The organism is Rhizobium gallicum bv. gallicum R602sp (assembly GCF_000816845.1).
In the GTDB taxonomy this organism is placed as follows: Bacteria; Pseudomonadota; Alphaproteobacteria; order Rhizobiales; family Rhizobiaceae; genus Rhizobium; species Rhizobium gallicum.
On record NZ_CP006877.1, the window covers coordinates 517518 to 631598 of the forward strand.

The 114081-nt window shown below is 60.3% G+C and carries 98 protein-coding genes, 4 tRNA genes, 4 pseudogenes and 1 riboswitch (1 of these 107 cut by a window edge); of the genes and pseudogenes, 53 read left to right on the top strand and 53 right to left on the bottom strand.

Annotated elements, in window-relative coordinates:
• The 10 genes from RGR602_RS02630 to RGR602_RS02675 form a co-directional block, all read right to left on the bottom strand.
• On the bottom strand, window positions 1-155 hold the 5' portion of the coding sequence (locus RGR602_RS02630) for a CpaF family protein (protein WP_039843822.1). 1300 nt of this gene lie to the left of the window's left edge; 155 of the gene's 1455 nt are visible here — the first part of the coding sequence; the start codon lies at window positions 153-155; the stop codon falls past the left edge of the window.
• Window positions 156-170: 15 nt separating this feature from the next.
• Window positions 171-737, bottom strand: a complete 567-nt coding sequence (locus tag RGR602_RS02635; protein WP_039843823.1) for a L,D-transpeptidase — start codon at window positions 735-737, stop codon at window positions 171-173.
• The gene (locus RGR602_RS02640; protein WP_039843824.1) at window positions 734-1876 is read right to left on the bottom strand and encodes a response regulator/pilus assembly protein; all 1143 of its coding nucleotides are present in this window, start codon (window positions 1874-1876) and stop codon (window positions 734-736) included. Before RGR602_RS02640 ends, RGR602_RS02635 begins: the two co-directional genes overlap by 4 nt.
• A gap of 28 nt (window positions 1877-1904) precedes the next feature.
• On the bottom strand, window positions 1905-2528 hold the full coding sequence (locus tag RGR602_RS02645; protein ID WP_039843825.1) for a TadE/TadG family type IV pilus assembly protein: 624 nt from the start codon (window positions 2526-2528) through the stop codon (window positions 1905-1907).
• Window positions 2522-3001 carry a TadE/TadG family type IV pilus assembly protein gene (locus RGR602_RS02650; protein WP_039846601.1) on the bottom strand — a complete coding sequence of 160 codons (480 nt, stop codon included), beginning with the start codon at window positions 2999-3001 and terminating at the stop codon, window positions 2522-2524. Before RGR602_RS02650 ends, RGR602_RS02645 begins: the two co-directional genes overlap by 7 nt.
• Window positions 3001-4608 carry a TadE/TadG family type IV pilus assembly protein gene (locus RGR602_RS02655; protein WP_039843826.1) on the bottom strand — a complete coding sequence of 536 codons (1608 nt, stop codon included), beginning with the start codon at window positions 4606-4608 and terminating at the stop codon, window positions 3001-3003. Before RGR602_RS02655 ends, RGR602_RS02650 begins: the two co-directional genes overlap by 1 nt.
• A gap of 92 nt (window positions 4609-4700) precedes the next feature.
• Complete coding sequence (locus RGR602_RS02660; protein ID WP_407692037.1) at window positions 4701-5009, bottom strand: hypothetical protein; 309 nt, start codon at window positions 5007-5009, stop codon at window positions 4701-4703.
• Window positions 4990-6477, bottom strand: coding sequence for a type II and III secretion system protein family protein (locus tag RGR602_RS02665; RefSeq protein ID WP_039846603.1), 1488 nt, complete (start codon window positions 6475-6477; stop codon window positions 4990-4992). Before RGR602_RS02665 ends, RGR602_RS02660 begins: the two co-directional genes overlap by 20 nt.
• Before the next feature lie 59 nt (window positions 6478-6536).
• Window positions 6537-7448, bottom strand: coding sequence for a Flp pilus assembly protein CpaB (gene cpaB, locus RGR602_RS02670; RefSeq protein WP_039843827.1), 912 nt, complete (start codon window positions 7446-7448; stop codon window positions 6537-6539).
• A 122-nt stretch (window positions 7449-7570) separates the two neighbouring features.
• Complete coding sequence (locus RGR602_RS02675) at window positions 7571-7792, bottom strand: hypothetical protein (protein WP_039843828.1); 222 nt, start codon at window positions 7790-7792, stop codon at window positions 7571-7573.
• Window positions 7793-8056: 264 nt separating this feature from the next.
• Here RGR602_RS02675 and RGR602_RS02680 point away from each other — a divergent pair, with 264 nt between their 5' ends.
• The gene (locus RGR602_RS02680; RefSeq protein WP_082046481.1) at window positions 8057-8638 is read left to right on the top strand and encodes an A24 family peptidase; all 582 of its coding nucleotides are present in this window, start codon (window positions 8057-8059) and stop codon (window positions 8636-8638) included.
• A 330-nt stretch (window positions 8639-8968) separates the two neighbouring features.
• Here the strand turns inward: RGR602_RS02680 and RGR602_RS02690 are convergent, their stop codons facing one another.
• Entirely contained in the window at window positions 8969-9262 is a 294-nt protein-coding gene (locus RGR602_RS02690; protein WP_039843830.1) for a hypothetical protein, read from the bottom strand.
• 30 nt (window positions 9263-9292) lie between these two features.
• On the opposite strand from RGR602_RS02690, the pseudogene RGR602_RS02695 reads away from it, so the two are divergent.
• Window positions 9293-9805, top strand: a pseudogene (locus tag RGR602_RS02695) (SDR family NAD(P)-dependent oxidoreductase); the annotation flags it as partial.
• Between the two features lie 1144 nt (window positions 9806-10949).
• On the opposite strand, the gene RGR602_RS02700 reads toward RGR602_RS02695, so the two are convergent.
• Together RGR602_RS02700 and RGR602_RS02705 are read right to left on the bottom strand one after the other, a co-directional pair.
• Window positions 10950-11025: transfer RNA gene (locus tag RGR602_RS02700), tRNA-Thr, on the bottom strand.
• 124 nt (window positions 11026-11149) lie between these two features.
• The gene (locus tag RGR602_RS02705; RefSeq protein ID WP_039843831.1) at window positions 11150-12109 is read right to left on the bottom strand and encodes an NAD(P)H-dependent flavin oxidoreductase; all 960 of its coding nucleotides are present in this window, start codon (window positions 12107-12109) and stop codon (window positions 11150-11152) included.
• A gap of 280 nt (window positions 12110-12389) precedes the next feature.
• On the opposite strand from RGR602_RS02705, the gene RGR602_RS02710 reads away from it, so the two are divergent.
• Window positions 12390-13574, top strand: coding sequence for a hypothetical protein (locus RGR602_RS02710; RefSeq protein WP_039843832.1), 1185 nt, complete (start codon window positions 12390-12392; stop codon window positions 13572-13574).
• A gap of 3 nt (window positions 13575-13577) precedes the next feature.
• Here RGR602_RS02710 and ppk2 read toward each other — a convergent pair whose 3' ends face one another.
• The gene (gene ppk2 / locus RGR602_RS02715) at window positions 13578-14459 is read right to left on the bottom strand and encodes a polyphosphate kinase 2 (RefSeq protein WP_039843833.1); all 882 of its coding nucleotides are present in this window, start codon (window positions 14457-14459) and stop codon (window positions 13578-13580) included.
• Between the two features lie 231 nt (window positions 14460-14690).
• Here ppk2 and phoR point away from each other — a divergent pair, with 231 nt between their 5' ends.
• Window positions 14691-15911 carry a phosphate regulon sensor histidine kinase PhoR gene (gene phoR / locus RGR602_RS02720; protein WP_039843834.1) on the top strand — a complete coding sequence of 407 codons (1221 nt, stop codon included), beginning with the start codon at window positions 14691-14693 and terminating at the stop codon, window positions 15909-15911.
• Window positions 15912-16017: 106 nt separating this feature from the next.
• On the opposite strand, the gene RGR602_RS02725 is transcribed toward phoR, so the two are convergent.
• On the bottom strand, window positions 16018-16551 hold the full coding sequence (locus RGR602_RS02725) for a GcrA family cell cycle regulator (protein ID WP_039843835.1): 534 nt from the start codon (window positions 16549-16551) through the stop codon (window positions 16018-16020).
• 420 nt (window positions 16552-16971) lie between these two features.
• On the opposite strand from RGR602_RS02725, the gene RGR602_RS02730 reads away from it, so the two are divergent.
• From RGR602_RS02730 to RGR602_RS02740, 3 genes are all read left to right on the top strand, one after another.
• Window positions 16972-18171, top strand: a complete 1200-nt coding sequence (locus RGR602_RS02730; protein WP_039843836.1) for an aspartate aminotransferase family protein — start codon at window positions 16972-16974, stop codon at window positions 18169-18171.
• 41 nt (window positions 18172-18212) lie between these two features.
• Complete coding sequence (argF, locus tag RGR602_RS02735; RefSeq protein WP_039843837.1) at window positions 18213-19130, top strand: ornithine carbamoyltransferase; 918 nt, start codon at window positions 18213-18215, stop codon at window positions 19128-19130.
• A gap of 93 nt (window positions 19131-19223) precedes the next feature.
• On the top strand, window positions 19224-20219 hold the full coding sequence (locus RGR602_RS02740) for an Hsp33 family molecular chaperone (RefSeq protein WP_039843838.1): 996 nt from the start codon (window positions 19224-19226) through the stop codon (window positions 20217-20219).
• Here the strand turns inward: RGR602_RS02740 and apaG are convergent, their stop codons facing one another.
• Complete coding sequence (apaG, locus tag RGR602_RS02745; RefSeq protein WP_022713591.1) at window positions 20220-20612, bottom strand: Co2+/Mg2+ efflux protein ApaG; 393 nt, start codon at window positions 20610-20612, stop codon at window positions 20220-20222. It abuts the gene before it with no gap.
• Between the two features lie 222 nt (window positions 20613-20834).
• Window positions 20835-22019 carry an O-succinylhomoserine sulfhydrylase gene (locus RGR602_RS02750; RefSeq protein WP_039843839.1) on the bottom strand — a complete coding sequence of 395 codons (1185 nt, stop codon included), beginning with the start codon at window positions 22017-22019 and terminating at the stop codon, window positions 20835-20837.
• 46 nt (window positions 22020-22065) lie between these two features.
• Window positions 22066-22144, bottom strand: a riboswitch (SAM riboswitch).
• 73 nt (window positions 22145-22217) lie between these two features.
• Between RGR602_RS02750 and RGR602_RS02755 the strand changes: the two genes are divergently transcribed.
• The 3 genes from RGR602_RS02755 to RGR602_RS02765 all read left to right on the top strand — a co-directional run bounded on the left by RGR602_RS02755 (window position 22218) and on the right by RGR602_RS02765 (window position 25006).
• Window positions 22218-23312 carry a 2'-deoxycytidine 5'-triphosphate deaminase gene (locus RGR602_RS02755; RefSeq protein ID WP_039843840.1) on the top strand — a complete coding sequence of 365 codons (1095 nt, stop codon included), beginning with the start codon at window positions 22218-22220 and terminating at the stop codon, window positions 23310-23312.
• Window positions 23313-23356: 44 nt separating this feature from the next.
• Window positions 23357-23430, top strand: a tRNA-Gly gene (locus RGR602_RS02760).
• Window positions 23431-23767: 337 nt separating this feature from the next.
• Complete coding sequence (locus RGR602_RS02765; RefSeq protein WP_039843841.1) at window positions 23768-25006, top strand: ATP-binding protein; 1239 nt, start codon at window positions 23768-23770, stop codon at window positions 25004-25006.
• Window positions 25007-25196: 190 nt separating this feature from the next.
• Here RGR602_RS02765 and RGR602_RS02770 read toward each other — a convergent pair whose 3' ends face one another.
• A complete protein-coding gene (locus RGR602_RS02770) occupies window positions 25197-27194 on the bottom strand; it encodes a methyl-accepting chemotaxis protein (RefSeq protein WP_039846606.1) in 1998 nt (665 codons plus the stop codon).
• A 696-nt stretch (window positions 27195-27890) separates the two neighbouring features.
• Between RGR602_RS02770 and RGR602_RS02780 the strand changes: the two genes are divergently transcribed.
• On the top strand, window positions 27891-28763 hold the full coding sequence (locus RGR602_RS02780) for a transporter substrate-binding domain-containing protein (protein ID WP_039843843.1): 873 nt from the start codon (window positions 27891-27893) through the stop codon (window positions 28761-28763).
• Here the strand turns inward: RGR602_RS02780 and RGR602_RS02785 are convergent.
• The 5 genes from RGR602_RS02785 to RGR602_RS02805 form a co-directional block, all read right to left on the bottom strand.
• A complete protein-coding gene (locus tag RGR602_RS02785; protein WP_039843844.1) occupies window positions 28760-29173 on the bottom strand; it encodes a tellurite resistance TerB family protein in 414 nt (137 codons plus the stop codon). The genes RGR602_RS02780 and RGR602_RS02785 overlap by 4 nt on opposite strands.
• A gap of 62 nt (window positions 29174-29235) precedes the next feature.
• The gene (locus RGR602_RS02790; protein WP_039843845.1) at window positions 29236-29976 is read right to left on the bottom strand and encodes a hypothetical protein; all 741 of its coding nucleotides are present in this window, start codon (window positions 29974-29976) and stop codon (window positions 29236-29238) included.
• Between the two features lie 11 nt (window positions 29977-29987).
• The gene (locus tag RGR602_RS02795) at window positions 29988-30653 is read right to left on the bottom strand and encodes a S24 family peptidase (RefSeq protein ID WP_039843846.1); all 666 of its coding nucleotides are present in this window, start codon (window positions 30651-30653) and stop codon (window positions 29988-29990) included.
• 103 nt (window positions 30654-30756) lie between these two features.
• Window positions 30757-31404: a response regulator gene (locus RGR602_RS02800; protein ID WP_039843847.1), complete on the bottom strand. Its 648-nt coding sequence runs from the start codon at window positions 31402-31404 to the stop codon at window positions 30757-30759.
• A 90-nt stretch (window positions 31405-31494) separates the two neighbouring features.
• Window positions 31495-31893, bottom strand: coding sequence for a hypothetical protein (locus RGR602_RS02805; protein ID WP_039843848.1), 399 nt, complete (start codon window positions 31891-31893; stop codon window positions 31495-31497).
• A gap of 118 nt (window positions 31894-32011) precedes the next feature.
• Here RGR602_RS02805 and RGR602_RS02810 point away from each other — a divergent pair, with 118 nt between their 5' ends.
• Both RGR602_RS02810 and RGR602_RS02815 read left to right on the top strand, forming a co-directional pair.
• Entirely contained in the window at window positions 32012-32365 is a 354-nt protein-coding gene (locus RGR602_RS02810; RefSeq protein ID WP_039846607.1) for a DUF952 domain-containing protein, read from the top strand.
• Window positions 32362-33450 (top strand): quinone-dependent dihydroorotate dehydrogenase, encoded by a 1089-nt coding sequence (locus tag RGR602_RS02815; RefSeq protein WP_039843849.1) that lies wholly within the window; start codon window positions 32362-32364, stop codon window positions 33448-33450. Before RGR602_RS02810 ends, RGR602_RS02815 begins: the two co-directional genes overlap by 4 nt.
• A 316-nt stretch (window positions 33451-33766) precedes the next feature.
• Here the strand turns inward: RGR602_RS02815 and RGR602_RS02820 are convergent, their stop codons facing one another.
• Window positions 33767-39310, bottom strand: coding sequence for a trifunctional serine/threonine-protein kinase/ATP-binding protein/sensor histidine kinase (locus RGR602_RS02820; protein ID WP_039843850.1), 5544 nt, complete (start codon window positions 39308-39310; stop codon window positions 33767-33769).
• 645 nt (window positions 39311-39955) lie between these two features.
• On the opposite strand from RGR602_RS02820, the gene RGR602_RS02825 reads away from it, so the two are divergent.
• Window positions 39956-40531 (top strand): response regulator transcription factor, encoded by a 576-nt coding sequence (locus tag RGR602_RS02825; RefSeq protein ID WP_082046483.1) that lies wholly within the window; start codon window positions 39956-39958, stop codon window positions 40529-40531.
• Window positions 40532-41202: 671 nt separating this feature from the next.
• Here RGR602_RS02825 and RGR602_RS02830 read toward each other — a convergent pair.
• A complete protein-coding gene (locus RGR602_RS02830) occupies window positions 41203-41841 on the bottom strand; it encodes a response regulator transcription factor (RefSeq protein WP_039843851.1) in 639 nt (212 codons plus the stop codon).
• 808 nt (window positions 41842-42649) lie between these two features.
• Between RGR602_RS02830 and RGR602_RS02835 the strand changes: the two genes are divergently transcribed.
• Window positions 42650-43045 (top strand): response regulator transcription factor, encoded by a 396-nt coding sequence (locus RGR602_RS02835; protein WP_039843852.1) that lies wholly within the window; start codon window positions 42650-42652, stop codon window positions 43043-43045.
• A 509-nt stretch (window positions 43046-43554) separates the two neighbouring features.
• A complete protein-coding gene (locus RGR602_RS02840) occupies window positions 43555-43779 on the top strand; it encodes a hypothetical protein (RefSeq protein ID WP_039843853.1) in 225 nt (74 codons plus the stop codon).
• 181 nt (window positions 43780-43960) lie between these two features.
• On the opposite strand, the gene RGR602_RS02845 is transcribed toward RGR602_RS02840, so the two are convergent.
• A complete protein-coding gene (locus RGR602_RS02845; RefSeq protein WP_039843854.1) occupies window positions 43961-44647 on the bottom strand; it encodes a TetR/AcrR family transcriptional regulator in 687 nt (228 codons plus the stop codon).
• 185 nt (window positions 44648-44832) lie between these two features.
• Here RGR602_RS02845 and RGR602_RS02850 point away from each other — a divergent pair, with 185 nt between their 5' ends.
• Genes RGR602_RS02850 through RGR602_RS02865 form a run of 4 tightly spaced genes read left to right on the top strand, consistent with a single transcriptional unit; the run spans window position 44833 to window position 51358 of the window.
• A complete protein-coding gene (locus tag RGR602_RS02850; protein ID WP_039843855.1) occupies window positions 44833-45897 on the top strand; it encodes an efflux RND transporter periplasmic adaptor subunit in 1065 nt (354 codons plus the stop codon).
• Window position 45898: 1 nt separating this feature from the next.
• A complete protein-coding gene (locus RGR602_RS02855) occupies window positions 45899-46996 on the top strand; it encodes an efflux RND transporter periplasmic adaptor subunit (protein WP_052451477.1) in 1098 nt (365 codons plus the stop codon).
• The gene (locus RGR602_RS02860; RefSeq protein ID WP_039843856.1) at window positions 46993-50046 is read left to right on the top strand and encodes an efflux RND transporter permease subunit; all 3054 of its coding nucleotides are present in this window, start codon (window positions 46993-46995) and stop codon (window positions 50044-50046) included. The genes RGR602_RS02855 and RGR602_RS02860 overlap by 4 nt, the downstream gene beginning before the upstream one ends.
• A 1-nt stretch (window position 50047) precedes the next feature.
• Window positions 50048-51358 (top strand): alpha/beta hydrolase, encoded by a 1311-nt coding sequence (locus RGR602_RS02865; RefSeq protein WP_039843857.1) that lies wholly within the window; start codon window positions 50048-50050, stop codon window positions 51356-51358.
• A gap of 252 nt (window positions 51359-51610) precedes the next feature.
• On the opposite strand, the gene RGR602_RS02870 is transcribed toward RGR602_RS02865, so the two are convergent.
• Both RGR602_RS02870 and RGR602_RS02875 read right to left on the bottom strand, forming a co-directional pair.
• Window positions 51611-52108: a CAP domain-containing protein gene (locus RGR602_RS02870; RefSeq protein WP_039843858.1), complete on the bottom strand. Its 498-nt coding sequence runs from the start codon at window positions 52106-52108 to the stop codon at window positions 51611-51613.
• A gap of 2 nt (window positions 52109-52110) precedes the next feature.
• On the bottom strand, window positions 52111-52377 hold the full coding sequence (locus RGR602_RS02875; protein WP_022718289.1) for a DUF6460 domain-containing protein: 267 nt from the start codon (window positions 52375-52377) through the stop codon (window positions 52111-52113).
• 143 nt (window positions 52378-52520) lie between these two features.
• Here RGR602_RS02875 and RGR602_RS02880 point away from each other — a divergent pair, with 143 nt between their 5' ends.
• A complete protein-coding gene (locus RGR602_RS02880) occupies window positions 52521-53447 on the top strand; it encodes a class I SAM-dependent DNA methyltransferase (protein ID WP_039846610.1) in 927 nt (308 codons plus the stop codon).
• A 212-nt stretch (window positions 53448-53659) separates the two neighbouring features.
• Window positions 53660-54295 (top strand): YitT family protein, encoded by a 636-nt coding sequence (locus tag RGR602_RS02885; RefSeq protein ID WP_039843859.1) that lies wholly within the window; start codon window positions 53660-53662, stop codon window positions 54293-54295.
• Between the two features lie 310 nt (window positions 54296-54605).
• Here RGR602_RS02885 and RGR602_RS02890 read toward each other — a convergent pair whose 3' ends face one another.
• Complete coding sequence (locus tag RGR602_RS02890; protein ID WP_039843860.1) at window positions 54606-55067, bottom strand: carboxymuconolactone decarboxylase family protein; 462 nt, start codon at window positions 55065-55067, stop codon at window positions 54606-54608.
• A gap of 24 nt (window positions 55068-55091) precedes the next feature.
• Window positions 55092-55592, bottom strand: coding sequence for an RrF2 family transcriptional regulator (locus RGR602_RS02895; protein WP_039843861.1), 501 nt, complete (start codon window positions 55590-55592; stop codon window positions 55092-55094).
• Between the two features lie 129 nt (window positions 55593-55721).
• Between RGR602_RS02895 and RGR602_RS02900 the strand changes: the two genes are divergently transcribed.
• Genes RGR602_RS02900 through pdeM form a run of 3 tightly spaced genes read left to right on the top strand, consistent with a single transcriptional unit; the run spans window position 55722 to window position 59663 of the window.
• Window positions 55722-56357 (top strand): YitT family protein, encoded by a 636-nt coding sequence (locus RGR602_RS02900; RefSeq protein WP_039843862.1) that lies wholly within the window; start codon window positions 55722-55724, stop codon window positions 56355-56357.
• A gap of 47 nt (window positions 56358-56404) precedes the next feature.
• Window positions 56405-58915, top strand: a complete 2511-nt coding sequence (locus RGR602_RS02905; RefSeq protein ID WP_039843863.1) for a ligase-associated DNA damage response DEXH box helicase — start codon at window positions 56405-56407, stop codon at window positions 58913-58915.
• Between the two features lie 22 nt (window positions 58916-58937).
• Entirely contained in the window at window positions 58938-59663 is a 726-nt protein-coding gene (pdeM, locus tag RGR602_RS02910; RefSeq protein ID WP_039843864.1) for a ligase-associated DNA damage response endonuclease PdeM, read from the top strand.
• 154 nt (window positions 59664-59817) lie between these two features.
• On the opposite strand, the gene RGR602_RS02915 is transcribed toward pdeM, so the two are convergent.
• From RGR602_RS02915 to RGR602_RS02925, 3 genes are all read right to left on the bottom strand, one after another.
• Entirely contained in the window at window positions 59818-60399 is a 582-nt protein-coding gene (locus RGR602_RS02915) for a transglycosylase SLT domain-containing protein (RefSeq protein WP_039843865.1), read from the bottom strand.
• 116 nt (window positions 60400-60515) lie between these two features.
• Window positions 60516-60683 (bottom strand): universal stress protein, encoded by a 168-nt coding sequence (locus tag RGR602_RS35280; RefSeq protein ID WP_082046484.1) that lies wholly within the window; start codon window positions 60681-60683, stop codon window positions 60516-60518.
• A 355-nt stretch (window positions 60684-61038) separates the two neighbouring features.
• Complete coding sequence (locus tag RGR602_RS02925) at window positions 61039-61599, bottom strand: dihydrofolate reductase family protein (RefSeq protein WP_039846611.1); 561 nt, start codon at window positions 61597-61599, stop codon at window positions 61039-61041.
• A 116-nt stretch (window positions 61600-61715) separates the two neighbouring features.
• On the opposite strand from RGR602_RS02925, the gene RGR602_RS02930 reads away from it, so the two are divergent.
• Entirely contained in the window at window positions 61716-62222 is a 507-nt protein-coding gene (locus RGR602_RS02930; RefSeq protein WP_039843866.1) for a winged helix-turn-helix transcriptional regulator, read from the top strand.
• Here RGR602_RS02930 and RGR602_RS02935 read toward each other — a convergent pair whose 3' ends face one another.
• From RGR602_RS02935 to RGR602_RS02960, 6 genes are all read right to left on the bottom strand, one after another.
• Window positions 62223-63029: a TIGR02186 family protein gene (locus RGR602_RS02935; RefSeq protein ID WP_039843867.1), complete on the bottom strand. Its 807-nt coding sequence runs from the start codon at window positions 63027-63029 to the stop codon at window positions 62223-62225.
• The gene (locus tag RGR602_RS02940; RefSeq protein ID WP_039843868.1) at window positions 63029-63949 is read right to left on the bottom strand and encodes a sulfite exporter TauE/SafE family protein; all 921 of its coding nucleotides are present in this window, start codon (window positions 63947-63949) and stop codon (window positions 63029-63031) included. Before RGR602_RS02940 ends, RGR602_RS02935 begins: the two co-directional genes overlap by 1 nt.
• Before the next feature lie 604 nt (window positions 63950-64553).
• Window positions 64554-65624: a D-alanine--D-alanine ligase family protein gene (locus RGR602_RS02945; RefSeq protein ID WP_039843869.1), complete on the bottom strand. Its 1071-nt coding sequence runs from the start codon at window positions 65622-65624 to the stop codon at window positions 64554-64556.
• Window positions 65625-65659: 35 nt separating this feature from the next.
• Window positions 65660-66274 (bottom strand): C39 family peptidase, encoded by a 615-nt coding sequence (locus RGR602_RS02950; RefSeq protein ID WP_039846612.1) that lies wholly within the window; start codon window positions 66272-66274, stop codon window positions 65660-65662.
• 308 nt (window positions 66275-66582) lie between these two features.
• A complete protein-coding gene (locus tag RGR602_RS02955) occupies window positions 66583-70350 on the bottom strand; it encodes a peptidoglycan-binding protein (protein ID WP_039843870.1) in 3768 nt (1255 codons plus the stop codon).
• Between the two features lie 254 nt (window positions 70351-70604).
• Entirely contained in the window at window positions 70605-71063 is a 459-nt protein-coding gene (locus RGR602_RS02960) for an Lrp/AsnC family transcriptional regulator (protein ID WP_039843871.1), read from the bottom strand.
• Window positions 71064-71190: 127 nt separating this feature from the next.
• Here RGR602_RS02960 and RGR602_RS02965 point away from each other — a divergent pair, with 127 nt between their 5' ends.
• Window positions 71191-72474, top strand: a complete 1284-nt coding sequence (locus RGR602_RS02965; RefSeq protein ID WP_039843872.1) for a cystathionine gamma-synthase family protein — start codon at window positions 71191-71193, stop codon at window positions 72472-72474.
• A gap of 12 nt (window positions 72475-72486) precedes the next feature.
• Here the strand turns inward: RGR602_RS02965 and RGR602_RS02970 are convergent, their stop codons facing one another.
• Together RGR602_RS02970 and RGR602_RS02975 are read right to left on the bottom strand one after the other, a co-directional pair.
• Entirely contained in the window at window positions 72487-72858 is a 372-nt protein-coding gene (locus RGR602_RS02970; protein WP_082046485.1) for a hypothetical protein, read from the bottom strand.
• Between the two features lie 95 nt (window positions 72859-72953).
• Window positions 72954-74378 carry an aminotransferase-like domain-containing protein gene (locus RGR602_RS02975; RefSeq protein ID WP_039846613.1) on the bottom strand — a complete coding sequence of 475 codons (1425 nt, stop codon included), beginning with the start codon at window positions 74376-74378 and terminating at the stop codon, window positions 72954-72956.
• A 105-nt stretch (window positions 74379-74483) separates the two neighbouring features.
• On the opposite strand from RGR602_RS02975, the gene RGR602_RS02980 reads away from it, so the two are divergent.
• Complete coding sequence (locus RGR602_RS02980) at window positions 74484-75344, top strand: DMT family transporter (RefSeq protein WP_039843874.1); 861 nt, start codon at window positions 74484-74486, stop codon at window positions 75342-75344.
• Between the two features lie 47 nt (window positions 75345-75391).
• Here RGR602_RS02980 and RGR602_RS02985 read toward each other — a convergent pair whose 3' ends face one another.
• The gene (locus tag RGR602_RS02985; protein WP_039843875.1) at window positions 75392-75868 is read right to left on the bottom strand and encodes a VOC family protein; all 477 of its coding nucleotides are present in this window, start codon (window positions 75866-75868) and stop codon (window positions 75392-75394) included.
• A 200-nt stretch (window positions 75869-76068) separates the two neighbouring features.
• On the opposite strand from RGR602_RS02985, the gene RGR602_RS02990 reads away from it, so the two are divergent.
• The 5 genes from RGR602_RS02990 to RGR602_RS03010 all read left to right on the top strand — a co-directional run bounded on the left by RGR602_RS02990 (window position 76069) and on the right by RGR602_RS03010 (window position 82657).
• The gene (locus RGR602_RS02990; RefSeq protein WP_039843876.1) at window positions 76069-77865 is read left to right on the top strand and encodes an acyl-CoA dehydrogenase C-terminal domain-containing protein; all 1797 of its coding nucleotides are present in this window, start codon (window positions 76069-76071) and stop codon (window positions 77863-77865) included.
• Window positions 77866-78063: 198 nt separating this feature from the next.
• On the top strand, window positions 78064-79272 hold the full coding sequence (locus RGR602_RS02995; RefSeq protein ID WP_039843877.1) for an acetyl-CoA C-acetyltransferase: 1209 nt from the start codon (window positions 78064-78066) through the stop codon (window positions 79270-79272).
• A gap of 174 nt (window positions 79273-79446) precedes the next feature.
• On the top strand, window positions 79447-81663 hold the full coding sequence (locus RGR602_RS03000) for a 3-hydroxyacyl-CoA dehydrogenase NAD-binding domain-containing protein (RefSeq protein WP_039843878.1): 2217 nt from the start codon (window positions 79447-79449) through the stop codon (window positions 81661-81663).
• A gap of 80 nt (window positions 81664-81743) precedes the next feature.
• Window positions 81744-82121 carry a VOC family protein gene (locus tag RGR602_RS03005; protein WP_039843879.1) on the top strand — a complete coding sequence of 126 codons (378 nt, stop codon included), beginning with the start codon at window positions 81744-81746 and terminating at the stop codon, window positions 82119-82121.
• A gap of 326 nt (window positions 82122-82447) precedes the next feature.
• Window positions 82448-82657 carry a cold-shock protein gene (locus RGR602_RS03010; RefSeq protein ID WP_022718262.1) on the top strand — a complete coding sequence of 70 codons (210 nt, stop codon included), beginning with the start codon at window positions 82448-82450 and terminating at the stop codon, window positions 82655-82657.
• 126 nt (window positions 82658-82783) lie between these two features.
• Here the strand turns inward: RGR602_RS03010 and RGR602_RS03015 are convergent, their stop codons facing one another.
• A complete protein-coding gene (locus tag RGR602_RS03015; protein ID WP_039843880.1) occupies window positions 82784-86287 on the bottom strand; it encodes a hybrid sensor histidine kinase/response regulator in 3504 nt (1167 codons plus the stop codon).
• Between the two features lie 216 nt (window positions 86288-86503).
• Between RGR602_RS03015 and mscL the strand changes: the two genes are divergently transcribed.
• The 4 genes from mscL (at window position 86504) to RGR602_RS03035 (ending at window position 90618) form a co-directional block, all read left to right on the top strand.
• A complete protein-coding gene (gene mscL, locus RGR602_RS03020) occupies window positions 86504-86938 on the top strand; it encodes a large conductance mechanosensitive channel protein MscL (RefSeq protein ID WP_039843881.1) in 435 nt (144 codons plus the stop codon).
• Between the two features lie 120 nt (window positions 86939-87058).
• Complete coding sequence (locus RGR602_RS03025; protein ID WP_039843882.1) at window positions 87059-88225, top strand: pyridoxal phosphate-dependent aminotransferase; 1167 nt, start codon at window positions 87059-87061, stop codon at window positions 88223-88225.
• 202 nt (window positions 88226-88427) lie between these two features.
• Window positions 88428-89462, top strand: coding sequence for a UDP-glucose 4-epimerase GalE (galE, locus tag RGR602_RS03030; protein ID WP_039843883.1), 1035 nt, complete (start codon window positions 88428-88430; stop codon window positions 89460-89462).
• A 94-nt stretch (window positions 89463-89556) separates the two neighbouring features.
• A complete protein-coding gene (locus RGR602_RS03035; protein ID WP_039843884.1) occupies window positions 89557-90618 on the top strand; it encodes an enoyl-CoA hydratase/isomerase family protein in 1062 nt (353 codons plus the stop codon).
• On the opposite strand, the gene RGR602_RS03040 is transcribed toward RGR602_RS03035, so the two are convergent.
• From RGR602_RS03040 to RGR602_RS39160, 3 genes and pseudogenes are all read right to left on the bottom strand, one after another.
• Window positions 90615-92675, bottom strand: coding sequence for an ATP-dependent helicase (locus RGR602_RS03040; protein ID WP_039843885.1), 2061 nt, complete (start codon window positions 92673-92675; stop codon window positions 90615-90617). The genes RGR602_RS03035 and RGR602_RS03040 overlap by 4 nt on opposite strands.
• 94 nt (window positions 92676-92769) lie before the next feature.
• Window positions 92770-93032: pseudogene (locus RGR602_RS38030) on the bottom strand (hypothetical protein).
• Window positions 93033-93190: 158 nt separating this feature from the next.
• Window positions 93191-93316, bottom strand: a complete 126-nt coding sequence (locus RGR602_RS39160) for a hypothetical protein (RefSeq protein WP_267285084.1) — start codon at window positions 93314-93316, stop codon at window positions 93191-93193.
• A 174-nt stretch (window positions 93317-93490) separates the two neighbouring features.
• Here RGR602_RS39160 and RGR602_RS03050 point away from each other — a divergent pair, with 174 nt between their 5' ends.
• Complete coding sequence (locus RGR602_RS03050) at window positions 93491-93751, top strand: hypothetical protein (protein WP_039843887.1); 261 nt, start codon at window positions 93491-93493, stop codon at window positions 93749-93751.
• 238 nt (window positions 93752-93989) lie between these two features.
• On the opposite strand, the gene RGR602_RS03055 is transcribed toward RGR602_RS03050, so the two are convergent.
• Window positions 93990-94232 (bottom strand): DUF982 domain-containing protein, encoded by a 243-nt coding sequence (locus RGR602_RS03055; RefSeq protein ID WP_039843888.1) that lies wholly within the window; start codon window positions 94230-94232, stop codon window positions 93990-93992.
• Window positions 94233-94641: 409 nt separating this feature from the next.
• Here RGR602_RS03055 and ligD point away from each other — a divergent pair.
• From ligD to RGR602_RS03070, 3 genes and pseudogenes are all read left to right on the top strand, one after another.
• Window positions 94642-95532: pseudogene (gene ligD / locus RGR602_RS03060) on the top strand (non-homologous end-joining DNA ligase); the annotation flags it as partial.
• Window positions 95533-96377: 845 nt separating this feature from the next.
• Window positions 96378-96932, top strand: a complete 555-nt coding sequence (locus RGR602_RS03065; RefSeq protein WP_022715542.1) for a hypothetical protein — start codon at window positions 96378-96380, stop codon at window positions 96930-96932.
• Between the two features lie 593 nt (window positions 96933-97525).
• Window positions 97526-99439 (top strand): adenylate/guanylate cyclase domain-containing protein, encoded by a 1914-nt coding sequence (locus tag RGR602_RS03070; RefSeq protein ID WP_039843890.1) that lies wholly within the window; start codon window positions 97526-97528, stop codon window positions 99437-99439.
• Here the strand turns inward: RGR602_RS03070 and RGR602_RS03075 are convergent.
• Together RGR602_RS03075 and RGR602_RS03080 are read right to left on the bottom strand one after the other, a co-directional pair.
• Window positions 99436-99894: a YHS domain-containing (seleno)protein gene (locus RGR602_RS03075; RefSeq protein ID WP_039846614.1), complete on the bottom strand. Its 459-nt coding sequence runs from the start codon at window positions 99892-99894 to the stop codon at window positions 99436-99438. The two genes, RGR602_RS03070 and RGR602_RS03075, sit on opposite strands and share 4 nt — an antisense overlap.
• A gap of 450 nt (window positions 99895-100344) precedes the next feature.
• A tRNA-Thr gene (locus RGR602_RS03080) sits at window positions 100345-100419 on the bottom strand.
• 151 nt (window positions 100420-100570) lie between these two features.
• On the opposite strand from RGR602_RS03080, the gene RGR602_RS03085 reads away from it, so the two are divergent.
• The 10 genes from RGR602_RS03085 to RGR602_RS03130 all read left to right on the top strand — a co-directional run bounded on the left by RGR602_RS03085 (window position 100571) and on the right by RGR602_RS03130 (window position 106501).
• Window positions 100571-100765 carry a hypothetical protein gene (locus RGR602_RS03085; protein WP_039843891.1) on the top strand — a complete coding sequence of 65 codons (195 nt, stop codon included), beginning with the start codon at window positions 100571-100573 and terminating at the stop codon, window positions 100763-100765.
• Between the two features lie 105 nt (window positions 100766-100870).
• Window positions 100871-102163 carry a UDP-N-acetylglucosamine 1-carboxyvinyltransferase gene (gene murA, locus RGR602_RS03090; protein WP_039843892.1) on the top strand — a complete coding sequence of 431 codons (1293 nt, stop codon included), beginning with the start codon at window positions 100871-100873 and terminating at the stop codon, window positions 102161-102163.
• A 117-nt stretch (window positions 102164-102280) separates the two neighbouring features.
• Window positions 102281-102718 (top strand): DUF2948 family protein, encoded by a 438-nt coding sequence (locus RGR602_RS03095; protein WP_039843893.1) that lies wholly within the window; start codon window positions 102281-102283, stop codon window positions 102716-102718.
• A 37-nt stretch (window positions 102719-102755) separates the two neighbouring features.
• A complete protein-coding gene (hisD, locus tag RGR602_RS03100; protein WP_039843894.1) occupies window positions 102756-104054 on the top strand; it encodes a histidinol dehydrogenase in 1299 nt (432 codons plus the stop codon).
• A gap of 3 nt (window positions 104055-104057) precedes the next feature.
• Window positions 104058-104531, top strand: coding sequence for a UPF0262 family protein (locus RGR602_RS03105; protein WP_039843895.1), 474 nt, complete (start codon window positions 104058-104060; stop codon window positions 104529-104531).
• Window positions 104528-105013 carry an arsenate-mycothiol transferase ArsC gene (locus RGR602_RS03110; protein WP_407692038.1) on the top strand — a complete coding sequence of 162 codons (486 nt, stop codon included), beginning with the start codon at window positions 104528-104530 and terminating at the stop codon, window positions 105011-105013. Before RGR602_RS03105 ends, RGR602_RS03110 begins: the two co-directional genes overlap by 4 nt.
• 119 nt (window positions 105014-105132) lie before the next feature.
• Entirely contained in the window at window positions 105133-105351 is a 219-nt protein-coding gene (gene infA / locus RGR602_RS03115) for a translation initiation factor IF-1 (protein ID WP_003545338.1), read from the top strand.
• A 46-nt stretch (window positions 105352-105397) separates the two neighbouring features.
• Window positions 105398-106018: a Maf-like protein gene (locus tag RGR602_RS03120; protein ID WP_022718246.1), complete on the top strand. Its 621-nt coding sequence runs from the start codon at window positions 105398-105400 to the stop codon at window positions 106016-106018.
• An 18-nt stretch (window positions 106019-106036) separates the two neighbouring features.
• Window positions 106037-106246, top strand: a complete 210-nt coding sequence (gene yacG, locus RGR602_RS03125; RefSeq protein ID WP_039843897.1) for a DNA gyrase inhibitor YacG — start codon at window positions 106037-106039, stop codon at window positions 106244-106246.
• Window positions 106247-106425: 179 nt separating this feature from the next.
• A tRNA-Phe gene (locus tag RGR602_RS03130) sits at window positions 106426-106501 on the top strand.
• 1104 nt (window positions 106502-107605) lie between these two features.
• Here RGR602_RS03130 and RGR602_RS03145 read toward each other — a convergent pair.
• The gene (locus RGR602_RS03145) at window positions 107606-108859 is read right to left on the bottom strand and encodes a D-amino acid dehydrogenase (protein WP_039843900.1); all 1254 of its coding nucleotides are present in this window, start codon (window positions 108857-108859) and stop codon (window positions 107606-107608) included.
• A 26-nt stretch (window positions 108860-108885) separates the two neighbouring features.
• Complete coding sequence (gene alr, locus RGR602_RS03150) at window positions 108886-110016, bottom strand: alanine racemase (protein ID WP_039846615.1); 1131 nt, start codon at window positions 110014-110016, stop codon at window positions 108886-108888.
• Window positions 110017-110143: 127 nt separating this feature from the next.
• On the opposite strand from alr, the gene RGR602_RS03155 reads away from it, so the two are divergent.
• Window positions 110144-110605: an Lrp/AsnC family transcriptional regulator gene (locus tag RGR602_RS03155; RefSeq protein ID WP_039843901.1), complete on the top strand. Its 462-nt coding sequence runs from the start codon at window positions 110144-110146 to the stop codon at window positions 110603-110605.
• A 269-nt stretch (window positions 110606-110874) separates the two neighbouring features.
• Window positions 110875-111137: pseudogene (locus tag RGR602_RS39600) on the top strand (lyase family protein); the annotation flags it as partial.
• Window positions 111138-111252: 115 nt separating this feature from the next.
• On the opposite strand, the gene RGR602_RS03165 reads toward RGR602_RS39600, so the two are convergent.
• Together RGR602_RS03165 and RGR602_RS03170 are read right to left on the bottom strand one after the other, a co-directional pair.
• On the bottom strand, window positions 111253-112128 hold the full coding sequence (locus tag RGR602_RS03165) for a GNAT family N-acetyltransferase (protein WP_039843903.1): 876 nt from the start codon (window positions 112126-112128) through the stop codon (window positions 111253-111255).
• Between the two features lie 546 nt (window positions 112129-112674).
• Window positions 112675-114003, bottom strand: coding sequence for an aspartate aminotransferase family protein (locus RGR602_RS03170; protein ID WP_039843904.1), 1329 nt, complete (start codon window positions 114001-114003; stop codon window positions 112675-112677).
• Between the last annotated feature and the right edge of the window lie 78 nt (window positions 114004-114081).

The following is a 114081-nucleotide window of genomic DNA, read 5'->3' on the forward strand; positions in this document are numbered from 1 at the left end:
GCTTCTTCGACAGGCACCGTCGCTTCGCCGGACGGCGGTTGCCGGGCCGGGACCTGCGGAACCGCGCCGGCTAGAGACAGTTCGATCGCCTCCGGATGCTCCCGGTTTTCCGGTTCCCGCTGCTTGTAGAAACGCCCGATGATTCCGTTAGTCATGCCTTTCACCCCCGACTATTTTACAATGACCGTGGAACCGATCTTCACGCGCTCATAGAGATCGATGACATCGGCGTTGCTCATGCGGAAGCAGCCCGACGAGGCGAAACCGCCGACCGTCAACTGCTCGTTCGTCCCATGAATTCGGTAAAGCGTGTCGGTGTTACCCTTGTAGAGATAGATTCCGCGGGCGCCCAAGGGATTAAACGGCCCTGGAGGTACAAGGTCTGGAAGTTGCGGCGAGCGCGCCTTCATCTCGGCCGGTGGCCGCCAGTCGGGCCACTCTGATTTGCGCCCGACCTTCACGACGCCGCTCCAGCGAAATCCGTCGCGACCGACACCGATTTTATAGCGGATCGCCCGATTTCCGGAGACGACGAGGTCGAGCGTCTGGTTCCCGCTGACGATGACGATCGTCCCTGCTGCGTAGCTTTGCTCGATGGTCACCATGGCTCCCGTCCTCGGTCCGAGGCTTCGCGGCACAAGCCCCCCTGCAGCGGCATCCGCGACAGCTATCGCGAAAACCGCAAGACCAAGAATGGCGGCGCAGGCCCTTATGCGCCGACGGTCGATCGTCTTCATCGCACCAGTGCTCCGAGTTTTCCGACCGCCCTGCAGAAGCGCGCTCGGGAATTCACTTCCACCGGCAGCACCCCGCGGTTGACCGCCTCATTTAAGGTATCCCAATCATCCGCGATCACGTGAGTGGGGATCTCCCTGAATATCTTGTCCGTTTGCTGCCGGCGCACCCCGAGGCCGAAAAGCTTGGTGCGGTATTTGTTGATGACGATGAATATTTGATCCGAATTGCCGCGCAGCCGAACCAGATTGGCGAACAGGTCCTTGGCTTGCGAAAGCGCGGGAATCGTCATTTCGGTCACGATGCAGACACTGTTGACGGAACTGAGCACATCGTACTTCCACGGCGTATCGTAGTAGGGAATGTCGATGACGGTGTGATCGCTCTCGAAGGCGGCTACGTCCAGCATCCGCAGCACCAGTTCGGAGCCCCTCGGTGTCAGAAGGACGGACGGCTGCTTGAAGGACAGCAGCGAAAAGCCGCCCGAATGACGCTTGCGGACCAGATCGATGAATTCCAGATCAACCCGGGAAGGGTTGGCGATGACCGGTTTCAGGTCGTAGTCGTTGACAAGGTTAAGATAGTAGCCGAGCGCCCCCGATGAAAAATCCATGTCGAACAGATTGACCCGCGGCCCGTAATTCTTGGTCGGCTGGGCAAGCACATGCGCCAGCGACGAAGCGATCACGCTGGCGCCCGCACCGCCCACGGCCGAAACCACGGCATGGACCCGGCTGTCGCTTGCCCCGATGCCGGGAGCGTGGGTCGAGATCATGTCGATCAACGCTCGGCGCTCGAGGGGCTTCTTCAACCAATCTTTGCCGTTCAGGCGAAAGAGCAGCCGCAGCATATCGTCCGGTAGATCTTGGGAAACGACAACGAGCGGAACGTCCCGATGGCTGGTGCGGAACGCGAACAGTTCCGGACGGTGAAGTAATTCGCCGTCGTCAACGTCGAGAACAATCAGGTCGAACTGCGTCGAATCGAACCGTCCTTTTTCGCCAAGCGCCTTCAGTGCCACATGGCGCACATCGTAACGCGACAGCGCACCGAACACATCGAGCATGAGGCTTGCGGCCGCAGCATCGTCGGAAAGGACTAATATCTTGGTGGATGCGGCAATGTTGATGTGAGCTGTCATTTCGCTTTCCTACGCAATATTCAAGGAGTCAGCAGGTCGAACAAGTCTTGAGGTCTTCCGTGGTGATCGTCACCGGATGGGCTGGAATGACGATGTCGTTGATCCCGAGCAGTGCCCCGAGGACTGGCAGATCGAAGGTGACGTCGCGCACCTCCAGCCGCATCGTCAGCACCGGCCCGTCCGGTCGGCCCCAGTAGCCGAGTCCCGAGCGCTGGTAGGTCACCATCAGATTCTGGGGCTTTATCCGCCAGTTGAAGTCGCAAATGCCAGGGTGGGGGTCACCCGGCACGCTGCAGAGTCCATCGTTCCCCAGGACGATCCGGTTCAATGCCGCCGTGCAGTTTGCAAGAGCCGGTCCGCAGGTTGAGGCAATCGCCGCATCGTTCGGCGCGGCCTTGCCGTTGTCGAGTGGATCGGCGGCTTCGATCGGGAAAACGGCATCGAAATTCGTTGTCAGCGGATCGGATACTGCAGCCAGGCGGGCGCCATATTGCAGTGCCTTGACCGTCTGGTTCCACTGCGCCATCGCATAGCCAAACTCGACGAAGGCGGAAAACACCAGCATAACGATCGGAAAGGTCAGCAGCCCCTCGGTGAGGCTGACGCCACGGGTATCTTGCCAGAACGCTCCAAATGTCCGAAAGGTCACCATCCGATATACTTCTCTTCATGGAAGGAACTGATGGTGATGGCATCGATTCCGAGCCAGTCGAACAGAGGCGAAGTCTGGTAGAGGTGAGCGGTAGAAATAGTGATGTTCCCATCGGCATCGGGCGCCGCGATGGTGATGTCCGCAGGGTCCTTCCAACCCGGCACGCGGGGTTTGGCGTCCGCTGCAGGAGTTTGCGTTCCAAAAAAGGCGATCGTCTTAGCCGTTGTCTGATTGCATGTCGGCGCGTAGGTCCCCGACGCCGGCCGACAGCGCGACAAGTAACGCCCGGCATCGCGCAGGCCTGCGTCGATCTGCATCCGCTCCCAGAAAATGTTGCCGAACTCGAGAATACCGGCGGCGAACAGCGTCACAAAGGGCACCGCCACCAGCGCTTCGGCCAGTACCGCTCCCTCCTGCCTTGACCAGAACCCGAGACCAAGGCCTTGCCGGACGAAATTGCGGAGCGCCATCATCATCGGACGAGTTCCGCTTCTTCGCGCAGGAACTCATCGAGCGTACCGCGTCCGCCCTTGCCGGTTATGTCGATCATTTCGAGCGAGAGATATCGCTCACCGGCATCCTTGATCGCCGGCTTTGTCAGGAACATCCGGGCAAAGGCGACCGCGCGGGTGGCCTTATGGCCGTTCAGATGGCCAACGGACTGCTCGTAGCCGCAGTTTACGATGGCAGAGAAGATCTCGCGGCGATCGCCATATTCGGCCGCCGTATAGGCCGCGAGATCAGGCCCGCTGTAGCACTGGCCGCCTGTGGCAGGCGTCCCCGTCTCGCCGTTCGCCGAGGCATGGCTGATGAGCGCCGGATTGGTGAGTTCGTAGCGGTAGACGTCGTAGGCGGAGGGCTGGGATGGTGTACCGGCTGCCTGCTGCGGATAACTGGAGTGGCCGCTTAAGATCGTGCTTGTTGAGGGAGCGGCCGTTCCCTGAGCAACGTTCCAGTATGTCGTATACTGCCAGTTGTTGCCGCTGCTGATCTTGCCGCCGGAGAGGGAGTTCATGGCCGCTCCGTAGCCTAGCGGCAAAGCCTGGGCGGGATCGCCGACAATGTCTTCGACTTTTACCGGATCGTATGTATCGCATCCCTTGCCGCCCTTTCCGGTTATCGTTTGTGCAGAGCGCACGTTTTGGGCTGGACGATAACGATAATCGCCCTTCACTTTATTGAACGACGAGGAGTAGTAGCCGAAGCGCGTATTCACGCCGTCTTCGACCGGCCCCGCCTTTGCACCGGTCTCGGTATCGAGGCTGTCACGTGTATAGCAGGTACCGGGATTACCGGTGGCAAGAGCCTCCGCCAGCACGGACGCCCCGTTACCCAAGGGAGTTCGCAAAAACCCGAAATTGCCAGGACCGGGGTTGGATGCCGAGGTGCTGTGAAGCTCGATTTGCACGCCATAGAGATTGCCGGCCGCAAAATTGGTGTGTAAAGCCTCTGCCGCATCTTCGCTTGCAGTCTCGCTCGTGTTCCCAACGGGCTCGAACGGATTGCAGATAAACATCGGCGTCACGTCGCAGGCGCTCACCCGGTAGACCGCCACGGCATCCGCCGAGACATTCACTGTGTCACGCGTGAAGCCGACTGGTATCGGGAAGATCGTCTGCATCGCCTGTTCTTTGGCGATAACCCAGGCATAGGAGGCTTCATTGGAGTTCTCCGCCTCCATCGTGTCAAGGTCGATGTCGTCGTCATCCTGATCCGGTATGCTCTTGAGATATCTAACAATAACGGTGCTCCCGGCATCGTTTCCCGGATCATAGCTCACCGTTACGTACGAGCCGAGCGACATGCCGTTTCCGCCGCCGGAAAAAGCTGCACTGTTGGCAATTTTCTCGATTGCCGCGTCCGCCCGGTCGATCGCATCGTCGCGGCCGTCGAGTTCGCGGGCTCCGGCGAGCGCCATCGCATCGACGGCGGCCTGCAGGTCGGTATGCAGATTGCCGCTACGGCCTACATCGATGACCAGCAGCGAAAAGCCGAGAAGCAGCGGCATGGCGACGAGCGTCAAGGCGATGACGTAGCCATGATGGTCATTCCAGAACCGTCGGATAACCCTGCTAAGCATTGGCATACCCCCATCGCGGCGCTATCGCCGTGACGTCCGTGTTTTGTGCGTCTTTTCCTTCCGGCGCTGCCGCCGTTCATGCCGTTCGATAGTTACCTGCCGAGGGCTGCCCCACCGGCCGTTCCATTGGCCGCCATGGCCGGAACCGGCTGCACGATAACCGACCCGCCGTTCTGGTAATCGGTGACCACCCTGCGGATCACTTTGCCGTCGCTGGCGATACGAGTTCGCTGCGCTTGCGGCGGGAACGGGTCCTGCGTATGTATGGCCTTGTTGGCTTCCACGGCGTTCCCGAGCCCGAAGGTGATCGAGTCGCGATGGTTCATGTAGTCGGCGCAGCCGGAAAGGAGGCTGGCGACGATAAGGACGAGAAGCGCGCGCTTATCTTTTTGCGACAGCAAGTTGGCCTCCCTTGTCCAGATCGAGACGATGGCCATAGGGGCCCTTCACACCTTCGCCGTTGCGAAAGCGCCGCAGCATGTCCTTGTCCACTTCCAGTATACCGAGCGCGAACAGCTCCGCGTCGTTCGACGAACGTGTCTGGTCGAGCGGACTGTAGAGGTCCTCGCCTGGCGAGGCCGGCCGCACGATATGCGGTGTGACGACGATGACGAGGTCGGATTCCTTTTTCTGGAAACTCGTCGAGCGGAACAGCGCGCCGAGAATCGGTATCTGCCCGAGACCCGGCAATTGCTGGATGTCCTTGGCATTGATTGACTGCAAAAGCCCCGCCATTGCGAAGCTCTGCCCGTCGCGCAGCGCCACCGTGGTGCTGGCAGCGCGCGAGATGAAGCCCGGATTGCCGTTGACGTTGATCGATGTATCGAGCTCGGAGACTTCCGGCTCGATCTGCAGATTAATGAGGCCGTCATCGAGAACCACCGGCTTGAAAGTCAGCCGCACGCCGAAGGGACGATAATCGGTCTGGGTGGCGACGGTCGCGCCGTTTGTCGTCGTCGTCAGGATCGGTACCTCGCCGCCTGCATGGAAGCTGGCGGTCGAGCCGCTCATGGCGATCAGGTTCGGCTGCGCCAGTCGGCGCACCACACCTTTCTGCTCGAGCGCGTTGATCACCACGTCAATTTGGCCGCCCGAGATTTCCAGCACCTTTGCGATTAGTTGGCCGAAGGGCTGCATACCCGTCGCTGCGCCCTTGGGGTCGAGCAGGGTGCGGACGAGGCTGCCGTCGTCCACTCCGATGCCCTGGCTGGTCGTTGCCTTGCCGATGCCGTTGTTGCCCTGTCCGGACCAACCAATCCCGAGGTCACGGCCCGTCTGGCGCGAGGCTTCGATGACACGTACCTCCAGCATCACCTGCTGGCTGTCGCTGACCTTGAGCTGGTTTAGCACCGGCCGCTCGGAATAGGATTGGGCAATTTCAATCACCCGCTGCAATTCCACGGCATCACGGACGATGCCGGTCACGCGGATGCGATCGTTGGAGTTGAATACCCTAACCCGGGCCGAGGGCGCGGCGGAGCGGATTGCGAGGGCCGCCTCGCTGAAATCGCTGGCGACACGGACGTCGATGACGCCGAGCAATCTCTTGCTGTCGTCATAGACCGAGATATTGGTTGCGCCGATCTGCTTGGCGCGGATGAACAGCGACCGGTCTGACAGCGGCACCACGTCGATCATATCGGCGCTGCCGATGACGAGATCGCCGAACGTCTGGCCGGTATTGAGCGTCAGCGTCTCGTTTGGAGGCAGCGTGACCTGCTGGACCGATCCGCCGAGCGTCACGAACTTTTCCTGTGCGTCGGCGCGTCCGGCAAAGCCTGGCCCCCAGCACACAAAGGCCGAAAACACTGCAACTAGTGCCGCAAGGCTTCTTGACCCTGCATTTCCCTTCTTGCCACACCTCGACATGCCTGCCTTCACCCCCCTCGTTCGGCCGCCGCGCTTGTTGCGGGCATCCCGCATCTATCTCACTGGATCAGGCCGACTCTGTGCTCCTCGCGCTTCGTCGTGTTCCATACGCCCACAGTTGCCCACTTTGGCTCAATCGGCAATACCGGTTCGACAATGCTTTCGACAATCTGGACTTGTTTTTCCCGCTCTGGCGTCTCCGCCAGATCCTTGCCGAGTTCGGTCGCTATCGGGCCGCCACCAAGGTCGGCGACGGTGATCTGCCGCGTCTCTTCGATAGAGGACGAGGCGATGTTGCGAAGCGTCAGCGACAGCGTGCCGATTGTGGCGCCGAGCGTGAGGCGCTGCGCCTCGTCGGTCGTCACCTCGAAGGTCACGGTTTTCACCACGGAAGGCTCGTCCTTGCGCTCGTCCGCGGTCTGGTCTACGGCCAGCACCTTGACCCCCTGCAGCAGCACGTCGACAAAGGTTTGGTCGTTGCCGGCCTTGCCGCGCACGAGCCGCGTCAAAAGCACGTCGACGCGGTCGGACGGCCGCACAAAGCCCGCGACACCGAGCACGTCGTTGACGCGGATGGAAACCGCCTTCATGCCCTGGTCGAGCGCCGCCGACAGCGTGGCACGCTCGCCGGCACCGGTGATTTTCGAGGAAAGCACCGGCTCGCCCGGATCGATCGCCGCCATCGCATAGCGCGGCTGGGCATCGTCGCCGACTACGGCATCGATGCTTGCGAACGAGCCTGTGGGTGTTTCGTTTGAGGGCCAGGGAATGGCCTTGAGATTTTCGGGGCGGATCCGGTCGCCGAAGCGCATTGGCTTGGCGGCGACAACCAATGACTTTTCTTGCGTCTTGGTGCGGCCCATCGCCAGCAGGCGGGCCTGCTGATCGGCGAGATACTCGCGCATTCCAAACACCGCTGCTCCTGCGAGCACGAAAGCAATAACGAGACTGAAAATCGTTGAAGAACGCATCACCGCTACTCGCTACACTGGGTGAGATACTTCCATCTAAGATGGCTAATTTAGAAGAGAGGCGTTAACAAAACCCCTCTCTCCAGCTCAAAAAACGCTGCTCAGGAAGCAGCTGAGGTGCATCAACCCTCCTCGCCGCCGCCGCCCGCAGCCGGTGCTTCGAGGTTTTGAGCCTGGAACCAAGTCGCCCACGATGACCACGCCGTGTTGAGTTCCTCGCCGATCAGGACAACTGATGCAACAACTCCGCCGACCAGCAAACCAAGCAGAATAAGATATTCAGTCAGTGCGACGCCGTCTTCTTCCCGCGCGAAAGCGCGTACGCTATTTACAAGTGCTTTCATCGAGAATTACCTCCAGATTACTTGGCTCGCCGTCATTCCCCCGGCACCGCCTCTTGCCGTCGAGACCACCCCTCCGACTAGATATATTAATAATCTGTTAATTCTAATTTAGTCAATTAGAGATAACGAATACGAATCGACGCGTATAGTTTATGGTTAAGATGCGACTCGACAAAACTCGTCATTAAAACCGTCCCATCGCGGCCCGCATCGGCTCTAGAGCTAGACTTATGTAGATTATCTTCGCCAATAGGGTTAGGTGGCATGACACAAATAGTCAGCTTTACTACGTGGCTTTCAGTATTGCTTTTTCTTTACGCCGGGTGGACCGATTTCCGAACATGGAAGATCCCAAACACACTCGTCCTCGCGCTCGTGACCCTGTATGCGCTGCGCGCCGCGGCCGTGATGCTTGGCTCCGAGGATGTCGGCGCGACGCTGTTTGCCTCTACTGGGATCGGCGGCGATGTCGGTGCCGGCCTGCTGATGTTCGCGCTCGGTGTCGTGCTCTGGGCTGTACGGATGTTCGGCGCCGGTGACGCCAAGCTTTTCCTGCCGATCGGCCTTTTCGTCGGCTGGCACGGTATGCTGCCGTTTTCGATCTTCCTACTCGTCCTCGGCGTCGCGACGCTGCTGATGCTGCGGCTGCCGGTGCCGCTGCCCTTTAGGCATCTCGCCTTTTTTATGCGCATCGAGGAAATTCGGGCGAGCCGCAAGGTACCCTATGGCGTCGTCATGGTCTTCGCGGCGCTCCTTACCCTTGCTCTGCCCTCGGCAGAAACTGACGCTTCGGCAAGGTCCGCTTCCAAGGCACCAGGAGTTGCCGCACGATTGTTTACGGTATGATCACCAGCATGAAAGCGACGAACTGGAGACAATAGTCATCCCCAACAAGGTTCTCCGCGAGAGGCCTCAGGTTAATGTTCGCTTTTTTAGAGGTTACGTCGTTCGCAACCGGGGCTGGGTCAGTCCGCCGGCACGCGATTTTGCGCCAGAGCCGTTGCGCCGAAAACCGCGTTAGAAGCGAGGCAGTTGCCGGACAAATATTACGTGCTACCAGAGCGGCTCCAAACCACGACGAAATCGAGATTGTGATCGGCCAACTTAAGTTGCCGTCAAATCAGATTAATGAGACTAAGGAAATGATCTAGCAATGGCTCAACGGACGCGGCCCGCTCAACAGAATTGAATGTCGAATTTCTTGGACAAGTCGGACTGCGTCAGTGGCTTTTGGTAGTCGGGCCATTGTTTTCTTAGGGCCACGAGCGCTTTGGCCGCCGTCGGCGGCTTGTGGGCTTGAAATCCATCGATTTGATGGAGCAAGAGCGTTTCGTGGCAAATGTCCTGCCAGATGATGTCTATGCCATTGTTCTTGGCCAGTGCTTCCGTTTGGTGACGACTTGTAGCGTTCGTCGCCACCTGATCAAAATCTAACAAGACAGCTTTGATAGAGGCCGCGCTGACGCTCAAATTTTTCTATCTTCTGAATCGCGAGTCTAACTGACTCTCCGCTTCCTGCCGGGAATGGCAGCGCGCGGGCGTGGCGGCGTGCTCAATCTCGGTTCCATAGCCGGATTCACGGCCGGGCCGAATATGGCCCTGTATTATGCGAGCAAAGCCTTCGTGCGCTTCTTTTCGGAAGCGCTTCATCAGGAATTGCGCCGCACGGGCGTGACCGTCACATGCGTTGCGCCGGGACCGGTGTCGACCGAGTTCCTCGAAAAATCCGGAGCCGGCCGAGCACAGCTTTTCAAGATATTACCGAAGCTCGATTCGGACTATGTGGCCGAACGGGCCTGGTGGGGCTTCAAATCCGGCCGCCGCCTTGTAGTCCCCGGCATTTCGGCCAAGCTTGTCGCCCTGGCGGCGGCCCTGCTGCCGTCGGCCGCAACACTTCCCCTGATCGGCCGCCTGCAGCGCCGCAGCAGCGATCCCTGCCCCTGCGGTTCAGGCAAGACCTTCAAGGAATGCTGCCGCATTCGCCATCGGGGGATTGCCGCCGAAGACAGTTGATTGGCGTGGCAGCGTCAGGAGGCACGCTTGCGGCTTCCGGAGGCATCAGGGGGCGAGTTGATGTCGCGTGCGATATCGAAGAAACTTCGCTTTCATGACGGGCCATTGTGGACGCTATCGCCTCATCAGCCGGATGGTTTCGAGACCTAAACACGCAACCGCGGAACGCATGGCGCTCACCGCCGCTGGGCAGCTCCCGCACACCTTCAAGTTCGGCTCGACGGCTGCTTTGCGCCGCCATGTCCGGCCCTTGCCCACGAACTCCTAAAGATCGCGTCGACTGCTAAACCTTTTGTCACATTTCGAATACACGACCTAGGCCATACTGGGACAAAGGCCCCGATGGCGTGGTTGCCCCGGCACCTTACTTGCCGCCAGACCTGTGCGATCATGTATATACCACGGAGGACGCAACTAATCCGTGCCTTGCTGAAACCCTATTCGACAGAGGAAAGCTAAACCGATGAAAAGGACCAGCCTTATACTCTTTGCGCTCATATTAGGGGTCGAACCTTCATTCGCAATCGAGCGGTTGAATGCCGGCTCGACGACCTGCGCCGCCGCTCAGCGGATTATCGCCCGCGATGGAGCGGCCATCCTGCGTTATCCGTCTGAGAGAGTACCTGGTATGACGCTTTACAAACGATACGTGCGCAATAAGGCCCAGTGCGACAGCGATGATGAAGCCGCGCCGACATCAGTCAAGACCGCTGACGAGCCACGATGCCGGCTGGCGCGTTGCCGTTCGTCTTCACACAATCAATCGAGGTGAGGTTCGCAATGATAGGTGTTGCCTTCTTTGCGCGGATCCGGCGATCACCAACCGGGGTAAATAGACCTGGCGCACCGGCGAGAAGTTGCCTGCTAAGCGTCATGTTTGGCACTCCTCGATGCACTTGGCTTTGAAATCGTGATGCACTGAAAGAAATAATCGAGCGAGTGTGCGTCACGCATATTCTTCGCCGCAACATCCTTCATATGAGGTGAAAAGCCGATATAGGAATTCTGGCAAAGCCAGCATGGCCGCTGCCCATGGCTAAACTTGATGATCCGAAGGCTTGTCTTGTTGCAAACGGTCTATCAGGTTCCCGGTAAACAGCTGTGGTCTAGTCGGGCGTAAGGAACTGATTTACTTTAAGAAAAGTGGTGCCGCTTACGTGACTCGAACACGTGACCCCATCATTACGAATGATGTGCTCTACCGACTGAGCTAAAGCGGCAACTTGGCGGCCCAACTGGGCGGCCGTGATTTGCATGGCGCTGATACAGGCATTGTTTGAAGATTTCAAGCACCCTGTCGTGCCTTTGAAAAAAAAGACGCTCCCCTGTGGAAGGTGGCGCGGCTCAAAGCGCGAGGCGTGCGCGCGCTGCCCGGTATTCGCTTTCCAGCCTGTCAACGAGCTTGGCGACCGGCTCAACCGCCTTGATGGCGCTGATGCCCTGACCGCTGCCCCAGATGTCTTTCCAGGCCTTCGCGCCGCCGACTGCCTGCTCGAAATCCATCTTCGATGGGTCCGCCACCGGCAGGTTGTCCGGGTCGAGGCCGACGGCGTGGATCGATGGTTTCAGGTAATTGCCATGCACGCCGGTGAAATAATTGGAATAGACGATGTCGTTTGCAGCGCCCGCGACAATCGCCTGCTTGTAGGCTTCGGTGGCGCGCGCTTCCTCGGTCGCGATGAACGGCGTTCCGATATAGGCCATGTCCGCACCCATCGCCTGTGCTGCAAGGATCGCGCCGCCGGTGGCGATCGCGCCTGCCAAAAGCAGCGGACCGTCGAACCATTCACGGATCTCCTGCACTAGAGCGAAGGGTGACAGCGTGCCCGCATGCCCCCCGGCGCCCGCCGCTACCGCAATCAATCCGTCGGCACCCTTCCTAATCGCCGAATTGGCGTGGCGGTTGTTTATGACGTCGTGGAGCACGATGCCGCCATAGGAGTGTACGGCCGCATTCACCTCGGGCACGGCACCGAGCGAAGAGATCACGATAGGCACCTTGTATTTGACGCAGAGGCGCAGGTCGTGCTCCAGCCGCTTGTTCGACATGTGGACGATCTGGTTGACGGCAAAGGGTGCTGCCGGCCTGTCCGGATTGGCGGCGTTGTGGGCGGCGATGTCTTCGGTGATCATTGCCAGCCATTCGTCGAGCTGGCTTTCCGGCCGGGCGTTCAGCGCCGGAAAAGCGCCGATCACGCCCGCCTTGCATTGCGCCAGCGTCAGGGCCGGATGCGAGATGATAAAGAGCGGTGAAGCAAGAACCGGCAGTCTCAGGTTTTTGGTGAGGATTTTGGGAAGGGACATTGCGTTTCACCATCAAATTGACGTTTACGAAAACGTCAATTTGATACCAGACTTGATGAGCTAGGAAAAGAGCATGCTTGAGTGCCGAGGTGTCGATTGCGCAGAGATCGGCTGTCGGGATAAGTGGGCAAGGGTGGGGTAAGAGCCATATTTATTGCCTGCGATTCGAAATGCTGACAGCCGCAAGACTTGCGGTTTTCAACCATTGACGCTACCGAGTTTTGTTAGGCATTTGTAAAGATTTCAGGGTGATGCCTGATGCCAGCATGAAGGATCGGATGTGAGCGGATTAGAAACGGCAATCAGAACGGCGCTTAACAACTCCGATCGCGATAATCCGGAAGTCCGTGCAAGGATTTATCAATCGGCCCGCCAGGCGCTGGAGGCCGGCCTTCGCAAGCAGGATATCACCGACCGGGAAGCGGTTGCGCATCATCGTCATCGGCTCGAAACGACCATTCACATGATCGAGGCCGAAGAACGCGAGCGCCTGCATCCGCGCCAGGGTCCACCGGAAGTGCCCGTTCCGCCCGTCGCCGAAATCCCACCGCCGGTCAGGCACGACGAGCGCTTTGAACATGACGCGCCTCAGGTCGGCGGTGAAACACGAGCCTATTCGGCAAGGCCTGCCTACGACGAGTCGAGGCTTGATGACGTCCATGCCGCTGCGTCCGATCATCTCGGCGCTGCGCCTCAGACCGGCGAAGGCCTTGCACCCGAAAGCCGCCCCTCCGCCCATATGGATTTCCGGCCGGAGGGGGCTGCAAAGCGCCGCAAGCCGCGAAAATTCTTCTCGCGGCTGCTTGTCTGGTGCGTGCTGATCGCCTTCATCGGCATGGGGGCCTGGTGGGCTTATAAGTCCGGCCTCTTCCTGACGGCGGCCGAGCGCGACACCAGCGTCGCCAATCCGCCTGCCAGTACCGAGCCGGAAGACTTTGATGGTGCGGACGAAGGTGCCGCGAACACGGCACCGCATGTCGATCAGCCGGTCACGATCGACCCGCAGAACAGCTTCTCTGCGGAATGGATTGAGATATTCAAGCCTGCCGACGCTGCCAAGATCGAAAGCGGCCCGCGGGCGCGGACGGAAAACATCGCCGAAAACGATGGTCCGGCCGTTCGTTTGATCTCGGAAAGCAATGGCGCCGATGGCAATATCGGCATCAGCGTTCCCAAAGACGTACTTCGAGAGCTCGCCGGCAAATCCTCGACGATCGCGATCACGTTGCAATCGACGAGCGACGAGCCGACGCAGGTGATGGTCGAATGCAATTTCCAGACGCTCGGCAATTGCGCTCGCCATCGGTTCAGCGTCACCCGCGAAAAGTCCGACGCTCTGCTTCAGGTTACCTTCGACCGGTCGTTGGCGCCGAGTGGCGATGGCAGGCTGATGATCAACAGCGATGTCGACGGCAAGGCGCGGGGCATCAACCTCTACGCCGTGCGCATCCTGCCGGGGCAGTGACCCTTATTTGAGAAAGCCGGAGCCCGCGCCGATGATCTTGTCGTCGAGATCCCCAATCGCCTTGTCGTCCTTTCCGTCGTAATCCATTTTCTTCAGCATGTGACGGATGAGGTTGAGCCGCGCGCGGCGTTTGTCGTTGGCGCGGATGACCGTCCAGGGCGCAAATTCCGTATGCGTCGCCTCGAGCATCCGCTCGCGTTTGTCGCTGTAGTCGCCCCATTTGGTGAGCGCCGCGATATCCATCGATGAAAGCTTCCATACCTTCAGCGGATCGTGCCTGCGGTCGTGGAAGCGCTTGAGTTGCATCTCGCGGCCGATATCCAGATAAAACTTGAAGAAGTGAATGCCCTCGTGGGCAATGATCCTTTCCAGCTGCGGCGCTTGCTTGAGAAAATCCTCATATTGCTTGGGCGTGCAAAACCCCATGACCGGTTCGACACCTGCGCGGTTGTACCAGGAGCGGTCAAAGAGAACGAACTCGCCGGCCGTCGGAAACTGGGCGATGTAGCGTTGGAAATACCATTGGCCGAGTTCGCGGTCATTCGGCTTGGCGAGTGCGACGACGCGGGCAAGGCGCGGGTTCATGTGGGCGGAGGAGGCCGAGATGGCGCCGCCCTTGCCGGCCGCATCGCGGCCTTCAAAGAGCGCCATCACCCGTTTGCCCGTCGCCTGCAGCCAGAACTGCACTTTGACCAGTTCGATCTGCAGCTTTTCCAGCTCTTCGAGATACTCTTCCTCTTTCAGCTTTTTCTTGTAGGGGAAATCTCCCGATTCCAGCGCCTCTTCATCGATCCAGTCGGGAAGCACCGGATCATCGACATCGAAGACGCGCTTCTTGCCCCTGATGTCCAGTTCAACCGCGCGGCTTTCGACAGCTTCGGCCATATTTCCTTCTCCGCCTGTGGCTTTCTTCGCAGGCGATCATATTTTTCGTTGAAAATCAAATCGGTCGCGGCAGGCAAATTCCTGTGTGTATCGGTTGCGGCTTTTGCGGCAAATGGCAGGGGCGGAAAACTTCTGTCATGAATCACGGCTATCAGGCAGAGTTTGAATGTAAGAACGAACCGACCGGGCGAGGAACATTTGGAAGACGAAATGCCATGGACAACGGGGCTCATGGCCCGCATCCGGCAGCAGCGAACGGTGCTGCTCGCAGCGATCGTCATTGGCCTCGTTGCGCTTGCGGCCGGCATGAACAAGTGGGCGGTGCTGGCGCTTCTTGTCTTAATGATCGCCATTGTGCTTCTAAACAGCATGCCGGCCGTGCAGGCAAAGCTTGCGGAACCGCCGGAACTCGAACCGGAAGCGCCCGCAAGTCTGCTGCCCGCCGTCTCCGCAACGCTGGCTGGCCTCGATATACCCGTGATGCTCCTCTCAGGCGATGCCTCCGTTCTCTTCCAGAACCGCGCCGCGGAAAGGGCCTTTGGCGAAGTGGTGATCGGGGCGCATATTTCTGCACGCCTGCGCTCGCCGGGCATTCTGGACATGGTGGGAGAGACGATCGCCACCAACGCTCCCAATCAGATTGAGCATTCCGAGCGCTTGCCGTCGGAGCGCGTCTATATTGTTCGCAGCGCGCCGATCGACCTCGGCGGAGCCGGGAATGGCGAGCGCTTCTTCTTGCTTTCGTTCCGCGATATCTCCGAGGTGCGGCGCATCGATCGCATGCGGTCGGATTTTGTCGCCAATGCCAGCCATGAGCTGCGGACTCCGCTTGCGTCGCTCCGCGGTTTCATCGAGACGATCCAAGGCCCGGCAAAGAATGATCCGAAGGCGCAGGAGCGCTTCCTGGGCATCATGTTCGACCAGACGACTCGCATGAGCCGCCTTGTCGACGATCTTCTCTCGCTTTCCCGTCTTGAGCTCAAGTCGCACATCGCACCGGACGAGAAAGTCGATCTCGTGCCCTTGCTCGGCCATGTCAGGGACGCGCTGGTGCCGCTTGCCACGGAGGTTGGCGTCGAAATCAATCTGCACCTGCCGGAGGGCAAGGCGGAGGTTCTCGGAGACCGCGACGAACTGGTCCAGGTTTTTGAAAATCTCATGGAGAACGCATGCAAGTACGGCCAGGAAGGCAAGGTCGTCGATGTCCACGTCAAGAATGCATCCGGCGAGGCCGTTGAAGTCAGCATCGCAGATAAGGGCCCGGGCATTCCCGCGGAGCATGTGCCGCGCCTCACGGAGCGGTTTTATCGCGTCAATATAGAGGATAGCCGCTCCAAGAAGGGCACCGGTCTCGGTCTGGCGATCGTCAAGCATATCCTGACGCGCCACCGTGCACGGCTGATCGTCAAGTCCGAAATCGGTAAGGGAACGGAGTTCACCGTGCGTTTCTGACGACGTAAACCTGGAATAATGGTCGTGGATTTTAGGCCGAAATCCCGATTGAAGACGCAAAAAAACGGGCCCGCGAGGACCCGTTTCCATTTGTTACTTATCCGGCTCAGCTTGCGCGGGCTGCCGCCCGGCGGCGTTCGTTGACCGGCTGATAGGCAAGGCGCTGATGATAGCTGCAATAAGGGGAAGAGTCCGGGCTGTCGCAGCCGCAGAAGTGGAAGTCGTCCTTCAGCGGGTCGCCGACCGGCCACTTGCAGGTGCGCTCCGTGAGTTCCGTCAGACCGAGACGGCGGGAGATCGGCACGACAACGTTTGCGGCCGGACGATAGTCCATCTCCTCCATGAGATCGATCTCGACCTCTTCCTTGAGCATCGTCGCGCCCTGCTGGCGCGTGACGGTGCGCGTTGCCATCCGCGATGCATAATTCGGTGCGCGGACAGCCGAAGTATTGCGCTTCGGCGCGCGTGCGGTCGTCGTCGCGCCGCCGGCCTTGGCGCGACCGGGAAGGCTAAGCCTGTGGACCTTGCCAATGACCGCGTTCCTGCTCACTCCGCCGAGCTGCGCCGCGATCTGGCTCGCGCTCAACCCTTCGGACCAAAGCTTCTTGAGTTTTTCGACACGCTCGTCTGTCCAGTTCATGCCCTGTCTCCGCCGTTTAGCGTTGTGAAGGCAGAATCCCTCACCCTTGCTCCGGATACGTCCGAAGCAGGAAACGCCTGACCAATTGTGGTGACTAGTTCCGCCGCATGCAGTCTAGTAATTGAGTTTTAACCTAGTGTGAGGCTGACTCCGTGACAAGAGTCGCGGGAATCCGGATGAATCGAATTTCAAGTTTTCCCCAACTTGCTTCCCCAGCGAGTCATTTCTGCAACATTAGCTGTTGATAAACAGCTCGCCTGATCGGCTGTCGGCCGCATGCGCCCAAATCCGCAGTTTTGTTGACATTACGGCGCGAAACGTAAATAGTGGCCCTCGCCGCCGAAAGGCGGCATTTTTAATTTTTCGGGCCTGGTTTTTAGCCGGAGTCCGGTTGCCCTAACGCCGACAGGAGACCGCGCCATGGCTCAAGCCGCGCCGCTATATGACACCTATTCTCGCGCCCCTTTGCGGTTCGAGCGAGGTGAGGGCGTGTGGCTGATCACCGAGGGCGGCGAGCGATATCTGGATTTTGGCGCAGGCGTTGCCGTAACGTCCGTCGGCCACTGCAATCCGCATGTCGTTGGAGCCCTGAAGGCCCAGGCCGACAAGGTGTGGCATCTGTCGAACATCTATGAAATTCCGGGCCAGGAGGCGCTTGCCAAGCGGCTGACCGACGTCACATTCGCCGACAAGGTGTTTTTTACCAATTCCGGGGCCGAGGCGCTGGAATGCGCGATCAAGACCGCGCGCCGCTATCAGTATTCCAAGGGCCATCCAGAACGCTTCCACATCATCACATTCGAAGGCGCTTTCCATGGCCGTACGCTGGCGACGATCGCGGCCGGCGGTCAGGAGAAGTATCTCGAAGGCTTCGGTCCCAAGGCACCGGGTTTCGATCAGGTTCCGTTCGGCGATATCGAGGCGGTCCGCGCCGCCGTCACGGATGCGACGGCGGGCATCCTCATAGAGCCGGTACAGGGTGAGGGCGGTATTCGTCCGGCGACAAACGAATTCATGAAGGCACTCCGTCAACTCTGCGACGAGAAGGGCCTGTTGTTAATTCTTGACGAGGTTCAGTCCGGCGTCGGCCGCACTGGCAAGCTCTTTGCCCACGAATGGTCCGGCGTCACGCCGGATATCATGGCGGTTGCGAAGGGCATCGGCGGCGGCTTCCCGCTCGGCGCCTGCCTTGCGACGGCGGATGCAGCTTTCGCCATGAAGGCCGGCACGCATGGTTCCACCTATGGCGGCAATCCGCTTGCCATGGCGGTCGGCAGCGCAGTGCTTGACGTCATCCTGGCCGACGGTTTCCTGCAACATGTGCGCGACGTGGCGCTCGTCTTCCGCCAGGGCCTTGCCTCGCTAAAGGACCGCTATCCGGATGTTATCGAGAATGTGCGCGGCGAAGGCCTGATGCTCGGCATCAAGGCAGCCGTCCCGTCTTCCGAACTGCTGCAGGCCATTCGTGCTGCTCATCTTCTGGCCATTCCGGCGGGCGATAATGTCATCCGTCTCCTTCCGCCTCTGGTCGTCACGGCGGAGGAAGCGCGCGAGGGCCTTGCCCGCGTGGAGCGCGCTGCCGAAAGCATTCGCGCCGCAAAGACCAAGAAGACGGCTTGAACGGATAAGATCCCCTCAAGGGGCATACAGGTAAGAACGACATGGCTTTCCCCAGACACTTTCTCGATCTCTCGGCGGTAACCGCATCCGATCTCAGGTCGATCATGGATGATGCGATCCTACGCAAGCAGGCCTTCAAGGCCGGCAAGGGCGATAAGCCGCTCGCAGGCAAGATGCTGGCAATGATTTTTGAGAAGCCTTCGACGCGCACGCGCGTTTCCTTCGATGTCGGCATGCGCCAGCTTGGCGGCGAGACGCTTTTTCTCTCCGGCACGGAGATGCAGCTCGGCCGCGCGGAGACGATCGGCGATACAGCCAAGGTGCTCTCGCGTTACGTCGACGCGATCATGATCCGCACCACGGAGCATCACCGCATGCTGGAACTTGCCGAACGCGCGACGGTGCCGGTCATCAACGCGCTGACGGACGACACACACCCCTGCCAGATCATGGCCGACATCATGACCTTCGAGGAGCATCGTGGTCCCGTCAAGGGCAAGACGATCGCCTGGACCGGCGATGGCAATAACGTTCTGCACTCGCTGGTCGAAGGCGCTGCCCGTTTTGGCTATCGCATGAACATGGCCGTGCCTCTTGGTTCCGAGCCGAAGGATCACTATCTGAACTGGGCCCGCAACGAGGGCGCCCAGATCATGCTTGGCCATGATGCCGACCGTGCGGTCGAGGGTGCCGATTGCGTGGTAACCGATACCTGGGTCTCCATGAATCAGGAACATCGGGCCCGCGGTCACAACGTTTTCCAGCCCTATCAGGTCAACGCGGCTTTGATGGCAAAGGCCGGCAAGGATGCATTGTTCATGCATTGCCTGCCCGCCCATCGTGGTGAGGAAGTGACGGACGAAGTGATCGACGGCCCGCAATCCGTGGTTTTCGATGAGGCGGAGAACCGTCTTCACGCGCAAAAGTCGATTCTTGCATGGTGCCTGGGTGTGATCTGAACCATACTGGGCGCCACCTTTGGCCTGATGGCCTCGTGGCCGCGCGAGTGGAAAGGCTTCTGGTCTGCCGCTCGGACTACTAGGAGTAAGACCATGGCAGAAACCGCAAGTGCTCTCGGCGAGTTCGATTTCGCCGGCGATGATCACGTTGTCCCGTTCCAGGTAGAGGGCCTCGATGTGCGCGGCCGCGCCGTCCAGCTCGGTCCCATGCTGGATGCGATCCTCGAGCGCCATCACTATCCGGCACCTGTTGCCCGGCTGCTCGCCGAAGTCATTGTGCTGACGGTGCTTCTCGGGACGTCGCTCAAGTTCGAAGGCAAGTTCACGGTGCAGACCAAGGGCGATGGCCCTGTCGATCTCCTCGTCGCTGATTTCTCGACGCCGGAGAACGTGCGTGCCTATGCGCGCTTCGATCAGGCGCTGCTCGACAAGGCAGTCGCTGCCGGCCAGACCGAGCCGGAACAGCTTCTTGGCAAGGGCGTGCTGGCTTTCACCATCGACCAGGGCAAGTTCAGCCAGCCCTATCAGGGTATCGTTGCGCTCGACGGTACCTCGCTTGAGGATATTGCCGGCACATATTTCCGTCAGTCGGAGCAGATCCCGACGCGGGTCCGCCTGGCTGCCGCCGAATTGTTTGACCGCGACGAGGCGGGTAAGCCGCGCCACCGCTGGCGCGCCGGCGGTCTCGTTGCGCAGTTCTTGCCGGAAGCGCCGGAGCGCATGCGCCAGCCCGACCTCCACGGCGGCGACGGCGACAACGCCGCGCTGGCACACAAGGAAGACGACGCCTGGACCGAAGCGCGCGCGTTGGTCGATACCATCGATGCGGACGAACTGACGGATCCGCAGGTCGGAATCGAACGCCTGCTCTTTCGCCTCTTCCACGAGCGTGGCGTGCGTGTTTTCAGTACCCGGGCAGTTTTCGACCGCTGCAGCTGCTCGCGCGAGAAGATCAAGAATGTGCTGAAGGGCTTTTCGGACGACGAGATCGACGCCAGCCAGGAGAATGGCGAGATTGCCGTTACCTGCGAATTCTGTTCCACGACCTATCGGTTTGAGGTCGTGGAAGTCGCATCGGCTGCGGAATGATCAATTCAGCACTCTGAGCAGCCCGGGAGAATCCAGCGAGAAGGCGGGTATTTCGACATCGAAAAGCTCGCCGTCCTCCGTTTCCATCTGGTAGTGCCCGAACATGAGGCCGGAAGGCGTATCGAGCGGACAGCCGGACGAGTATTCGTAGGTATCGCCAGGTTCCAGCCGGGGCTGCTCGCCGACGACCCCAGGACCGGTCACCTCGTCCACCAGGCCGTTCTGATCGGTGATGTTCCAGTAGCGATTGATGAGCCGTACTGTCAGGTCCGAATTATTGCTGATCACGATCCGGTAGCCCCAGACATAGCGATCATCATCCGGATCGGATTGCTCCTCCAGATAAAAAGGCTCGACGACAACTTCGATATCTCGTGTGAGCGCGCGGTACATGCCTTACACCATAGCCAAGATATGTTACCCGTATCTTATAGAGCGCTCGATCCGTCAAGAAACGGCACATGCATCATCCTTCAAACCGCGATGATTGCACGTCGTTTTGAACATTAGTCCTAATTTTCGAAGTTAATTCCCGTATTAAAGCGAAGCTCTCGCGCCATTTCTTAGGTGGAGCATGCGGCCGGACCGGCAAGGTCCGGCCGTGGCAATCGCCGGTCAGGACTTAATCTTTGAAAGAGCCTGAGCGAAATCTTCGATCAGGTCATCAGCATCCTCGATGCCGAGCGAAAGGCGAACGGTGCCGGGAGAAATGCCTAGTTCCGCACGGGCCTCATCGCTCAGGTTCTTGTGCGTCGTCGTTCCCGGATGTGTGATCAGGCTCTTGGAATCGCCGAGATTGTTCGAGATTTTGATGATATCGAGCGCATTCTGCAAGGCGAAGGCTGCTTCCTTCCCGCCCTTCAGCTCGAACGCGACGAGCGTCGAGCCGCCGGACATCTGCTTGGCGATGATATCGGCCTGCGGATGATCCTTGCGGCCCGGATAGATCACCTTGGCCACTTGCTTCTGTTCGGCAAGGAAGTCCGCGATCCTGGCAGCACTCGCCGTCTGCTGCTTGACGCGCAGCGGCAGCGTTTCGATGCCCTTCAGAAGCGTCCAGGCATTGAACGGCGACATGGCCGGACCTGTGTGGCGGAAGTAGTCGTGCAGATTTTCGTCGATCCATTCCTTATCGGAAAGCACGACGCCGCCGAGGCAGCGTCCCTGGCCGTCGATATGCTTGGTCGCGGAATAGACGACGATATGGGCGCCGAGCTCCAGGGGCTTTTGGAAGAGCGGCGTTGCGAAGACGTTGTCGACGACCACCTTGGCGCCGATCTCGTCGGCGAGCTTGGCAACGCCTGCGATGTCGATCACTTCCAGCGTCGGGTTCGTCGGGCTTTCGAGGAAGAAGACCTTCGTCGCCGGGCGGATCGCCTTCTCCCAGTTTTCGAGATAGCGGCCGTCGATGAGCGTGCATTCGATGCCGTATTTCGGCGCAAGCGTTTCGACCACCCATCGGCAGGAGCCGAAGAGCGCGCGGGCGGCAACGATATGGTCGCCGGCCTTCAACTGGCAGAGGATCGCCGCGGTGACGGCAGCCATGCCGGAAGCGGTGGCGCGGGCGTCTTCGGCGCCTTCGAGCGCGCACATCCGCTTTTCGAACATATCGTTGGTCGGGCTTCCGTATCGGGCATAGATGAAGCCGTCCGTCTCGCCCTTGAATCGGGCTTCCGCCGCTTCAGAGGTATCATAGACGAAACCTTGCGTCAGGAAGATCGCTTCCGAAGTCTCGCCATATTGCGAGCGCAGCGTCCCTTCGTGAACGAGTTGAGTTGCCGGGCGCCAAGTCTTGCTCATGCCATCACCACCTTCAAACAACAAAAAAACCGGCCGCAAAAGCAGACCGGTTTCATACCCGGTCTTTTTAGCCACTTCTTTAACGTGGCTGCAAGCCGACCGGCCAAATCACCACGGGATAAAGCTGCAATACTGCTGTTAGCTTCTTGCGTCAATTCCTTGAGTTTGGTTTTGTCTGAGGCAAATTATGGATGGAGCATGATGGCTCGGGAAACTGGAATCTTGGCCGATCGCGCAATTGCTGCGCTGTTAGAAACGGGCCGCCTCACGAGTGAGCGGGAACTGGACCGCGATCAGATCCAGCCGGCCAGCCTGGACCTGCGCCTGGGCGCCAAGGCGTTCCGGGTCCGGGCAAGTTTCATGCCGGGTCCCTCGCATCTCGTTGCCGACAAGCTCGACCGGCTGAGCCTGCACGTCATCGATCTCTCCGAAGGTGCCGTGCTCGAAACGGGCTGCGTCTATATCGTGCCTCTCATGGAGCGGCTCGATCTTCCGGCTGAAATGTCCGCCTCGGCCAACCCGAAGAGCTCGACTGGCCGCCTGGACATCTTCACCCGTGTTATTACCGACTACGCGCAGGAATTCGACAAGATTCCTGCCGGTTATTCTGGCCCGCTTTATCTGGAAATCAGCCCGCGCACGTTCCCAGTCGTCGTGCGCCGCGGCTCGCGCCTCTCGCAGATACGGTTCCGGGTCGGGCATTCAATTCTCGGCGAGCCGGAACTGCAGGCGCTGCATGATGCGGAAACGCTGGTTGCAAGCTCCAAGCCGAACGTTTCGGGCGGCGGCATTGCGCTGTCGATCGACCTGGCGGGCGACACGGATGGCCTGATCGGCTACCGCGGCAAGCATCACACGGCCGTCGTCGATGTCGATAAGAAGGCTGAGCACGATATATTCGATTTCTGGGAGCCGCTTTACAGCCGCGGCCGCAATGAACTGATCCTCGATCCGGACGAGTTCTATATCCTCGTTTCGCGCGAGGCCGTGCACGTTCCCCCGCACTACGCAGCCGAAATGACGCCTTTCGATCCGCTCGTCGGCGAGTTTCGCGTGCACTATGCCGGCTTCTTCGATCCAGGCTTCGGCCACGCGCCAGCCGGCGGCATGGGCAGCCGCGCCGTTCTCGAAGTTCGCAGCCATGAGGTGCCTTTCATCCTCGAGGACGGCCAGATCGTCGGCCGCCTGGTTTACGAGCACATGCTGGAGAAACCCGAAAGCCTTTATGGTTCCGGCCTTGGATCGAATTACCAGGCCCAGGGCCTGAAACTCTCGAAGCACTTCCGCATCTGAGAGCCTTGACACCGACACCCATCTGTTGGAAGGCTTCCGTCATCGCGGGTGTAGCTCAATGGTAGAGCAGCAGCTTCCCAAGCTGAATACGAGGGTTCGATTCCCTTCACCCGCTCCAGCTTCTCTCTGTCCGACCCGGGGGCGCAAGCTTGCAGCGCAGGGCGGCTTTCACCGCAAACTGCTTTGCAGGAAGACTTCGTACGAGCAGCCGAATTTCGGCCCTTCAGAACCAGGTTACTCGGATCTTCGGCTGCTGTTCCTGGCAGTCGTCAGTGCATTAATTTAGTCTTGAAAGTTTTCAGGATGGGTTTTTGTTGGCCAGCTCCTGCTACAATGCCATCAAAAGAGCATGCGAGCTGCCCTAAGCTCTTTATCCGAAATGGACGCTCTTGAAATCCGAAATAGACGCATATAAATTCCGAAATGGACGCAGAAAGAATCCTAATTGGACGAAGATGATCGCGCAAGTGCCTCTCTATCCACGATATGCAAATGACCGTGTCACCGTTGCGCTGACGGATACGCCCGTTGTGATGGTGAACGGGCCTCGCCAATGTGGCAAGACTACGCTCGTAAGAGGGCTCAAGAATCACAGCCGCCGTTATATTACCCTTGACGATGAGACGGTACTGGCTTCCGCGCGTGCCGACCCTGCGGGCTTCATTCGAGAACTTGACGTTGCGACCATTGACGAAGTTCAGCGTGCGCCCGACCTGTTGCGAGCGATCAAACGAACGGTGGATGATGACCGCCGGCCCGGTCGCTTTCTGCTAACAGGCTCGGCCAACATTCTTGCGATGCCGACCATTGCGGAAAGTTTGGCCGGGCGCATGGAAGTCGTTACCTTGCTTCCGCTGTCTCAAGCGGAAATCAAAGGACATAAAGTCGATTTCATCGAGGACGCCTTCGCTGGCAAGATCCACCAGCCAACAAATTTGGCTCTCGGCAAGGAACTGATCGATATTGTCGTAACCGGGGGCTACCCAGAGGTTCTTGCCCGCCGCGACAGTCGCCGTCGAGCGGCATGGGCGAGAGAATACACTCGAGCGATCATTGAACGAGACGTGCGCGACATCATTGAGGTAGACAAGCTCGAGCAGATGCCGCAATTGATACGGGCGCTCGCCAGCCATGCGAGCCAACTCACGAACTTCTCACAGCTTGGCGGTCACCTCCGCCTCGACGACAAAACGGTACGGCGTTACATCGGCATACTCGAACACGTCTTTCTCATAAGGCGTATCGAGCCTTGGTTTCGCAACGATCTCAAGCGGATCGTCAAGACACCGAAGTTACACTTCCTAGATACTGGGTTGTTGTCCGTTCTGCTCGGCGCAAGCTCTGAACGGATTACAGCCGACCGTTCGCAATTCGGAGCGATTCTGGAGAGTTTCGTCATCTCCGAAATTCTTAAAATCGCAAGTTGGTCCAGTGCAGAGGTTCGACTTTCGCACTATCGCGACAAGGATCAGGACGAGGTCGATCTCGTCATGGAGAATGAAGTAGGCTCGCTTGTGGCCATGGAAGTCAAAGCATCCGCTACAGTCTCTGCCGGTGATTTCAAGGGATTGCGAAAAGTGGCGCAGGCGGCCGGTAAAGATTTCCGTCTGGGACTTGTGCTTTACGACGGTGACACAGTTCTTCCCTTCGGCGAGCGCCTCTTCGCAGCACCGCTGTCATGCCTTTGGAACTGAGTGCGATCAAAAGTGCTCTAAAGCAGGATCTGCGGTTCCACTCCCATCAACGCGACCAACCTAACAGTGTCCGCCCCGGCGACACAGGTAACAGATCGTGCCTTGTAGGGGCCGGTACAAAACGCCACCTATCAGTTCGGCCATTCGATCCACAGGTGGGGCACCTAGACGATCGGGCGGGTCCCCGCTCTCAAAATTCTGTCCAATCGGCTTCCTGGTTTTGCGAAGCGCTGTTCATGCCGAATGCGCCGGCAAGCTTCTGGCCAAGTGCGCGTGCAGGCGAAGCGGCGGGCCGCGTGCTCATTGTCGCCACGCCGATTGCGGGTTTTGAGACCGGCGCCGGACGGGTCACCGCAGGCCGTGTTGGTGCTTGCGGCATCGGACGTGCCGCTGCGATGAAGCTATCCGTTCCGCTCAGCTTGAACTGGCCGAGCAGTTCGTTCAGCGCGGCGGCCTCCGTTGCCAGGCTCTGGCTTGCTGCCGTGCTCTCTTCGACCATGGCGGCATTCTGTTGCGTCCCCTGGTCCATGGTGTTCACGGCCGTATTGATTTCCTGCAGGCCCGTCGATTGCTCACGGGAAGCCTCGGCGATCGCGTGGACGTGCTGGTTGATCTCCTGCACCTCATGAACGATGGCGTCGAGCGCCTTGCCCGTTTCGCCGACGAGGGCAACGCCGGTCTGGACATGTGTGCCGGAATTGGTGATCAGCGACTTGATCTCCCTTGCCGCATTCGCAGAACGTTGCGCCAGTTCGCGCACTTCCTGAGCGACGACTGCAAAGCCCTTGCCCGCTTCGCCCGCACGTGCTGCCTCGACCCCGGCATTCAGGGCGAGCAGGTTCGTCTGGAAGGCGATGTCGTCGATCACGCCGATGATATTGCTGATCTCGGCCGAGGACTGCTCGATCTGCTGCATCGCCTTGACGGCATTGCGGACGACTTCGCCGGACTTCTCGGCGCCTGCGCGGGTGCGGGCAACGAGTTCGCTTGCTTCCTGCGCGCGGCGCGCGGCGTCCTTTACAGTCGTTGTTATCTGTTCCAGAGCGGCAGCGGTTTCCTCCACGGAGGCGGCCTGCTGCTCCGTGCGCTTGGAAAGTTCGTCGGCCGATGAACGGATTTCATTCGCCCCCACGCCGATCGCCCGCGCATTGGCGCCGACGGCGCGCATCGCCTCGTTGAGCTTTTCGACCGAATGGTTGAAGTCGTGGCGCAATCCATCGAGATGTTCTGCGAACGGAACATCGATATGCGAGGCAAGATCGCCCGATGCGAGACGGCGCAGCCCGTCGCCGAGCGCCTCTGCCGCGCCGGATAATTCCGCCGCTTCGCGAGCCTTCTGGGCGTCGCGCTCGCGGCGTTCGCCATCGGTCAGGTTGCGATCGACTTCCGCCTGGGCTTCGAGCTGGATGCGCTCGATCGCGTTGTTGCGGAAAACTTCGAGCGCTTCGGCCATCTGGCCCACTTCGTCGCGGCGCTCAAGGCCCGGCACATCGCCGTCGGTCTCGCCTTCGGCAAGGCGTGTCATTCGTTCACGAAGCTTCGCCATCGGCGACGTGATGCCGGCCTGTGCGATGACGACGCCGAGCGCGATGGCGCAGATAACGGCCGCCGCGACTATCGCAAGGCAGAGATTGATGCGGTCATTGACGCTTGCCGAAACGGCGTCTCCGCCATCGTTGAGCATCGACATCAAGGCATCGTTATTCGCCGTCATCTTCGGTGTCAGTACGGTGAGCTTGGCGTTCAGCTGAGCGGCTGCAATCTGGGCTGCGGCGCTGTCGCCGGACTTGCTCATTTCGGCGACCTTGTTTGAAATCGTTTCTACTTCGGCGATTCCACTGAGAATATCGTCTATCGCTGGCTTACGGCTGGGCACCAGAACGGCCGCCTCGTTAAGACGGTCACGCGCTTGCGGCAGCTTGCTCGGTGTGGAAAGCGCGGTATGGAAAGCGGGCGTGCCCGCCTTCAGGCTCGCCAACCTCGTGGTCTGCAGCACGGCGGCGACGACAGAGGCGCTGGCGCGCGCGCCTTCCATGGCCGCCAATGCTTCATGGTCGATGAAGGCGCTGTATGTCGCATCCGCATGACGGAATTCGGTGATGACGTAAATCAAACCGCCCATGGCGATCATCCCCAGAAGCATGAGGATGGACATGATCTTGGTTCGAATTTTCAGGTTCTTCAGCAGTGTTCGCATGGAAAATATCCGCTTTCTTAGGCCTTCTGCTTGCCCGGTACTCTCGAAAATCTATGGTTCGAAACTCGGCATAGAGCTGCGGCATGTTCGAAATGATGTGGTGAGGCTCGACGTCCGCGTCATGCAGCCGGCTGAAAAAAGCCGTCGTCGTCTGCGGCATAAGAATCGATATTGCTTAACGGTAACCTAACGTTCAAAGGCCGATCCCCAGTAATGCGAGGCGCGCATTTCGCGCAATTTCCTATGGTGGAATCTCGCTCGGAGTATGGGGCGTCTTGTCCCGGAAGAAGAGGTTCGTCTAAAGCTTCTAGCACGGCTCGCCACCCGGCGGCGGACAGCATGAGCCGGCCGAGCGGCACCCAATCCATCGCAGCCGGGTCGCCTGTTTGCCGCTGACCATCTTCAATTCGCCCGAGCAGGATGAAGAGGGTGTAGCCCCAGAAGACGGTGAAGAGATCGATGCCGACAGGATCGGCTAGGCGGGATGAGGAGGCCGATCTCTGCACGCGCCTTTTGTCCGACCGGATATCCGTTGCCGCGCGTTAAAGCCGACGATACCCATCTGCCGCACTTCGGCACTGCCGTTTGCCATCGTCGAGACGGTGCGGCCCGGCGCATATTCCCCGAAACGCATGACTCTGATACAGGGATCACCGAGCGACGATGCCCCGACCCCACGAGCCGGACATGAGACAATCTTTCCTCGCCTCTACAAGGTTTAAGGTTTTTTTAACCTTACTGCAATTAGTAGCTGCATTGTATGCGGCACCTGGCTTTGCGCAGCAGACGCCGTCGTCGCTGCCGCTGCTTTTTGATGCTCGCGAAAGACTTGCCAAGCCGGACCTTTCGTCGCTCGTCCGCCTCCGATTTCTCACCTCAGTCGACTTCCCGCCTTTCAACTTTACCGATCAGAACGGCAAGCTGGCGGGTTTCAATATCGATCTGGCCCGCGAGATCTGCGATGAATTGGAAGTTGCTGCGAAATGCCAGATCCAGGCACTACCCTTCGCCGATCTCAAGGAAGCGCTTGCAGCCTCCCAGGGCGATGCCGTCATCGCGGGACTGGCCGTAACCGCGGACTTGCGAAAGCAGTTCACCTTCACCCGTCCCTACCTCATGCTGCCGGCCCGCTTTGTGCGCAATGCGAAGGCACAGATCAACGGGAATACCGCCGCATCCCTCTCCGGACGTCAGGTCGGCGTCGTCAAGGCGACGGTCCATGAGGCCATGCTTGCCGCCTTTTTTCCGGCAATAAAAGCCGTGCCTTTCGAGAACAAGGAAGCGATGCTTGCCGCTCTGAAGGATGGCAAGGTGGATGCCGCCTTTGCCGATGCCCTGCAATTGTCCTTCTGGGTTTCCTCCCAGGCGTCAGCAAAATGCTGTGCGCTCTTCGACGGCCCTTATCTGTCGGAGCAGTTTTTGGGGGAAGGCATGACGATCATGCTTCGCCAGAACGACGGCGTATTGACCGCAGCATTGGACCACGCGCTTGCAGCGCTTTCCAAAAACGGCCGCCTGCAGGAAATCTATTTGCGTTATTTCCCTTACGGGCTCTTTTAACCCTTGCGGAAGCGGGCGATCGCACTGCGTTCGATGGCAGCGCAGGTGAGCTTGTCGAGTTCCAACCTGTCGCGGAGCATGCTGAGCAACCGAAGCTCCTCGGCCTTGACCGAAAGGTCGGCGGAGGCGACTTCGACGGCAAGTGCATAGGCGGTATCATAGAGCCGCGAAGGCAGCGTGTCCTTCACCGTTTCCAAAACGACATCCAGCCCTTCCGGTCCGGCCAGCAGCGATGCGCAGTCGCGGGCAATCGAAATCAGCTTATCGTGGTCGAAATCCTTGAAGACCGGTAGAAAGCCGATCAGCTGGCCGATGCGCTCCATTTCCCGGTCGTTCATCGTGCTGTCGACAGCGGATGCCATCACCATCACGTATATCAGCGCGTCATGGGCGGAAAGCGGCTTGTTCATTCGGTCATTCCCTCTGTTTCGGCAGGAGTCTAGGAATTGCCGTGCGCCATTACAAGGGATCGCTAGATCGGATCGAGAGGATTGTCCGGCGGCGGTCCGGGCGGCAACGTCAGCGGCGCGCCCTTGCGCGGATCCTCACCATAGATGCCTTTCTTCTCCGCTTTGGCCTTCGCACCGGCTTCGATCAGTGCCGATTCGGCCGCCGCATCCGCCCAACCGTTTTCGACGAGCCATTGAGAAAGGTCCTGCGCACCGATCTTGCAGGAGGCGGTCGTGATACCGGTCCAGTTGACATCCTCCAGATCGCAGGTGACCGAGCGCAGTCGCAGAAAGAGCCGAAAATTCGTCTTCGCCAGCATGCCGCACGGCCATTCGTTCCCATCCGGTTCTTTGCAGACCTTGTCGGCCTGTGTCGGAACGATACCGGCAAGGCGCAGCTTCCTGTTTCCGAAGGCGAGAATGCCTGCACTCTCGGCGACCGGCCTCGGCAATGTCGCGGCCTTCTGCGGCTCCGGCTTTGGCTTTTCCGGCTCGGCTGTGGCAACCCGTTCGAGCGGCTTGCCATCCGCCTGCGCTGGATAAAATCGACTGGCTTCATCAACCGGCCGCGCGCTCATGCTGATCTTTGGATCGGGAAGGGCAAACGGCGGCTTTGGAGTCTCCTTGGATTTGGCAGTTGTGACGGGTTCTTCGCTCGCGGTTGCCGCCGCGTCCGGTTCGCCAAACCGCTCCCTGCCTGCCGCCAGCACCCCGGCGACGATTGTTATTCCCGCAACAGCTGTCAGAAGTGCTGCAGGCCGCATGGAAGATTTTCCTATTGGCTGGCCCAGATAATGCGCGCGATCCAATCCACATCGGAAAGCTCGATCGTCCGGTTTGGATGTTCGGGATTGAGAGACATCAGTTCGATGGAGCGCGGGCTCTGGCGCAGTAGAACCTTTGCCATCACCTCGCCCTCTCGCGTCTTGACGACGACGCGATCGTTGCGGCGCACCTGCGCGCCCGGCTCGACGATCAGCACGTCACCGTCGCGATAAAGCGGCATCATGCTGTCGCCCTGCACTTCGAGCGCATAGACACCAGCCTTCTGCGAGGGGGCGGCTGGAAATTCCACCACATCCCATCCCTGGCCTGCCGGGAAACCGCCGTCGTCGAAAAAGCCACCCGCACCGGCCTGTGCGAAGCCGAGCAGGGGAATGGAGCTTCCCTGCGACGGGAATGTGCCGTCCGGCAGCCCGGACAAGTTGTTTGCAGGCCGCATGAAGCCCATGAACTGCTCCATGGTGGCGCCTGTCGCATCGAGTACCTTGGCAATCGATTCCGTCGAAGGCCAGCGCAGGCGGCCATCGGCAGACAGCCGCTTGGATTTGTTGAAGGAGGTGGGGTCGAGGCCCGCCCGGCGAGCAAGACCAGACGGCGTCAGGTCATGCCGTTGGGCAAGCCTGTCGATCGCTGTCCAAATCTGCTCGTGTGACAGCATCTTGCCTGATCCTGCGCCCCGCGCCGCTCTCCAATCGGCAGGCAGACTAACGCCAAGCTTTCTCAGAGTAAAGTAAAAAGAGGAATAAAATCCTGTCTTGGAGTCAGGCGACCATCGCCATGTTGATCTTGCCGAGCTGGATGACGGCCTGGGTGCGGCTGTCGACGTTGAGCTTCAGGAGGATGGCCGAGACATGCGCCTTGATCGTCGCTTCGGAAACGCCGAGTTCGTAGGCGATCTGTTTGTTGAGCAGACCTTCGCCGAGCATGGTGAGCACGCGGCTTTGCTGCGGCGTCAGCGTGTGCAGGCGGTGAATGAGATCGGCCACGTCCGGATCCTGTTCATGGCCGTCGCGATAATTCTCGGGCGTGGCAATATCGCCGGCAAGCACAGTCTGGATGCTGCTGCGGATATCTTCGATGCCGGACGACTTGGAAATGAAGCCGGAAGCGCCGAGTTCCAGCGCGCGGCGGATCGTCGTCGCGTCGTCGGTTGCGGAGATGATCACGATCGGCAGGCTGGCGAATTCGGCACGCAGAGCCATCAGCCCGGAAAAGCCGCTGACGCCCGGCATGGCAAGATCGAGCAGCATGATATCCGCGTCCGGATGATCGGTTGCGGCAGCACGCGCGGCCGAGAAATCGCCGGCTTCCACGATCGCGTGCTGCCCCTCCATGCCGGTCACGGCCTGGCGCAGCGCATCCCGGAAAAGCGGATGGTCGTCCGCAATGATCATCGTCTGTTCCTGCATCGAAAACTCCCTCCCAAGAGCTCGATTCCATCCCCTCATGTGCGAGGCTACGCGCCGCACATGCCTTCTGCTTCATACTACTACATCAAATCAGGTCTTCTGCGGAAGAGGCGCGGACTTTTCTTCCTCCTGGAATTGCTTCACCATGCCCATGAAGCTCTTCATCATTCGCTCCATGATGCTGATCGAGCGGTCGATCTCGGCATCGGTGGGCAGCGCCTTGTTGACGATGCTCTTGTTTTCGAGCGCAGTCACGCGGTCGGAAAGCCTGTCGAGTTCGTCGTCATAAGCTGCGCGTTCGTCCGCCGCCATGCGGCATACCAGCGAACCGTCCTTTTCCTCGCAAAGCGCCATCGCGCCGGTATGCTTGTCGAGGCGGACGAAATGGTCTCCGCTGCGCTCGAGCTGGAAGCGCGCCGGGTCCTGCTCGGCGGCGAGCGCTGTCAGCGGCAGAAGAATTGCGGTAATCCCGATTGCGATCGTCTTCATGATTGATCCTCCGGATTTCTGTTGCGGCTATCCTGTTTTTCATGGGGGAGCCGTGGACATCGCCGTTCCTTTCCGGCAAAGCGCTCACCTACAGCATCAGCCATTGCATGAGGCCATCATGAGCGTGACACCCGTCGTTTACAAGATCGTGACCGAGGCTCTCTGGCAAGAAGCCAGGCAAAGCGGCGTTTTTCGCGGCGCAGGCATCGACCTTAAGGACAATTTCATTCATCTCTCGACGGAAAGGCAGGTGCGACGGACCGTGGCCCTGTTTTTCGCAGGCCAGCCCGGTCTGCTGCTCATTGCCATTGATAGCGGCAAGCTCGGCGACAAGCTGATCTTCGAACCCTCCAGGGACGGCGATCTTTTCCCGCATCTTTATGCCGAACTGCCGCTTTCGGCGGTTATCTGGGAAAGGCCGTTGCCGCTCGATGATGCCGGACAGCATATCTTCCCGGAACTCCTGTCATGATCGGCGCGTTCAAGCACACTGCCCGCAAGGGGCTCTTCCTCTTCGATCCCGAAACGGCGCACGGCATGTCAATCGCCGCGCTTAAATCCGGCCTGGTTCCCGCCTGCCGTATTTCGCCTGATCCGCGGCTGGTGCAGACGGTCGCCGGCCTCACCTTCGAAAATCCGCTCGGCATGGCAGCCGGTTACGACAAGAATGCCGAAGTTCCGGAGGCCCTCTTGAAGCTCGGTTTCGGCTTTACCGAGATCGGCACGGTGACGCCCAAGCCGCAATCAGGCAATCCGCGCCCGCGCATTTTTCGTCTGGTGGATGACGAAGGGGTTATCAACCGCCTCGGCTTCAACAACGAGGGTCATGACGCCGCCTTCCGGCGTCTGTCGGCGATCCGCGGCCAGGGCATTATCGGCGTCAACATCGGCGCCAACAAGGACAGCGAAAACCGCATCGCCGACTATGTGGCCGGCATCCGCCGTTTCTATTCGGTGGCGCGCTATTTCACCGCCAACATCTCCTCGCCGAATACGCCGGGCCTGCGTGACCTGCAGGCACGTGAGAGCCTGGCCGCTCTTCTGTCCGCCGTAATTGCCGCCCGCGATGAAGAGGCCGCGAGATCGGGCCGGACGATCCCGGTCTTCCTCAAGATTGCGCCCGATCTCACCGAGGAGGGCATGGACGATATCGCCGCCGAAGCGCTCACCCATGGGCTGGAGGGCCTGATCGTCTCGAACACGACGCTCGCCCGCGACAGTCTGAAGGATCAGCGGCAGGCGAAGGAAGCGGGCGGTCTTTCCGGCAAGCCGCTTTTCGAGAAGTCGACCGCGGTTCTCGCGAAAATGCGCAAGCGCGTCGGCGCAGCGCTCCCGATCATCGGCGTCGGCGGCGTTTCCTCGGCGGAGACAGCGTTAGAAAAGATCAGGGCAGGGGCCGATCTGGTGCAGCTTTATTCTGGCATGGTCTATGAGGGCCCGGGTCTTCCGGGCAAGATCGTGCGCGGCCTTTCAAAGCTCCTCGACCGTGAGCAGGTCTCGTCGATCCGCCACCTGCGAGACACGCGCGCTGATCACTGGGCCACCCGAAACGTCTGATTGGCCCGACGCTTCACCAGATGTGAGCTTGAGCGTCCGAGGAGAGCCATGACAACGCTTGGGATTTTACGATCTGAGGGAATGCAACATAGAAACGCGAGACGCTGGCAAGCGCGAGAGCGCCGCCCAGCACGGCGCATTTGCGGATATCCATGGTCGACGTCTTGGCTATTCTGAATCAACCCGCACTGGCCCGATGACCGCATCATGAAGGTGAAATTCAGCTTCGGCGGCGCCTCAGTCGTCTCGTGAGACGGTCTTCACTCTTGACGGAGAATTGCATTGCCGCGAGAGCTTCACCCAGTCGTTCGTCCCATTAGTTTCCCAACATTGCCATTTGGTCGGCATGCTTTGCACCAGCGGTTTCGTCTCGTTCGAGAGGCAAGGTGAACAGAAACACTGCCCCACGAGGTTTGTTCGCGGTGGCCCACAGCCGGCCCCCGTGAGCCTCGATGATCGAACGGCAGATCGTCAGGCCCATACCCATGCCGCTGGATTTGGTCGTGTAGAAGGCCTCAAACAGGCGGTCCATACTTTGCGGGTCTAGGCCTGGACCCGAGTCGCGCACCCCGACGACCACGCCTCCAGAGGCCTCTGTCCCGGTGCTGATCAGCAACTCGCGCTCTTCCTCATTAATGCCGCTCATCGCCTCGATAGCGTTCATGATCAGGTTTAGGATCACCTGTTGCAGCTGGACGCGATCTCCTTCCACGGACGGGAGGCTCGTCGCGAATTCGGTCCGCAGCGTGACGCCTTGCCGGAGCACTTCACTGCCGGTCAAGGCAATCACGTGACGAATGGCTTCATTGAGGTCGAACAGCCCGTTGCGGGGGGGCTCCTTCTTGACCAAGGCGCGGATCCGGCCAATGACATCGCCGGCTCGATTGGCGTTCTCGACGATCCGGCCGAGCGCCTGAGCCACCTCCTCCAGATTAGGCGGATAGGTGCCAAGCCAGCGCAAGGCCGCCTGGGCATTGGTGAGGGACGCGGCGAGCGGCTGATTGACTTCATGGGCGATGGAGGCTGTGAGCTGCCCCATGGTGGCGACGCGGTTTGCGTGGGCCAGTTGCCCTTGCGCCTCGCGCAAGGCTTCCTCGCTCTCGCGTAACGCCTCTTCCGCCTGCCGTCGCTCCGTCAAATCGAGGACGAAAGAGACACCTTCGTTCCTGCTCTCTTCTAACAGTGCACCGCCCATCAGCACGGGCAGACGGCTGCCATCTTTCCGAAAGTACTCCTTCTCGAACGGCTGGACTGCCCCGATCAGCTTCAGCTCTGCGATGGTCCGGGCATCGCGGTCGCGCCACTCGGCCGGCGTCAGGTCCGTCCAGCATAACCGACCCGAGGCAAGATCCTCCCGGTCGTAGCCCACCATGCGGAGGAAGGCGTCGTTGGCCTCAAGGATGCGACCTTCGATATTCCAGATGACGATCCCGATGATGTTGGCCTTGACGAGGCGGCGAATCTTAGCTTCGCGTTCAGCGAGATCGCGGTACAACCGGGTATTCTCCAGTGAGATCGCCGCCTGAGAGGCGAGCAGCTTCAGCACCGCGCTCCGGGCCGGCGCGAAGACCCGAGGGGCGAGGTTGTTCTCAAGATAGAGTACGCCGGTCAGTTGGCCCTGGTTGAGCAACGGCACACAAAGAATGGAACGAGCATGGTGCTGACGGATGTAGGGGTCCGCGGAAAATGGATTCTGAGCCATGGCGTCGCCGAGAACCACGCTTTCGCTTGTGCGTAAGACATAATGAAGGAGCGATTCCGGCAACGTGCTCGCGGTGACGATCTCGTCACGCAGCTGCACCACGACCGTGTCGCCGCCGGTCGTGGCTTCCGCCGCAATCCGTGACTGACCGCCACGCGGCAGGATCAACAGGCCGCGCTCGGCCCCCGCCTGCTCAACGGCGGTGCGCAAGACCGTGTCGATCAGCTTTTGAAGGACAATTTCGCCAGAAACGGCTTGCGAGATTTTGATAACGGTTGCGAGATCGAGTTGCTCGATCGGTGCGCCGATGGTGCTGGTTGGAGCAGGAGCGCGTTCTTCCCCTCTCAGGTCAGGATAAAGCTGGTCGAGTTGCCGCACCTTACCGTCGGCGCCCCAGCGCAGATAGCAGCCACGCGCGTTGCGGAGATAGAGACGAGTGAAGTCCTCGAAACCTCCTTGCGCATAAAAGCGGGCGGCGAGTTCATATGCGAGGGCTTCGTGATGAATGAAGCCGTTGGCGCGCGCTGAGCGGATTGCTTGTTCGTAAAGACGCACGGCGTCGATGTCTCGGCCTTCAAGGCGTGCTATCTCGGCGCCGACCAGCGCGGCTCGGTTCTCGAAATTCTCGGGGCAATGCTTCGCATAGATCTGAAGCTGTCGGTGGTGGGCGACCAGAGCCTCCGTATGCCGCGCCCGCTGTTCAGCCACAGGAGAATCGCAGCATGCGGCGCGGGCCAAGGCGCCATAGAAATGATGTTCCGGCGTTTCTTCGAAATGCGACACCGATGTCCATGGAAGCCTCTGGGCCCGCAATGAAGCATCGACGGCCGCCTCATAGTCGCCCGCAAAGAACCGCGCCTGGAGTTTTCTGACGAAGTAGCAGGTTTCCGCAAGAATCAAATTCGGATCGTCGGAAAACCGGCGTTCGATCTCAGTTTCGTCAAATCCGTCGTCATCGAAGGAGCCGAATTTCCGGGTCAACCCGCGCAGCGTCCGGACGAGGCCGAGTTGCGCGCTGGCGAGGTCTATGACGAACTGGAACCGCACCTTCCGTGCAAACGTAAGGCCAATCTCCGCTTGGCGGTGCACTTCCACAAGCGGATCTCCCGCCGCCAGCAGGTTCGAATTCAAACTGGCATAGCTGTATCCGGCAAACGTGAGGTCGCCGCTCTGGTTGGCAATTTCAAGCGCTCGCCGCAAGATGTCGCGGGCGGTTCGGACATGTCTCGTCCACGGTATGACATGGGCCCCGAAGTCTTTATAAGTCCTGGCTTGGAAGCGCTTCAGTTCGCGCTCTTCGACCAGTTGGCAGCCAAGCCGACCGAATCGAAATCCGGCCGCATAGTCGCCGAAGCGCGGTCCGGCAATATAGCCAAGCGACACATAATGGTAGCAGGAACCGTCGCTGTTGCCTCGCTCGAGGCTCAGATTAACAGCCAGGCAGATCGCCATGCACGCAAGATTCGCATCGGTATGCCATACCGCCCCAACGAGCCGGGTGAGGATATCCAGCGTCGCGGAGGATGCTGGGTCGCTCATCAACGGCAGATCAATGAGCTCCTCGATTGCGCGACTCCCGAGCTGCGACCAGATCCGGCCGTATTCTCGTTGCACCTCCTCGTCGGCCGGATGCGGCGACCAGTCGATGCCGAGATGCTGCCTCAGGGAGTCGAGACCAACGGCGGCGGAGCGACTGGTCTGACCGAGCGCAGCGTAGAGATCGATGCGCAGGCAGGCGACAGCAGCCTGGTCGTCGGTGCAGACAGCACAATTGGAAAGCAGTGCTAACCGCTCCTCCGCGTCCGCCAGCGCGCCAATGAGGAACTCGCATTCGGCTCGGTTCAGCTCAAGCGCGAACGCCAGTTGTTGCTGGCGCTCCCAGGCGTCTTCCGGCAGCAGTGTCGTGCCGGCAACAAAATAGTTGAGCGCCGAGGCGTATGCCGTCGAGGCCTTGGCGCGTCTGCCGGCCAGCAGATTGAACTTCGCCAGTTGCTCGCGCTCCTCAGCTGAGGTGATCAGTGCGGCCCCGCGATTGAGCTGGCTGACAATCTCGAAGACATTATCGTCAATCAGTTCCGGCGCAGTATTCGCCGCAAGCAGTCTCCCTATGCGAAGGTGCAGCTCGCCGCGCCGCTCCTCCGGGATCAGCGAATAGGCAGCTTCCTGAACGCGATCGTGGACGAACCGGTATGCGCCTGCCAGACGTTCGAGCAGTTCATGAGCGACGGCAGGCCACAGGGCCTCGGGGACTTGCTCCTCCGGGGTTTCGAGGACGAGTGAAAGCATCGTGGTATCTGCGATGTTTCCGAGACAGGCGAACTGCTGCAACGCCTCCCGCGTTTCGGGCGGAAGGCGCGCGAGCTTGCCGACCATCAGGTGCACGACGTTGTCGGTGTATCCCTTGGCGTGAATGCGCTGGAGATCCCAGGACCAGCATGCCGCGTCATGATCGAAGGTGAGCATTCCCTCTTCGGCGAGCGAAAACAGGAACTGACGGACGAAGAACGGATTGCCGCCGGTCTTGTCGAGCATCATCTGTGCGAGCGGGGCTGCACGCTCGGGCTGGCAGTGGAGCGCATCGGCAATCAATTGCCGGAGATGGTCTCGAGTAAGCGGCGCAAGCGTGATTTCCGCGACCTTTCCGCCGGCGGTCTTGATCGCGTCAAGCTTGCGCATCAAAGGATGGGCGGCGCTGACTTCGTTGTCGCGATAGGCACCGATCAGGATGAGCTGTTGCAGATCCGACCGGGTCAGCAGGTCCTCCAGCAGGTCGAGTGTCGCCGTATCGAGCCATTGGAGATCGTCGAGGAACAGCGCGAGCGGATGCTCGGGCCGGGCAAAGACGCTGATGAACCGCCGGAATATCAGCTGGAATCGCCGTTGCGCGTCCTGTGGCGGAAGTTCAGCGACCGGCGGCTGGTCGCCGATGATGAGCTTCAGTTCGGGGACGAGATCGACCATCAGCTGTCCGTTCGGCCCCATCGTTTCGCTCAGCGCCTGGCGCCACGGTGCCAAATCGGCCTCGCTCTTGGCGAGCAGCCCCTTAAGGAGGCCCTGAAAGGCCTGCGCCAGGGTCGCATAAGGGATGTCGTGCTTGTACTGGTCGAATTTGCCGGACGCGAACAGCCCGCGCGGCGGCACCAGTACTTTGTGGAGTTCATTGACCACCGCCGACTTGCCGATGCCGGAATAGCCAGAGACGAGCACCAGTTCCGGCGCCCCGCTCAATACCACGCGGTCGAAGGCAGTGAGCAAGGTCTCGACCTCGCGCTCCCGCCCGTACAGCTTCTCGGGAATCAGAACGCGGTCCGGGATATCGCGTTCGCCGAGCGGGAATGTGTCAATCCGGCACTGCATTTCCCATTGGCTGAGACAGCGGCTCAGATCGTGCTCGACGCCGCCTGCCGTCTGGTATCGTTCCTCGGCCGTCTTGGCGAGCAGCTTCATGACGATGGCCGAGACCGCCGGTGAAACATCCGCCGTCCGCTCATTGGGCGGCATCGGCTGCCGTGCAATGTGGCAATGCACCCATTCCATCGGGTCGGAAGCGGCGAAGGGCAGGCTCCCGGTCAGCATTTCGTAGAGGGTGACGCCAAGGGCATAAAGGTCGCTGCGTGAATCGATCGAGCGGTTCATGCGCCCGGTCTGCTCGGGGGCCATATAGGCAAGCGTTCCGGCGACCACTTCGGGCGGCTCTGGCGCCTGCCGCTCGCGGGAGAGGCGCGAGGCGATGCCGAAGCCGGTGAGTCGCACCTCGGCGTCCGAGCCCGTTACCAGGATATTGGCCGGTTTGATGTCCTTGTGGACGAGGCCGCGCTGGTGGGCCTTACCGAGCGCAGCGGCGATGCCGATCGCGAGGCGCAGGAAAAGCTCCGTTTCCATCGCCGTTCCGAGCCGCCTGGCGAGCGGCTCGCCGCCCGGATCTTCAAGCACCAGCATGGTCCGGCCGCCTTCGCGCACCAACTCAAGCGGTCGCACCGCCCATGGGCTATCGAGCTCATCCTTCAATCCAAATTCATGGTCGAGGCGTTCGAGGCTTGAAAGTGTCGGGTGCTCGAGGGCAGGAAGCACGACCAGTACCGGGTTCCACTTGCCGTCGGCGCCCCGGCGCCGTTCCCGGTGGAACACGCGATCACCATCCTCCCAGAAAACCTCCAAACTGCTATCTCCACCAACGCTGACGAAAGAGGATGTGCTTACTTGCTGACTTCGTCACCTCGCCTGTCTCATTTGGCACTGCCACTCTCGTTACGGAGATCCGTCCAATCACATTGGCCAAAGCGAGCACATGTGACGAACCGTAATCATTTCCCTGCCTTCTTACCACATCTCGCCTGTTCGTCCCAGCGCATCAGCCGAGCGGCGACCACCCGCCCTCTCAATCCATGGTCCGCTGCTGCTGACGAAAGGCCGCCCAGCGGCGGCCGGGCGGCCGGGCGGATCGTGGACCCGCAGAGCTTCGGAGGGAGGAGGCGGCGAAGCTTATTGGTAGCAAGGGGAAATTCGCTACCTGCCTGTCTTGAGGCAACGAGTAGAGACTAGTGATAGAAAAGACGACGGAAAATTATCCTGTGGTTTATTCTTGCGATACTTTGGAGTACCCGCACAGAGACGCATCCGCGAACTTCTGCTCAGCGAGTGGCATGTTCATGGATCGGCAATACCACCGTCGCTCCAGGCGCGTTAGCCAGCTGAAGCAGGCACTGTCAACTACCATCGGCTATTGAAACCTATCCAAGCGTATAATGTCCTCTCCAGCCGCCTTGTCTTAGACTCGAAGCGATCCTGAAACAGGGAGCGGTCATGATGGTATCCCCATACTTTGTCCCCGACGCGTCCTCGGCATCCAACACGAAGACAGCCAGTGTGTTGGTCGCGGATCCGGAAATCGACGTTTTTTCCCCTCTTGTTGCACGTCTCCTTTCTGAGGGACTGGCGGTTCGGCTGGCCACGAGCGTTGCCGGAGCCAAGGCGCAGCTTGAAAGCGACGTGCCCGATTTCGCACTGATTGAACTCAAATACGTTGACGGCAATGGTTTTGAGATCGTCGAAGCGTTGGCAAATCTGGGCACTACACGCGTCGTGGTCCAAAGTAGCTACTGCAACATCAGCACGGCGGTCCGTGCCGTCAAAGAAGGAGCAAGTGACGTTTTGCCGAAGCCGATGGAGGTCGATGTCGTGCTCGCCGTGCTGCTCGGACGAAATCTCGATTCCGCGCCGATACCTGATACGATTTCGTGCCCCGAGGCGGTTCGCATCGAGCATATTAAGAGAATTTACACCATGTGCGGGGCGAACGTATCGCGCACTGCACGCACGCTTTGTATGCATCGAAGAAGCCTCCAACGCATCATGGCGCGGGATTCCTTCTCACTATAGACACCTTGAGTTCGGCTGCCACCCCATGCGGCGTCGCGTATGATCGAGACGCCGCAGACAAAGATCGCGTTCGTCGTCAGCACGGAGGCCCGACCCCTAGAACAAATCCAGGAAGAGTGTGGATCGATCCGGAATTGCATACAATCAAAAGATAGTGCAGCTGTGGAGACTCCACTTTGGCCGAAGCTGCACTAGCGGTGGCGCTCCGGCACCTTTGCGCTCATGCGGACCTCGTTGGTGGGCTCATATCCCATTCGGCCGCCATCGTATCTTTTGACGAGGATTGGTCCTTCGAATCGCACGGCATTCTCTCCCGACATCGCCATTGTTAATCACCATCAGTTCATTCATTTTTGTCTTCAACAACCCGAACTTGGCAGAGAGCACTTGTTAACCGTAACCCCGGCAGCCCGACATGCCGTGGTGCGATCTTATAGGCAAATCCAAATCCATTCGGTCGGTCTTGAGCGCGCGACCTTGCTTGCCATGCGAGATCCAAAAAGAAGCCTCCCGGGGGTTGGGAGGCTCAAGGCGGGCCGATCGGGGGCGATACGGCCTGGGAGGAGGAAGGAACCCGCATCATAGAGGAGGGCCCCCGCCCGAGCTATTGGCCGCCAGGAAGGATCGATTATCACTGAGGAGGGGGTGAACTATACGCGCGGCCAAGACCTTTATGAGTGCGTTTGCGGCTTTCCCGGCGCGAGCATCAGCTTATCAGCCATACGCGCGAGTTCGGGTAGGGACTTGGTTCCCATCTTTTGCATGACCTGGCTGCGGTGAACTTTCACGGTAATCTCGCTCACGCCTAGATCACCGGCAATCTGCTTGTTGAGCCGTCCGGTCGCCACCAAAGCCATCACCTCGCGCTCCCGCGGGGTCAGGCTATCGAAACGCGCGCGTACCGTCGCCAATGCCTTTTCATTTTCAAGCCACACGCGGTCGCGCGCCAGGCCGACGTGAACGGCATCGAGCAAATCCTGGTCTCGGAACGGTTTCGTCAGGAACTCGACTGCGCCCCCCTTCATCGCCTGGACAGACATGGGAATGTCGCCATGCCCGGTGATGAAGACGATCGGCAGCTGAATATTTTCTCGCGACAGCTCAAGCTGAAAATCAAGACCGCTTCGTCCCGGAAGCCGGACATCGAGCACGAGACAGGTCGGTCCGTTGGGTCGTCCAGACCTGAGGAAGTCGTCCACAGAGGCGAGGAGTTTCACGTCGAAACCGACCGAACGCAGCAGGCTGCCGAGCGCCTGGCGGATTTCCAGGTCATCATCGATGACAATGATGGTTGCCTCGGTCATCGTCAGCGCCCCCCAAGTTCAACCGGAGCATTGGGACGTGCAGGATCTGCACCCACTGCAGCAACAGCGGGCAAAGCCCAACCAGCAGAACGCCATTGACGCGATGAGAACACTCCTCCTCTCTCCTTCGTCGCTGCCGAAACGGAATTTTTTCGCGCACCAGAATGCGCGCTAATAACTTCAGCCACAAGACTAAATGCGGGCTGCCCACGAGAGCGCTTGCGCGTCCTGCAATCTGCCACAGCGTGCCGATGCGCTATGGCCGGCGCCTGCCTTACGAGGGACGGTGGCGCAAGTGTGAGCGGCGCGGGGCAGGCAAACCAAGCGCTAGCGACGCTGTGCCGAGTGATGCTCGCTCCGGCACGGCAGCCAAGCGGGATGAAACTGATCTTCGAGCACCGATGCAACCCTCTCGCCGGCACGGTCTACGCCCGGACCATTGCCGCCGTCTGCCAGCTCATCGAGACGGCGACTAGGGCCCACGACAAGCCGGCGTTCAGACTTGCGACCACGCTCCTTGACGCAGGCAGGTCTGAGCGAAAGCGTCGCCTGGGAACGCCTCTTCGGCCGGGTGGTCGCGTTCAATCGGAAGCTCAGGCGGCCACCGCGCGATCAAGGGTCCCTTCGGGCGGGCGATATGTTGCGGGCGCTCCTGGGCAGATGCCGCACTCGTTGCTGCCGCAAGGCCTCACACAATCTATACGATCGTATAGCTTGCGATGCCTTGGTCGCCGTCAGATACTAAACCCATCCATTCAAGCGCGCCACAACGCCAATTCGGTACAGCGCCGATCGGCGAAGTCGGGAGGCGGCAGTGCCAACCAAGAAACCTCTGATTGCGATCGTCGACGACGACGAGTCGATGCGCGAGGCTATCAAGGGGCTCATGAGGTCGATGGGATTTGACGCCGAGACCTTTTCATCCGCGGATAATTTCTTGAGGTTCCCCCATATCCGCTGCACGGCCTGCCTGGTGACGGACATCAATATGCCCGGAATGAGCGGGCTCGATCTGCACCGCCGGCTCGTCGCGCTGGGCAAGAGCATTCCGACTGTTTTGATCACCGCCTTTCCGGAAAAGAATGTGCGCGCGTCTGCCTTGGGCGCGGACATCGTCGGCTGCCTGACAAAACCGTTTGGTGAAAAGGTTTTGCTTGATTGCATCGGCTCTGCGCTAGCTCTCAGCAACAATGGCGAAAGCGGTTCATGAGGTCGCAAAAAAGTCCCCTCTGAGTTATCGAAACGTCGCCAAATCCATATTTGCGTCAATAAAGCTGCTAGGTCGGCCAACTGGCGGGAACTCGAGGTCCGCAATGCCTTGGCTCGTCGACAAGCGCTTGCGCGAATCGGCTAGAATCGTTGCAAGTGACTTCAGAATAGGGAGGAAAAACCAGCCGATCCAAACACTCCCACCGGGCCTTCGGCGCGGACTTTGATCTTTTCAATCCTATCAGCCGGGTCTCCAATCTGGAATAGCCACTGCGATCTGCGCCAAAGCCTCGCAGGGTAAGGCTTCCTGCGCATCTGCAATCCCCCACCGAGGAAGTTTAAGCGCGACAGCTTCCGGCAATCTGGTGGAGCGGGTTAAACCAAAGGCGGAAGTCAGCATGCCTAGAATTCAGAAAGTCTTCCGCAAGTATTATGGACCGAGATAACGCTTGGGACTAGCTTCAAAGGTGCCAACTGAAGGGAAATGCCCGCAACCAAAGGAAGCGCAGTATGACTGAGACGCTGGAGCAGAATGATCCTGCCATCGAAGAACTGATGAAAGACGCAATAACCAGTTACATGCTGGACAGTTTCGAAGTCGAGGATCGGTTGAAGGCAGCAGTCCAGAAGATCGCCTCGGAACTGCTTGCTGAAGAGCTGGCTGTTCTGAGGGAGAAGGCTGCGAAGGCCAAGTCGTGCTATATCCAGGTCGGAGATGTGTTGACACCGGCCTAAGGTCGGTCGGATATTCCCAGCCTCGGGTAGGGGAGGTGTCCTACGAGCGCTGCACCCCAATCCCGGGCAATGATGATTTGAGTGCGGAAATCACCCGCTCGGTCGCCAGCAAAACATCAGCCCCAATACGAGCATCCTCGCCAAAATGTCAGCAGGTCGCCGAGCGCGAGCCTTGGGACATTTATTCGGCAGGCCGAGGCCCCACCCACACGCCCGCTGGTATCGCGGGGATACTATTCGCCAATCCGTCGAGCATGCCTTGCAAGACGCTCTCGGTCAGCGCCTCCACTTTGTCGCTGGGGCCGACGAGGCGGTCTACCAGCAGCAAAGTGAGACCATGCATTTGCGACCAGAAAATTAGAATGGCACCGTCAATCTTGCGTGTATTTGCGGCCGTGTTCGCAATGAGCCGCCCGAGCGCCCCGTCGCTTATCGCGTCCACCAGAAGCGCTTTCATGTTCTCTGCCGCAGTTCTTTCGACAGCAGGGCGCCCATTGTCCTGACCGGTAAGGTAGCCGCCGAACATCAATCTGTAGAGCGCAGGATTATTGACGCCGCCGCAAACATAAGCGCGCGCTATAGCTGCCAGCCGCTCTCGCGGACTGTCGAGTTCCTTCGTCGCGTCGGTCATCTGCTTTGCAAGGAGCTCGAACCCTACCGCCGAGACGGCCGCCAGCAATTCGCGCTTGTCGGCGAAGTGTTTGTAAGGGGCGTTATGGCTGACGCCCGCTCGACGGGCGAGTTCCCGAAGCGAGAACTCTGTGGTTTGGGATTCGCTTAGGACATCGAGTGCGGCCCTAACGATCGCCCTGTGCAGGTCACCATGGTGGTACGGGCGCGGCTCTGTGCTGGACATGTCTTTGGTCATGATCGTCCATTTAGGTTTTTAAGTTGCGCGCGTCAACTTTTTACCAAGTCTATGTTGACAATGCCCACTCTAACGCTTAAGTGGGCGTCGTCAACATCGGGCGATGGCCCATTACATGCATCAGATTGGAGACTGCGACGAACAACGCAGCTCACTTTTGGTCGCAAACCGTACCGGAGAAAAAAATGCAGTCCTATCGATTGCTGGGAATTGCTCTCGCCTGTGCATGTCTGGGTGCTTGCGAAGACAAAGCCGAAGTGGCGCCGCCGCCGCAGCAAGTGCGCGTCGTCGCGGCCGCTGAGGCTCAGTATCAACAGGGTGCGGAAATCACCGGTGAGGTGAAGGCGAGAGTACAGAGCGAACTCTCCTTTCGCGTCAGTGGTCGGGTTCTTGAGAGAAAGGTCGACGTTGGATCGCATGTTAGGGCCGGCGACGTCATTGCCCGGCTCAACGACACGGAACAGCAGGCGGACGTGAGCGTCGCCCGCGCCGCACTGGAATCGGCGCAGGCCGTTGTCAGACAAAAGACATTGGCTTTCGAGCGATCAAGGTCGCTCCTGCGGTCACAGGCAGTTCCGCGGGCGATCTTTGATGATGCCCAAAAGGAACTGCTGAGTGCGCAGGCTTCCCTGGAGGGCGCCGAGGCCGCGCTCGCGACGGCCGAGGACGCGCTGTCCTACACGGAGCTGAAGTCCGCCGCAGACGGAATCATCACGGCGCGCAGCATTGAAGCGGGGCAGGTGGTATCGGCGGCGCAGTCTGCCTTCACGCTTGCAAACGACGGCCCAAGAGATGCGGTGTTCGATGTCTTCGAGGCGTTCTTCTTGGATGGCCAGCCGCTGAAGGACGTCGAGGTCGTACCAGTCTCCGACCCCTCGCTGAATGTCCATGCCGCCATACGCGAGGTCTCGCCCGTCATAGACGCGAAGGCAGGCACGATCCGGATCAAGGTGGGGCTCCAAAAGGGTACGCCATGGCCGCTTGGAACGCCTGTAGTGGGCAAACTGCGGGCCTCGCCGCGCGAAGGAATCGTGCTGCCGTACACCGCGATCGCATCAGCCGAGGGCGAACCCGCCGTGTGGTTCGTCAACGCCCGAAACCAATCCGTTTCGCTCCGGAAGATCTCTGTCGGCCGGTACCGCCAAAGCGATTTCGTCGTGACCAGCGGCGTCGCACCGCACGACCTGATCGTCACCGAAGGCGGAAAGTTCCTCAAGGAAGGCCAGGCGGTCGCCTGGGATGGCAAGTGAGATGACTCTCAATCGCATATGCGCCTTTCTCCCGCTTCTTGTGTCGGTCTCGCTGCTTGTAGGCTGTGATCAAAACTCCGTCGCAGGAGAGGAGCCAGCTCCCCGTCCGGTCAAAGTCGTCATAGCCGCGGCCGAACGAAGCCAGGCGGCAAGCTTGCCCGGCGTCGTACGAGCCCGTATCGAGACCGATCTGGCGTTCAGGACGTTCGGAAAAATGGTGTCCCGCAAGGTCGACCTGGGCGATCTGGTCCACAAGGGAGATGTCCTTGCAGAGATCGATCCTCTCAGTCTGCAGCTCGCGGTCAAGAGCGCGGAAGCTGATCTGCGCAACGCCCAGGCGCAGTTGGAGAACGCCGCGACGACGGAAACGCGCAAGCGAAGGCTCATGCGGAGCAATGCGGCAAGCATTGCCGATCACGATCTTGCCGAACAGCAGCTCAAGTCGGCTTCAGCCAATTCCGCGAAAGCAACGGCCAGCCTTGCCAAGTCGCGTGAGCAGCTAGGCTACGCCGAGCTGAGGGCCGAGTTCGATGGCGTCGTCACCGCCACGTCCGCAGAAACGGGCCAGACCGTCTCGGCCGGCCAGCCAGTCTTGAAACTGGCGCGCCTCGAACAGCGCGACGTGATCGTCGACGTTCCTGAAGCGCAGTTCAGCAACATTCGCCTGGACGACCACTTCAGCGTCGCCCTCCAGCTCGACAGTCGGATTAAGGCCACTGGCGTCGTCCGCGAGATCGCGCCCCAGGCCGATCCCAATACCCGCACCTATCGGCTGAAGATCGGCATCGATCGGGCCCCGGACATCTTCCGTCTCGGCGCCGTGGTCACCGCGACGCCGCTTGCCGGAGAAAGGAAGCAGGCGATCATGCTGCCGCTCTCCGCCATCCGCCATGAAGGCGGTACCAGCCAGGTCTTAGTGGTCGATCGCTCCACAGCGCAAGTTGCCCTGAGGGCGGTTGAACTCCAGGGCCCGGCGTCCGCCCCCCGTTCCGTTCTGGTTCTATCGGGCCTGCGGGAAGGCGAAGAGATCGTCGCCGCCGGAGTTGATGAACTCACCGATGGACAGAAAGTAAAACTCGGACAGGAGCTCCGCCCGTGAATAAATTCAACCTTTCCGACTGGGCGCTCGAGCATCGTTCTCTCGTCTGGTATTTCATGATCATGTTCGCAGTGGCGGGCGCCTTTGCCTATCTGGCGCTTGGCCGCGAGGAGGATCCATCCTTCACGATCAAGACGATGGTGATCCAGGCCCAGTGGCCCGGTGCTTCTGCGGAGGAAGTGACACAGCAGGTTACCGACCGCATCGAAAAGAAGCTGCAGGAACTCGACAACCTCGAACATACGCGAAGCATCACGACCGCCGGTCAGACCATCGTTTTCGTCGACCTGCTGCCAGATACGAACGCGCGGGACGTGAAGCCCACCTGGTCGCGCGTCCGCAACTTGATCGACGATATCAGGCACGAGTTCCCCCAGGGCGTGGTCGGGCCCTTCTTCGACGATCAGTTCGGCGACGTCTATGGCAACATCTTTGCCTTCATTGGCGACAGCGGACTTAGCCAGAGGGAACTGCGTGATTTCGCCGAAGATGCCCGAACACAGATCCTCAAGATTCAGGACGTCGGCAAGGTCGACATCGTCGGTGCGCAGGATGAGGTGATCTACCTCGAATTCTCCACCCGCAAGATCGCCGCCCTCGGCATCGACCGCACCGCCATCATCGCCACGCTGGAGGCGCAAAACGCCGTCACCCAATCCGGTTTTGTCGAAACCGGCCCGGAACGGGTCGCTTTGCGGGTCGGCGGACGCTTCATCTCCGAAGAGACCTTGCGTGGGATCAATCTTCGAGTAAACGACCGCTTTTTCCCGCTGACCGACGTCGCAACGATCACCCGCGGCTACGTCGATCCGCCGACGTCGCTCTTCCGCTTCAACGGAAAGCCGGCCATTGGCTTGGCGATCGGTATGAAGACGGGCGGCAATCTGCTTGCCTTCGGCGAAACGCTGGAAAAGACAATGAGCAAGGTCGTACAGGATCTTCCGGCCGGCGTCTCCGTTGAGCAGGTCTCAGACCAGCCGAAAATGGTTGACGAGGCGGTGGGTGGCTTCACCAAAGCCCTGTTCGAGGCGGTCGCGATCGTGCTTGCGATCAGTTTCATCAGTCTCGGGTTCAGGGCCGGCCTCGTCGTGGCAATCGCGATCCCGCTCGTTCTCGGTATCACCTTTGTGGTGATGCTCTACACCGGCATATCCCTGCAGCGCATCTCGCTCGGAGCGTTGATCATTGCGCTCGGTCTCCTCGTCGACGACGCCATGATCGCCGTCGAGATGATGGTGGCACGGCTGGAAATGGGTGACAGTCTCAAGAAGGCCGCCACCTATGTCTACACGTCCACGGCCTTTCCGATGCTGACCGGCACGCTCGTGACTGTCGCGGGATTCATCCCCGTTGCATTCAACAAGAGCAGCGCGGGCGAGTTCACTTTCACCCTCTTCGTCGTTATCGCCGTATCGCTTGTCGTCTCCTGGATCGTTGCCGTCCTGTTCACACCTCTCATCGGCGTGACCTTGCTGCCGAAGACGATGAAGAAGCACGCCGAGCACAAGGGCCGGTTTGCGAAAGCATTCTCGAGTATGCTGCAATTCTGCCTGCGCTGGCGCTGGATGACGATCGTCGCAACAGTCGTTCTCTTCGCAGGATCGATCGTCGGCCTGACGATGGTGCAACAGCAGTTCTTCCCGAGTTCGGACCGGTCGGAACTGATCGTTGACTGGAATCTGCCGCAGAACAGCTCAATTGCCGAAACGAGCCGCCAGATAGCCCAGTTCGAGCGTGAGATGCTTGCCGGCAACCTTACGGTCGAGCACTGGTCGACATATGTCGGGAGAGGCGCGCCGCGCTTCATCCTTTCCTTCGACGTGCAGCCGGCTGACGTTTCCTTCGGTCAGACGATCATCGTGGCCAAGGGACTCGATGCCCGCGACAAGCTGAAGCAAGAAGTGGAAGTTTACCTTCAGAAGACCTTTCCGGGGACGGATGCCTATGTGAAGCTTTTGGAAATTGGACCGCCGGTCGGCAAGCCGATTCAGTACCGTGTGTCCGGCGAAAATCTGCAGACGGTGCGCGACCTGGCACGGAAGCTTGGATCGATCGTCGGCACTGCTCCTTCCCTAAAAAACCTTGCCTTCGACTGGAACGAGCCGGCCCGCGTCGTGAAGATAGACGTGCTACAGGACAAGGCCCGGCAACTCGGCGTCTCGTCGCAGGATATCGCAATGGCGCTCAACACCGTCGTACAGGGAAATGAGGTAACCCAGGTCAGGGACAACATCTATCTGGTCGATGTCATCGGCCGTGCCGCGGAAAAGGAGCGCGGCTCGATCGACACCCTGCTTGATCTGCAACTGCAGAGCAGCAGCGGTCAATCCGTCCCGCTGTCATCGGTCGCAACCTTCCACTATGAGCTCGAACAGCCGACGATCTGGCGGCGCGACAGAGTTCCGACCATCACGATCAAGGCCGGGATCGGCGATGCGACCCAGCCCGCGACCGTCGTGAAGGCGCTCTCCGACAAGGTTGCGGCCTTCGAAAAGACGCTGCCGGTTGGGTATTCCGTTGCAGTCGGCGGCGCGGTCGAGGAAAGCGCCAGGTCCCAGGGTCCCATTGCAAACGCGGCACCGGCCATGTTCGTCATCATGGCGACGCTGCTGATGATCCAGCTCCAGAGCTTCCACAGGCTCTTCCTGGTCTTCTCGGTTGCCCCGCTGGCGCTTATCGGCGTCGTCGTTGCGCTGCTTGCAAGCCATGCGCCGCTCGGCTTCGTGGCACTCCTGGGCGTGCTCGCGCTCGTCGGCATCCTCATCCGCAACTCCGTGATCCTGATCGTGGAGATCGAGGCATTGCAAGGCGCGGGAAAATCGCCCTGGAAAGCGGTGGTGGAGGCGACTGAACACCGCATGCGGCCGATCATGCTCACCGCAGCAGCCGCGACGCTCGCGCTAATCCCGATCTCGCACGAGATATTCTGGGGACCCATGGCCTATGCGATGATGGGGGGTATCGTCGTGGGCACGGCACTGACGCTGCTCTTCTTGCCGGCGCTCTACGTTGCCTGGTTCCGGATACCCCGTGAAATCGAGCAGCCCTGAGATGACAACATCCTTGTTGCTCCCTGGGCGCAATGCCCAGGGTCTCACACTGCTTGGGTTCGCTCAGACGATCGCTGCCACGCAACGCGCGTGCATCGGGCGAACCGTCCCGCTTCTTCTAACCTTATGTCTCGTTGCATCGGGTTGCGCCAACCGGGTGCAGGATGTCCTTCAGCCTCTTGCCGTAGCCCCGACGGACACGAACCGGGTCACCATGCTGGTTGCCACGACACGCAAACCGTCGCAGGATCCTGGCAAACTCTATTCCGGCGACCGCGGGACGGCGATTTCGCTTAACAGCGTCGATCTGTCCATACCTCCCGACCGCAACCGCAAGATCGGGGAGGTGCAGTGGCCGTCCCGCATGCCGCCCAAGCCGGAAAGGGAGTTTGCGGTCACGCAAGTCGCGAAAATCCAGTCCGAAGGCCAGGCCCTGGACTGGTACCGCAGGAACCGAAACTCCAGGCGTCAGGTCATCATTTTCGTACATGGATTCAACAACACCTATGCCGACGCAGTCTTCCGCTTCGCGCAGATTGTCCACGATTCCGGAACCGACGCCGCGCCGATCCTCTTCACCTGGCCGTCGCGGGGGCGCACGTTCGACTACCTCTATGACAAGGAGAGCGCCAACTATTCGCGTCGGGCTCTGGAGGATCTCATCCTTCAGGCCGCAGGAAGTCCTGATGTTCAAGACGTGACGATTCTCGCTCATTCCATGGGAGGCTGGCTTGCAGCAGAGGCGTTGCGTGGCGTCGCCATGCGCGAGAAATCAATCCCGGCGAAGGTCAAGAATGTCATACTGGCCTCGCCGGACATCGATATCGACGTGTTTCGTCGTCAATTCGTCGAAATGGGGCCAAAACGGCCGCATTTTGCCATCTTGACGTCGACACGCGACAAGGCCCTGGAGATCTCCAGTTGGCTGTCTGGCGGGGTCGACCGCGTCGGTGGATCCGATCTCAGGCCCTATGCACCGTTGCTCGAAGAACTCGGCGTTTCAGTCATCGACACGACCGCCATCGCAGCGAGCGATCCGCTCGGCCACAATGCCTTTGCCGACACTCCCGAGATCGTGCGCCTGCTCGGGCGGCGGCTGGCGGGACAGAGCCTGGATGGCGCAAAGGCGAGCGTTACGAACCAGATCGGAATGACTGCGGCCAATCTTGCCGGTTCGGCAGCGCGCGTAGCCGTTGCAGCTCCCGTCGCGGTCATCAACCCGCAGGCGCGCGAGGTCTTGAAGCGCGAGCTCTTGAAGCGGGACCTTTCCCCAGGCGGAGGGCGGATTGTGGACGGGCAGATTTCCTACTGAACCGAAAGGCGCGCCTCAATGAGATGACCCAATCTGACGAACGCGCGTCGAGCATCGCCCTTCGGCGGCTCGCCTGCAGGATGAAGATGATCTCAGAACGCCGAAACGACAGGGTGCCGCCGCAAAAGGGGCGGCAAATGGAAAATGGCACAACGATCGACAGCACCAGCCGGTGCGTCACATCGAATGCCAGCCGGTTTTTTGCGGGTTCCGGTATCCATTTCTGCCTCGGTCGTGAGCGGCAGAATCGCCTCAGCTGGAAAGAACCATGGCCCAATAAGGTATGTTCCGGGAAGACGTATTGTGCGCAACGGCCACCCCGAGCCCATTATAGCGTCCCAGCATGTTTTCGAGATGGTGCTGCGAGTTGATCCAGGCCGTCACCGCGGCCTCGACGCTCTGCTGGCCGGCTGCGATGTTTTCGGCCGCTGGAAGCTGCACGCCGCTTTTCGTCACGCGTGCGCCGAAACTGTCGGCCATGCCCATCAGATGCGTCATCTTGCCGGCGCTTGCCATTCGCTTGGCCTGGTAGATTGCCGCAGCGCTTGCCGCCGGATCGACGCGAAGCGCCGTCAGGCCGCTTTTGGCACGAAGCTGGTTGACGAGCGGCAGCGCCGCCGCCGTCTCGTCGTCCCCGTCCGAAGGCGTGGAGGACATTCTGGGTGCGGTCGTGCAGCTTGCGACGCCCGTCAGGAGGACAAGGCCTGATATGCGCAGCAGATTGCGCCTGGAAAGATCGATCGATGTCATGTTTACCGGCGGAAGTTGAAAAGTCGGATGATAATGAAGATCGGAATGACGACGGTTGCACCAAGCAGCAGATAATCACCGATGCGGCCGAGAGCCGAAAAACCCCGGTACCAGATCTCGCGGATGAAATCGCGGATGCTATAGACGAGGTCCAGCGGCGCCCATCCGAAAACGGTCATCACGAAACCGACAATCAGCGAAACGACCAAGAGCTTCACCAATGTGCGGCCGAGCGAGTCGCCCAGAAATTTGTTTACCTGATCGGACATGCGCCATCTCCTGTTTGCCCTGAAATACGGTTGCGGCGCGTCGCCCGCAAGCCTTTTCCGGAACCGGCCGTTCCGCCTCTGAAATAGGACTTGAGTTTTTTTGTGGCCGCCGCCAAATGCGCAGGCATTCAACGGGCCACATCATGCAGCAAAGCCAGCTTTCCTCCGGCGACGTCATCGCCGACCGCCGTGCCGACTATGCGAAGATGCTTAACGAGGGTGGCGAGCCGGATGCGGCCGCCGAACTGATGGAGCAGGCGCTGGAGCTGACGCCCGTCTGGGCTGCCGGCTGGTATCGCCTCGCGACTTACCGGGAGAATGCCGGCAAAGTGGAATCCGCGATCGAAGCCTATCGCAAGACGCTGGCGCTCGATCCCGAGGATACCTTCGGCGCAAGCCTCAAGCTCGCCCTGCTCGGTGATTCCGAAACGCCGGACCGGCCTCCGAGCCGCTATGTCGAGCGGCTGTTCGATGATTATGCCGCCCGTTTTGAAACCTCGCTCGTCGAAAAGCTGGATTATACCGTTCCGCAGAAACTCGCAGCACTTGTCGCCTCCACCGGCCGCAAATATTCGCTGGCCGTTGATCTCGGCTGCGGCACCGGCCTGCTTGGTCCGGAAATTTGCGCCCGTGCCGGGCGGCTTGAAGGCTACGACCTCTCGCAGAACATGCTCGCCAAGGCCGCGGAGAAGGCAATCTACCATCACTTGGCCCGGGCCGACCTTTCTCTTGCGCCAGAAGGCTCAGGCGTCTTTGCGGATGGCGCAGAATATCGGGCTGATCTGATCGCGGCTGCCGACGTGCTCATGTATCTCGGCAATCTCGAAAGCACCTTCGCAATCGTCGATCGCCTCGCCACATCCGGTGCGGATTTCGCCTTCTCGGTCGAAGACGCGGGCGAGGGCGACGGTTTTCATCTCGGGCCGTCGCTGCGCTACGCTCACACGGAATCCTATGTTCGCAGCCTTTGTCGTCGTTGCGGTTTCGAACTCATCGAAACCGTTAAAACCACGATTCGAAAGGATGGCGGCAAACCGGTCGCCGGCATTCTGTTTCTTGCACGACGATAGCCTTTTGCGCATCAATATTGCGATTTCAAAATAGGTCAGCATTACTTACATATTTCGCTTGCTCGCACCTGCGAAAAGCTCGATAATTCCCATCATAGCTGACCGGCGCCGCGGAAGAACAAGCAGGAGCGCCTCAGCCCGTTCACCATACACGATCCGTTGCGCGGGGCTTCTCCGGCGATTTGAACTCTTCTGCTCTTGGAGATTGCCGCATGGCTCAACTCATCGGTGCCCTCGGTATCTGGAACACCAGCGCAACGCGCCATACGCCGCTCGAAGATGCGCAGGGCATATTCTCCGGCAGCCTCGTGTCGGCACTTGGCCTTTATGTGCTCGCCAGCGCCGGGCTTCTCACCGGCAGTACGGCCGGCATCGCCTTCCTGCTGCACTATACTTTCGGCGTGAATTTCGGCCTTGCCTTCTTCCTGCTCAACCTGCCGTTTTTCTATCTCTCCTTGAAGCGTCTCGGCATCGCCTTCACGATAAAGACCTTTGTCGCCATCGGTCTCACGTCGGTGCTTGCCGATGTGCAGTCGCGTTTTTTTGAGATTTCCAGCATCCATCCGGCCTGGGCAGCGCTACTCGGCGGCTTGCTTCTCGGCTTCGGCCTGCTTGCGCTTTACCGCCACCGCGCCAGTCTCGGCGGCGTTGGCATTCTCGGCATCTACATGCAGGAGCGTTTCGGCATCCGCGCCGGTCTCGTGCAGCTTTCCGTCGACATGTGCGTGCTTGCCGCCGCCTTTTTCGTCACCACGCCGCCGGTGGTCATCTATTCCGTTGTCGGTGCGGTTGTCCTCAATCTCTTCCTGACCATCAACCACCGCGCGGATCGTTACATCGCGCTTTAGGCTCCCGAAGCGGCAGTTCAATCATAAACAAATCGTAACTTGCCTCCTCTTAGGCTGCGAGCGACACTCGCCCCGCGCCGGATAGATGAGGTGAAGACATGTCAGAGTTGGAAACGCTTATCAGACGCCGCATGAACGAGGAGTACGCCAAGGGCTCCTCAGCGGAAAAGATCGCCCAAGTCATCCGTGAGATTATCAATAACTTCGATGGATCAGGTGCCCGTAGAAACTGATCGACATTTTTTCCGACCCGATTTTTATCGGGTCGGTCGCTCGAGCTGTGCCTCAGGCTTTTTGCTGCGCGCAAAATTCACGCAGCCTTCGCCGGCTGATCGATCGGATGTTGGCTGCGGAAGCCGACGGCCAGCCGGTTCCAGACGTTGATCGTGCCGATCGCCACCGTGATCTTGGTGATTTCCTCCTCACTGAAATGCGCTTTGAGGGCTTCGAAGTCCGCATCCGGTGCGCCGGTCTCTGCGATCTTCGTGACAGCATCGACCCAGCCGAGCAGGGCGCGTTCCCTCGCGTCATAGACTGGCGATTCCTTCCAGGCGCAGATCAGGTTGATCCACTGTTCGCCAAGACCGTCATGGCGGGCTTCCTTGACGTGCATGTCGACGCAATAGGCGCAGCCGTTGATCTGCGAGGCGCGCAGCTTGATGAGGTGGATGAAGCGGCGCTCGAGGCCGGAACTCTGGACATATTGCTCCAGGGCGGCAACCGCCTTGTAGGCTTCCGGCGCGGCCTTTGCGAAGTTGAAACGTGCCTGCATAATCTTTCTCCTTTGGGTTATGGCTCAGAGAGCCTTTTTGCGTTCGTGGGTCTCAAGGAATGCGCAGCCGCGTGCGGCGATCCCGCCATCATCTGCGGCGGAAAGCTCGGCCAGGATGTCGGCGATACTGATCTTGGCAAGTTCGGTGCGGTAGGCGCGTTCGGCCTTCTGCATTGCAGCGCTGATCTGGCAAGGCTTGGCGAAATAGCGCTGCGGCAGCGGGTTTGGCCCGCGCTGGCGGATTTCAGCACATCGGAACGCTGCTGCCGGTCCTTCGACGGCAAGCACGATATCGAGCAGGGAAATATCCTCTGGCACTTTCCCAAGCTTATATCCGCCCTTCGGCCCTGGCACTGTGTCGAGAATGCCCGCGCCGGATAGCGCCTGCAGGTGCTTCAGCAGGTAACTCGTCGAAACGCCATGAAACTCTGCGATCGCAGCCGCCGACAGCACGCTGCCTTCCGAAAGCCCGGAAAGCATCGCGACGCTGTGGATCGCCTGTTCGACGCCGTCGCCCATTTTCATGCGGGGTACCTCTTCAATTCATGGATAAAAAATATCCATGATTCGTCGATATGTCAACAACCGATCGAAATCCTGCTTGCCAAGCCCGAACGGCTGGATAGAACAAACGAAAATACCAAGGGGAAAACAATGGCAGGAAAAGCCGCTCTCGCCGGACTTGTGAATTCGTCGTCGGACAGACACTCGCTTTTCGATGACGCACAGGGACTTGTGGCGGGCAGCATGCTCGCAGTGCTCGGCGTCTCGCTTCTCTCCAGCGCCGGCCTTCTGGCAGGCGGCACGGCGGGCATGGCATTCCTGATGCACTATGCGACGGGCTGGAGCTTCGGCCTGTGCTTCTTTGCGGTGAACCTGCCGTTCTATTATCTCGCCTTCCGCCGCCTCGGCCCCGCCTTCACAGTCAAGACCTTTGTGGCGATTGCACTTACTTCCGTGCTTTCGGAAATCGCGCCGCGTTTCATCGGGCTCTCGCACGTCGATCCCGTCGCCGGTGCTCTCTTCGGCGGTCTGGTCATCGGCGCGGGCATGCTGGCGCTGTTCCGCCATCGCGCAAGCCTCGGCGGCATCGGCATCCTGGCGCTTTACATCCAGGATCGCTTCGGCTGGCGCGCAGGCTTCGTTCAGCTCGGTTTCGATGGCCTCGTCCTGGCGCTCTCCTTCTTCGTCGCCAGCCCCTTCATCATCGCCTCTTCGGTGCTCGGCGCCGTGGTGCTCAACCTCACGCTCGCCATCAACCATCGCAAAGACCGCTATATCGCCATGTGAAGCGCGGCCGCTCTTCTATTTCACGTCGGTTTGATTACCTTTGTGGCGTGGACCAGATCGATACCGAAGCCCGCGCCGCCTTGCCCGCCCCCTTCATCCGCTGGTTCGCGGAAAAGGGCTGGCGGCCACGCGCTCATCAGCTGGAATTGCTGGCCCGCGCCGAAGCCGGCGAAAGCACGCTGCTGATCGCGCCGACCGGCGCCGGCAAGACGCTTGCCGGTTTCCTGCCGGCGCTGACCGATCTCACCCGCCGCGGCAAGCGCCGGTCGGGTGTCGCCTTCAAAGGCATCCACACGCTCTATGTTTCGCCGCTGAAAGCACTTGCCGTCGATATCGAGCGCAACCTCATGAAGCCGGTAGGGGAGATGGGCCTGCCCGTCACCGTGGAGAACCGCACCGGCGACACGCCGAACGCCAAGCGACAGCGCCAGAGGCTCAATCCGCCCGATATCCTGCTGACGACGCCGGAGCAGGTAGCGCTTTTGCTCGCCAACAAGGAGGCCGAACGGTTCTTCAAGGACTTGAAGTATGTCGTTTTCGACGAGCTCCATTCTCTGGTCACGTCGAAGCGTGGCCACATGCTGTCCCTTGGTCTCGCCCGGCTACGCCGCCTTGCGCCAGGCCTCAGCACCATCGGCCTCTCTGCCACGGTTGCCGAACCGATCGACCTGCAGAAATGGCTGGTTGCGCAGGAGGAGGGCAGGGAACGGCACGCAGGTCTCGTGACCGTCGAAGGCGGCGCCAAGCCGGATATCTCGATCCTTTCGACGGATGAGCACATCCCCTGGGCCGGCCATTCCGCCAGATACGCGATCCCCGATATTTACAGGCAGCTGACCGAGCATCAAACGACGCTGCTTTTCGTCAACACGCGATCGCAGGCCGAAATGCTTTTCCAGGAACTCTGGACGGTCAACGAGGAAAACCTGCCGATCGCTTTGCATCACGGCTCGCTCGATGTCGCCCAGCGCCGCAAGGTGGAGGCCGCGATGGCGGCCAACAGGCTGCGCGCTGTCGTCGCCACCTCGACGCTCGATCTCGGGATCGACTGGGGCGATGTCGATCTCGTCATCCATGTCGGTGCGCCGAAGGGTGCCTCGCGCCTTGCCCAGCGCATCGGCCGTGCCAATCACCGCATGGACGAGCCCTCCAAGGCGATCCTCGTTCCCGCCAACCGGTTCGAGGTCATGGAATGCCAGGCAGCCCTCGACGCCAACTATATCGGCGCACAGGACACCCCGCCCGTCGGGCGCGGCGCGCTCGATGCGCTTGCCCAGCACGTGCTCGGCATGGCCTGCGCCGAACCCTTCGATATGCTGGAACTCTACGATGAGGTAAGGAGCGCCTCGCCGTATGCCGATCTCTCCTGGGAAACCTTCGAGCAGATCGTCGATTTCGTCGCGACCGGCGGCTATGCGCTACGCACCTACGAACGATATGCGCGTATCCGCAAAACGAAGGAGGGCCTCTGGCGTGTCTCCAATCCGCAGGTTGCCCAGCAGTACCGCTTGAATCTCGGCACCATCGTCGAAAGCCCGATGCTGAACATCCGGATGGTGAAGCGTGGCGCGACAGGCAAGATTGGCCGCGGCGGCGGCACCCTCGGCAAGGTGGAGGAATATTTTCTCGAACAGCTTTCTGCGGGCGACACCTTCATCTTCTCCGGTAAGGTGCTCCGCTTCGAAGGCATCCGCGAAAACGAGGCGCTTGTTTCCCAGGCCTTCTCCTTTGATCCGAAAATCCCGTCCTATGCCGGCGGCAAGTTTCCGCTTTCGACCTATCTTGCCGACCAGGTGCGATCGATGCTCGCCGATCCCGACCGTTGGCACCATCTGCCGGATCAGGTCCGCGACTGGCTGTCGCTGCAAAAGGACAAGTCGATGCTCCCGAAGCGCGACGAACTGCTGATCGAGACTTTTCCGCGCGGCAGCCGCGCCTACATGGTGGCCTATCCATTCGAGGGCCGCCTCGCGCATCAGACGCTCGGCATGCTGCTTACCCGGCGCCTGGAGCGGGCCGGCGCCAAGCCGCTCGGTTTCGTGGCAACTGATTATTCGCTCGGCATCTGGGGGCTGGAAGACATGGGCCTGATGATCCGCAACGACCGTCTCGGCCTTTCCGATCTCTTCGATGAGGATATGCTCGGTGACGATCTCGAAGCCTGGCTCGACGAATCCTTCCTGCTGAAGCGCACCTTCCGCAATTGTGCCGTGATTGCAGGCTTGATCGAGCGCCGTCACCCTGGCAAGGAAAAGACCGGGCGGCAGGTCACCGTATCCGCCGATCTGATCTACGACGTGCTGCGCAGCCACGAGCCGGACCATATCCTGCTACAGGCGACGCGCCAGGATGCAGCGAGCGGGCTTTTGGATATTTCCCGGCTTGGCGATATGCTGAGACGAATCAAGGGCCACATTACGCATCGCGCATTGGATCATATTTCCCCGCTCGCAGTGCCGGTGATGCTGGAGATCGGCAAGGAGGCTGTTCACGGCGAGGCCCACGATGCCGTGCTCGCCGAAGCGGCCGAAGATCTGATCGCCGAAGCCATGGCTTGATAATGCAGGAAAGACGAAATTGATGAACCGCTTGGCGCTTGCGCGTGAATTGAACGGATTGGTCCCGATGCCGGGCGTCGAAACCAGTGTTCATGGCGTTGCGGCTGTCTGCGATCCGCTCGGCGCGCTCTACCTGCCGGATGCCGGCGTCCTCGTCGTTTCCGACCTGCATCTCGAAAAGGGCGCCGCCTTCGCCCGCCGCGGCATGCTATTGCCGCCTTACGACACGCTGGCGACGCTGACGGTGCTCAGCGCCGTCATCACCCGCTACAATCCGAAACTTGTCGTCTCCCTCGGCGACAATTTCCACGACCGCGTCGGCTCGGCGCATCTACCGGAGACTTTCCGCTCCCTGATCGTCAATATGGCCCGCGGCCGCGAATGGATCTGGATCAACGGCAACCACGACCCTGACGGCACGGTCGATCTGCCCGGCTCTTCGGTCGATGAAATGCACTACGCCGGCCTGACCTTCCGTCACGAGCCGAAAGGTGGGCGGCAGAGCGGTGAAATCGCCGGTCACCTGCACCCCGCGGCCACTGTCCGCCGCCGGGAAAAAGCCGTCCGCCGCCCCTGCTTCGCCACCGACGGCGCCCGCCTCCTCATGCCCGCCTTCGGCGTCATGAGCGGCGGACTGGATCTCGGTCACAAGGCGTTGACGGGCCTGTTCGACAGGTCGTCCCTGGTCGCTCATCTTCTGGGGCGGGATCGGATTTATTCGGTGAGATTCGCGAATTTGCGCAGCTGAAGTTGACCGCCCGCCCTCGTCCATTGCGGCCCTTTTGGCACCTCAGGATTGAGGGCTCTCGCCGCCGTTGCTTATCGAAAGACAAATGCTGCGCTTGCTCCAAGTGCAAAGCCTCGAAAGAGGAGAATGGCCATTGCGCCATGGAAATCGGAGCTCAATCACACCCCTGCAACTGCCGCTGATAGGTCGCTGCCATATCGGCAAACCTCTGTGCCGTCTTCTGCAACTGCGCATTCGAGCGCCAGTCGCCGCGCTTGTAACCCTTCGGCCCCGAATAGTAGGCGATGTAAAGCCTGTAGGCGTCGTTGAGCTGGATGCCCGTCGCCTGGCTGTTGCTGTAGTGGTACCAGCCGATGAAGTCGATCGCGTCGGCGAAATTGGTGCGCCGCGCAGCCCAATTGCCGGTTGCCGACTGATAGTGGTCCCAGGTGCCGTCGAGCGCCTGCGAATAGCCGTAGGCGGTCGACGGACGCGTCCAGGGAATGAAGCCAAAAAGCTTCGTACGCGGCGGGCGCGCGTTCGGCTGGAAACCGGATTCCACATACATCGTCGCCATCAGAATCGGCACCGGCACGGCGTATTTCTTCTCGGCGCGCTCGGCCGCGTGCTGCCAGTTGCTGAAGAAGCCGTTGCGCTGTTCGAAGACGGCGCAGATGTTTCTGGTCTGACGAGGCTCCGTGGCGCAGCCGGCGGCGAGCGCCAGCAGCACCAGGGCGAGAAGAGTCCGGGTACGCAAAACAAAACCTCTCGTTTTCGAGAGATTACTAACTCGTAAATGTTAACACTCGGTTTTTAGTCAAAGGCGATCATGCACAACGCACCTTGCCCAGCTGCCACAAGCGCCGGGTCTCATCAGCGGTAGACAAGAACCGGGTTTTTGAATGGGCAAGTACCTTCATCGTCATGCTGCCGACCATGAATGCGGTAAAGCCTTCGCCCGTGCGATGCCATGGCGATCAGGTCGCAGCCGCGCTGCGCGGCTTCGTCGATGATGGTCTTTGCCGGTTCGCGGTTGGTCACTTGGGTCGTATCGCAAACGCGGCCATGCGTTTCTGGCCCGGGGCACCCGCGTTTGCCAGGATCCGGTCTGCCGCTTGCTAGCTGTGCCGGTCATATTCTGCGCGTGGACTCCAGCTGATCGCTATTCGTGGAAAAGATATGAAACGGTTAGACGACGGTCACGACCGTTGCCTTGGCGCCGATCTCCTTTGCAAAGGCAAGCGCCTTTTTAAGCGCATCGGTTGGAAAGCTGCGAACCTTCGGTCGGGATGAGAATGTGTTTGTGCATGGGCTGGCTCCTCCTTCAACACTCGCATATTGACGGAGGAACCGGCCCAACACCTTGATCTGCATCAAACTGTCGAGAATGTCGGCGTCACGCTGCGCTCGCCGGCTCGTAACGCAAGATCACCGCGCCGGTCTTCAACGGTGTCGCTTCCAGCAGCTTCAGCGGTAGCTGCGCCGTCGCCGTCTTGAAGTGCGGATTGCCCGCACCGAGAACCACCGGCACCAGGCAGATGCGGATCTCGTCGACAAGACCGGCCTTCAGCATCGCGTCGCTGAGTTCGGCGCTGCCGAAGATGAAAATCGTTTTGCCATCCTCCTTCTTGAGCTTTTGAAGCTCGGAAACCGGATCGCTGACAATGCGGGCATTGTTCCAGCCCGGCTCTTTCATCGTCCGCGACACGGCGATCTTTGCGGTGTTGTTCATGTATTGCTTGATCTTGTCGTTCTCTTCCGCCGTCGGCCAATAGGCGGCCATGCCCTCGTAGGTCTTGCGGCCGAAGACGAGCAGGTCGCCTTCCTCGCCCAATTGTTCGGAGTATTTCTGCAGTTCCGGCCCCCAGACCAGATTGTGGAAGTCGATGTCCCAGGGCTTTTTGCCTTCGAAGTAGCCGTCGAGCGTCATCAGATTCCAGACAACAAGCTTTCTCATGTCGATCTCCTCCATCCGATAGTCAATTCATACCAAACAGAACCGGTTGCAACAAGCAACTGGTTGAAAACTAGATAAACCGATGGCAAAATGCAAGTGGTTTTTGGAGAATGAAAATGGACGACCGTCACCGCTCCGGCTGCCCGATCAATCTGACGCTGGAAATCCTCGGCGACCGATGGAGCCTGATCGTCATTCGCGACATCATGTTCGGCAATCGCCGTCACTTCCGCGAGCTGCTGCAGAATTCGCAGGAGGGCATCGCCTCGAACATCCTTGCCGACCGCCTGCGCCGCCTCGTGGACAAGGGCTTGCTGACCAGGCAGGACGATCCCACGCATAAGCAGAAAGCCATCTATAGTCTCACCGAAATGGCGATCGACCTCGTGCCGCTCTTTGCCCATATGGGCGCGTGGGGCCGCAGGCATCTGCCGGCCTCTGAAGAGCTCTCCATTCGCGCCGAGTTGTTGGAAAATGGCGGCCTGCGGCTTTGGGAAGATTTCATGGATGAATTGCGGGCCAAACACCTGGGCAAGCAACTGCCACCCGGAACGCCCTCTGTGCTAGGCCGTCTGACCGAAGCCTATCTCGACGTCGTTGCGAAAAAGAAACAGTCCGCCTGATCAATCCTTGCGGAAGACGATGCTTGCGCCCCAGCCGGTCACGATCGCCAGGAACACGGCGAACATGCCATAGGGAATGGGCTGTTCATGAGCCGCATCGGTGAGCATCTGCTCGATACCGGTCTTGATGACGCGCAGCGGCACCGACTTTTGCGTCACGAACACACCGCTCTTGAAGAGATAGGCGCGCACCGTATGCACGCCGTTCGGAATGTTGGCCGGCAGGCGAAGGCTTGCCTTGAAAAGATTGGAACTGACGAAGCGCACGCCGGTCGGGTCGCGCTCGTAGAGCCCGCCGGTCTGCTGCAGCCGCCGGAAGGCGGTGCGGAACTCGCCGAGGCTGCTGCCGTCTCCGACGAAGCCGACGGGGGTCAGTGGAATATGGTCGATGCCGATCCCCTGATCGGTGAGGTCGAGCGGTGTCACGACGTCGTCGATCGAGCGCGAGCTCGACATCGAATAGGAATGCGGCACGCCCTCGAAGGTCATCGAGTCGGTATTGATCCAGATGCCGAAGACGCGTTCTTTCTTGCGCACCGTCGCATCTTCGCGCGGCCCCTCAAGAACGACGACGACGTCGTATTGGCCGACGGCAAGCAAAAGGTTGTCGGTATTGGTCAGCGCCCCGAAGATCGTCAGGTCCGCGCCGCGGAAATCGGACGTGATGGCGATTTCGCTGCTGGACGTGCCGATCTCCAGCCCCTCGCGCTCTTCTTCGGAATTCTGTCCCGGCAGCAGCATCTGCGCTGCGGCAATCCCCGGCAGCAGGCAGAAGAGACCGAAGAGGCAAAGGCGCAGGCGCTTCATCAGTACGCCCCCATCACGACGGAATAGATGTCCGCGGGCGTCACGACCAGCGCCACCGCCAGGCGGATGCCGACGGCGAGAACGAGCAGCCCGAGCAGCGCCCGCAATTGTTCGCCGCGCAGTTTCTGGCCGACGCGCACGCCGTATTGCGCCCCGACGACGCCGGCCACCATCAGGATGAAGGCAAGTACGATATCGACGGAAAAGTTCGTCGCAGCCTGCACCACGGTTGTGTAGGCGGTCACGAAGATGATCTGGAACAGTGATGTGCCGACGACGACATTGGTCGGGATGCGCAGCAGGTAGATCATTGCCGGCACCATGATGAAGCCGCCGCCGACGCCCATGATGGAGGTCAGGATGCCGATCCCAAAGCCGAGCGCGACGATCGGGATGACGCTGAGGAAAATCTTCGATTTCTTGAACCGCACCTTCAGCGGCAGGCGGTGGACCCAGTGGTGATGTCCGGGCCTGCGCGGCGTCGGCGGCACGTTCTTGGCCGCCCGCCGCATGGCGTTGATGCTCTCGAGCAGCATCAGCCCGCCGACGGTGCCGAGGAAGATGACGTACATCAGCGAGATGATGAGGTCGAGCTGACCGACCCGTCTCAACAGCGAGAAGATCCAGATGCCGATCGTCGCGCCCGCAAGACCGCCGACAAGCAATACGGTCCCGAGCTTCATGTCCAGCGTCCCGCGCCTGAAATGCGTGATCGCACCGGAGATCGAGGAAGCAACCACCTGGTTGGCGCCGGTCGCGACGGCAACCACGGGCGGAATGTTATAGAAAATGAGAAGCGGCGTGATCAGAAAGCCGCCGCCGACGCCGAACATGCCGGACAGGAAGCCGACGGCCGCACCCATGCCGAGGATGATGAAGATGTTCACCGACAATTCTGCGATGGGCAGATAGATTGTCACAGCCGACCCCGAATTATGAAACTGCCCCCGCCGGGCAGGTATCTTGCGTCCCGTTCGAATGGCGCATCATATGGCGAAATCGTTGCCAGAGGCTTTCGATAAACGACATGCGATCCGCGCATTACGCGAGCGATAAGTTCCGATTAATTGGGCTTTTTTCAGATTTTGTGACGGCGGCGCGAGGAGACTTGCTCTCCGGCGATACTTCGCCTCATGGATCAGTATTTCAGAACAGCTGAGCGGCATCTTTCTCGCGGGCTGCGGACCCGGCCGTTTAGGCGAAGGCCGGGCAGCATCTGCGACCTCGCGGAGCCGTTCGAGATTGTTTCAGTCAAGCCGACAACGGCTGTTTGTCTCCATCATCGTCACTGAAATCAGCGAAAACGGCGGCGATTTCGCGCCGGCTTTCGCCCCGCCGCGCAGCCGTTATGACGGCTGTCATCACCTTGGAGGATCAACGGCACGAACTACTCCGCCCACCTCGTGCAAAAGGACAGCGCCGAGCGCAAACATGCACGCCGAAGTGGGCTTCCACGATGGCTGGGGCACGGTTGTCGAGCAGCTTGAGGCAAGTCGAGAACCGCGCCTGAGGGCTATCGCATCGTTACTGCCCTGCGCGTGCCAGTCCGTGCGCCACGAGCCGGTCGATGACTTCGGCATAACTCACGCCGCTTGCCGCCATTGCCTTGGAATACATGCTGATATCGGTGAAGCCGGGGATGGTGTTGATCTCGTTGACGAGGAATTGCATGTCCGGTGTCAGGAAAAAGTCGACACGCGCCATGCTGTCGCAACCGACGGCCCTGAAAGCCCTTGCGGCCACGTCACGCATGCCGGCTTCGACCTCCAGGGGCAATTCTGCCGGTATTTTCAGCGCTGCACCGTTCTCGTCGATATATTTAGCATTGTAGCTGTAGAAGCCATGGCTCTCCGCCGGCACGATCTCGCCCGGCCGTGAAACGAACAAGTTGCCTGCCGTGTCCTCCAGCACGCTAAATTCGATCTCGCGCCCACGAACGAACTCCTCCGCAAGCAGCTTGCGGTCGTGCCGGAAGCCTTCCGCAAGCGCCCCGTCAAATTCCTGGCTGGCATGGACCTTCCTGACGCCGACCGATGAGCCCTGCCGCGCCGGCTTGATGAAGAGCGGCAGGCCGAGTTCGGTTTCCAGCGCGGCGAAGGGAGGCTGTGCGCCCTCATGAATTGTCACGGAGCGCGCGATCGGCACCCCGGCCGCTTTCATGAGTTGCTTGGCGATGTCCTTGTCCAGCGCGGTCGCCGATCCGAGAATGCCGCAGCCGGCAAGCGGCACGCGGGCAACCTCCGCAAGGCCCTGCACGGAGCCGTCCTCGCCATGCAGGCCGTGAAGGACCGGAAAGAGGATGTCGATCGTTGGCAGTTCGTAAGCCGATCCGTCAGCGGGAATTGCAAACATACGTCCGCGTCCGCCCGGCACGAGGCAGACCTCGGCTCCGTTTTCCGGTTTCGCGAGCGTGCCATCCTCGAAGCTGCTCAACAGCCATTGTCCTTCGCGGCTGACGAACACCGGAATGGCGTCGTATTTTTGAGGCTCCAGCGCGCGCATCACGTTCGTAGCCGAAAGCACCGAGACATCGTGCTCGGTCGAGCGTCCGCCGAAGAGCACGGCAATGCGCAGTCTGTTTGGTGCATCAATCACGTAAAATCTCCGGAATGACTTGGTTTTGAGAAGACTTAAAAGCCGACCGCGATGCCCCGGTTGGCGAAGAAGCGGTCGAAGACGGCAAGCGGCAGCGTCACATGCGCCTGGCTTTCCGGATTGTGTCCTGAAGGATTGTGGAAGCGGATGGTTTCGCGAAGGGCCCCCGTAACCAGCACCAGGTGGCCGCCCTTCGATGGCGGCTCACACTCTGGCCAGCGGATGGTGTGATGCACCGAGGCGATGAAAAACTGCCGCTTGGAAAGAAGTTCTCCAATGGCGGCCGTATCGACATTCGTCACTGTCTCCGCGCCCAGCCCGAAACGTTCGGTGACGAACTTGACGAACGGCGCATAGATCAGCCCCTTGATCGAGGCATCGGCCTCATTGACAACAAAGCCGCCAAAGGCCGCGCAGCCGCGGGCAAGATCGAGCGTCCGATGGAGTTCACCGCGCGCGGCAAGGATCATCTTCAGGCAGGCCATACCGCAGACATTGACGCCCCAGCGGGTATATTCTTTGACCGTCTGCGCGCCGGAATGCCGCCACAGCGGATCGCGCATGAGCGCCGCAGATCCCTCCGCCGCGACCGCCAGCGTCATCTCGGGCGTTTCCCATTGGCTGAAATAGGGCACGTCGGCCCGCTGAATATTCACGAATCCCCCATCGGTGAGATCAAGTCACGCCGGGAAGTTCTACAAGCAAAACGACCCTTTTGCGGCGGACGCGAAGGGTCGTTCAAAATTGCGGTATAGGCAAATGCCACAAGATGAGCGGTTCTTCGCTTACCTCCGAGAGAATACGATTGGCGTCCGGTTGCCTCAGCCGGATTTGTTCAGGCGAAAATCTGACGCATCACGCTTGTTGGCGATCGCTTGCAATCAACGGCCCGTGAGCTGACGGAAGTAGCACCAGTGTTCAATTCCAATCAGTTTCGAACGCTTTCGTTGTCCTTCCCTCAAGCCTTGGTCGTGTTCTTGGCGTTGCGCTCCAGGAGCGCCTTTACCGTGTCGTCGTTGATCCTGCCGCTCGGCTCATGGCCGACCGACTTCTGGAAGCTCTTGATCGCGGCGGTCGTCTTCGCGCCCATCTCGCCGTCCGGCGGGCCGGCGTCGAAGCCGTTGTTGTTGAGGATCGCCTGAATGTTGCGGATCGCCTTCTTCATATCGACGGTCGAGGTCTTCGTGCCGGTGCTCGCCCAGCCGTCCGGGATTTCGATGCCGTTGGCCTTGTTGTCGAGCGGCTGCGGCTTCCAGGCACTCGTTGCAGCCCGTGCCTTTTCAAGGTCGGCGGGCTTCATCGCCTTTGCCACTTCGTCGCGCTTGGCGCCGGCGTCCTTGTCGCCGCCCTTCGCAGCGATGGCGAACCACTTGTAGCTTTCGCCGAGGTCCTGCGCCACGCCGTTGCCGCGGGCGCAAAGGATCGCCAGGTTGAATTGGCTGTCGGTGATGCCAAGATCGGCGGCCTTGGTGAACCAGTTTGCCGCGGTCGTGTAGTCCTGCTCGCCGAGCGCGCCGGAGGCGTAGAGCACGGCCAGATTGTGCATGGCGCTGGCATTGCCCTGATTGGCAGCCTGCTCGTAGAAGATCTTGGCCTTGCCGATATCGCGTGCGACGCCGGTCCCCTTCTCGTACATGCTGCCGAGACGGTATTGCGCCGGAGCAAAGCCCTTGTCGGCGGCAAGCTGATACCAGTTTGCGGCTTGCGCCTGGTCGGCCGCCAGGCCGTTGCGGCCTTCGGTAAAGCGTGCGCCGATCTCGAAGAGCGCAAGCTGGTCGCCGCTGCGGGCGGCGTCTGCAAGCGCCTGCGGCTGAATGGTGTTCGGCACGGATATGGAAGGTGCCGCGGGCGAGGCATTCGTGGAAGCCGGAACATCCTTGGGCGAAAAGGCTGCAGCATCCTGCGCCGGCGCGCCTGGCGTCAGCGTCGAGGCGCCTTCGCCGTCAAGCGGTACGGCGTCGGTCAGGTGGCCGGGTGGTGGCGGCTGCATCGCTTCGGGCTCGGTCTGCGCCGTGCCTAAGGCGAGCGGTGCTGGGGCCTCGGGTTCTGCAGGACCCGTCGGAGTGACGGCTGCGGTTGCTTCCACGCTCTGTTCCGGCATGGCCGAACCGTTGGCTGCAACGGGGTTCTGCGCGGCATCCGAAAGCACCGAGACTTCTGCCGGAGGCGCCTGTTCGCCGCTGGTCAGCGTGCGGGCAAGGGGGAAGGCCATGATGGCGAGCAGCACGGCGCCTGCAGCAAGGAGAAGTGGACGGCGGAAGCGGCTGAAGGCGCTGGCGCCGCCGGCAGGCTTTGGCGCCTTGGTTTTCTTCTCCGCCTTGACCGGCTGGGCCTTTGGATCGGCTTCCATGGCGGCAGCCTGGGCTGCGCGGCGGGCGGCGGCGATATAGTCGGCGCGCTCGTTTTCCGTTGCCGGTTTCGGATTGTTGCGTGCCGTGGCCTGGCTGGCGCGTACCCGCTCCAGGATCTTCTTCACATCCGGTGCGCCCGAGCCCGGCTCCAGCGGCTCGTTCGATGCTTCCTCGCCAGGCATGAGGTCGACCGGATCGATCGACGGTGCGGGATCGATGACGGTCCGCTCGACAGCCTTCGCCTTCTCCGTCTTCTTGCCCGGAATCAGCCGCTTGCCGAGTGCTGCAAGCAGGCTGCCTTTTGCGGGCGTGGCAGCTCCAGCGGGATTGGTTGCGGCTTCGATCGCGCTCACGCTCGTATCGGCTGTGGGCGAAACCTGCGCCGGCACGACAGGCTCGCTTCCGCTTTCCGCCATGCGCAGGAGCGGCGAGGCACCCTTCTGGCCGAACACGGCCTGCGTCTCGCCTTCCTCGGCACCGGCGGGGACCAGCGCGTAAGGATCGATCTCGAAATCGGCATTTGCGGCGGGCATTCGTGCGGCCGGCCGGCTGCGGGTTTCCATGTCGTCCAGCCGGTCGGCGATCTGCACCAGCGTCTCGTGCAGCGCCTGGAACGTCTTGTGCGTGCGTTCGTCGCTGCTGCGGCTAAGCTCCTCCAGATGCCGCAGATCTTCGGCGAGCGCATTTAGCGCCGACATATCGGCGGCTGGGACTCCGCCGACCTGAAGACCGCCGTTGCGGGAATAGGCCTCGACGACGGCCTCGGCCGCCTGGCGCGCCGCCTCGATGATGTATTCGTCGCTGGTCGCCATATAGTCTTCGATCGCGCCCATGCGGCGGTCGAGCTCGACGGGAATGCCGTCACCGCCGGCGCGCGGCGTGTTCATCAGCGCTGAAAGACCGGCAATCTGGTCCTCGAGGTTTTTCAGGGCTCTCGAATCCGTCGGGGGCGCCGCCGTGCTTTCCTCGAGGCGTGCCGCGATGTCGCTGAGGCGCCCCTCGATGCGGCGGAATGCGCCGTCATCGGTTGCCGCGCCAGAAGCAGGCTGCACGTCCATCTGGTCGATGCGGCGGGCAAGATAGTCCAGCCGTTCCGCCAGCGCGTCGTTGACTGCGCCGCTTTCCAGCGCGTCGATCTTGCGGGAGATGTCGGCAAGCGTGCCGTTGAGATCTGCCTGCGGAACCGTTTTCTGGGCACGCTCGAGCATGAAGGAAAGCTGCTCGAGCCGCTCGTCGAGGTGTGCCGTCGCTTTGGTATTGGCGAGTTCCTCCACGCGCCGCGTCAGCATTTCCAGCCGATCGGCAAGGCCCTCGGCGGGCAGGGCATGGCTTTCCGCACTGCGGCCCACCATATCGATTTGCTCGGCCAGCGCATTCAGCCGGCCTTCGAGGCGATGCATCAGCGCCGGGTCGCCGCTTGCCGCGCTGCGCCCGCTCGCCGCGATCGCACGGCTGATCTCGTCAAGGCGCATATCCATCGCGGCAAACTGCTCGGCCATGGCGCGGTCATGCGGCTGGATCATGCTGCCGAATTGCTCCATCGCGGTCGCGATCGCAATCAGCTTGTCTTCCAGCGCGCGCACTGCCGGGCTTTCGCCCATGCCGCCGATATGGCGCTTGATATCGTCGAGCCGATAGGCGAGCGACACCAGCTCTTCCTGCAGGCCTGCTGTGTCCAGCGCATGCAGCTGGTTTTCGAACCCGTCCCAGCGGCGTTCCATGTGGCGGATGGAATCCTCGCGGGCAAGCCCGTCCATCAGTGAGCGCAGTTCTTCGAATTCGTTTTGCAGGCCCGCAGTCTCCGGGCCAGCCGAACGGCTGGAGAGCTGGTTGATGCTCTGGGCGAGCCGGCCCATGTCTTCGCGGATGTCGTCGGCGAAATGCCGGTCCTGCGCGCTCGTCTTGATCTCGCGCAATTCCGTGCGCAGCGCATCCATCTCGCGCGCTACACCGTCCGAAATGTCGCGTTTCAGGTCCTGGCGCAGGTTGACGAGCGCCTGGGCGATCTCGGTCATCGTGTCGGGCGAGGCGCCAAAAGCAGGTGCGGCCTGCGGTGCCGGCATGCGCGGGGCGGATGCGGGTTCGCGGTAAGCTGCACGTTCGGCGGCTGCGCGTTCACGACCGGCATCGAGCGTGCGCTGGCGCTCGCGGATTTCTGCGAGCGGATCAGGCCGGGCCTCCGGCCTCATGTAAGCCGGTTCGTAAGGTCTTCCGTAGCTTTCGCGCTCCGCTGCGGCTGGCTGCTGCCTCGGCTCGCGGCTTCCCTTGCCCATCAGCCCTTCGATGCGTGCCTCGAGCCCCTCGATCGTGCGGTTTAGCGCATCGAGCGATGCTCTGTCGGAATGCCGGGGGATATTGGATCGCGATCCGTTCATCTTCCTGCTCGCTTCGTCTGCTCGGGACCCTCGTCAGGGCCAGGCCATTGGCTTGAGAGACCGTTCACCGGAGAGCAGTTTATTAGACTTTTCTCAACTTGAACGGCGTAGCGGCACTCCAAGTAAACGCGAGACTTGAAAAAGGAATGCGGATCACCACTGCTCACCCCGCACCTTTCACGAAACGTGGTAAACAAGCCGTTAATGTCGGTGAAGTATTTTTAATGTTTCGGTAAATCGGCACATATTTTGAGCTAGATGCGCCGCTCCTTGATGGTGTTCATCACAAAGCTGGTCTCGATCGTATCGACGCATTTCAACCGCGCGATCTTCTCCTTGATGAAGCGCTCGTATTGATCCAGCCCTGCGCTCATCACCTTTAGGACATAGTCGCGCGAACCGGTGACGAGATGGCACTCGAGCACTTCGTCCCAGCTGCGTACGGCAGTCTCGAACATCTCGATCTCGTCCTCGTGCTGGCGGCTGAGCCGGACGGCGGCGATTGCCGTCATCGTCCAGCCTTCCGCGGTCGGATCGACCAGCGCCGTGTAGCCCTTTATAACGCCCGTCTCCTCCAGCCGCCGCAGCCGGCGAAGGCATGCGGAAGCTGAAAGCCCGACGCGCTCGGCGAGCTCGTTGTTGGTGATCCGCGCATCGGCCGTCAATTCCTTCAGGATCCGCCGGTCCGTCTCATCGGCAATTTTCTGCGCCATATTTCAGATTGCTCCGCACGAAGTTGCTTCCAATGACATCCTACTGCGCCAAATAGCAAGAACGTGCCGCTGCATTTGATATATTTTGCTGTTTCAGTTCCCATCCATCGGCCTGAGGAGACCGTCAATGACCGCGCCGCACCCTTCAAGAACCCATATCGGCAATCACGCGTTGCATCCGGAAACGCTGATGCTGAACTACGGGTACGATCCGGAACTTTCCGAAGGCGCGGTCAAGCCGCCGGTCTTCCTGACCTCGACCTTCGTCTTCAACACCGCCGAGGATGGCCGCGATTTCTTCGATTATGTGTCGGGCCGCCGCGAACCGCCGGCAGGCAAGGGTGCCGGCCTCGTCTATTCGCGCTTCAACCACCCGAACAGCGAGATCGTCGAAGATAGGCTCGCCGTCTATGAGCGGACGGAAAGCGGCGCGCTTTTCTCCTCCGGCATGGCGGCGATCGCAACCACGCTGCTTGCCTTCGTCCGGCCGGGCGATGCGATCCTTCATTCGCAGCCGCTCTATGGCGGCACCGAGACGCTGCTGGCGAAGACCTTCCTCAATCTTGGCGTTTCCGCCGTCGGCTTCGCCGATGGCGTCAGCGAGGCTTCGGTAAAAGCGGCTGCAGAAGAAGCTATGTCGAAAGGCCGGGTCTCGGTCATCCTCGTCGAAACACCCGCCAATCCGACGAACAGCCTTGTCGATGTCGCGATGATCCGCCGCATCGCCGATGCGATCGGAAAAACCCAGGACCACACGCCGATCGTCGTCTGCGACAACACGCTGCTCGGCCCGGTCTTCCAGCGCCCGATCGAACATGGCGCGGATATCTCGCTCTATTCGCTGACCAAATATGTCGGCGGCCATTCGGACCTCATCGCCGGCGCCGTCCTCGGCCCTAAAGCGGTGATCAAACAGGTGAAGGCGCTTCGCGGCTCGATCGGCACGCAGCTCGATCCGCATTCCTGCTGGATGCTCGGGCGCTCGCTGGAAACGCTGCAGATCCGTATGGAGCGGGCCAACGGCAATGCGCGCGCCGTTGCCGATTTCCTCCGGGATCATCCGAAGGTCGAGAAGATCCACTATCTGCCCTACCATGATCCGGAATCGCCGGTCGGCCGCACCTTTGCCACGCAGTGCACAGGCGCTGGCTCCACCTTCTCTTTCGATATCAAGGGCGGCCAGCCGGCCTCCTTCAAGTTCCTGAACGCGCTGAAGATCTTCAAGCTTGCCGTCAGCCTCGGCGGCACGGAATCGCTCGCCAGCCATCCGGCTGCGATGACCCATTCCGGCGTTCCGGCAGATGTGCGCCAGCGCATCGGCGTTCTGGAATCGACCATCCGGCTGTCGATCGGCATCGAGCATCCGGACGATCTGATCGCCGATCTGGCGCTCGCTCTGGACGAAGCGTAAGGGCAGGCGGGCTCAGGCCGCCGCCGTCTCCCGCACATCATCGAGCAGAAAATGCGCGACGATGTAATTCGTGCTGTAGCGCCTGCCGCTATCGGAGATATTCTCGATACTGCCGCCGTCAGCCGGGTGCCAGGCATGGTAATGCGGATTGGTGGTGATGAGGGTGATCGCCTTGCCGGAAAATTTTCCGCCGAGCCGGTAGCGGGCTTCCGCCAATGGCCATATCCGCTCGTAATCCTCCATCGGAATGCGGACTTTCAGAGCCTGCCTGCTGATCGCCTCGCTCCGCGATCCGTCCTCGTGGACGACCGCCGGCAGCGTCAGAGTCACTTCCTCTGCGCCGTCCAGGATGGAATTGAACTCCTCAGGCCACATCCGTCTCATGAAATCGCTCCTCCCAGGGCTCTCTTCGGTTAGCCAGCGAAATGTAGCGTGTTCGCCCGCAGAAGCAAACGCTGCTTTCAGTCAGCGATTGCCAGTCAGCAGGCCAGGCTGCGCGCCGCATTCTTCAGCGCTCTCTCCAGCGACCGGAATATCCTTCGATCATCCGACTGGGCGACGTTGAAGCGCATGAAACCACGTGCTGTCTGCGACAGACTGAAGGCATTGCCCGGCGCTAAGACGACGTTGTCGGCAAGGCAGGCCTGGGCGATATCGGCAGCGTCTACGCCGTCCGGCAGCTTGCACCAGACAAACATGCCCGCCTGCGGCCTTATCCATGGCGTGATGCCGAGCGGCGCAAGGCGGGCTGCCGTCTCGTCCATCGCTCTTGAAAGGCGAACGCGCAGTGCGTCCAGATGCTTGCGGTAGCTGCCGTCCTTCAAAAGCAGCAGGATCAGCTCGGACGAGAGCCGCCCGCCGCCGATGCTTGTCGCCATCTTGAGGTCGGTGAGCGGCTCGATCCAATCTGGTCTCGCGGCTATGAAGCCGCAACGGACAGAGGCGGAAAGCGTCTTGGAGAAGCTGCCGATATGGACCACACGCTCCAGTCCGTCGAATGCGGCGAGACGAGGAGCCGGCTCATCCTCGAGATCGGCGAAGATATCGTCTTCGATGATTGTCAGGCCGGCGCGCTCGGCAACTTTCAGCAGGCGGTGTGCGACAACAGGTGAACACGTCGCGCCTGTCGGGTTATGGATTGACGAGTTGGTGATGTAGAGCCGCGGCCGGTGCTCATCGATCGCCCGCTCGAATGCCTCGATATCCGGCCCGCTGGGCGTCATCGGAACGCCAATGGCGTTCGCACGGTGAGCGCGCAACAGTGCATGGAAATTGAAATAGCAGGGATCGTCCACCAATACGCCATCACCTGGCTCGATCAGAAAGCGGCACAGAAGGTCGATCGCCTGCGTGCCCGACTCGGTAAGAATGATGTGGTCGGGAGCTGCTGCAATGCCGCGCTCACCCATGCGGCGCGAGAGCAGTTGCCTAAGCTGTGGTAGCCCAAGCGGCGTTCCATAATCTGCAAGTACGCGCCCTTCGCCGCGGGAGATCGCGCGAAGCGCCTTCCGTATTGCTATCTCCGGCATCCAGCTTGCCGGCAGCCAGCCGCATCCGGGCTTCAGGAGTTCGGGCGCGTCTTCCAGCGACTGTCGGTAGACCCACAATGGATCGATCGCCCGATCGAGCTTCGGCCCGATCTCGGAAAGCGTAAGCGGCGCAAGCGGGCTCGAAACGTAGAAGCCGGAACCCGGCCGTGAACGGATCAGGCCTTCGCCGGCCAGCCGTTCATAGGCTTCCACGACAGTCGAAGGCGAGACCTGCATCGTTCTGGCAAAGGCGCGCACCGAGGGCAGGCGGGATCCCGGCACGAGCCCGCGAGCTGCGATCCGGCTGCGGATTTCCGCCATGACGGCTTCTATGCGCTTGCCGCCGCTCTCGCGCTTCATCGACTGTTGATCCATCTGTACTGTATCCGTATCCATAACAGTTTGTTTTGATTGTATAGCACTGTCTCTGGTGGTTCCAGCCCTTGCGGTCGATAGCGATGACAACGCAGGAGCATGGCGATGGACAGGACAGGCGGCTGGATCAACGGTTTTCTGGGAGTGTTGATCTTCAGCGGATCGCTTCCGGCGACGCGCGTTGCGGTCGCAAATTTCGATCCGCTGTTCCTGACCGTCGCCCGCGCCGCGATCGCTGGCATGCTTGCCTTATGCTTGCTGCTCGCCTTTCGCGAAAAGCGTCCTGGCCGCGCCGATCTTCTCTCGCTGCTTGTGGTGTCGCTGGGCGTGGTTATCGGCTTTCCGCTGCTCACCGCATTTGCGTTGAAGCACATCACTTCGGCTCACTCGACAGTTTTCATCGGCCTTCTGCCATTGGCGACCGCCGTCTTCGGCGTGCTGCGCGGCGGCGAGCGCCCACGTCCGGTCTTCTGGCTGTTTTCCTGCCTCGGCAGCGCCATAGTCGCGGGCTTTGCACTGATGCGCGAGGATGCCGCATCCTCGGTCGGCGATCTCTTGATGCTCGCGGCGGTCATCGTCTGTGGGCTGGGATATGCGGAAGGGGGTCGGCTGTCGCGCAAGCTGGGCGGCTGGCAGGTTATTTCCTGGGCGCTCGTTCTCTCGCTGCCGGTCATGCTCGTGCTGTCACTCGTCGTCATGCCGCCGTCCTTCCCGGATGCAGCAAGCACGTCTTGGATCGGTCTTGCTTATGTCTCTCTCTTCAGCATGCTGATCGGCTTCATATTCTGGTATCGCGGCCTTGCGCTCGGCGGAATCGCTGCCGTCGGCCAGCTGCAATTGCTGCAGCCCTTCTTCAGCCTGGCGCTTGCAGCTGTGCTGCTTCATGAGAAGGTGAGCCTAAGCATGTTTGCGGTTACGCTGGCCGTCGTGGCCTGCGTTGCGGGCGCGAAGAAATTTGCGCGATAGAGCAGCAGGTGGAACTTCGGCTCCGCCTGAACCATCCGGCATCCCGCTTAGCCACGAAATGCCGCTTCAAGCTTGGGGATATCGAGTTTGACCATCTGCAGCATGACTTCGGTCATGCGTCGCGCCTTGGCCCGGTCCGGGTCGGCCATCATTTCGCCGAGCACGCGCGGCACCACCTGCCAGGAAAGCCCCCAGCGGTCCTTCAGCCAGCCGCATGCCTCCGCCACGCCGCCGTTCTGCAGGAAGCCATCCCAGAGCCGGTCGATCTCGGCCTGCGTCTCGCATGCGACGACGATCGAGAAGGAATGATTGAGCGGATCGAGCGGCCCGGCCTCCAGCGCCGTGAACTCCTGATCGCCAAGTCTGAACTCGATAACCTTGCAGCTGCCCTCCGGCCCGCTCGGCGTATCCGCGGGAACCACGGTCGTGCGCCGGATGGAAGAATTAGGCACCATCGAGACATAAAATTCGACGGCTTCCTTTGCGTCCTTTTCGAACCAGATATTCGTGCTGACCTTGGTCATTGGATAGTCTCCTCGTCTATGTGCTGACAATGGTTGACAGCCCAAGGACGTTTCAGGCGGAGGTCCTCCGACAGGCGCAAAGATTCTTTCCCACAAATTTGCCCGCATGCAAGATTTGACGTTTACGCAAACGTCAATATTTTGTAAGAGACTCTCAAATGCCGGTCCCGTCCGGTTGCCGAATTGGAGGAATTCGAACAATGCCAGTCTACAAGGCTCCGGTTAATGACACGCTCTTCGTGCTGAACGACGTGCTGGGCATCGAGCGCTACAATAATCTGCCGGGTTTTGCCGATGCAACGCCGGACATGATCGCGGCCATTCTGGGCGAGGCGGCAAAGGTGGCAGAGGAAGTGCTCTTCCCGCTGAATTATTCCGGCGATCAGGAAGGCTGCAGGCGGGCGGACGACGGTTCGGTCACGACGCCGAAGGGCTTCAGGGGGGCCTACAAGACCTATTGCGAAGGGGGCTGGATCGGTCTTGCCGTACCGGAGGAATTCGGCGGCCAGGGCCTTCCCTACACGCTGCATGCCGCCGTTGGCGAATATACCTCCGCGGCGAACATGTCGCTGATGATGTATCCGGGGCTGACGCAAGGCGCCATTGCGGCGATTCTCGTCCACGGGTCGGACGAGCAGAAGCAGGCCTATCTGCCAAAGATGGTTGCCGGCGAATGGTCGGGCACCATGAACCTCACCGAACCGCATTGCGGCACCGATCTAGGCCTGCTTCGCACCAAGGCTGTGCCGCAGGGTGACGGCAGCTACAAGATTTCCGGCCAGAAGATCTTCATCTCCGCCGGCGAGCACGACATGACGGACAATATCGTCCATCTGGTGCTCGCCCGCATCGAGGGTGCGCCGGAAGGCACCAAGGGCATCTCGCTCTTCATCGTGCCGAAGTTCCTCGTCAATGCCGACGGCACGCCGGGCGACCGCAATGCCGTCTCCTGCGGCGCGATCGAGCACAAGATGGGCATTCACGGCAATGCTACCTGCGTCATGAATTACGACGAGGCGACCGGCTTCCTGATCGGCGCGGAAAACCGCGGCCTGAACGCCATGTTCGTGATGATGAACGAGGCTCGCCTCGGCGTCGGCCTGCAGGGCCTCTCGATCTCGGAAATTGCCTATCAGAACGCTGTGAACTACGCCCGCGAGCGCATCCAGGGCCGTTCGCTCTCCGGCCCGAAGGCGCCGGAAAAGAAGGCTGATCCGATCATCGTCCATCCCGATATCCGCCGAACGCTGATGACCATCCGCGCCTTCAACGAGGCCGGCCGTGCGTTCCTCCTCTGGACAGCGCTGAAATCCGACATCGCCCACCGCGCCGCGAGCGATGCCGAGCGCCAGACGGCAGATGACATCCTCGGCCTCGTCACCCCGATCCTCAAGGGCGTGATGACCGACAAGGGCTTTGATCACGCCGTCATGGCCCAGCAGATCTTCGGCGGTCACGGGTATATCGAAGAGCATGGCATGAGCCAGTACGTGCGCGACGCCCGTATCGCGATGATCTACGAAGGTGCCAACGGCATCCAGGCGCTCGATCTCGTCGGCCGCAAGCTGGGTCTCAACGGCGGCCGCGCCGTCATGGCGCTCTTCAAGGAGATCGGCGATTTCTGCGAGGAGAACCGCAACGACGAGAAGATGACCTTCTTCACCAAGAACCTGAAGAAGGGCTTGAACGACGTGCAGGCGGCGACCATGTGGTTCATGCAGCATGCGATGGCAAAGCCCGACAATGCCGGTGCCGGCTCGACGGACTACATGCATCTCTTCGGCCTCGTCGTTCTCGGCTATATGTGGGCGAAGATGGCGAAAGCCGCAGAGGATGGCCTTGCGAGCGGCGATTCGCCGCGCGAAAGCTATCTCAGGAACAAGCTTGTGACCGCCCGCTTCTTCATGGAGCGCATCATGCCGGAAACCGCACTGCGCAAGGCTCGCATCGAGACAGGCGCCGAGACGATGATGACCTTGCCCGCCGAGGCGTTTTGATTTGGGTTGCCCCTTCTCCCCGCCGGGGAGATGGTAGCCCGAAGGGCCGGATGAGGGAGCGCGCCTCAGGCGTGGCTTTCTTCTGGCTCCGGCTTTGCCGGGGACCCTTATCGCCTCGCTTGTTCGGTACTTCTCCCTGCTTGGGGGAAGGGAAGACACGGAATTCAACGGCCACCCGGCCGATAGGGAGATGAGACAATGACCGAGGTTTTCATTTACGATCACGTCCGCACGCCGCGCGGCCGCGGCAAGAAGGATGGCTCGCTGCACGAGGTGCCCTCCGTCCGCCTCGCCGCCAAGACGCTGGAGGCGATCCGCGACCGCAACGGGCTCGACACGAAGACGGTCGACGACATCATCATGGGCTGCGTCGACCCGGTGATGGACGCCGGCGCCGTCATTCCCAAGGCCGCAGCCTTCGAGGCCGGCTATTCGACGCACGCCCCCGGCATCCAGATCTCCCGCTTCTGCGCCTCCGGCCTCGATGCCGTAAACCTTGCGGCCGGCAAGATTTCGCAAGGGGCCGATGACATCGTGATTTCCGGCGGCGTCGAAAGCATGTCACGCGTCGGCCTCGGCATGTCCGGCGGCGCCTGGTTCATGGACCCGTCGGTCAATTTCCCCGCCTATTTCATGCCGCAGGGCGTCTCGGCCGATCTCATCGCCACCAAATACGGCTTCTCCCGCGACGACGTCGACGCCTATGCCGTCGAAAGCCAGAAGCGCGCTGCCAATGCGTGGGAAAAGGGCTACTTCAAGAATTCGGTCATTCCGGTGAAGGACCAGAACGGCCTGACGATCCTTGCCCATGACGAGCACATGCGCCCCGGCACCGATATGCAGGCGTTGGCCTCCCTCAATCCGTCCTTCCAGATGCCAGGCGAAATGGGCGGCTTCGAGGCTGTCGGCATCCAGGCCCATCCGGAGGTCGAGCGCATCAACTACGTCCATCACGCCGGCAATTCCTCGGGTATCGTCGATGGCGCCGCTGCCGTGCTGCTCGGCTCCAAGGCCGGCGGCGAAACGATGGGCCTCAAACCCCGCGGCCGCATCAAGGCCTTTGCCAATATCGGCTCCGACCCGGCGCTGATGCTGACCGGCCCCGTCGACGTCACGGAAAAGCTGCTGAAGCGCACCGGCATGCAGCTTTCAGACATCGATCTCTTCGAACTCAACGAAGCCTTCGCCGCCGTCGTGCTGCGCTACATGCAGGCTTTCGACATTTCGCACGACCGGATGAACGTCAATGGCGGCGCCATCGCCATGGGCCACCCGCTCGGCGCCACGGGCGCGATGATCCTCGGCACCGTGTTGGACGAGCTAGAGCGCCGCGATCTCAATACCGCGCTCGTCACGCTGTGCATCGGCGCCGGCATGGGCACGGCGACGGTGGTCGAGAGAGTTTAGTCGCGGAGAACCTTTGGGGCGGCCTGCTCGCTTATGTCCGTCATCCTCGGGCTTGACCGGAGGATACACCGCCTAAGGGCTGGATGGTCAGGTCAAGGCCGACCATGACGGCAAAGAAAGGGGCCGTACAAGGTCGCACTGCTGGAAGAGATTTCAAGGGAGAGGAGTCCCGCCATGAATACCTATAAGAACTTCACCGTTAGAACCGACGCCGACGGCATTGCGCTCGTCACCTGGGATATGCCCGGCAAGTCCATGAACGTCTTCACCGAAGAGGTAATGGACGAGCTGAACGCCATCGTCGACGCCACGGTTGCCGATACCGCCGTCAAGGGCGTCGTCATCACCTCCGGCAAGTCCACCTTCTCCGGTGGCGCGGACCTGTCGATGATCAAGTCGATGTTTACCCTCTACCAGCAGGAGAAGGCTGCAAACCCGCAAACCGCTGCGCAGAAACTGTTCGATCTCGTCGGCCGCATGACCGGCCTCTTCCGCAAGCTCGAAACCTGCGGCAAGCCCTGGGTCTCGGCGATCAACGGCACCTGCATGGGCGGTGCCTTGGAAATGTCGCTCGCCTGCCATGGCCGCGTCGCCTCCAATGCCAAGTCGGTGAAGATCGCGCTGCCTGAGGTCAAGGTCGGCATTTTCCCCGGGGCCGGCGGCACGCAGCGCGTCGCGCGCCTGGCCGATGCCCAGTCCGCCCTGCAGATGATGACGACCGGTCAGTCGCTCTCTGCCTCCCGCGCCAAGGCAATGAATCTCGTGCATCAGGTGGTCGAGCCGGACCAGCTCATCCCGGCTGCCAAGCAGATGATCAAGGATGGCCTGAAGCCCGTCGCTCCTTGGGATGAGAAAGGCTTCAAGGCGCCCGGCGGCGGCATCTGGACGCCTGCCTCCGCACAGCTCTGGCCGGCCGCTCCCGCGATCTTGCGCCGCGAGACCGCCGGGAATTATCCGGGCGCGCTTGCCATCCTCAAATGTGTCTATGAAGGCCTGCAGGTGCCTTTCGATACGGCGCTGAAGATCGAGCAGCGCTATTTCACGCAGGTGCTGCAGACCACCGAAGCCTTCTCGATGATCCGCTCGCTCTTCATCTCGATGCAGGAGCTTGGCAAGGGGGCCCGCCGCCCGGCAGGTGTGCCCAAGACCGACCTGAAGAAAGTCGGCGTCGTCGGCGCCGGCTTCATGGGCGCCTCGATCGCCTATGTTACGGCCGCCGCCGGTATCGACGTCATCCTGATAGATCGCGATATGGACGCGGCCAACAAGGGCAAGGCGACCGGCGAAGGCCTGGTGAAGGAGTCCATCGGTAAGGGGCGTCTTACGCAGGAAGAGGGTGTCGCCATCCTCTCCCGCATCACTCCATCTGCCGATTACGCCGATCTGAAGGACGCCAATCTCGTCATCGAAGCCGTCTTCGAAGATCGCGAGGTCAAGAAGGACGTCATCGAAGCCGTCGAGGAAGTGCTCTCCGAAGGCGCGATTTTTGCCTCCAACACCTCGACCCTGCCGATCACCGGCCTGGCGAAAAATTCCAAACGCCCGGAAAATTTCATCGGCATCCACTTCTTCTCGCCGGTGGAAAAGATGATGCTGACCGAAGTCATCCTCGGCAAGGAAACCGGCGACAATACGCTCGCCGTGGCGCTGGATTATGTCGCCGCCATCAAGAAGACGCCGATCGTCGTCAACGACACCCGCGGCTTCTTCGTCAATCGCTGCGTGCTGCGCTACATGGCCGAAAGCTATGACATGCTCATCGAAGGCGTGCCGCCTGCGATGATCGAGAACGCCGCCAAGATGGCCGGCATGCCGGTCGGCCCCTTGGCGCTGAACGACGAGGTCGCCATCGACCTGTCGCTGAAGATCCTCAAGGCCACGGTCGCGGACCTGGGCGAAAAGGCGATCGACCCCCGCCACATGGAGCTCGTCTCCCGCATGGTGGAAAAGGAAGGCCGCTTCGGCCGCAAGAACTCCAAGGGCTTCTACGACTACCCTGCGAAGCCCGCAAAGAAGTCCCTCTGGCCCGAACTGAAGTCCTTCTACCCGCAGAAGAAGGCAGAGGGCGTGGACGTCAACACCCTCAAGCAGCGCTTCCTGGTCACCATCGCGCTCGAAGCCGCCCGCACGGTCGAAGAAGGCATCGTCACCGACCCCCGCGAGGCCGACGTCGGCTCCATCCTCGGCTTCGGCTTCGCGCCTTATACTGGCGGCGCGCTCAGCTACATCGACGGCATGGGCGCCAAGAAGTTCGTGGAATTGTGTGAAACGTTAGCCGCTTCTTACGGATTGCATTTCAAGCCGACGTCGCTGCTGAACGACATGGCCGCGAAGGACGAGACGTTTTATGGCCGGTTTGATCCGTATGCAAAGGAGAAGGAGGTGGCGTGAGCCGCCTCAATGATTTGTGTTTAGTCTGTCAAGGCTCAAGGTGACGCAGCAAGGGGCGCGCCCGTTCCCAGGAGACTTTCATGGCCACTATCGCCGAAATCGTCATCGAAGCTGAAACCCCCTCGCGCCTCGCCGCCTTCTGGGCGGCAATTCTCGATGGCTACCAGGTCCGTCCCTATGACGACGCCGAAATCAGCCGATTGGCGAAGCGTGGGTTTACGCCGGAGACGGACCCGACCGTGATGGTGGACGGCCCCGGCCCGTCGCTCTGTTTCCAGCGCGTCCCGCTGCGCGATTACAGCAACAACCGGGTCCATCTGGATATTGCCGTCGATGATGTTCCAGCCGCAATCGAACGCATCACCGCGCTAGGCGGCAGCGTCCAGCGAAGGGAACCAGGCTATACGGTGATGAAGGACCCGCAGGGCAATCAGTTCTGCATCGTGCCCGCGAGATAAAACGAGTCTTCGGTCAAATTTCGCACCCAACGACAGCGCGTATGCGCAATGCGGAGGATGAGGAAACCGGCGCATGAAAGTGCCGGACGGGTGAGGAACCCCGGTATCGTATGACTGCCCATCAGGAACGAAAATTGCGCTCCTTCTCGTTCCGCCTTGCGCTGGAGACAATTTTCGCGTAAATGCCTGCACATCGATCTTGCTAGATGGACTTTGTTTCGGCCATTTGTGCCGTTCCTGGCGAACTTCCTCCAAAATCGGTCTTCATCGCGCGTCGGCTTTGGCCGGTGCGTTATCTTCTACGTACGATTTTAAAGGATATCGTCATGAACACAGGTACCGTTAAGTGGTTCAACGCAACCAAGGGCTTCGGCTTCATTCAGCCGGATGACGGCGCAGCCGACGTTTTCGTCCACATCTCCGCTGTCGAGCGTGCCGGAATGCGCGACCTCCAGGAAGGCCAGAAGCTTTCCTACGAGCTCGTTTCCGACAAGCGTTCGGGCAAGATGTCGGCAGACCGTCTTCAGGCGGCCTGAGCCTCGCAAGGCTTGAGAATATCATCTCCGGAACGTGACCACGGATGTACTGGCACGTTTCGTCGAGATGGCAGGAAGGTCGGGTTAGCCCGGCCTTTTTTTCGTTTGCGCCAAGCGCCTTTTATATCACTCCGCCGCTGCGCGCTTCAGCCCGGAAATCTGCGTGATGAAGGCGCGAAGGGCGGCCGGGCGCACCGGCTTGTGCTGGATGGCGATGCCGTGGCGCTCCGCCTCCACCCTGACCTCCGGTGTCCGGTCGGCGGTCACCAGCAGCGCCGGGAGATCGGTCCCGAAGCACTTTCGCAAACTTAAGATCGCGGACATTCCGGTCCCGTCACCGAGATGATAGTCCGCGATGATGAGATCGGGCGCGGGCTGACGCGTATCGAAACCCGAAGCCATGGCCAGGGAGTCGATAGCCTCCACCTCGCAACCCCACCCGGAAATCAAGAGCCGCATGCCTTCGAGGATCTTCGGCTCGTTGTCGATGCAAAGGATCCTTAATCCCTTGAGCGGTTGCGGCAACCGATCGGTCGCCGCTGCCGAGGACGGTGCCGCACCGGCCTTGGAAACATCGAGTGGCATGACGATGCGGAAATCCGTGCCCTTGCCGTGCGTCGAATGCAGCTCGACCGGATGGTTGAGGACGCGGGCGATGCGGTCGACGATCGAAAGGCCGAGGCCGAGGCCGGAGGCCGTTTTCGCGCCTTCGTCGAGGCGCGCGAATTCCTTGAAGACGGTGCGGAACTTCGAGGGCGGGATGCCGATGCCCGAATCCATCACCTGGATCACCACCTGGTTTCCCCGCCGCCGGGCGCCGACCAGCACCTTGCCGGTCAACGTATATTTGATGGCGTTGGAAACAAGGTTCTGCACGAGGCGCCGCAGCAGGTTGGGATCGGAGCGGACCCGCAGCGATGTCGGCATCACGACAAGCTTCAGCTTCTTCGCCCGGGCAATCGGCGCAAAATCGGTCTCGATGCGCTCCAGCAGGCCGGCCAGCGGCACGGATGTCAGGCGCGGCCGCATCGCACCCGTATCAAGCCGCGAGATGTCGAGAACGGCCCCCAGAATGGTTTCGACCGATTCCAGGGCAGAATCGATATTGCGCACGATCGGCCCGTTTTCGGACTGCGCGATGCGCTCGACGAGGGCGGAGGAGTAAAGCCGCGCCGCATTCAGCGGTTGCAGGATGTCGTGGCCGGCGGCGGCAAAGAAGCGGGTCTTGCCGATGTTCGCTTCATCGGCGGCCGCTCGCGCCTCGCCGAGTTCGCGGTTCACTCGCGTGAGCTCCGCCGTTCGCTCGGCAACGCGCTGCTCCAGCGTCTCGTTTGCCTGCTTCAGTGCCTGGTCGGCCGCAACACGCTGGGTAATGTCGGTAAAGGTCGCCACGATGCCCTTGTCCGGCATAGCGTTGGACCGCACTTCGATGATCCGTGCGCCGCCGCCGAGAACGAGCGAGAAGGGTTTGTCGAGCGTCAGGAAATGCCGCACCGTCTGGCTGAGTTCGGCGGCTGGAACGTCACCGCGCTGGCTCAAGATCGCCACGATTTCCGAAAGCGGAAAGCCGACACGGCCGACATCCTCCGGCAGGTCGAGAAGCTGGCGGAAGCGCCGGTTCCAGATCGTCAGCTGGTTGGAGCTGTCGAAGACGGCAATGCCCTGGTCCATCTGCGAAAGCGCCGTCTGCAGCATGTCCTGGTTATACTGCAGCGCCTCGCTTGCCTGGTCGAGCAGCCATGCCGTGTCGGCGGATGCGTCCTCGGTCTTCTGCAAGATCAGCGAAAGCACCAACCGCGCGGAGGAGGATCCGATGGCGCTGCCGAGCAGTTGTTCGGTGAAGTGGATGAGCGCCATGTCGGCTGGCTGGTCGTCCTCCAGCTTGCGCCCGGAATTCTGCTCGTATGTTGTAAGCGATCGCTGCATGCGCTCTTCGCCGAGATAGCGCGAGATTGCTGTTTTCAGGTCGCCGACGCTGATGCGGGTCTTCCATCCGCGGGTCGCAAACTGCGAGCGCGACTGCCCCTTCACGAAGATGCCTGCCTGGATGCGCTCCAGCGGACGGGCGTTGCGCGTCATCGAGCCGACGATGAAGAAGCCGGTATTGATAAGCAGGCTCATCGCTGTGGCATTGACGAGTGGATCGGCATCGGCTGCTGCAAAAAGCGCCGTGCCCGGAAAGATGAAGCTGAGGAAGGCGGTCGCGACATAGGAATAATCCGGCCCGCCGAGCGAAGGCAGAAAGAGCAGGTAGAACCAGATGACGAAACCCGACGTGAGGCCGAGAATGGCGCCGCGTGCATTGGCCCGCCGCCAGATAAGTCCGCCGAAGAAGGCGGGTGCGATCTGTGCGATCGCGGCGAAGGACAAAAGGCCGATCGAGGCAAGGCCGGTCGTGCTGTCGGTCGAGCGGTAATAGGCATAGCCGAGCAGCAGGACGGCGAAGATAGCGCTGCGGCGGATGTTGAGCAGGCTTTTCGCGAAGTCATCGCGCTGGCCGCTGCGTCCGGCAAGCTTCCGGCGCAGGAAGATCGGCATGATGATGTCGTTCGACACCATGATGGAAAGCGCAACGGAATCGACGATGACCATTGCGGTCGCCGCCGAAAAGCCGCCGATGAAGGTGATCAGCGAAACGATCTGCATCTGCCCGGCAAGCGGCAGGGACAGCACGTAAAAGTCGGCATTGCCTGCGCCGCCGAAGGTCAGCAGGCCGCCAATCGCCACCGGCAGCACGAAGAGATTGATGGCAATGAGATAGAGCGGAAAGAGATAGCCGGCGAGCCGCAGCTGTTTTGCCGAGCGGTTTTCGACGACGGTGACGTGAAACTGGCGCGGTAGCATGATGATCGCAATAGCCGACAGCAGTATCAGCGTGATCCAACGGCTGATCGGCGTCTTGTAGTTGAGGGTTGCGTTGACCAACTGGTTGTCCACGCTTTTCCGCCAAAGGTCGGCAGGCCCATCGAAGAGAAACCAGATGACGCAGATGCCGGCGGTCAGGAAGGCGACGAGCTTGACCAGCGATTCCATCGAAACGGCGAGGATCAGTCCGTCCTGGTGCTCTGTCGCATCGGTGTGCCGCGTGCCGAACATGACGGCGAAGCAGGCAAGCACCAGGGTTGCGATCAGCGGCAGATCGAGGAAGTAGAGGTTGCCGCTGCCAATGCCATAATCCGAAGGATTGACCATCGCGGTCACCGTGCTGCTGATCGCCTTCAGCTGCAGTGCGATATAAGGAATTGTGCCAATCAGCGAGATCAGCGCCACGATCGTTGCGACCGTGGGATTCTTCCCATAGCGGGCGGCGAGGAAGTCCGCGACGGAGGTAAGCTTTTCGGCCTTGGCAAGTTCGATGATCCGCCGCAGCACCGGCATGCCGAGCGTGAAGACGAGGATCGGGCCGATATAGATCCCGGCAAATTCAAGGCCGCGCTGCGAAGCGAGCCCGACGCCGCCGAAATAGGTCCAGGAGGTGCAGTAGATCGCAAGGCTCAGCGCATAGACGATCGGCCAGCCGCCGTCCGGTATGCCCAGCCTCTGGCTTCTACGGTCACCATAGCTTGCGACCGCAAAAAGCAGCAGCAGATAGCCGAAGGCAAACGCGATAATAACCCAGCCTTGAAGCATCGACCCTCCACCGGCGCGCCATTTGCCGGTTCTTTCAAAAGACATCAAGACTAAGGGAAATCATCGGTCTTGGAAATTGCGATGATCTAGGCATTAAGTCCAAGGCGCAGGAAGGTCCTGGTTGTTTCAATTTTGCAATTGAATAATCAATCAAGAGATGTAGCTAATAAAAACAGGGGACTGTCCGTGAGAGCGCATCAGAGGGAGACAGATCGGATGCTCAATGAATTCAAGGCCTTTATCGCCCGAGGCAACGTCATGGACCTTGCCGTCGGCGTCATCATCGGCGGTGCTTTCGGCGGCATCGTCAAATCGCTGGTCGACGATATCATCATGCCGATCGTCGGTGCCGTTTTCGGCGGTTTCGATTTTTCCAACTACTTCTTCGGTCTTTCGTCTGCGGTCAACGCGCCGACGCTTGCCGCAGCCCGCGCGCAGGGTGCTGTCTTCGCCTATGGCAATTTCATCACCGTGGTCATCAATTTCCTGATCCTTGCCTGGATCATCTTCCTGATGATCAAGGGCGTGAATATGCTGCGCAGGCAGGTCGAGCGCAACGAGCAAAAGGCAGCGGAGGAGGCGCCGCCGCCGGCCGATGTCGCGCTCCTCACGGAAATCCGCGATCTGCTGGCCAAGCGCCCGGCGGTCTGATCAAGGCTCGCAGCCCGTACTTTGCGAGGTTGATTCATAACGAAAAGCGATGCGGCATCACGCATTCTCATGGGATTTGCGCCCGGTTTTGTACTATGAAGGCGAAAACCGGAGATCTGCATGTCGATTATGAACAGCCTCAGCCCGCGCGCCGTTTCGGCGCCAGAAAGCGGGATCGTCGAAGTCGTCAATTATGCCCGTGGCCGCGATGGCCTGCTACCGCTCTGGGTCGGCGAGGGGGATCTTCCGACACCGAATTTCATCAGCCGGGCGGCAATGGACGCGCTGGCAGCGGGAGAGACCTTCTATACCTGGCAGCGCGGCATTCCGGAGCTTCGCCAGGCACTATCTGACTATTACGCCCGGCATTTCGGCATCAGCCTGCCCGCTGAGCATTTCTATGTCACCGGCTCAGGCATGCAGGCGATCCAGATTGCGGTGCAGGCATTGACGTCGCCGGGCGACGAACTGGTCTACCTGACGCCCGCCTGGCCGAATATCGCCGCTGCGCTGGAAATTGCCGGTGCCCGCTCCGTCGGCGTTGAGCTTCAGTTCGAGGGCGGCAAATGGGTGGTCGATCTCAATCGCATCGAAGCGGCACTCACCCCGAAGACAAGGGCGCTGTTCATCAACACGCCATCCAATCCGACAGGGTGGACCGCCACGAAGAGGGATCTCGCGGACCTCCTTGAACTTGCCCGCAAGCGCGATCTCTGGATCATGGCGGATGAAATTTATGCCCGATATTTCTACGCCGGAACCCGTGCGCCTTCTTTTCTTGATATCATGGTACCGGGCGACAAGGTCATGTTCGTCAATTCCTTCTCGAAGAACTGGTCGATGACCGGCTGGCGTGTCGGCTGGATCGTGGCGCCAGCGGAAACCGGGCAGGTGCTCGAAAACCTGATCCAATATTCGACCTCGGGCGTCGCGCAATTCATGCAGAAGGGTGCGGTGGCAGCCCTCACCGAGGGCGATGCGTTCGTCGAGGCCAATATCCAGAAGGCGGCTCTTTCGCGCGACATCCTCTGCGATGCACTGATTGCCACAAACCGCGTCGAGACGTTGAAGCCGGACGGTGCGCTCTACGCCTTTTTGAAGATCGACGGCGTCACCGACAGCCGCAAAGCAGCGCTGGACATCGTCGACAAGACGGGCGTCGGACTGGCGCCCGGAACCGCCTTCGGCGCAGGCGGCGAGCTTTTCCTGCGAGCCTGTTTCCTGCGCGATCCGCTACAGGTCAAGGCAGCAGCCGACAAGCTTTGCGATTACATTCTGAAACTTTGACGCTCAAGGCCCGGCTGTCGCAGCCGGAGCCTTTTTGATGCCGGAAACGGTGGTTCGCTAAAATTGTAGCAAAGCCGGAAATCAGCCTCTAACCACAGCAGCAAACTTACCGGTTCAAAGGCGTCCGAACGGGTGCCTGATAAGAAGATCTGAAAGGAAAACCCGCGTCAGATGCCCTGTCCGATTAAACAGGGAACGGGACATGGCAATTTTGGTGACAGGCGGCGCCGGCTACATCGGCAGTCACATGGTTTGGGCACTGCTCGATGCAGGCGAGAAGGTCGTCGTGCTCGATCGCCTTTCCACCGGCTTTCGCTGGGCTGTCGCGCCTGCTGCGCGCTTCTACCTGGGGGATATCGCCGATGCCGAGGTCCTCAAGACGATTTTCATCGAGAACGACATCGAGGCGATCATCCATTTTGCGGGCTCCGCGGTCGTTCCGGCTTCGGTTGCCGATCCGCTATCTTATTACGACAACAATTCCGGCAAGACGCGTGCGCTCCTGAGCGCGGCGATCGCTGCCGGTGTGCGCCATTTCGTCTTCTCGTCGACGGCGGCGGTCTATGGTCCGCAAAAGACTTCCGATCCGGTCAAGGAAACAGCGCCGCTCAACCCGGAAAATCCGTATGGCCAGTCGAAGCTGATGACGGAGTTCATGCTGCGCGACGCTGCTGCGGCCTATGATTTCGACTATGTGGCGCTCCGCTACTTCAACGTTGCAGGTGCCGATCCGCACGGCCGTGCCGGACAATCCACCAGCGGCGCGACGCATCTCATCAAGGTCGCCTGCGAGGCAGCCCTCGGCAAGCGCGACAGCGTGCATGTCTACGGCATCGACTATCCGACGCATGACGGCACCGGCGTGCGCGACTATATCCATGTCACCGATCTTGCCGAGGCTCACCTCAAGGCGCTGCAGCATCTGCGCAAGGGCAAGGGATCGTTGGTCGCGAATTGTGGCTATGGTTCCGGCTATACGGTGCTCGACGTTCTGAACATGGTGGTGCGCCTGCACGGCTACGCGTTCAAGATTCATATGGCGCCACGCCGTCCGGGCGATGCCGCAAGTGTCGTCGCCGACGCCACCTTGGCGCATCGCGTGCTGGACTGGACGCCGAAATACGATTCCCTTGAGACGATCGTTCGCAGCGCACTGGACTGGGAGCTGGCGCTGATCAACCGCAGGGTCGGGGAGCTGCAGGGTGTGCACCGTGCCCTTGCCGCGGCTTCCTTCTAAAAGCGATCACGCCTGTTTTTCGACGCAAAGTCCACTGGAACGAAGCGCTCCCTCTGTTTATTGATGGGGGGTCAATCGAGGGTGGACGGCGGACATGCAGAACAATCACGAACGGGAAGTCATTATCGAACGGCGCGGCACGGCGGGGATCATCCGCCTCAATCGGCCGAAGGCGCTGAACAGCCTGACGCTCGACATGGTGCGCATGATCGACGCGGCGCTCGACGAATTCGCGGATGATGACGGCGTTGCAAGCGTGGTGGTGACGGGTGAGGGCGACCGCGGCTTCTGCGCCGGCGGTGATATTCGTGCACTTCACGAAAGCGGGCGCTCGGGTTCCGACCTTGCGGAGACGTTCTGGCGCGAGGAGTTCACGCTCAACCACCGCATCGCAAGCTACGCTAAACCCTATGTCGCCCTGATGGATGGTATCACCATGGGCGGTGGCGTCGGCCTTTCGGCGCATGGGCGGCACCGCATCGTGACGGAGCGGACGAGGCTTGCGATGCCGGAAACCGGCATCGGTTATTTCCCGGATGTAGGAGCGACCTGGCTGCTGCCGCGCATGCCCGGCCAGACGGGAACATGGACAGGATTGACCGGCCAGGAGCTGAATGCGGCGGATGCCATCTATGCCGGCCTTGCCGATTTTGAGATCCCGTCGTCGCGGCTGCCGAATGTCATCGACGCGTTGGCTCGGTTGCCGGTCGGGTCATCGCCGGTAGCTTGCGAGGCTCTGCTGAAGCATGTTGCCGGCAAGGCGACCGAAAGCCGCCTGCAGGCCGTTCGGCCGTTGATCGACCATGCCTTCTGTTTCGATCGCGTCGAAGAGGTTATGGAAGCGCTCGCCGCTGACGAAGGCGAATTCGCCGCCAAAACACGGAAGACCCTGCAGACGCGCTCGCCGACGAGCCTGAAATTGACTTTGCGTCTGCTGAGGGAAGGACGGCAGAGCGTCAATCTCGCCGCCTGCCTGAACCGTGAGTTAGGGGCCTGTATGCAGATATTGAAATCCGCGGACTTTTATGAGGGCGTGCGGGCGGCGGTGATCGACAAGGATAGGAATCCGAAATGGTCGCCTTCAACCATCGAGGCGGTAAACGCAGAGGTGCTCGCGCCGTTCTTCAAACCGGCCGATCGCCCGCTTGCCCTCTAGCGCCACATACCGCGCATGCGGGCGCCGACATCGATGCGGACTTGGCGCGCCTGTTGCGCGGAGGCGCTTTCACTCTTGACCTGCGGCCAACCGCAGACCTCGAAAAATTGCAGCAGTGTCGCCGGGATGAAGCGGGTGCGCGAGGCATAGACGTGCCGGTCTCCCTGCGCATTCTGCCCGTGCGTGAAGAAGCGCTGCGGGACGACGAGATCGAGATTGTCCCTGGCGCGCGTCATCGCGACATAAAGCAGGCGCCGCTCCTCCTCTATTTCCGCCCTAGTGCCAACGCCGAGATCCGACGGAATGCAGCCGTCGACGACGTTCAACATGAAGACCTTGGTCCACTCCTGACCCTTGGCCGAATGGATAGTCGAGAGGATCAGATAGTCCTCGTCGAGCAACGGCACGCCCGCCTGGTCGCTGGTCGCATCAGGCGGATCGAGCGTCAGTTCGGTCAGGAAGCGTTCGCGCGACGGGTAGCCGCCGGCGATTTGCTCGAGCTGCAGGAGATCGGCCTGACGCGTTGCGGCATCCTCGTGCAGCCGCTCGAGATGCGGCTGATACCATTCTCGGACCAGGCCGATTTCGGCGGGCCAGCCGGCTTTCTTGGATCTCAGCTCCTGCATGACCGAAACGAAGGAGGTCCAATCCTCGCCGGCGCGCGGCGGGGCGGGCATGTCGGCGAGGGCCTGCAAGGGACTTGGATCCTCCGCCATCTGGTCGAGTGCCCGCTGGGCCGTCGAGGGTCCGACGCCCGGCAGGATCTGCATCAGCCGGAAGCCGGCGACCCGGTCGCGCGGATTGAGCGCAAAGCGCAGGACGGCCAGCATGTCCTTGACATGCGCGCTGTCGAGAAATTTCAGGCCGCCGAATTTCACGAAGGGAATGTTGCGGCGGGTGAGCTCGACTTCCAGCGCGCCGCTGTGGTGCGAGGCGCGGAAAAGCACCGCCTGGTTCTTCAGCCGCGTGCCCTCTTCGCGGTTCTCAAGCACCTTGTCGGCAACATACCGGGCCTGGTCGGCCTCGTCGCGCACCGTGACGAGGCGCGGGCGCTCGCCCGATTGCCGCTCCGTCCATAAGTTCTTGGTGAAGCGCTCCGAGGCAAGATCAATGACGGCATTGGCCGCGGCGAGAATGGGTTGCGTCGAACGATAGTTGCGATCGAGCGTGACAATATTGGCCGGCGGGCTGAATGAGGCCGGGAAATCGAGGATGTTGCGGACTGTGGCGGCGCGGAAGGAATAGATCGACTGCGCATCGTCCCCAACGACGGTAAGCCCCTGTCCCTCAGGCTTCAAGGCAAGCAGGATGGAGGCCTGCAGGCGGTTCGTATCCTGATACTCGTCGACGAGCAAATGATCGAAGCGGCCGCCGATATCCTCGGCGATCAATGGTTCGGCAACCATCTGCGCCCAGTAGAGGAGCAGATCGTCATAGTCGAGAACGTTCTGGGTCTGCTTGGCCTCGACATAGGCGGCGAAAAGTTCGCGGAGCTGCTTTTCCCATGCAGCACACCAGGGGAAGGCGTCACGCAGGACCAGGGGCAGCTCCGTCTGCGAATTCACGGCCCGTGAATAGATCGCAAGGCAGGTACCCTTGGTCGGGAAGCGGCTTTCCATTTTCGAGAAGCCGAGATCGTGACGAACGAGGTTCATCAGATCGGCGCTGTCTTCGCGGTCATGGATGGTGAAGGCGGGGTCAACCCCGATCTGCTCGGCATAATCGCGAAGCAGCCGCGCGCCGATCCCATGGAAGGTACCGCTCCAGGCCAGCGCATCGGCCATGATGCCGGAATTCCTGCCAAGAACCTCAGCGCAAATCCGCTCGACGCGGCGCGCCATCTCGAAGGCCGCTCGGCGGGAGAAAGTCATCAGCAGGATGCGGCGCGGATCCGCACCCTTGACGATCAGATGCGCAACGCGGTGCGCCAGCGTGTTCGTCTTGCCGGAACCCGCGCCGGCGATCACCAGAAGCGGACCTGCGACGTGGCTACCGCCGGCAAGCGTGCCGTGTTCGACTGCCATGCGCTGCTGTGGATTGAGCTTTTCGAGATACATCCAGCCATCCGGTTGGCGCCCGCACGCATGACGGCGCGGACAGATTAGGCGTTCCTTGAATGTTCTCGATAATGATTCCTGTCAAGCGCAAGCTTTAGTGAACGGCGGACACCACTTCCTGCCGCATGAGTTTCAAGCTCCGATCTGGCTGGAGAATGTAGGTTTCCCGCACCCGGTTGCCGCTTGAATTGTAGAAATTGTTGTAAACGGCGCTGCCGACGGGTGATTTTGTCAGTTTGGTTCGCGGCTGCCCGCCATAGGTCAAGCTGCCGCGAATGGGCGTGGGCTCCGATCTGCCGGAGGATGTGCAGGCGCACAGAAGACCGCTGCGAAAATTGCCGAAATGATCACTTTCATTGAACGACCCCGGCTGTCGATCCGTTGCATATGGGCGACCCGCTACCGCACGCTAAGGGTGGTTTCAAAGACAATGGTTGATTCCGATCAGCTCGGCGCGCCGGGATGCAAGGGAAAACCGCTTTGAAGCGTGTAAGCCTCTGTTGCGGTGCGACCGGTCAGTTCGGTTCTGGTTGCTGGATCGTCTCCGGGGGCGTGTCGTCATTTCCCCCGCCCTTGTCGAAAGGTTTGACCACCAGGATACTGAGAATCGAGGCGATCATCGCTGCAATAATGATAAGCATCAGTGTTCTCATGGCAATTTCTACTTCGGATGACGGGATTTGAGACAATTCAATTAAACTTTTTCAAGCGAAAGAAAAGTTCCAAAGGATTCTCGCGAGAATGCGCAAGAAAAAGCGGGAACAAAAACTGCACCTCACGTGTTTGATCGTCTGAATTCAACGCCGGAGACTGTTATGAGGACGACATTCCGACTGGGGGCTGCCGCACTTCTTGTTGCATCCGCCGCATTTGCCACACCTGCATCCGCCTCACTCAAAACCGATATCGATTATTATTCGGCACTGCCGCAGGATCAGATTGCGCTCAATGAATATACCGGCGCGCCTGCCTGTGAGCCGGCCGACGCGCATTATCTGCCATCCTTCATCCGTGCTCCGGACGGCACCATCATCGGCGTCGGCTATCTCGAGATAGAAAGCGACAGCAACTGCTGAAGAAAGGCTACGGGGATTCTGCCCTGACAAGGCCTACGCATGGCTGAGGGAATGAGCCTCTGACCATCATCGACCATCATCATGATGGCTGCAGTTTCATGGGTAGCCAGCGCTCGCGTGCAACGCCTTCAGCACGGGTTTCCAGCCGATCCTCATTCAACAGTCAAATGAAAATGAACAACCATGCCTGAGCGGCACAGGGCAGCAATTCCGACTACAGTTGGCCGTGGTGCACCCGTCAGTGCAGCTTCAGCTTGGCTTCTTCCGCCGCCGCCAGAAACTCGGCGCGGGCCTCCTCGGCGGTCTTGCGTCCATCGAGCGCCGCGCGGCAGACGCTGCGGGCCTTAAGATAACGAAGCCCGCGATTTGCGGGCCAAAGATCGGTAAGACATTTCAATGCATCGAACGGGCCGTTCACGGTTCGCGCATCGGCGTTTTCGAAGCCGACTTTGACCGGATTTCCCCATCTTTCCGTTGCCATAGGCGTATTCCTCCAGCGTTTACGCCAAAACGCGCAGCCAGCCCTTTGCGTTCCCCTAAGAAGGACCGTGCACATGGGTATATTAGCGGGATATTTGTCGCCTGCAATCGGGTTTGATCGCGGCAGATGCGCAAGGTGCGACGGAGGACTGAATTTTTGGCAGAAATGATGCCGCCAGCTGTCACGCCTGCCAGGTGACCGCTCGCTTTTTTGCAGTCAGGGCGCTCTTAAAGCCAATCTACGTCTCGCGACCTTATCGAGGAAGTGGCGGGCAGCCGAGCCCGGAGGTCCCGGTTGCCGCGTCGTCCTGCTGCCCCGCTGCATTCGTGCAGGCAGGCGATGACGGGATGGCAGGGTTGACGCCGCTTGGGTTGATCGTGCTGCCGCTCCTGTTCAGATCGACGGCACCAGACCGCCTAAAGGGCGGGAGTGGGCTTTCGAAATAAAATGGGACGGCTATCGCCTGGCTGTGCATATCGAGCCGAAAGGCGTTCGGATTATTACCAGAGGCGGCCACGATTGGACGGATCGCTTTCCGGCCATCGCAAAAGCGGCGAAGAAGCTAGACGTGGCGACGGCGATCCTTGATGGCGAGGCAGTCGTTCTCGACGCGCAGGGCCGGTCGGATTTCGGACTGCTGCAACAATCGCTCGGCGATCGGGGCGGAAAGCGCATCTCGACCGATGCGATCTTCATGGCGTTCGATCTTCTCTATTTCGACGGCCATGATCTGAGGCCGTTGGAATTCACCGCTCGGCGGCATCTCTTGGAGGGTCTGATCAAGAGCAGGGACGATGTCATCCGGCTTTCTGAAGAGATCGAGGCAGACGGAGACCGGCTGTATTTTGCTGCCCGCGAACACGGCCTTGAGGGCATCATCGCGAAAGACCGTGAGAGCACCTATCGCTCCGGCCGGCGTGGCGACTGGCAGAAGATCAAATGCATCCAGAGCGACGGCTTCGCGATCGTCGGCTATGAGCATTCCTTTGTTGCGCGGGCAGGGATCGGTTCACTGCTGCTCGGAGCGCGCCAAGGCCGCAAGCTTGTCTATGTCGGATCGGTGGGGACCGGCTTTAATGAACGAACGGCGAATGAGCTGCGCGCCGCACTCGACAAGCTCAAGGTGAAGAAGCCACTTGTGGAATATTCAGGCCGGCGCAAATATATCGTCTGGGTGAAGCCAGCCCTGGTTGCCGAGGTCGAATATCGCGCATGGACGCATGACGGCAAACTGCGGCAGTCGTCGTACAAAGGACTGCGCGATCCGGAGGAGAATGCCGGGATTTTTGAGATCGAATGAAGCTGAAGTCAGCTCCGTTTTGGCCTGGGCACTAGAATGCAAGCCTCAATGTCCGCCCGTTATGGTGAGCTTATCGATATCTTTGGCGCGATCGACATAATCGCGTTACCTTCACCCGGTTCGTTCCCGACATGCAAAAACAATGAAAGAATAACGAACGCCACAACGAATAGTATCGATAGGACCGATAGCAAGTTCGGCCGGAGAGTGAAGCCACCAACGCTAGTAGGTTGAATGTGTGCCATGTCTGCCCCTTTGCCGTCGCCTTGGGGAATCGCCGGTCGTTTGACATTAGGTCAGTGAACATGGACAAAAAAGCTATCTCTTTTGGGTACTCTTGGTCCCTCTAACACGCCTTTTGGGTAACGCTGCAGCTGTAGTTTTCGCTGCGGATTTTCCGGCGGTAGCGGCAAGTCATCAACTATTATCAGTTCGACATCTGTGCCTTGCAGGTATTTCCCGAACCCATTGTCGACCGTGTAAACGGCGCGGGCGCCTCTAACAATCGCGGTAGCCGCAATCATTGCGTCGTACTTTTTGACGGAGACACGCGGAACGTGGCTCGGCACGCTAATTGTGGTATCTTAGTTGAAGAGGCAGTTGCTCATGCGTCGGCTACGGCATGAGCTTGGAGGAGTCCGGGGCATCGGCGATCGAAGATGCAGCCTCGTCCCAGGCGCTGTCGCAGCCAATCGGGCTGACTTACGACCGCACGCTTGATCTCGATCTGGGGAACAGGCGCTCGGTGAAACCACACACGTCTCGAAGCACAAGCAGGTCGCCTCTAAATCTGCGGCGGCGCTGAGCATCGGCTTGGATCCACCGCTCGCACCATGGAGGAACCAATGAAACCCACAATCGCGGCATGCGCCGCAGCGATGACACCTGTCAAAACAGCGCTTCTCTCCGGACTACTCCTGGGCTTAGCTCCTGGAGTCGTCCTCGGACAGCCGATCGAAAAGAAGGGGACCACGCCCTATGTCACGCATTTCGTTTTTCGGCCTTTGATGAGCATTGACATTCCCGGAGTCGGTACGGCCACCGCGCTGGAGGCGGTCGGGACCACCGAAAATATGAAGGGAGAGGCGATGCTCGACAAGATGTCAGCACATTGCACGGCGGTAAGCGTTGCTTCGGGCGACAAGAACTACATTGATGGCGCTTGTGTGCTGGCCGATCGGGACGGCGACAAGATCTTCTCGACCTTCGATACACGCGATCTCGACAAGTCGCAGCCGGAAATGGATTGTGGCACCCATATTATCACGGGCGGCACCGGCAAGTACGCGGGCATCACGGGGCGTGAGCCCTTTGCTTGTATAGCGATGCCTGCGCTGGCTGGTCCCGGCGGCTATACTGCGATGGACATCCCGCATAACACGACGTGGGAGATCAAATGACAGGAACCTTGATGTCCTATCGCAAGGCAGCTCAACGAACGTCCAAGAAAGACCTTGCTTTATCAGACGCCCGCGGAGAGGTTTGCAGAGTGTGTTGCAGCGATTAGTTGAACCCACCGCCCATTGCTGACGTTCCCCGGACTGATTTTTCTTTCCGAAACCCGACAGTGAACGCAACCAGCGCTCATGACCCATTCCAGACCTTCCGGTGCATGCACAGCAAAGGGCCTTGCGGCGATACAATGCCTCCGATTTCTGCTACGGTGCATTCCTCGGGCATAGGTGGTCTTAAAGAAAGCCATCGTGGATCGCAAGCTTGCTGCCATTCTTGCTGCCGATGTGGTGGGCTACTCCGCGCTGATGGAGCGTGACGGCCAAGCAGGCGGCCGACGCGCGCATGGGGGCCGGCGTCCATTTTCGCTCCGATGTGGTTGCGGGCCAAAAGATCGGTGAGGGTGTGGCCGAGCAGGTCATAGCGTTCGCGGTTCCACCGCCCCAGCGGTGGGCGCGACGCTCGCCTTCGATCGGGGGCTCCTTGGGGCTTCGCCCAGAGCTATCGGAAAGGTGGCCGAAGCGCACGGGGGAGAGTCGGATTGTCAACCGAGAATGTAGAGCGGCGACTTACGGCCATTCTAGCGGCCGACATCTCCGGCTACAGCCGGCTGATGGGCAACGACGAGGAAGGTACGCTCGCCCAGCTGAAGGCGCATCGGCGTGCTCTGGTCGACCGAAAGATCAACGAACACCGCGGGCGGATTGTCAAGACCACCGGCGATGGGATGCTGGTCGAGTTCGCGAGTGTGGTCGAGGCCGTGCGCTGCGCCGTCGAGATCCAGCGCGGCATGGCGGAACGCAATGTCGCGGTGCCGGCAGGACAACGTATCGAGTTCCGCGTCGGCATCAATGTCGGCGACATCATCATCGAGGATGACGACATTTTCGGGGATGGCGTCAACGTGGCGGCTCGCTTGGAGGGGCTCGCGGAGCCTGGCGGCATCTGCGTCTCGGGCCGCGTGCAGGAAGACGTGCAAGGCAAGCTCGACATTGCCTTTGAGGATATCGGCGAACAGAAGCTCAAGAACATCGCTCGGCCGGTGCGCGCCTTTCGCGTGCGGCTCTCCGCCACGGCCGCTCCGGCGCCCGCCGGCTGGCGCCGGGGATTGTTCGCCGCTCTGGCTCTGATGATTTTGCTTATTTTAGGCGCGCTATGGGCCGGTCTAGGCTCTGAGTGGAAACTTCTCAGCATTCTGCGCTCTGGCGATCAATTCACAAAAAGTGCTGAAGTCGGCACGAAACCCGCGATCGCCATTCTCCCGTTCCTGAACCAGAGCGACGATTCGGCTCGTCAGTATTTCGCGGATGGATTGACGCAGGATATCATCAACGCACTCGGACGGTTCTCCGCGCTGACCGTAATGTCGTGGAACGCGGTCTTCCCCTACAAGGGAAAGCCCGCAAGCCCGGAGGAGATCGGCCGCGGTCTCGCCGTCAGCTATCTGGTCGAAGGCAGCGTCCGCCAGACCGGCGACCGCGTGCGGGTCATCGCGCAACTCGTCGACACAAGGCAGGGACGGGTGATTTGGTCTGCACGCTTCGAGGAGGCGCTGGCGGACGTGTTCGCGCTGCAGGACAACATTGTCACTCGCATCGTCAGAGTCCTGGCGATTCGCGTGACGCAGATCGAACAAAATCGGGTGTTCGCGAAGCCAACCGAAAATCTCGCAGCCTATGATTACGTGCTGCGCGCCAGGCCGGCATTGCAGAGCCCGACGCATGCAAACAATGTGGAGGCGCGCGCCCTGCTCAGACGCGCCATCGAGCTTGACCCGAACTACGCTGCTGCATATGCGGCCCTTGCCGAAACCTATCACATTGCCAGCTCGATGGGCTGGGCGGAATCGCCAACCGCCTTCCTGAGCCGTGCCGAGGAACTGGCAATCAAGGCGCTGAGCCTTGATGATTTCGACGTGCGCGCGCGCATCACTCTCGGCCACATCCACCTCTTTCGTCAGAGATACAACCAGGCAGAGGTTGAGATCGAGCGCGCCATTGCGATCAATCCGAACGATGCTCACGGCCTCGCCGGGCGCGGCACCATCCTGTTGTGGCTGGGACAGACGGATGCGGCGATCGAGGCCTTGGAGCAGGCGCAGCGTATCGACCCCGATCTCAATGCGATCGATCGCTTTGCGCTGAGCCTGGCCTACTATCTGAAACGGCGTTACGACGCGGCGATCGAACAGGCGGAACTTAGTCTTCGAACAACCGCAGGCGCGAACTTCAGCCGTATCCTGCTGGCGGCAGCCTATGCGCAAGACGATCGAGCGGAGGATGCCGCGCGTGTCGTGGCGATGATACGCCGCGTCGACCCAACCTTCGACCCGCAGGAGTTCGGAACCAAGTTTCTAAGCTCTGGCGATCTCGAACATCTGCGCGACGGATTCCGCAAGGCCCGCCTCTACCCTGTCACAGGCGACCTGTCACCGGCCGAGAGAATGGACCGCTAATGTCCTTCAAGCAGCGCGCGGTTCTGGTTGGCCTTCGCGATGTTCGCAGCAAGGTCCTGCTGGAAAAGCGCGGGTCCCATCGGGGCCGGTTTGCCGAAAATATAAAGCTTTCCGTCGCTGATCAGCCAGTTCTCCGGGTTGGCCTCGTCGAGCTCGCCCAGGGCCAGCGCCATTGCACAAAAATTTCCGAACTCTGGCGCGTAGCGAACAGGATCGGCCTTGAAAAGCTCGCGATGGTCGGCGTTCACGAAGAGGTAGCGGTGCTCATCCCATTCGTACTCGATCTCCGGCAGCCCGCGCGTGGGGCTTCCGATGGTGAAATAGGCGACCGGGTCATAACCCTTGATCGCCAGCGGAACCGCTTCCGTGGCAAAAGAGGGCATCGAGGTCGCAAACAGGGCGGCTGTGACCGCCAGAACGAGGCGAATGGCATTTCTCCGAGAGACATTGTGCATGGCGAATTTCCTGATTTGCTCGTCCCGGGCCGCTATCAGCCCCGCGGCAAGCGAAGCCGTCTGCGTCATTCCGTTCGGGCGTTAATTATCGCTCTTGTAGCGCTCGGCCGCAACACGTTTCGGAGATTTTCGGAGTTCGAGTGTAGTGAGGGCCGGCGCCCATTGCAGGGGCGCCGGGCTCCATTCTTCGTCTGCTTATGGCGGTGCGTCGCTGCCATTGCGATGGTCGCCAGTCGTGCCGAACATGAAGGACTGTTTCACCGCGATATCATGGGACTCCGCAAAATGCTCTGAAAGCGATTCCGCAGACGGCCATTGTGTGAACATCCCGAGAACCGACTGCACGGATTTCCTGTGCAATTCGCGTTTCGTTCCGCGCTTTCATGTGGTTCTGCGCACGGCCATCGCACTATGTTCGCCTGTCATGCTATTGTTTTCTTTGTGGAAAACTGGTGCTGCCGAGTGGGATTGAACCACCGACCTCACCCTTACCAAGGGTGTGCTCTACCACTGAGCTACGGCAGCAGGACCAGGACGCATGAGCCAACGGCTGCATTGCGTGAACGGGGGGCCTATTGCCACAGCTTCTTGATAAGCGCAAGCCGCAAATTCCAACTTCGCATGTATTAAGGCCAAGGCCCTTTTTGCGCGAGGCGGAATCCGCTAAACATCAAGCATGGACGACAAGATCGAAAATGCCGCAAAGGGCCGCAAGGCGGTGATCGAAGAGCAGGCGAAATTGCGCCGCGAACGCGCTGCCGAAAAGCTTCGCGAAAATCTCGCCCGCCGCAAACAGCAGACACGGGCGCGCCGCTCCGGCCAGGCGGACGAGACAAATGGGCTTCCTGCCGCAAAAATGGACGAATCGTAATGTTCGGTTCACGGCGAATTGAAGCGTGCCCGGATTTCGTCTAAAGACCCCCATCCCTTTTAAAGGCAGAACTTTCAGAAAGGCGGGCACAGCCCGTAAGCCCATATGGATCGTATCAGAATTGTCGGCGGTAATGAGCTCAATGGCATCATTCCGATTTCCGGCGCCAAGAATGCTGCCTTGCCGCTAATGATCGCCTCGCTTTTGACCAGCGATACCTTGACGCTCGAAAACGTCCCTCATCTGGCGGATGTCGAACTATTGATGCGCATCCTCGGCAATCATGGTGTCGACGTTGCCGTCAACGGCCGCCGCGAGCGCCAGGAAGACTCCTATGCACGCACGATCCACTTCACCTGCCGCACCATCGTCGATACGACCGCGCCCTATGAGCTGGTCTCGAAGATGCGCGCTTCCTTCTGGGTCATCGGACCGCTCCTCGCGCGCGAAGGCCACTGCCGCGTCTCTTTGCCGGGCGGCTGCGCCATCGGCACGCGTCCGGTGGATCTCTTTCTCGAAGGACTTGCAGCGCTCGGCGCAAACCTCGAAATCGACGGCGGCTATATCAACGCCACGGCACCGAACGGAGGCCTGATCGGCGCGCGCTACGCTTTCCCGAAAGTTTCCGTCGGTGCGACCCATGTCATGATGATGGCGGCAACGCTTGCCCGCGGTACCACGGTCATCGGCAATGCCGCGCGCGAACCGGAAGTCGTCGACCTCGCCAACTGCCTGAACGCCATGGGCGCAAAAATTTCCGGCCAGGGCACCTCGACGATCACCATCGAAGGCGTGCAATCGCTTTCCGGCGCGCGCCACCGCGTCCTGCCGGACCGCATCGAGACCGGCACTTATGCCATGGCCGTCGCGATGACCGGTGGCGACGTCGTTCTGGAAAACACCGATGCAGCTCTGCTCGAAACTGCATTCGAGACCCTGCGCCGTGCCGGCGCGGAAATCTCGCCGACCAACAACGGCGTGCGCGTCAGGCGCAATGGTGCCGGCATCAGGCCGGTCGATGTCGTGACCGATCCGTTCCCCGGCTTCCCGACGGACCTGCAGGCGCAGTTCATGGCACTGATGACGCGCTCCTCCGGTATTTCGCATGTGACGGAAACCATCTTCGAAAACCGCTTCATGCATGTGCAGGAGCTTGCCCGCCTCGGCGCGAAGATTTCGCTTTCCGGCCAGACGGCGAAGATCGAGGGCGTGCCGCGGCTGAAGGGCGCTCCGGTGATGGCAACGGACCTACGTGCTTCCGTTTCGCTGGTGATCGCCGGTCTTGCCGCCGAAGGTGAAACTATGGTGTCGCGCGTCTATCACCTCGATCGCGGCTTCGAGCGGCTGGAAGAAAAGCTCACCCGCTGCGGCGCGATCGTCGAGCGCGTCAGCGAATAGGGAAGGGCGGTTCTACGCCCTTTATTCCGGTTGCGCATTTAGCCGCGGCATCCTATTTCCCTTGTCGAACGCATCGCCATCCCGGCGGTGCGCGATGGACCCAGGGGTTTTGCCTGCATGACCGATTTGAAGCTTCTTGCGCTCGATAGTGAAGACCTTGCCGTGGTCTCCGCCCATATGCAGGACAGCGTCTTCAAGGTCGGGGACATGGCCTGGTCGCCGCGGGACGGGCAGTTTTCGATAGCCGCCAACCGGTTTGTCTGGGAAGATGCCCTCAACAAGCGCAAGGGCTTTGAGCGCCACCGGGCGGCGCTGATCTTCAAGCGCGTTCTGGCCGTCCGCTCCACCGGGATCGACCGCCAGCGGCGGGACGATGTACTGTCCCTGCTGTCCGTCGGCTTCGAACAGAAGGGGGAGGGGCCGGATGGCACGGTCGAGCTGACGCTTGCCGGCGCAGCCGAGATCGTCCTCGACGTCGAATGCATCGAAGTGCAGCTTGCGGATATCGGTGGGGCATGGGAAACCGCCTCCAAGCCCCGCCACCCCGGTGCGTGAAGACGTCCCCGTGTCGAATTGAGAAGGAATATCTGCGTTGGCAATCTGGCTGGATCAGACATCGGACGGTTTCGAGCAGCGCTTCGCCGCGTTTCTGACAACCAAGCGTGAGGTTTCAGAAGACGTGAACGCGGCCGTGCGCACGATCATCGACGACGTGCGCGCCCGCGGTGATGAAGCGCTCGCCGAATATTGCAAGAAATTCGACGGCATCGATTTTGCCGATGTGCCGATGCGCGTGAGCGAAGCGGAAATCGATGCCGCGGTGGAAGCAGTGCCTTCCGAAGTGCTCGGCGCGCTGAAGGTTGCGGCCGTCCGTATCGAATCCCATCATCGCCGCCAGCTGCCGAAGGACGATATCTACGAGGACGCCATGGGCGTCGGGCTCGGCTCGCGCTGGACGGCGATCGAGGCGGTCGGTCTCTACGTGCCGGGCGGCACGGCAAGCTATCCGAGCTCGGTGCTCATGAATGCCGTGCCGGCAAAGGTCGCAGGCGTCGAGCGCATCGTCATTGCGGTGCCGGCAACGGGCGGTGAGGTCAATCCGGCCGTACTTGCTGCGGCCAAGCTTGCCGGTGTATCGGAAATCTACCGTGTCAGCGGTGCGCAGGCTATTGCCGCGCTTGCCTACGGGACGGAGACGATCGCGCCGGTCGCAAAGATCACCGGCCCGGGCAACGCCTATGTTGCCGCCGCCAAGCGCCAGGTCTTCGGCACGGTCGGCATCGACATGATCGCCGGCCCGTCGGAAGTGCTGGTGATCGCAGACAAGGATAACAACCCGGACTGGATCGCCGCCGACCTTCTGGCCCAGGCCGAACATGATGCAAGTGCCCAGGCGATCCTGGTCACTGATAACGCCGAATTCGGCAAGGCCGTGGAAGTCGCCGTCGAGCGGCAGCTGAAGACTTTAAACCGTGCGGAAACCGCCGCCCGCAGCTGGCGGGATTTCGGTGCGGTCATCCTGGTGAAGGACCTGAAGGATGCGATACCGCTTGCCAACCGCATCGCCGCCGAGCATCTGGAGCTCGCGGTTGCCGATCCGGATGCGCTGCTCGACGGAATACGCAATGCCGGCGCGATCTTCATCGGCGCCCATACGCCGGAAGTGATCGGCGATTATGTCGGCGGCTCGAACCATGTCCTGCCGACAGCGCGCTCTGCCCGCTTCTCCTCCGGCCTTTCCGTGCTCGACTTCGTCAAGCGCACCTCGATCCTCCGGCTCGGCCCGCAGCAGCTTCGCGATCTCGGTCCGGCGGCGATTGCCCTCGCGGTCTGCGAAGGCCTCGACGCCCATGCGCGATCAGTCGCGATCCGTCTCAATCTCGAAAGGTGAGGCATGGCGAAGGGCGACTTCCGGCTCTCAGATATCGTCCTTGACGATACGATCGGCCGTTCGACGCCTGATGTCGAGCACGAGCGCGCCGTCGCGATCTTCGACCTCATCGAGGAAAACAGCTTCGAGCCAGTCGGCCACAGCGGTGGACCCTACCGGCTGAAGATTTCGCTGGTCGATTCCAAGCTCGTCTTTGCGATCACCACGGAAGCCGGGCGGGATGTTGCGACCCATATCCTGTCACTGACCCCCTTCCGCCGGCTCGTGAAAGACTATTTCATGATCTGCGAAAGCTATTACGAGGCGATCCGCTCTGCCTCGCCAAGCCGCATCGAGGCGATCGATATGGGACGGCGCGGCATCCACAACGAGGGCTCGCAGACATTGAAGGATCGGCTTGCCGGGAAGATCGAGGTCGATTTCGACACGGCGCGCCGCATCTTCACGCTCGTCTGCGTGCTCTACTGGCGCGGATGACGGCGATGGCGCCGGCTCCGACCACGGCAGAAGGAAAGGCGCCCGGCGCGATTCTCTTCATGTGCGGGCTGAACGCCATCCGCTCGCCGATCGCCGAAGTGATCGCCCGTAGCATCCTGCCCAGGAATACCTATATACGTTCCGCAGGCGTTCGCGCCGGCGAGCGCGACCCCTTTGTCGATGTCGTGCTCGATGAAATCGGCCTTTCGCTCGGGCGTCGCCAGCCGCAGACGCTTGACGAGCTCGAGGATGACTACTTCGATCTGATCATCACGCTCTCGCCGCAGGCCCATCACGCCGCACTGGAACTGACGCGGTCGAGCGCCGTCGACGTGATCTATTGGCCGACGATGGATCCGACGGTCACAACCGGGACCCGCGAGCAGATTCTGGACGCTTACCGTGAGGTGCGTGATCACCTCGAGACGCTCATCGAAACACGGCTCGTCAGGAGAAATGGCATCGCCGCGCAATCGGCGTGAAACAAAAGGAAGAAAGCCCGATCAACAAGGTTCACAAATGACCCCTGATTGTGTAGTTTCCGCGAAAATTTTAAGGCGGCCAATGCCGTCATCTCAACCGACAGGAAGAAAACCTTTATATGCCTAAAGAAGAAGTCCTCGAATTCCCGGGTATTGTGACCGAACTTCTGCCGAACGCGACCTTTCGGGTGAAGCTCGAAAACGAGCACGAAATCATCGCCCATACGGCGGGCCGCATGCGCAAGAACCGCATCCGCGTTCTCGCCGGCGACAAGGTTCTTGTGGAAATGACGCCTTACGATCTCACGAAGGGCCGCATCACCTATCGTTTCAAATAGGCTTGGCCCGGAAGCTTCAAGGGCTTCCGTTTCCGGTCGAGGGTCCATGGCGCTCACATACAAGCTCATTCTGGCTTCCGGCTCGCCGCGCCGTGTCGACCTGCTCAACCAGGCAGGCATCGAGCCCTCGCGCCTAATGCCGATGGATATCGACGAGACGCCGAGGAAATCCGAGCATCCCCGTTCGCTTGCCCGGCGCCTTTCGACGGAAAAGGCCGAAGCGGCCCTTGCCGCGATCAAGAGCGACATGGCCTGGAAGGGCAGCTATATCCTTGCTGCCGACACTGTGGTTGCCGTCGGTCGCCGCATTCTCGGCAAGGCCGAGTTCGCAGACGAGGCTTCCGCCTCGCTGCATCTGCTTTCCGGCCGCAGCCACTGGGTCTATACCGGCGTCTGCCTGGTGACGCCCGACCGCAAGATCCGCCAGAAGATCGCCGAGACGAAAGTGCGCTTCAAACGCCTTTCCGGTTTCGAGATCGAGAACTATCTTGCCTCTGGCCAGTGGCGCGGCAAGGCGGGTGCCTATGGCATCCAGGGGCTGGCCGGCAGCTTCGTGCAGAAAATGGTGGGCTCCTACACAAATGTCGTCGGCCTGCCGCTTTATGAAACAATCCTGCTGCTGACCGGCGAAGGCTTCGACGTGCATAGCCGGTGGCCTGAAGGCTGAGCCCGGAGGAAGATCACCGTGCCCGAAGAGAAAAAAACCGTCGCCAAGGTCGAACCGCTGCGCAAGACGCGCCCTTGCCCGGAATGCGCCAAGCCCTCGCACCGCGATCACTATCCTTTCTGTTCGAACCGGTGCCGCGAGGCCGACCTCTCCCGCTGGCTGAACGGCGCCTATGCCATTCCGGTTGCCGAAGACGAGAAGAGCAGGGACTACGACGACGAAAACTAGCGATAATCCACAGCGAACCCCTTCAATTTGCTCGTGAATCCGCAAAATGTCCCCGGTTGGCAAAAAACTGTCATTTGCTGCTTGCCATGGCCGGACAAGATGCTATAACCCCGCTCGCTTCCGGGGCGAACCAAGGCCCCGCACTTCTTTCAACGAAGAATGTTCTGCGAAGCACGGATGCCCAGATAGCTCAGTTGGTAGAGCAGCGGATTGAAAATCCGCGTGTCGCTGGTTCGATTCCGGCTCTGGGCACCACCGAAAACCCATTTAAAAAGCCGTGAGCCGTGATCTGGTCCGCAGATTTACTGTTTGAATGTCGCATCACGCCTCGGACGGAGCCTCGGCCCCGGAACTGCGCACCCTTGCGGATTTCGGTGGATTCGAATCTGACTACGTGACGTTCGCGAAGCCGTCCATTGGCTGGAGACTAAGCCACCCTACCGTCTTTTCCATTCTATTCAGGCACTGTTCTGCATTTCAGATCGGCGACAACCTGAAGGCATGAGTATCGGGTCGGTCGCGGCACCTAGACCAAGAGGAGAACCATCCCAGATCGTTCAAGACGACGGCCGCCTGCTTGGTTTTGGATAGATATCGCTCATCGATCGACTTGATGCCCTAATTTTCGCGGCGGTAGGTGTCTTAGGTTCGGTCGCGCGCGCGTCCGTCTGTGGGCACTTGCAAGAGTAACTCGGCCCACGGCGGCTACAGCGTCCAATTCTATGAGGTAGCCAAAATGCAATCCGGGAACGGGCACCACCGTTCGAGCCGGCCGCACCTGCTGCTTGAGCGTTACAATTCATGTCATCTGAACGCTGGCTTGAGAAGGAAGTTAATAAAGATTTCGCGCTGCTGCCCCAGCGCCAGTCAACAAGGAAGCGTGATCGGCGCTGCGAACCTTCATTGAATGCGCCGGCCGTTGCGGTCGGGGTTCGAGCGCACCGCCTGTCGCACGGCGGCCTTTGCAGCCGCTGTAGATGAGCATGTCGGCGCCGGCGACCGTCGCAGAATCGACCAAAGCAGGGCTCCGCCATCCCTGATCAAGGGTGCCAAGACTTTGGTCTGGAGGAGTGTCCACGGAAATTCACCGCAGTTCGGAGGTCGAACTGATCGGCATTCGCTTCGTTCAGCGTCGCCATGCACCCGATGCCGGCATGAGAAAGGCGCCGTCGACGCGCCATACCTAATCGCGCACGGCAGTGCCGAACTCGGCGGCGGCGGGATCGGTAGCGTCATTTTCAAGATGACGGCCGTGAGCAGCATCGTTTCGGCAATCTGTTCTGGATTGTGCCCGGTCAAGACCAAGCGAGCACCCTCGTCGGTTAGGCGCTTGGCGGTGGCGCGGCCGATGCCGGATCCTTATCCGGAGTATCGGCTGATCGCGAGATCGGTCGCGTCGATCTCAGGTTTGCGACCGCTGACAAGATCGGCGATCACGCGCGCCGAGCCAGAGCTCATCGTCCAGCCTAACGTCCCATGCCCTGTGTTGAGAAACAGGCCCGTGATCTTCGTTGGACCGATGACGGGCGTCCCGTCCGGCGTCATCGGACGCAATCCTGACCAGAAGGATGCATTTGAGACCTCGCCCCCGGGGAAGAGGTCGGTGACGGAATGTTCGAGCGTGCGGCGGCGCGCCTGCCCGAGATCATTGGTATATCCGGAGATCTCTGCCATGCCGCCAACGCGGATGCGATCGCCAAGGCGGGTGATGGCGATCTTGTAAGTCTCGTCCATCACGGTCGATTCCGGCGCGCGCGAAGCGTCGGTGATTGGGATCGTCAATGAATAGCCCTTCACGGGATAAACTGGCAGTGTGATGCCGAGCGGCTTCAGGAGCAGCGAAGAGTAGCTGCCGAGTGCCACGACGACCGCATCGGCGCGAAGGATTTCTCGATCGCAGATGACGCTGCGGACCCGACCGCCTGCCACATCCAGCCCTTTGATCTGAGTGTCATAGGCGAAGCGCACGCCGAGTTCCTCGACTTTCTTCGCGAGCGCATTGGTAAACTTGAAGCAGTCGCCGGTTTCATCCTTCGGCGTCAGCAGACCGCCAACGATCTTGTCGCGCACATGAGCAAGTGCCGGTTCGGCACGGATGCACCCATCACGGTCCAGCACCTCGTAGGGAATGCCGTCGGCGGCAAGAGCCTTGACGTCCTTGCCGGAGGCATCGAACTGCTGCTGCGTACGGAAAAGTTGCAGTGTCCCCTGCATGCGCTCATCATAGGCGATGTCTGTCTCGGCACGTAGCGCGGCGAGCGAAATCCGGCTGTAATCTGCAAGCCGCAGCATACGACTCTTGTTTATCGCATACCGCTCGGATGTGCAGTTCGACAACATCCTGACGAGCCAGCAGAGCATCGCGACATCGACCTTCGGGCGCAGGATCAACGGCGCGTATTGCATGAACAGCCATTTGATTGCCTTCATCGGAATGCCGGGTGCGGCCCACGGCGAGCAATAGCCGAAGGAGACTTCGCCGGCATTGGCAAAGCTCGTTTCAAATGCCGGCCCCTCTTGGCGGTCGACAACGATAACCTCGTGTCCGGACTTGGCAAGTTGGTAGGCGGACGTCACGCCGATGATGCCGGCGCCGAGAACGATGACTTTCATGTGTATCCTTACGCGAAAATAAATGTTCAGCGATACCGCCGATGATAGCGCTGACCGAGGCCGGTCAAGATTTCGTAGGAGATTGTGCCGGCGTCGCGGGCAAGGTCTTCCAACGTCTGATGAGGGCCGAGCACTTCAACGAAGCTGCCGAGGGTTAGCGTGCCTTCCGGCAGGGCAGATATGTCAATTGTCATGCTGTCCATCGAAACTCGGCCGACAATCGGAAGGCGTACGCCATCGTAGTAAACCGCTCCACGACCGCTCAGGCTGCGCAGCAGCCCGTCGGCATAACCCGCCGCAAGCGTCGCAAGGCGCATTTCGCCCTCCGCGACATGAGCACCACTATAGCCGATACGAGCACCGGCCTGGACCGCCTGGATCTGCACCACCGCGACATCCAGGTGAACGACCGCCTCCATCGGGTTTGCAACACCTGCAGTCGGGGCGCCACCGTAAAGCGCAATTCCGGAACGGGCGAGCACACCGTGAAAGGCATTGCCGAGAAAGATCCCGCCGGAATTAGCGAAGCAGACGTCGAAGCCGGGAAACTCGTCGGCGATCCGGTTCATTTCGGCAAGCTGGTCGCCATTTTGCTCGCTTCCAGCATCGTCGGCGGACGCGAGATGGCTCATGATGAACAAGATCTCGACATTCCCGAATTCCCTAAGCGACGCCGAAAGCTCCGCCCGCTTCTTGGGCTGCACGCCAAGTCTCGACATGCCGGTGTCGAACTGTAATACCGCCGGTAGCGTGCGCTTCAGGCGGCGGGCCGCGCCAGCCCATTGCTGCAACTGCTCCAAGGAGTTGAGAACGGGGATGATGCGGCTCTCGGCGCAGCGAATTTCGCTTCCAGGCTGCAAACCGTTGAGGACGAAGAGCTGGGCCTCAGGCGGCAGATTGGGCCGAAGGTGTACGGCTTCGACGAACTGGGCAACGAAGAAATGCCGGCAGCCTTGGGAGTAGAGCGCTTGCGCCACCTGGTCGGCGCCAAGACCATAGGCGTTGGCCTTGACGACGGCGGCCGTCTGCGCCGGCGCTACCATTTCCGACAGAAGCTTATAGTTGCGGCGCAGCGCACCGAGATCGATCGTCAGGTAGCCCGAAGCTCCCACGGAGCTTAAGGCCGCCTGGCTTCTGGATTCCAAAATCATGTCCATCAGATAGCCTCTCTTGCTGCCAGAGAGGATATTGAAACGATCGAGAAATTTCCCATGATTTAGCGATTGATTATGCAATTGAACCATGTTTACTGAAATTATCGTTCACTTAATGAAATAATCGATCATGACAGCTCTGGATGCTATCGATCGCAATATCCTCCGGTTGCTTCGGGTTGATGCCCGGCAAAGCAACGCAAAACTCGCCGAAGGCGTTGGCCTGTCCCCATCAGCTTGCTTGCGCCGTATCAGGCTGATGGAGAAGGCCGGCGTTATAAGGGGGTACACGGCGCTGATCGAAGCGGCGAACGCAGAGGCCGCGATGGCCGTAATCATCAACATTACACTCGAGCGGCAGACCGAGGATCACCTGGATCGTTTTGAAGCGGCCGTCCGCAGGTATCCCGAAATCCAGGAGTGTTTTTTGATGACGGGCGGCTCTGACTACCTTCTGCGTGTCGAGGTTGCGAATGCTGGCGAATTCGAGCGGATCCACAAAGAGATCCTTTCCACCCTTCCTGGTGTCCTGAGAATCCATTCAAGCTTTTCAATTCGAAACGTGCTTGCAACGCGCTTAAAGCGACGGTGACGGGTTTGGTCTAAAGGCAACGACCGCCTTTTGTCGTCGTGCTCGACGACGCAATTGCGCCAGGCGTGCTGCAGATCGCAGGATATTGCTGGCCCGATCGCTGGCATCGGTCAGGAATTTTTCGGGCTTTGCGGCCACGATCGGGGAGGATATCGCCCGCCTTGATGAGGCCCGCCCGCCTCTTCCGCCAGGTAAACATGGGCGCGAAGGCGATCAGGACGGGCAGTGTTGTCGGAGTTGAGCGGCGAAGAGCTCTCCCTTGCCCCGACCTCATCCAACCAACATCCGATACCAGCGCGTTCGTGAGCTTCTCGAGCGCCCTCAAGCGCATTGCTGGCAAGCTTTCGAAGAACTGCAATGAGTTGCGTCTGCTTTAGAGTGGCCCCCGAACCGGATTGGGCGAAATCCGGCTGCCAGCGGTGCAGCCTGGTTCGTCCATCATGCCAGGCAAGGTCAACTAGTTATTCCCGAGGTGGTGGCCTATCAGGTTATTGGGCACGATCTGACCGTGACATTTGCAGCCGCGGCCGGGTTCGACAGGGTTCGTCGAGCCGAGGGACGTGTTGCGCGGTTACCTTCGCCATCCCGACTGATCGGGCTCTGAATTCAGCGCGCCTTTGAAATTCCTGGAGATGAACGCTGGAACCTCATCCGACAGCGTGCCCTGCTAAGCCATAGACCCAGGGCTCGTTGTCTTTTCGGTTCAGAAACTTGCGCCCTTTTGACATCGTGGTGACGGTTTCAGAAAGTTCAAGGCCACTGTCTTGAAGGAATTCAGTCAGTGGACCCGGCTCTCGTGTGTCAACGCGGGCGAACCGTCCTGTCAGATCCTTGAGATGCACGGCGGTGAGTTGGAGTGCGTCGTCGTCAGTGCTCGCCACGATGGGGCCAACGACATGGCCTCGGCCGAACTCCCGGCACATCGAAAAACCAACGAGTTGACCGTCCCGTCGCATTGTACGAATGGATGAAACTTCTGCGAGCAGCCTGAGCAGCCTTTCGCGGCTCGTCCCGAATGCCCGCGTATCCAGCGCTATGATCTCATCCACGGGGGCAGCGGAGGGCTCTGTCAGCTCTCCGTTTGGTTCTGGCAGCTCTCGGATCATCGGGCCGACCTCGCCTTGATATTGGTATACCGTTGCCTCCTGGGTAAAGCCCAGGGACAGATAGAGTCGATAGGCGGCTTGGGTAGAGTTCAGGCTCAAACTGCGGCCCCGGCAATGCTCAAATACCTGGTCCATGAGCCATCGACCGTTGCCTTGCGCTTGGGTGCGCGGCGTGGTGATCACGAGGCCAACGGTGGCGAAATCGTCTCCGTACGGGAACCACATTGCGCTTCCGAAAACGCGGCCTATACCATCCACCGCAACAATGCCTCGGCCGACGTGGCGCAGCCAGTCCCAGTCCTTGGGGCGATGTGGCCAACCGACACCTAGGGAGAGCGCGTGGAGCAGACTGACATCGACATCGTTGATGTCTCGCGCCACCAATTCGAATGACTTCAAGCGCACTGACTTAGGCATTTGAGTTAATCGCTCCATTTGCCGGGTTGCCACATTACTGGCAGGGCTGCGACTGTAGTATCTGCGCTCCCCGCGGCGCAATTATCGCACGCAATTGTCGGTAGAATCCGCTGTTTTTCAGGTATATTCGAAATCTTTCGCCAAACGATCGCTCAAATCGGCAAGGAGATTCCCGTCCGATTAAGCTCGCTAGCATCTGGTCAACTTTGGAGGCAACTTGGTCCGACATGAATACTCGCTAAGCTCATTGCGTTTGTCTCGGTCGTCAGGCCCGCCAAACCAACAGATAGTCGATTGGATACGCGGCGACTGTCTGGCTGCGGGCGCCAAGATGACATCGATCTTGGTCCTGAAGGCGATCGATATAATCCGGCGATATGAATGACTTCTGTCCTGCGCATTAGCCGCCTCGCCAAGGCGGCCTGCGGCCATGAATGTGCAACTGGCGCGGTCGCCAGGCTTTGACTTGAAATCGCTTGTTAAAAACCTGCGGCGAGTACAGCCGAATCAGATGGCGCAACAAGCATGTTTTGCAACGCCGCCCATCTAGCCTGCGATTTTGATGAGGGCGCGCTCCATGGCTGCAAGAAATTGGTCCACATGCTCGGCTTGGCAAACGAGCGGAGGGCGCACTTTAAGCGTATCCTCATTGGCGCCCGTCGTGCTAACAAGGACGCCGTCGTCTCGCATGGCATTCACGACATTCAAAGCCATGCTTCGCCGGCTTGCCGGCGTTGTGCCATCCAGCCCCAGATCGATGCCAAAGAATAGACCTGCGTTTCGAATGCCGGAGATGCCGTAGGGCAGCATTGCAAGTTTCTCCAGCCCGGCTCGGAGGCGCTGGCTCATGGCAAGCGCTTTTTCGGGGATCTGGTCGCGCTGCAGGATCGTTAGCACAGCGTCCGCCGTCGCAATTCCAACTGTATTGCCGGCAAAAGTGTTTGAATAGCGAGAAGTGGCACCAAATTGGTCCATCGGTGCTCTGCGACCAACGACAGCGCCAATTGGAAATCCGTTGCCCATAGGCTTGCCGAGGGTGGCAAGATCCGGAACGATTCCGTGCCGCTCAAAACCCCACATATGCTCGCCAGTCCGCCCAAAGCCCGGTTGAACTTCATCGGCGATGACGAGACCACCTGCCTCTCTGACTGCCGCAACTCCACCCGCAATGAAACCAGGAGGATCTACCCATACGCCATCGCTGGAAAAGATACTGTCGATGAGGAGGGCCGCAACACCGATGCCACGACGATTCAGATCCGTGATGGCCGACCGAATTTGTGCCTCAAAAAATTCCGCGGCTTGTGATTCCGGCACGCCCGCTGGCCCGGGTAGCTGTACCATGCGCACGAACGGGCTGAGCTTGACCGCGTCTCCCAAATTCGGGGAAACAGCGGCGGTAGCGGCGCTAGTGCCATGATACGCATAGTTCGACACGATCACGCCTTCGTTGCCGCTCGCAAATCGCGCGATACGCAGGGCCAAATCGTTGGATTCACTTCCCGTGCAAGTAAAAACAACCCGATCGAGCTCGTTTGGGAAGGTATCAACCAATCGCTCCGCGTAATCGACGAGCTTTGGCTCGAGATAGCGCGTGTTGGCGCTTATCCGTGCCGCCTGCTCAGCCATTGCGGCGGTTACTTCTGGGTGGCAATGGCCGAGAGACGGCACATTATTGTAGAAATCGAGATATGCCCGCCCGTCAGGATCGTAGAGCCACATGCCTTCGCCGCGAACGAAGTGCACTGGCCGGCGGTACTGGAGCCTATAAGAGGCCCCAAGAACTTCGTCACGGCGAGCAATTAGCTCGGACTCGCGTCCGGGAAGGTCAGCTTCGCCGGGTATGTAGCGATTTGGCATGAGATCTGTCGACATGTGCTTTTGCCTGCTTACAAGAGTGCTTGATCAATCTTTGGTCGTCTTTTTTTTGGCGACCGTCCGGCCGAGCGAACC

What these genes read in the sequence shown, in the direction of transcription:
- RGR602_RS02635 (WP_039843823.1), bottom strand. Translation starts at nt 737, where the DNA reads ATGAAGACGATCGACCGTCGGCGCATAAGGGCCTGCGCCGCCATTCTT.
- RGR602_RS02640 (WP_039843824.1), bottom strand. Translation starts at nt 1,876, where the DNA reads ATGACAGCTCACATCAACATTGCCGCATCCACCAAGATATTAGTCCTT.
- RGR602_RS02645 (WP_039843825.1), bottom strand. Translation starts at nt 2,528, where the DNA reads ATGGTGACCTTTCGGACATTTGGAGCGTTCTGGCAAGATACCCGTGGC.
- RGR602_RS02650 (WP_039846601.1), bottom strand. Translation starts at nt 3,001, where the DNA reads ATGATGGCGCTCCGCAATTTCGTCCGGCAAGGCCTTGGTCTCGGGTTC.
- RGR602_RS02655 (WP_039843826.1), bottom strand. Translation starts at nt 4,608, where the DNA reads ATGCTTAGCAGGGTTATCCGACGGTTCTGGAATGACCATCATGGCTAC.
- RGR602_RS02665 (WP_039846603.1), bottom strand. Translation starts at nt 6,477, where the DNA reads ATGTCGAGGTGTGGCAAGAAGGGAAATGCAGGGTCAAGAAGCCTTGCG.
- cpaB (WP_039843827.1), bottom strand. Translation starts at nt 7,448, where the DNA reads ATGCGTTCTTCAACGATTTTCAGTCTCGTTATTGCTTTCGTGCTCGCA.
- RGR602_RS02675 (WP_039843828.1), bottom strand. Translation starts at nt 7,792, where the DNA reads ATGAAAGCACTTGTAAATAGCGTACGCGCTTTCGCGCGGGAAGAAGAC.
- RGR602_RS02680 (WP_082046481.1), top strand. Translation starts at nt 8,057, where the DNA reads ATGACACAAATAGTCAGCTTTACTACGTGGCTTTCAGTATTGCTTTTT.
- RGR602_RS02705 (WP_039843831.1), bottom strand. Translation starts at nt 12,109, where the DNA reads ATGTCCCTTCCCAAAATCCTCACCAAAAACCTGAGACTGCCGGTTCTT.
- ppk2 (WP_039843833.1), bottom strand. Translation starts at nt 14,459, where the DNA reads ATGGCCGAAGCTGTCGAAAGCCGCGCGGTTGAACTGGACATCAGGGGC.
- phoR (WP_039843834.1), top strand. Translation starts at nt 14,691, where the DNA reads ATGGCCCGCATCCGGCAGCAGCGAACGGTGCTGCTCGCAGCGATCGTC.
- RGR602_RS02725 (WP_039843835.1), bottom strand. Translation starts at nt 16,551, where the DNA reads ATGAACTGGACAGACGAGCGTGTCGAAAAACTCAAGAAGCTTTGGTCC.
- RGR602_RS02730 (WP_039843836.1), top strand. Translation starts at nt 16,972, where the DNA reads ATGGCTCAAGCCGCGCCGCTATATGACACCTATTCTCGCGCCCCTTTG.
- argF (WP_039843837.1), top strand. Translation starts at nt 18,213, where the DNA reads ATGGCTTTCCCCAGACACTTTCTCGATCTCTCGGCGGTAACCGCATCC.
- RGR602_RS02740 (WP_039843838.1), top strand. Translation starts at nt 19,224, where the DNA reads ATGGCAGAAACCGCAAGTGCTCTCGGCGAGTTCGATTTCGCCGGCGAT.
- apaG (WP_022713591.1), bottom strand. Translation starts at nt 20,612, where the DNA reads ATGTACCGCGCGCTCACACGAGATATCGAAGTTGTCGTCGAGCCTTTT.
- RGR602_RS02750 (WP_039843839.1), bottom strand. Translation starts at nt 22,019, where the DNA reads ATGAGCAAGACTTGGCGCCCGGCAACTCAACTCGTTCACGAAGGGACG.
- RGR602_RS02755 (WP_039843840.1), top strand. Translation starts at nt 22,218, where the DNA reads ATGATGGCTCGGGAAACTGGAATCTTGGCCGATCGCGCAATTGCTGCG.
- RGR602_RS02765 (WP_039843841.1), top strand. Translation starts at nt 23,768, where the DNA reads ATGATCGCGCAAGTGCCTCTCTATCCACGATATGCAAATGACCGTGTC.
- RGR602_RS02780 (WP_039843843.1), top strand. Translation starts at nt 27,891, where the DNA reads ATGAGACAATCTTTCCTCGCCTCTACAAGGTTTAAGGTTTTTTTAACC.
- RGR602_RS02785 (WP_039843844.1), bottom strand. Translation starts at nt 29,173, where the DNA reads ATGAACAAGCCGCTTTCCGCCCATGACGCGCTGATATACGTGATGGTG.
- RGR602_RS02790 (WP_039843845.1), bottom strand. Translation starts at nt 29,976, where the DNA reads ATGCGGCCTGCAGCACTTCTGACAGCTGTTGCGGGAATAACAATCGTC.
- RGR602_RS02795 (WP_039843846.1), bottom strand. Translation starts at nt 30,653, where the DNA reads ATGCTGTCACACGAGCAGATTTGGACAGCGATCGACAGGCTTGCCCAA.
- RGR602_RS02800 (WP_039843847.1), bottom strand. Translation starts at nt 31,404, where the DNA reads ATGCAGGAACAGACGATGATCATTGCGGACGACCATCCGCTTTTCCGG.
- RGR602_RS02805 (WP_039843848.1), bottom strand. Translation starts at nt 31,893, where the DNA reads ATGAAGACGATCGCAATCGGGATTACCGCAATTCTTCTGCCGCTGACA.
- RGR602_RS02810 (WP_039846607.1), top strand. Translation starts at nt 32,012, where the DNA reads ATGAGCGTGACACCCGTCGTTTACAAGATCGTGACCGAGGCTCTCTGG.
- RGR602_RS02815 (WP_039843849.1), top strand. Translation starts at nt 32,362, where the DNA reads ATGATCGGCGCGTTCAAGCACACTGCCCGCAAGGGGCTCTTCCTCTTC.
- RGR602_RS02825 (WP_082046483.1), top strand. Translation starts at nt 39,956, where the DNA reads ATGATGGTATCCCCATACTTTGTCCCCGACGCGTCCTCGGCATCCAAC.
- RGR602_RS02840 (WP_039843853.1), top strand. Translation starts at nt 43,555, where the DNA reads ATGACTGAGACGCTGGAGCAGAATGATCCTGCCATCGAAGAACTGATG.
- RGR602_RS02845 (WP_039843854.1), bottom strand. Translation starts at nt 44,647, where the DNA reads ATGACCAAAGACATGTCCAGCACAGAGCCGCGCCCGTACCACCATGGT.
- RGR602_RS02850 (WP_039843855.1), top strand. Translation starts at nt 44,833, where the DNA reads ATGCAGTCCTATCGATTGCTGGGAATTGCTCTCGCCTGTGCATGTCTG.
- RGR602_RS02855 (WP_052451477.1), top strand. Translation starts at nt 45,899, where the DNA reads ATGACTCTCAATCGCATATGCGCCTTTCTCCCGCTTCTTGTGTCGGTC.
- RGR602_RS02865 (WP_039843857.1), top strand. Translation starts at nt 50,048, where the DNA reads ATGACAACATCCTTGTTGCTCCCTGGGCGCAATGCCCAGGGTCTCACA.
- RGR602_RS02870 (WP_039843858.1), bottom strand. Translation starts at nt 52,108, where the DNA reads ATGACATCGATCGATCTTTCCAGGCGCAATCTGCTGCGCATATCAGGC.
- RGR602_RS02875 (WP_022718289.1), bottom strand. Translation starts at nt 52,377, where the DNA reads ATGTCCGATCAGGTAAACAAATTTCTGGGCGACTCGCTCGGCCGCACA.
- RGR602_RS02880 (WP_039846610.1), top strand. Translation starts at nt 52,521, where the DNA reads ATGCAGCAAAGCCAGCTTTCCTCCGGCGACGTCATCGCCGACCGCCGT.
- RGR602_RS02885 (WP_039843859.1), top strand. Translation starts at nt 53,660, where the DNA reads ATGGCTCAACTCATCGGTGCCCTCGGTATCTGGAACACCAGCGCAACG.
- RGR602_RS02890 (WP_039843860.1), bottom strand. Translation starts at nt 55,067, where the DNA reads ATGCAGGCACGTTTCAACTTCGCAAAGGCCGCGCCGGAAGCCTACAAG.
- RGR602_RS02895 (WP_039843861.1), bottom strand. Translation starts at nt 55,592, where the DNA reads ATGAAAATGGGCGACGGCGTCGAACAGGCGATCCACAGCGTCGCGATG.
- RGR602_RS02900 (WP_039843862.1), top strand. Translation starts at nt 55,722, where the DNA reads ATGGCAGGAAAAGCCGCTCTCGCCGGACTTGTGAATTCGTCGTCGGAC.
- pdeM (WP_039843864.1), top strand. Translation starts at nt 58,938, where the DNA reads ATGAACCGCTTGGCGCTTGCGCGTGAATTGAACGGATTGGTCCCGATG.
- RGR602_RS02925 (WP_039846611.1), bottom strand. Translation starts at nt 61,599, where the DNA reads ATGAGAAAGCTTGTTGTCTGGAATCTGATGACGCTCGACGGCTACTTC.
- RGR602_RS02930 (WP_039843866.1), top strand. Translation starts at nt 61,716, where the DNA reads ATGGACGACCGTCACCGCTCCGGCTGCCCGATCAATCTGACGCTGGAA.
- RGR602_RS02935 (WP_039843867.1), bottom strand. Translation starts at nt 63,029, where the DNA reads ATGAAGCGCCTGCGCCTTTGCCTCTTCGGTCTCTTCTGCCTGCTGCCG.
- RGR602_RS02955 (WP_039843870.1), bottom strand. Translation starts at nt 70,350, where the DNA reads ATGAACGGATCGCGATCCAATATCCCCCGGCATTCCGACAGAGCATCG.
- RGR602_RS02960 (WP_039843871.1), bottom strand. Translation starts at nt 71,063, where the DNA reads ATGGCGCAGAAAATTGCCGATGAGACGGACCGGCGGATCCTGAAGGAA.
- RGR602_RS02965 (WP_039843872.1), top strand. Translation starts at nt 71,191, where the DNA reads ATGACCGCGCCGCACCCTTCAAGAACCCATATCGGCAATCACGCGTTG.
- RGR602_RS02970 (WP_082046485.1), bottom strand. Translation starts at nt 72,858, where the DNA reads ATGAGACGGATGTGGCCTGAGGAGTTCAATTCCATCCTGGACGGCGCA.
- RGR602_RS02975 (WP_039846613.1), bottom strand. Translation starts at nt 74,378, where the DNA reads ATGGATCAACAGTCGATGAAGCGCGAGAGCGGCGGCAAGCGCATAGAA.
- RGR602_RS02980 (WP_039843874.1), top strand. Translation starts at nt 74,484, where the DNA reads ATGGACAGGACAGGCGGCTGGATCAACGGTTTTCTGGGAGTGTTGATC.
- RGR602_RS02985 (WP_039843875.1), bottom strand. Translation starts at nt 75,868, where the DNA reads ATGACCAAGGTCAGCACGAATATCTGGTTCGAAAAGGACGCAAAGGAA.
- RGR602_RS02990 (WP_039843876.1), top strand. Translation starts at nt 76,069, where the DNA reads ATGCCAGTCTACAAGGCTCCGGTTAATGACACGCTCTTCGTGCTGAAC.
- RGR602_RS02995 (WP_039843877.1), top strand. Translation starts at nt 78,064, where the DNA reads ATGACCGAGGTTTTCATTTACGATCACGTCCGCACGCCGCGCGGCCGC.
- RGR602_RS03000 (WP_039843878.1), top strand. Translation starts at nt 79,447, where the DNA reads ATGAATACCTATAAGAACTTCACCGTTAGAACCGACGCCGACGGCATT.
- RGR602_RS03005 (WP_039843879.1), top strand. Translation starts at nt 81,744, where the DNA reads ATGGCCACTATCGCCGAAATCGTCATCGAAGCTGAAACCCCCTCGCGC.
- RGR602_RS03010 (WP_022718262.1), top strand. Translation starts at nt 82,448, where the DNA reads ATGAACACAGGTACCGTTAAGTGGTTCAACGCAACCAAGGGCTTCGGC.
- RGR602_RS03015 (WP_039843880.1), bottom strand. Translation starts at nt 86,287, where the DNA reads ATGCTTCAAGGCTGGGTTATTATCGCGTTTGCCTTCGGCTATCTGCTG.
- mscL (WP_039843881.1), top strand. Translation starts at nt 86,504, where the DNA reads ATGCTCAATGAATTCAAGGCCTTTATCGCCCGAGGCAACGTCATGGAC.
- RGR602_RS03025 (WP_039843882.1), top strand. Translation starts at nt 87,059, where the DNA reads ATGTCGATTATGAACAGCCTCAGCCCGCGCGCCGTTTCGGCGCCAGAA.
- galE (WP_039843883.1), top strand. Translation starts at nt 88,428, where the DNA reads ATGGCAATTTTGGTGACAGGCGGCGCCGGCTACATCGGCAGTCACATG.
- RGR602_RS03035 (WP_039843884.1), top strand. Translation starts at nt 89,557, where the DNA reads ATGCAGAACAATCACGAACGGGAAGTCATTATCGAACGGCGCGGCACG.
- RGR602_RS03040 (WP_039843885.1), bottom strand. Translation starts at nt 92,675, where the DNA reads ATGTATCTCGAAAAGCTCAATCCACAGCAGCGCATGGCAGTCGAACAC.
- RGR602_RS39160 (WP_267285084.1), bottom strand. Translation starts at nt 93,316, where the DNA reads ATGCTTATCATTATTGCAGCGATGATCGCCTCGATTCTCAGTATCCTG.
- RGR602_RS03050 (WP_039843887.1), top strand. Translation starts at nt 93,491, where the DNA reads ATGAGGACGACATTCCGACTGGGGGCTGCCGCACTTCTTGTTGCATCC.
- RGR602_RS03055 (WP_039843888.1), bottom strand. Translation starts at nt 94,232, where the DNA reads ATGGCAACGGAAAGATGGGGAAATCCGGTCAAAGTCGGCTTCGAAAAC.
- RGR602_RS03065 (WP_022715542.1), top strand. Translation starts at nt 96,378, where the DNA reads ATGAAACCCACAATCGCGGCATGCGCCGCAGCGATGACACCTGTCAAA.
- RGR602_RS03075 (WP_039846614.1), bottom strand. Translation starts at nt 99,894, where the DNA reads ATGCACAATGTCTCTCGGAGAAATGCCATTCGCCTCGTTCTGGCGGTC.
- RGR602_RS03085 (WP_039843891.1), top strand. Translation starts at nt 100,571, where the DNA reads ATGGACGACAAGATCGAAAATGCCGCAAAGGGCCGCAAGGCGGTGATC.
- murA (WP_039843892.1), top strand. Translation starts at nt 100,871, where the DNA reads ATGGATCGTATCAGAATTGTCGGCGGTAATGAGCTCAATGGCATCATT.
- RGR602_RS03095 (WP_039843893.1), top strand. Translation starts at nt 102,281, where the DNA reads ATGACCGATTTGAAGCTTCTTGCGCTCGATAGTGAAGACCTTGCCGTG.
- RGR602_RS03105 (WP_039843895.1), top strand. Translation starts at nt 104,058, where the DNA reads ATGGCGAAGGGCGACTTCCGGCTCTCAGATATCGTCCTTGACGATACG.
- RGR602_RS03110 (WP_407692038.1), top strand. Translation starts at nt 104,528, where the DNA reads ATGACGGCGATGGCGCCGGCTCCGACCACGGCAGAAGGAAAGGCGCCC.
- infA (WP_003545338.1), top strand. Translation starts at nt 105,133, where the DNA reads ATGCCTAAAGAAGAAGTCCTCGAATTCCCGGGTATTGTGACCGAACTT.
- RGR602_RS03120 (WP_022718246.1), top strand. Translation starts at nt 105,398, where the DNA reads ATGGCGCTCACATACAAGCTCATTCTGGCTTCCGGCTCGCCGCGCCGT.
- RGR602_RS03145 (WP_039843900.1), bottom strand. Translation starts at nt 108,859, where the DNA reads ATGAAAGTCATCGTTCTCGGCGCCGGCATCATCGGCGTGACGTCCGCC.
- alr (WP_039846615.1), bottom strand. Translation starts at nt 110,016, where the DNA reads ATGGACATGATTTTGGAATCCAGAAGCCAGGCGGCCTTAAGCTCCGTG.
- RGR602_RS03155 (WP_039843901.1), top strand. Translation starts at nt 110,144, where the DNA reads ATGACAGCTCTGGATGCTATCGATCGCAATATCCTCCGGTTGCTTCGG.
- RGR602_RS03165 (WP_039843903.1), bottom strand. Translation starts at nt 112,128, where the DNA reads ATGCCTAAGTCAGTGCGCTTGAAGTCATTCGAATTGGTGGCGCGAGAC.
- RGR602_RS03170 (WP_039843904.1), bottom strand. Translation starts at nt 114,003, where the DNA reads ATGTCGACAGATCTCATGCCAAATCGCTACATACCCGGCGAAGCTGAC.